At 63.6% G+C, this 114,242-nt stretch carries 106 protein-coding genes, 1 tRNA gene and 1 pseudogene (1 of these 108 running past the window's edge); 54 read left to right on the top strand and 54 right to left on the bottom strand.

Annotation, left to right across the window (positions count from 1 at the left end):
- Positions 1-708, bottom strand: the beginning of a protein-coding gene (locus tag FJW03_RS25400; protein ID WP_140765299.1) for a sugar ABC transporter ATP-binding protein. Its footprint begins 879 nt before the window's first position; the window shows 708 of its 1,587 coding nt (coding positions 1-708); its start codon is at positions 706-708; its stop codon lies off the left edge, out of view.
- Positions 709-927: 219 nt separating this feature from the next.
- Here FJW03_RS25400 and FJW03_RS25395 point away from each other — a divergent pair, with 219 nt between their 5' ends.
- Positions 928-1,947: a LacI family DNA-binding transcriptional regulator gene (locus FJW03_RS25395; protein ID WP_140609916.1), complete on the top strand. Its 1,020-nt coding sequence runs from the start codon at positions 928-930 to the stop codon at positions 1,945-1,947.
- A 15-nt stretch (positions 1,948-1,962) separates the two neighbouring features.
- On the opposite strand, the gene FJW03_RS25390 is transcribed toward FJW03_RS25395, so the two are convergent.
- From FJW03_RS25390 to FJW03_RS25370, 5 genes are all read right to left on the bottom strand, one after another.
- A complete protein-coding gene (locus FJW03_RS25390) occupies positions 1,963-2,730 on the bottom strand; it encodes an inositol monophosphatase family protein (protein ID WP_413466443.1) in 768 nt (255 codons plus the stop codon).
- 152 nt (positions 2,731-2,882) lie between these two features.
- Positions 2,883-3,884 (bottom strand): LLM class flavin-dependent oxidoreductase, encoded by a 1,002-nt coding sequence (locus tag FJW03_RS25385; protein ID WP_140765301.1) that lies wholly within the window; start codon positions 3,882-3,884, stop codon positions 2,883-2,885.
- Positions 3,881-4,714: an arylamine N-acetyltransferase family protein gene (locus tag FJW03_RS25380; protein ID WP_140765303.1), complete on the bottom strand. Its 834-nt coding sequence runs from the start codon at positions 4,712-4,714 to the stop codon at positions 3,881-3,883. Before FJW03_RS25380 ends, FJW03_RS25385 begins: the two co-directional genes overlap by 4 nt.
- 71 nt (positions 4,715-4,785) lie before the next feature.
- Positions 4,786-5,955 carry an AI-2E family transporter gene (locus FJW03_RS25375; RefSeq protein WP_140609886.1) on the bottom strand — a complete coding sequence of 390 codons (1,170 nt, stop codon included), beginning with the start codon at positions 5,953-5,955 and terminating at the stop codon, positions 4,786-4,788.
- Positions 5,956-6,123: 168 nt separating this feature from the next.
- Positions 6,124-7,185, bottom strand: a complete 1,062-nt coding sequence (locus FJW03_RS25370; RefSeq protein WP_140694031.1) for an LLM class flavin-dependent oxidoreductase — start codon at positions 7,183-7,185, stop codon at positions 6,124-6,126.
- 281 nt (positions 7,186-7,466) lie between these two features.
- On the opposite strand from FJW03_RS25370, the gene FJW03_RS25365 reads away from it, so the two are divergent.
- Complete coding sequence (locus FJW03_RS25365) at positions 7,467-7,895, top strand: DUF6481 family protein (RefSeq protein WP_140609884.1); 429 nt, start codon at positions 7,467-7,469, stop codon at positions 7,893-7,895.
- A 149-nt stretch (positions 7,896-8,044) separates the two neighbouring features.
- On the opposite strand, the gene sugE is transcribed toward FJW03_RS25365, so the two are convergent.
- Both sugE and FJW03_RS30125 read right to left on the bottom strand, forming a co-directional pair.
- Positions 8,045-8,359 carry a quaternary ammonium compound efflux SMR transporter SugE gene (gene sugE / locus FJW03_RS25360; RefSeq protein WP_010912766.1) on the bottom strand — a complete coding sequence of 105 codons (315 nt, stop codon included), beginning with the start codon at positions 8,357-8,359 and terminating at the stop codon, positions 8,045-8,047.
- Between the two features lie 209 nt (positions 8,360-8,568).
- Positions 8,569-8,694 carry a hypothetical protein gene (locus tag FJW03_RS30125; RefSeq protein WP_081294138.1) on the bottom strand — a complete coding sequence of 42 codons (126 nt, stop codon included), beginning with the start codon at positions 8,692-8,694 and terminating at the stop codon, positions 8,569-8,571.
- A 215-nt stretch (positions 8,695-8,909) separates the two neighbouring features.
- Between FJW03_RS30125 and FJW03_RS25355 the strand changes: the two genes are divergently transcribed.
- From FJW03_RS25355 to FJW03_RS25345, 3 genes are all read left to right on the top strand, one after another.
- The gene (locus tag FJW03_RS25355; RefSeq protein ID WP_140694028.1) at positions 8,910-9,863 is read left to right on the top strand and encodes a cation diffusion facilitator family transporter; all 954 of its coding nucleotides are present in this window, start codon (positions 8,910-8,912) and stop codon (positions 9,861-9,863) included.
- 179 nt (positions 9,864-10,042) lie between these two features.
- A complete protein-coding gene (locus tag FJW03_RS25350; protein ID WP_140609882.1) occupies positions 10,043-10,447 on the top strand; it encodes a GFA family protein in 405 nt (134 codons plus the stop codon).
- Between the two features lie 79 nt (positions 10,448-10,526).
- The gene (locus FJW03_RS25345; protein WP_140765305.1) at positions 10,527-11,339 is read left to right on the top strand and encodes a class I SAM-dependent methyltransferase; all 813 of its coding nucleotides are present in this window, start codon (positions 10,527-10,529) and stop codon (positions 11,337-11,339) included.
- Between the two features lie 196 nt (positions 11,340-11,535).
- Here FJW03_RS25345 and FJW03_RS25340 read toward each other — a convergent pair whose 3' ends face one another.
- Entirely contained in the window at positions 11,536-12,807 is a 1,272-nt protein-coding gene (locus FJW03_RS25340; protein WP_140765307.1) for a DNA recombination protein RmuC, read from the bottom strand.
- Positions 12,808-12,910: 103 nt separating this feature from the next.
- Here FJW03_RS25340 and def point away from each other — a divergent pair, with 103 nt between their 5' ends.
- From def to truA, 4 genes are all read left to right on the top strand, one after another.
- Positions 12,911-13,441 carry a peptide deformylase gene (gene def / locus FJW03_RS25335; protein WP_140765309.1) on the top strand — a complete coding sequence of 177 codons (531 nt, stop codon included), beginning with the start codon at positions 12,911-12,913 and terminating at the stop codon, positions 13,439-13,441.
- Between the two features lie 5 nt (positions 13,442-13,446).
- Complete coding sequence (gene fmt, locus FJW03_RS25330) at positions 13,447-14,400, top strand: methionyl-tRNA formyltransferase (RefSeq protein ID WP_140765311.1); 954 nt, start codon at positions 13,447-13,449, stop codon at positions 14,398-14,400.
- Entirely contained in the window at positions 14,397-14,903 is a 507-nt protein-coding gene (locus tag FJW03_RS25325) for a GNAT family N-acetyltransferase (protein WP_140765313.1), read from the top strand. Before fmt ends, FJW03_RS25325 begins: the two co-directional genes overlap by 4 nt.
- A 120-nt stretch (positions 14,904-15,023) precedes the next feature.
- Positions 15,024-15,800: a tRNA pseudouridine(38-40) synthase TruA gene (gene truA / locus FJW03_RS25320; RefSeq protein WP_140765315.1), complete on the top strand. Its 777-nt coding sequence runs from the start codon at positions 15,024-15,026 to the stop codon at positions 15,798-15,800.
- Positions 15,801-15,862: 62 nt separating this feature from the next.
- On the opposite strand, the gene FJW03_RS25315 is transcribed toward truA, so the two are convergent.
- Together FJW03_RS25315 and dapE are read right to left on the bottom strand one after the other, a co-directional pair.
- Complete coding sequence (locus FJW03_RS25315) at positions 15,863-16,495, bottom strand: transporter (protein WP_140765317.1); 633 nt, start codon at positions 16,493-16,495, stop codon at positions 15,863-15,865.
- Positions 16,496-16,497: 2 nt separating this feature from the next.
- On the bottom strand, positions 16,498-17,691 hold the full coding sequence (gene dapE, locus FJW03_RS25310; RefSeq protein ID WP_140765319.1) for a succinyl-diaminopimelate desuccinylase: 1,194 nt from the start codon (positions 17,689-17,691) through the stop codon (positions 16,498-16,500).
- Positions 17,692-17,819: 128 nt separating this feature from the next.
- Here dapE and FJW03_RS25305 point away from each other — a divergent pair, with 128 nt between their 5' ends.
- A complete protein-coding gene (locus FJW03_RS25305; protein WP_140765321.1) occupies positions 17,820-18,860 on the top strand; it encodes a 2-dehydropantoate 2-reductase in 1,041 nt (346 codons plus the stop codon).
- On the opposite strand, the gene FJW03_RS25300 is transcribed toward FJW03_RS25305, so the two are convergent.
- The 4 genes from FJW03_RS25300 to dapD form a co-directional block, all read right to left on the bottom strand.
- Positions 18,826-19,539: a hypothetical protein gene (locus FJW03_RS25300; protein WP_140693988.1), complete on the bottom strand. Its 714-nt coding sequence runs from the start codon at positions 19,537-19,539 to the stop codon at positions 18,826-18,828. The two genes, FJW03_RS25305 and FJW03_RS25300, sit on opposite strands and share 35 nt — an antisense overlap.
- 32 nt (positions 19,540-19,571) lie before the next feature.
- Positions 19,572-19,949, bottom strand: coding sequence for a DUF805 domain-containing protein (locus tag FJW03_RS25295; RefSeq protein WP_226890467.1), 378 nt, complete (start codon positions 19,947-19,949; stop codon positions 19,572-19,574).
- The gene (locus FJW03_RS25290; RefSeq protein WP_140609870.1) at positions 19,942-20,304 is read right to left on the bottom strand and encodes a DUF805 domain-containing protein; all 363 of its coding nucleotides are present in this window, start codon (positions 20,302-20,304) and stop codon (positions 19,942-19,944) included. The genes FJW03_RS25295 and FJW03_RS25290 overlap by 8 nt, the downstream gene beginning before the upstream one ends.
- Positions 20,305-20,376: 72 nt before the next feature.
- Positions 20,377-21,231, bottom strand: coding sequence for a 2,3,4,5-tetrahydropyridine-2,6-dicarboxylate N-succinyltransferase (gene dapD, locus FJW03_RS25285; protein ID WP_140765323.1), 855 nt, complete (start codon positions 21,229-21,231; stop codon positions 20,377-20,379).
- Between the two features lie 143 nt (positions 21,232-21,374).
- Here dapD and FJW03_RS25280 point away from each other — a divergent pair, with 143 nt between their 5' ends.
- On the top strand, positions 21,375-22,220 hold the full coding sequence (locus FJW03_RS25280; protein WP_140609868.1) for an LOG family protein: 846 nt from the start codon (positions 21,375-21,377) through the stop codon (positions 22,218-22,220).
- A 101-nt stretch (positions 22,221-22,321) separates the two neighbouring features.
- Here the strand turns inward: FJW03_RS25280 and FJW03_RS25275 are convergent, their stop codons facing one another.
- Entirely contained in the window at positions 22,322-23,032 is a 711-nt protein-coding gene (locus FJW03_RS25275) for a pyrimidine 5'-nucleotidase (RefSeq protein WP_140609867.1), read from the bottom strand.
- A gap of 161 nt (positions 23,033-23,193) precedes the next feature.
- Between FJW03_RS25275 and FJW03_RS25270 the strand changes: the two genes are divergently transcribed.
- Both FJW03_RS25270 and FJW03_RS25265 read left to right on the top strand, forming a co-directional pair.
- Positions 23,194-23,955 carry a GGDEF domain-containing protein gene (locus tag FJW03_RS25270; RefSeq protein ID WP_140693980.1) on the top strand — a complete coding sequence of 254 codons (762 nt, stop codon included), beginning with the start codon at positions 23,194-23,196 and terminating at the stop codon, positions 23,953-23,955.
- Between the two features lie 206 nt (positions 23,956-24,161).
- Positions 24,162-24,332: a GMC family oxidoreductase gene (locus FJW03_RS25265; RefSeq protein WP_264296496.1), complete on the top strand. Its 171-nt coding sequence runs from the start codon at positions 24,162-24,164 to the stop codon at positions 24,330-24,332.
- Between the two features lie 104 nt (positions 24,333-24,436).
- Here the strand turns inward: FJW03_RS25265 and FJW03_RS25260 are convergent, their stop codons facing one another.
- The 3 genes from FJW03_RS25260 to FJW03_RS25250 form a co-directional block, all read right to left on the bottom strand.
- Entirely contained in the window at positions 24,437-25,411 is a 975-nt protein-coding gene (locus FJW03_RS25260) for an amino acid ABC transporter permease (protein ID WP_140765327.1), read from the bottom strand.
- Complete coding sequence (locus FJW03_RS25255) at positions 25,408-26,712, bottom strand: NAD(P)/FAD-dependent oxidoreductase (protein ID WP_140765329.1); 1,305 nt, start codon at positions 26,710-26,712, stop codon at positions 25,408-25,410. The genes FJW03_RS25260 and FJW03_RS25255 overlap by 4 nt, the downstream gene beginning before the upstream one ends.
- An 80-nt stretch (positions 26,713-26,792) precedes the next feature.
- Positions 26,793-27,557: a transporter substrate-binding domain-containing protein gene (locus tag FJW03_RS25250; protein WP_226890717.1), complete on the bottom strand. Its 765-nt coding sequence runs from the start codon at positions 27,555-27,557 to the stop codon at positions 26,793-26,795.
- A 187-nt stretch (positions 27,558-27,744) separates the two neighbouring features.
- Between FJW03_RS25250 and FJW03_RS25245 the strand changes: the two genes are divergently transcribed.
- Positions 27,745-28,425, top strand: coding sequence for an Lrp/AsnC family transcriptional regulator (locus FJW03_RS25245; RefSeq protein ID WP_226890466.1), 681 nt, complete (start codon positions 27,745-27,747; stop codon positions 28,423-28,425).
- 183 nt (positions 28,426-28,608) lie between these two features.
- On the opposite strand, the gene phhA is transcribed toward FJW03_RS25245, so the two are convergent.
- Entirely contained in the window at positions 28,609-29,445 is an 837-nt protein-coding gene (phhA, locus tag FJW03_RS25240; protein WP_140765333.1) for a phenylalanine 4-monooxygenase, read from the bottom strand.
- Positions 29,446-29,583: 138 nt separating this feature from the next.
- Between phhA and FJW03_RS25235 the strand changes: the two genes are divergently transcribed.
- The 3 genes from FJW03_RS25235 to FJW03_RS25225 all read left to right on the top strand — a co-directional run bounded on the left by FJW03_RS25235 (position 29,584) and on the right by FJW03_RS25225 (position 32,286).
- A complete protein-coding gene (locus tag FJW03_RS25235) occupies positions 29,584-30,060 on the top strand; it encodes an Lrp/AsnC family transcriptional regulator (protein ID WP_140609861.1) in 477 nt (158 codons plus the stop codon).
- Between the two features lie 111 nt (positions 30,061-30,171).
- Positions 30,172-31,719, top strand: a complete 1,548-nt coding sequence (bchE, locus tag FJW03_RS25230; protein ID WP_140765335.1) for a magnesium-protoporphyrin IX monomethyl ester anaerobic oxidative cyclase — start codon at positions 30,172-30,174, stop codon at positions 31,717-31,719.
- Positions 31,720-31,827: 108 nt separating this feature from the next.
- On the top strand, positions 31,828-32,286 hold the full coding sequence (locus FJW03_RS25225; RefSeq protein WP_140765337.1) for a RidA family protein: 459 nt from the start codon (positions 31,828-31,830) through the stop codon (positions 32,284-32,286).
- A 33-nt stretch (positions 32,287-32,319) separates the two neighbouring features.
- Here FJW03_RS25225 and argB read toward each other — a convergent pair whose 3' ends face one another.
- Entirely contained in the window at positions 32,320-33,213 is an 894-nt protein-coding gene (argB, locus tag FJW03_RS25220) for an acetylglutamate kinase (RefSeq protein ID WP_140609858.1), read from the bottom strand.
- A 146-nt stretch (positions 33,214-33,359) separates the two neighbouring features.
- The gene (locus FJW03_RS25215) at positions 33,360-34,856 is read right to left on the bottom strand and encodes an amidase (RefSeq protein ID WP_140765339.1); all 1,497 of its coding nucleotides are present in this window, start codon (positions 34,854-34,856) and stop codon (positions 33,360-33,362) included.
- 214 nt (positions 34,857-35,070) lie between these two features.
- On the opposite strand from FJW03_RS25215, the pseudogene FJW03_RS25210 reads away from it, so the two are divergent.
- Positions 35,071-35,151: pseudogene (locus FJW03_RS25210) on the top strand (fasciclin domain-containing protein); the annotation flags it as partial.
- Between the two features lie 198 nt (positions 35,152-35,349).
- A complete protein-coding gene (gene msrB / locus FJW03_RS25205) occupies positions 35,350-35,853 on the top strand; it encodes a peptide-methionine (R)-S-oxide reductase MsrB (RefSeq protein WP_140743914.1) in 504 nt (167 codons plus the stop codon).
- 115 nt (positions 35,854-35,968) lie between these two features.
- Here the strand turns inward: msrB and FJW03_RS25200 are convergent, their stop codons facing one another.
- Together FJW03_RS25200 and FJW03_RS25195 are read right to left on the bottom strand one after the other, a co-directional pair.
- The gene (locus tag FJW03_RS25200) at positions 35,969-37,564 is read right to left on the bottom strand and encodes a DHA2 family efflux MFS transporter permease subunit (protein WP_140765341.1); all 1,596 of its coding nucleotides are present in this window, start codon (positions 37,562-37,564) and stop codon (positions 35,969-35,971) included.
- 72 nt (positions 37,565-37,636) lie between these two features.
- Positions 37,637-38,827, bottom strand: a complete 1,191-nt coding sequence (locus tag FJW03_RS25195) for an HlyD family secretion protein (RefSeq protein ID WP_140765343.1) — start codon at positions 38,825-38,827, stop codon at positions 37,637-37,639.
- Between the two features lie 129 nt (positions 38,828-38,956).
- Between FJW03_RS25195 and FJW03_RS25190 the strand changes: the two genes are divergently transcribed.
- Together FJW03_RS25190 and FJW03_RS25185 are read left to right on the top strand one after the other, a co-directional pair.
- On the top strand, positions 38,957-39,691 hold the full coding sequence (locus FJW03_RS25190; RefSeq protein ID WP_140765345.1) for a TetR/AcrR family transcriptional regulator: 735 nt from the start codon (positions 38,957-38,959) through the stop codon (positions 39,689-39,691).
- Between the two features lie 148 nt (positions 39,692-39,839).
- Complete coding sequence (locus tag FJW03_RS25185; protein ID WP_226890465.1) at positions 39,840-40,652, top strand: tetratricopeptide repeat protein; 813 nt, start codon at positions 39,840-39,842, stop codon at positions 40,650-40,652.
- A 101-nt stretch (positions 40,653-40,753) separates the two neighbouring features.
- Here the strand turns inward: FJW03_RS25185 and FJW03_RS25180 are convergent, their stop codons facing one another.
- The 4 genes from FJW03_RS25180 to FJW03_RS25165 all read right to left on the bottom strand — a co-directional run bounded on the left by FJW03_RS25180 (position 40,754) and on the right by FJW03_RS25165 (position 43,371).
- The gene (locus FJW03_RS25180) at positions 40,754-41,455 is read right to left on the bottom strand and encodes a hypothetical protein (RefSeq protein WP_140765347.1); all 702 of its coding nucleotides are present in this window, start codon (positions 41,453-41,455) and stop codon (positions 40,754-40,756) included.
- A gap of 186 nt (positions 41,456-41,641) precedes the next feature.
- Positions 41,642-42,301 (bottom strand): ribosome biogenesis GTP-binding protein YihA/YsxC, encoded by a 660-nt coding sequence (gene yihA, locus FJW03_RS25175; RefSeq protein ID WP_140693955.1) that lies wholly within the window; start codon positions 42,299-42,301, stop codon positions 41,642-41,644.
- Positions 42,298-42,936, bottom strand: a complete 639-nt coding sequence (locus tag FJW03_RS25170; protein ID WP_140693952.1) for a CatB-related O-acetyltransferase — start codon at positions 42,934-42,936, stop codon at positions 42,298-42,300. Before FJW03_RS25170 ends, yihA begins: the two co-directional genes overlap by 4 nt.
- Positions 42,937-43,056: 120 nt before the next feature.
- The gene (locus tag FJW03_RS25165) at positions 43,057-43,371 is read right to left on the bottom strand and encodes a hypothetical protein (protein ID WP_140693950.1); all 315 of its coding nucleotides are present in this window, start codon (positions 43,369-43,371) and stop codon (positions 43,057-43,059) included.
- Between the two features lie 177 nt (positions 43,372-43,548).
- Between FJW03_RS25165 and FJW03_RS25160 the strand changes: the two genes are divergently transcribed.
- From FJW03_RS25160 to FJW03_RS25150, 3 genes are read left to right on the top strand one after another with little or no spacing between them, the layout of a single operon-like run.
- Positions 43,549-44,013, top strand: a complete 465-nt coding sequence (locus FJW03_RS25160; protein WP_140765349.1) for a MarR family winged helix-turn-helix transcriptional regulator — start codon at positions 43,549-43,551, stop codon at positions 44,011-44,013.
- Positions 44,006-45,301: an HlyD family secretion protein gene (locus tag FJW03_RS25155; protein WP_140765351.1), complete on the top strand. Its 1,296-nt coding sequence runs from the start codon at positions 44,006-44,008 to the stop codon at positions 45,299-45,301. Before FJW03_RS25160 ends, FJW03_RS25155 begins: the two co-directional genes overlap by 8 nt.
- Positions 45,298-46,845 carry a DHA2 family efflux MFS transporter permease subunit gene (locus tag FJW03_RS25150; protein ID WP_140765353.1) on the top strand — a complete coding sequence of 516 codons (1,548 nt, stop codon included), beginning with the start codon at positions 45,298-45,300 and terminating at the stop codon, positions 46,843-46,845. Before FJW03_RS25155 ends, FJW03_RS25150 begins: the two co-directional genes overlap by 4 nt.
- 200 nt (positions 46,846-47,045) lie before the next feature.
- On the opposite strand, the gene FJW03_RS25145 is transcribed toward FJW03_RS25150, so the two are convergent.
- From FJW03_RS25145 to rpmH, 5 genes are all read right to left on the bottom strand, one after another.
- Positions 47,046-49,019 (bottom strand): protein-L-isoaspartate(D-aspartate) O-methyltransferase, encoded by a 1,974-nt coding sequence (locus FJW03_RS25145; protein WP_140609845.1) that lies wholly within the window; start codon positions 49,017-49,019, stop codon positions 47,046-47,048.
- A 147-nt stretch (positions 49,020-49,166) separates the two neighbouring features.
- On the bottom strand, positions 49,167-49,385 hold the full coding sequence (locus FJW03_RS25140) for a hypothetical protein (protein ID WP_140609844.1): 219 nt from the start codon (positions 49,383-49,385) through the stop codon (positions 49,167-49,169).
- 382 nt (positions 49,386-49,767) lie between these two features.
- Positions 49,768-51,582 carry a membrane protein insertase YidC gene (gene yidC / locus FJW03_RS25135; protein ID WP_140765355.1) on the bottom strand — a complete coding sequence of 605 codons (1,815 nt, stop codon included), beginning with the start codon at positions 51,580-51,582 and terminating at the stop codon, positions 49,768-49,770.
- 14 nt (positions 51,583-51,596) lie between these two features.
- Positions 51,597-51,950 (bottom strand): ribonuclease P protein component, encoded by a 354-nt coding sequence (rnpA, locus tag FJW03_RS25130; RefSeq protein WP_140609842.1) that lies wholly within the window; start codon positions 51,948-51,950, stop codon positions 51,597-51,599.
- Positions 51,951-51,964: 14 nt separating this feature from the next.
- Positions 51,965-52,099: a 50S ribosomal protein L34 gene (rpmH, locus tag FJW03_RS25125; protein ID WP_008833937.1), complete on the bottom strand. Its 135-nt coding sequence runs from the start codon at positions 52,097-52,099 to the stop codon at positions 51,965-51,967.
- 279 nt (positions 52,100-52,378) lie between these two features.
- Between rpmH and FJW03_RS25120 the strand changes: the two genes are divergently transcribed.
- From FJW03_RS25120 to FJW03_RS25105, 4 genes are all read left to right on the top strand, one after another.
- Positions 52,379-53,866: an ATP-binding protein gene (locus tag FJW03_RS25120; protein WP_140609841.1), complete on the top strand. Its 1,488-nt coding sequence runs from the start codon at positions 52,379-52,381 to the stop codon at positions 53,864-53,866.
- Between the two features lie 259 nt (positions 53,867-54,125).
- Positions 54,126-54,202 (top strand) — tRNA-Arg (locus FJW03_RS25115).
- Positions 54,203-54,421: 219 nt separating this feature from the next.
- On the top strand, positions 54,422-57,802 hold the full coding sequence (locus FJW03_RS25110) for an AAA family ATPase (RefSeq protein WP_140765357.1): 3,381 nt from the start codon (positions 54,422-54,424) through the stop codon (positions 57,800-57,802).
- Between the two features lie 11 nt (positions 57,803-57,813).
- Complete coding sequence (locus FJW03_RS25105; protein ID WP_140765359.1) at positions 57,814-59,130, top strand: ABC transporter substrate-binding protein; 1,317 nt, start codon at positions 57,814-57,816, stop codon at positions 59,128-59,130.
- Here FJW03_RS25105 and FJW03_RS25100 read toward each other — a convergent pair.
- Positions 59,037-59,411 carry a hypothetical protein gene (locus FJW03_RS25100; protein ID WP_226890464.1) on the bottom strand — a complete coding sequence of 125 codons (375 nt, stop codon included), beginning with the start codon at positions 59,409-59,411 and terminating at the stop codon, positions 59,037-59,039. The two genes, FJW03_RS25105 and FJW03_RS25100, sit on opposite strands and share 94 nt — an antisense overlap.
- Positions 59,412-59,432: 21 nt before the next feature.
- Positions 59,433-60,827: an FAD-binding oxidoreductase gene (locus FJW03_RS25095; protein WP_140765361.1), complete on the bottom strand. Its 1,395-nt coding sequence runs from the start codon at positions 60,825-60,827 to the stop codon at positions 59,433-59,435.
- A 133-nt stretch (positions 60,828-60,960) separates the two neighbouring features.
- On the opposite strand from FJW03_RS25095, the gene FJW03_RS25090 reads away from it, so the two are divergent.
- Positions 60,961-61,839, top strand: coding sequence for a LysR substrate-binding domain-containing protein (locus FJW03_RS25090; RefSeq protein WP_264296495.1), 879 nt, complete (start codon positions 60,961-60,963; stop codon positions 61,837-61,839).
- Between the two features lie 48 nt (positions 61,840-61,887).
- Here FJW03_RS25090 and FJW03_RS25085 read toward each other — a convergent pair whose 3' ends face one another.
- Positions 61,888-62,736 carry a hypothetical protein gene (locus FJW03_RS25085; RefSeq protein ID WP_226890463.1) on the bottom strand — a complete coding sequence of 283 codons (849 nt, stop codon included), beginning with the start codon at positions 62,734-62,736 and terminating at the stop codon, positions 61,888-61,890.
- Between the two features lie 246 nt (positions 62,737-62,982).
- Between FJW03_RS25085 and FJW03_RS25080 the strand changes: the two genes are divergently transcribed.
- Entirely contained in the window at positions 62,983-63,747 is a 765-nt protein-coding gene (locus FJW03_RS25080; RefSeq protein ID WP_140765365.1) for an SDR family NAD(P)-dependent oxidoreductase, read from the top strand.
- 21 nt (positions 63,748-63,768) lie between these two features.
- Here FJW03_RS25080 and FJW03_RS25075 read toward each other — a convergent pair whose 3' ends face one another.
- On the bottom strand, positions 63,769-64,470 hold the full coding sequence (locus tag FJW03_RS25075) for a GntR family transcriptional regulator (protein ID WP_181173275.1): 702 nt from the start codon (positions 64,468-64,470) through the stop codon (positions 63,769-63,771).
- Positions 64,471-64,695: 225 nt separating this feature from the next.
- Here FJW03_RS25075 and FJW03_RS25070 point away from each other — a divergent pair, with 225 nt between their 5' ends.
- The 11 genes from FJW03_RS25070 to FJW03_RS25020 all read left to right on the top strand — a co-directional run bounded on the left by FJW03_RS25070 (position 64,696) and on the right by FJW03_RS25020 (position 78,788).
- Complete coding sequence (locus tag FJW03_RS25070) at positions 64,696-65,736, top strand: ABC transporter substrate-binding protein (RefSeq protein ID WP_140765369.1); 1,041 nt, start codon at positions 64,696-64,698, stop codon at positions 65,734-65,736.
- A gap of 78 nt (positions 65,737-65,814) precedes the next feature.
- Positions 65,815-66,900, top strand: a complete 1,086-nt coding sequence (locus FJW03_RS25065; protein WP_140765371.1) for an ABC transporter ATP-binding protein — start codon at positions 65,815-65,817, stop codon at positions 66,898-66,900.
- The gene (locus tag FJW03_RS25060) at positions 66,897-67,823 is read left to right on the top strand and encodes an ABC transporter permease (protein WP_140765373.1); all 927 of its coding nucleotides are present in this window, start codon (positions 66,897-66,899) and stop codon (positions 67,821-67,823) included. Before FJW03_RS25065 ends, FJW03_RS25060 begins: the two co-directional genes overlap by 4 nt.
- Positions 67,820-68,614, top strand: a complete 795-nt coding sequence (locus FJW03_RS25055; RefSeq protein WP_140765375.1) for an ABC transporter permease — start codon at positions 67,820-67,822, stop codon at positions 68,612-68,614. The genes FJW03_RS25060 and FJW03_RS25055 overlap by 4 nt, the downstream gene beginning before the upstream one ends.
- Before the next feature lie 49 nt (positions 68,615-68,663).
- Positions 68,664-70,250: a gamma-glutamyltransferase gene (ggt, locus tag FJW03_RS25050; RefSeq protein ID WP_140765377.1), complete on the top strand. Its 1,587-nt coding sequence runs from the start codon at positions 68,664-68,666 to the stop codon at positions 70,248-70,250.
- Positions 70,251-70,570: 320 nt separating this feature from the next.
- On the top strand, positions 70,571-72,091 hold the full coding sequence (locus FJW03_RS25045; RefSeq protein ID WP_140765379.1) for an acyl--CoA ligase: 1,521 nt from the start codon (positions 70,571-70,573) through the stop codon (positions 72,089-72,091).
- A 2-nt stretch (positions 72,092-72,093) separates the two neighbouring features.
- Positions 72,094-73,074, top strand: a complete 981-nt coding sequence (locus tag FJW03_RS25040) for a 2-dehydropantoate 2-reductase (protein ID WP_140765381.1) — start codon at positions 72,094-72,096, stop codon at positions 73,072-73,074.
- 385 nt (positions 73,075-73,459) lie between these two features.
- Positions 73,460-74,125: a hypothetical protein gene (locus FJW03_RS25035; protein WP_140609827.1), complete on the top strand. Its 666-nt coding sequence runs from the start codon at positions 73,460-73,462 to the stop codon at positions 74,123-74,125.
- Positions 74,126-74,132: 7 nt separating this feature from the next.
- Positions 74,133-77,204, top strand: coding sequence for an OmpA family protein (locus tag FJW03_RS25030; protein ID WP_226890462.1), 3,072 nt, complete (start codon positions 74,133-74,135; stop codon positions 77,202-77,204).
- 12 nt (positions 77,205-77,216) lie between these two features.
- Positions 77,217-77,711: a Rab family GTPase gene (locus FJW03_RS25025; RefSeq protein ID WP_140700113.1), complete on the top strand. Its 495-nt coding sequence runs from the start codon at positions 77,217-77,219 to the stop codon at positions 77,709-77,711.
- A gap of 3 nt (positions 77,712-77,714) precedes the next feature.
- Positions 77,715-78,788, top strand: coding sequence for an adenylate/guanylate cyclase domain-containing protein (locus tag FJW03_RS25020; protein ID WP_140767509.1), 1,074 nt, complete (start codon positions 77,715-77,717; stop codon positions 78,786-78,788).
- Positions 78,789-78,929: 141 nt separating this feature from the next.
- On the opposite strand, the gene FJW03_RS25015 is transcribed toward FJW03_RS25020, so the two are convergent.
- The 6 genes from FJW03_RS25015 to FJW03_RS24990 all read right to left on the bottom strand — a co-directional run bounded on the left by FJW03_RS25015 (position 78,930) and on the right by FJW03_RS24990 (position 85,118).
- On the bottom strand, positions 78,930-79,901 hold the full coding sequence (locus tag FJW03_RS25015) for a branched-chain amino acid ABC transporter permease (protein ID WP_226890461.1): 972 nt from the start codon (positions 79,899-79,901) through the stop codon (positions 78,930-78,932).
- Between the two features lie 22 nt (positions 79,902-79,923).
- Positions 79,924-80,811: a branched-chain amino acid ABC transporter permease gene (locus FJW03_RS25010; protein ID WP_140767250.1), complete on the bottom strand. Its 888-nt coding sequence runs from the start codon at positions 80,809-80,811 to the stop codon at positions 79,924-79,926.
- 7 nt (positions 80,812-80,818) lie between these two features.
- Positions 80,819-81,529: an ABC transporter ATP-binding protein gene (locus tag FJW03_RS25005; protein ID WP_140767251.1), complete on the bottom strand. Its 711-nt coding sequence runs from the start codon at positions 81,527-81,529 to the stop codon at positions 80,819-80,821.
- Positions 81,522-82,316 carry an ABC transporter ATP-binding protein gene (locus FJW03_RS25000; protein WP_181173381.1) on the bottom strand — a complete coding sequence of 265 codons (795 nt, stop codon included), beginning with the start codon at positions 82,314-82,316 and terminating at the stop codon, positions 81,522-81,524. Before FJW03_RS25000 ends, FJW03_RS25005 begins: the two co-directional genes overlap by 8 nt.
- On the bottom strand, positions 82,313-83,521 hold the full coding sequence (locus FJW03_RS24995; RefSeq protein WP_140767252.1) for an ABC transporter substrate-binding protein: 1,209 nt from the start codon (positions 83,519-83,521) through the stop codon (positions 82,313-82,315). Before FJW03_RS24995 ends, FJW03_RS25000 begins: the two co-directional genes overlap by 4 nt.
- 139 nt (positions 83,522-83,660) lie before the next feature.
- Positions 83,661-85,118: a PLP-dependent aminotransferase family protein gene (locus FJW03_RS24990; protein ID WP_140767253.1), complete on the bottom strand. Its 1,458-nt coding sequence runs from the start codon at positions 85,116-85,118 to the stop codon at positions 83,661-83,663.
- 73 nt (positions 85,119-85,191) lie between these two features.
- Between FJW03_RS24990 and FJW03_RS24985 the strand changes: the two genes are divergently transcribed.
- Positions 85,192-85,818 carry an FMN-binding negative transcriptional regulator gene (locus FJW03_RS24985; RefSeq protein WP_140767254.1) on the top strand — a complete coding sequence of 209 codons (627 nt, stop codon included), beginning with the start codon at positions 85,192-85,194 and terminating at the stop codon, positions 85,816-85,818.
- A 216-nt stretch (positions 85,819-86,034) separates the two neighbouring features.
- On the opposite strand, the gene FJW03_RS24980 is transcribed toward FJW03_RS24985, so the two are convergent.
- On the bottom strand, positions 86,035-86,904 hold the full coding sequence (locus FJW03_RS24980; RefSeq protein ID WP_140767255.1) for a helix-turn-helix domain-containing protein: 870 nt from the start codon (positions 86,902-86,904) through the stop codon (positions 86,035-86,037).
- Between the two features lie 93 nt (positions 86,905-86,997).
- On the opposite strand from FJW03_RS24980, the gene FJW03_RS24975 reads away from it, so the two are divergent.
- Both FJW03_RS24975 and FJW03_RS24970 read left to right on the top strand, forming a co-directional pair.
- On the top strand, positions 86,998-88,542 hold the full coding sequence (locus tag FJW03_RS24975) for a 4-hydroxyphenylacetate 3-hydroxylase N-terminal domain-containing protein (protein ID WP_140767256.1): 1,545 nt from the start codon (positions 86,998-87,000) through the stop codon (positions 88,540-88,542).
- Positions 88,543-88,548: 6 nt separating this feature from the next.
- Positions 88,549-89,058: a flavin reductase gene (locus FJW03_RS24970; RefSeq protein WP_140767257.1), complete on the top strand. Its 510-nt coding sequence runs from the start codon at positions 88,549-88,551 to the stop codon at positions 89,056-89,058.
- 291 nt (positions 89,059-89,349) lie between these two features.
- On the opposite strand, the gene hpaR is transcribed toward FJW03_RS24970, so the two are convergent.
- The 4 genes from hpaR to FJW03_RS24950 all read right to left on the bottom strand — a co-directional run bounded on the left by hpaR (position 89,350) and on the right by FJW03_RS24950 (position 95,245).
- Positions 89,350-89,778 (bottom strand): homoprotocatechuate degradation operon regulator HpaR, encoded by a 429-nt coding sequence (hpaR, locus tag FJW03_RS24965; RefSeq protein ID WP_140767259.1) that lies wholly within the window; start codon positions 89,776-89,778, stop codon positions 89,350-89,352.
- 387 nt (positions 89,779-90,165) lie between these two features.
- Complete coding sequence (locus FJW03_RS24960) at positions 90,166-91,281, bottom strand: aminomethyltransferase family protein (RefSeq protein ID WP_226890460.1); 1,116 nt, start codon at positions 91,279-91,281, stop codon at positions 90,166-90,168.
- 119 nt (positions 91,282-91,400) lie between these two features.
- Complete coding sequence (locus tag FJW03_RS24955; protein ID WP_140767261.1) at positions 91,401-93,158, bottom strand: hydantoinase B/oxoprolinase family protein; 1,758 nt, start codon at positions 93,156-93,158, stop codon at positions 91,401-91,403.
- 2 nt (positions 93,159-93,160) lie between these two features.
- Entirely contained in the window at positions 93,161-95,245 is a 2,085-nt protein-coding gene (locus tag FJW03_RS24950; protein ID WP_140767262.1) for a hydantoinase/oxoprolinase family protein, read from the bottom strand.
- Positions 95,246-95,464: 219 nt separating this feature from the next.
- Between FJW03_RS24950 and FJW03_RS24945 the strand changes: the two genes are divergently transcribed.
- From FJW03_RS24945 to FJW03_RS24925, 5 genes are all read left to right on the top strand, one after another.
- Positions 95,465-96,292: a ferredoxin--NADP reductase gene (locus FJW03_RS24945; RefSeq protein WP_140767263.1), complete on the top strand. Its 828-nt coding sequence runs from the start codon at positions 95,465-95,467 to the stop codon at positions 96,290-96,292.
- Positions 96,293-96,502: 210 nt separating this feature from the next.
- Positions 96,503-97,546 carry a deoxyribose-phosphate aldolase gene (gene deoC / locus FJW03_RS24940; RefSeq protein ID WP_140767264.1) on the top strand — a complete coding sequence of 348 codons (1,044 nt, stop codon included), beginning with the start codon at positions 96,503-96,505 and terminating at the stop codon, positions 97,544-97,546.
- Between the two features lie 235 nt (positions 97,547-97,781).
- Positions 97,782-100,154, top strand: a complete 2,373-nt coding sequence (locus FJW03_RS24935; RefSeq protein WP_140767394.1) for an aldehyde dehydrogenase family protein — start codon at positions 97,782-97,784, stop codon at positions 100,152-100,154.
- 186 nt (positions 100,155-100,340) lie between these two features.
- Entirely contained in the window at positions 100,341-101,072 is a 732-nt protein-coding gene (locus FJW03_RS24930; protein ID WP_140767395.1) for an SDR family oxidoreductase, read from the top strand.
- A gap of 26 nt (positions 101,073-101,098) precedes the next feature.
- Positions 101,099-101,950: a fumarylacetoacetate hydrolase family protein gene (locus tag FJW03_RS24925; protein WP_140767396.1), complete on the top strand. Its 852-nt coding sequence runs from the start codon at positions 101,099-101,101 to the stop codon at positions 101,948-101,950.
- A gap of 146 nt (positions 101,951-102,096) precedes the next feature.
- Here FJW03_RS24925 and FJW03_RS24920 read toward each other — a convergent pair whose 3' ends face one another.
- The 6 genes from FJW03_RS24920 to FJW03_RS24895 all read right to left on the bottom strand — a co-directional run bounded on the left by FJW03_RS24920 (position 102,097) and on the right by FJW03_RS24895 (position 109,043).
- Positions 102,097-103,098 (bottom strand): ABC transporter ATP-binding protein, encoded by a 1,002-nt coding sequence (locus FJW03_RS24920; protein WP_140767397.1) that lies wholly within the window; start codon positions 103,096-103,098, stop codon positions 102,097-102,099.
- A gap of 67 nt (positions 103,099-103,165) precedes the next feature.
- Positions 103,166-104,227, bottom strand: coding sequence for a Gfo/Idh/MocA family protein (locus tag FJW03_RS24915; protein WP_140767398.1), 1,062 nt, complete (start codon positions 104,225-104,227; stop codon positions 103,166-103,168).
- Between the two features lie 246 nt (positions 104,228-104,473).
- Positions 104,474-105,313 carry a carbohydrate ABC transporter permease gene (locus tag FJW03_RS24910; RefSeq protein WP_140766317.1) on the bottom strand — a complete coding sequence of 280 codons (840 nt, stop codon included), beginning with the start codon at positions 105,311-105,313 and terminating at the stop codon, positions 104,474-104,476.
- A 227-nt stretch (positions 105,314-105,540) separates the two neighbouring features.
- Positions 105,541-106,470, bottom strand: coding sequence for a carbohydrate ABC transporter permease (locus FJW03_RS24905; RefSeq protein WP_140612555.1), 930 nt, complete (start codon positions 106,468-106,470; stop codon positions 105,541-105,543).
- Between the two features lie 351 nt (positions 106,471-106,821).
- Entirely contained in the window at positions 106,822-108,081 is a 1,260-nt protein-coding gene (locus tag FJW03_RS24900; RefSeq protein ID WP_140746922.1) for an ABC transporter substrate-binding protein, read from the bottom strand.
- Positions 108,082-108,128: 47 nt separating this feature from the next.
- The gene (locus FJW03_RS24895; RefSeq protein WP_140766320.1) at positions 108,129-109,043 is read right to left on the bottom strand and encodes an N-acetylmuramic acid 6-phosphate etherase; all 915 of its coding nucleotides are present in this window, start codon (positions 109,041-109,043) and stop codon (positions 108,129-108,131) included.
- Positions 109,044-109,242: 199 nt separating this feature from the next.
- Between FJW03_RS24895 and FJW03_RS24890 the strand changes: the two genes are divergently transcribed.
- The 5 genes from FJW03_RS24890 to FJW03_RS24870 are packed head-to-tail and all read left to right on the top strand — an operon-like array spanning position 109,243 to position 114,226.
- The gene (locus FJW03_RS24890; protein WP_140766321.1) at positions 109,243-110,124 is read left to right on the top strand and encodes an N-acetylglucosamine kinase; all 882 of its coding nucleotides are present in this window, start codon (positions 109,243-109,245) and stop codon (positions 110,122-110,124) included.
- Positions 110,121-110,903: a GntR family transcriptional regulator gene (locus FJW03_RS24885; protein ID WP_140612565.1), complete on the top strand. Its 783-nt coding sequence runs from the start codon at positions 110,121-110,123 to the stop codon at positions 110,901-110,903. Before FJW03_RS24890 ends, FJW03_RS24885 begins: the two co-directional genes overlap by 4 nt.
- Entirely contained in the window at positions 110,900-111,934 is a 1,035-nt protein-coding gene (locus FJW03_RS24880; RefSeq protein ID WP_140766322.1) for an SIS domain-containing protein, read from the top strand. Before FJW03_RS24885 ends, FJW03_RS24880 begins: the two co-directional genes overlap by 4 nt.
- Positions 111,931-113,103, top strand: coding sequence for an N-acetylglucosamine-6-phosphate deacetylase (gene nagA / locus FJW03_RS24875; RefSeq protein ID WP_140766323.1), 1,173 nt, complete (start codon positions 111,931-111,933; stop codon positions 113,101-113,103). Before FJW03_RS24880 ends, nagA begins: the two co-directional genes overlap by 4 nt.
- A gap of 10 nt (positions 113,104-113,113) precedes the next feature.
- Entirely contained in the window at positions 113,114-114,226 is a 1,113-nt protein-coding gene (locus FJW03_RS24870) for an NAD(P)/FAD-dependent oxidoreductase (protein ID WP_140766324.1), read from the top strand.
- Positions 114,227-114,242 lie beyond the last annotated feature (16 nt).

Raw genomic sequence — 114,242 nt, 5'->3', positions numbered from 1 at the left:
ATGGCGCCCGTCGCGGAAGACGGTGACCCGGCTGGCCAGATGCATGACCTCGTCGATACGGTGCGAGATGTAGACGATGGCGACGCCGCTGTCGGCAAGCTGGCGGATGATGCGGAACAGCCGCTGGCATTCGGCCGGCGACAGCGCGGAGGTCGGCTCGTCCATGATCAGGATGCGCGCCGACATCGACAGCGCCTTGGCGATCTCGACCAGCTGCTGTTCCCCGACGCGCAAGGCGCCGACGCGGGCTTCGGGATCGAGTTCGATGCCGAGCCGCTGCAACAGGGCGCCGGCGGCACGGCTGCTCGCCTTGCGGTCGACGATCAGCCCGGCGATCAGCTTCTCGCGGCCGAGAAAGATGTTGTCGGCGACGCTGAGTTCCGGCACCAGGTTGAGCTCCTGGTGGATGATGGCGATGCCGGCATCCTCGGCGTCGCGCACGCCGGCGAAGCTGACCGGCCGGCCATCGACGCTGACCGTGCCTTCATAGCCGATATAAACGCCGGAGAGGATTTTCATCAGCGTCGACTTGCCGGCGCCGTTTTCGCCCATCAAGGCATGGACCTCGCCGCCGCGCAGGTCGAAGCGGACGTCGCTAAGCGCTGCAATACCGCCGAAGCTCTTGGAAATATGCTCCGCGCTCAGAACCGTATCTGGCTGGTCCGCTGGCGCGTTATGCCCCGGGGAAAGGGAACTGCTGTGCTCCATGACAATGGCGGCCTCCCTTCCGTCTTCGTCAAATTCGACCCGAACGCTAATCTAAACGTTTCGATCATGTCAAGCCGCTATCTGACAAAGCAGGATTGACTCTTTTCAATTCTTGCGAAAAACCTTGATACTCCGTAGGTATAGCGAACAGGCACGGGCGAAACGTTTCGAAAAATGGCATCAAAGCGGACGCGGCAGCGGAAATCCACGGCACCGACGATGCTGCATGTGGCGGAAGCCGCGCGTGTCTCGGTCGCCACCGTTTCGGCACTGATCAACGGCACGGCGACCGTCAGCCCGGAGCTCAGCCAGCGCATCGAACAGGCGATCCGCGATATCGGCTACAAGCGCAATGCGATCGCCCGCAGCCTCAAGATGGGCACGACGCGCACTATCGGGCTGACCGTGCCGCACATCACCAACCCGTTCTTCACCGATGTCGTCTCGGTCATCCAGCAGGCCTTCGACCGCGCCGGCTATGCGGTCATGCTGTGCTGCACCGACGAGGATTTGAACACCCAGGACGACCAGATCAGACTGTTGCTCGACCGCATGGTCGACGGGCTGATCGTGGCGCGTGTCGGCGACGGCGCGATCCTCAAGGGGATCGTCGACGACGCCAAGGTGCCGGTGGTGCTTCTGGACCGCATCTGCGAGGGCGTCGACACCGATACGGTAGTGCTCGACAACCAGCGTGCCGTGTTCGATGCCATCACCTATCTGATCAATCTCGGTCACCGGCGCATCGGCTACATCACCGGCACCTCGGACATTTCGCCCATGCATGACCGCATGACGGGATACCGTGAGGCGCTCCAAGCCGCCGGACTGCCTGTGGCCGAAGAGCTGGTCCGCTCCGGCAATTTCCACGAGATCGACGGCTATAACGCGACCATGCAGCTGCTTTCGCTGCACGACCGGCCAAGCGCGATCTTCTCGGCCAACAACCCGATGGTGATCGGTACCATGAAGGCGATCCGCGACATCGGCCTCTCCTGCCCCGAGGACATTTCGGTTGCCTGCTTCGATGATTTTCCCTGGTCCGACGTGTTCCAGCCGCAGCTGACCACGGTGGCGCAACCCGTGCAGGCGATCGGCGAACAGGCGGCCAATCTGCTGCTCGACCGTCTCGCCGGCAACCGTGACGCGCCACCGCGCAAACTGGTGCTCAAGGGCCGGTTGATGATCCGCAATTCGTGCCGGCCGCTGGGGGCGGTTGTGCAGAGCGTGAGTGCCTGAACGGCCGATGGCAAATCAGGGCCAGGTATCGGAACAAAGCGCCTGCAACTTCGAAAAGACGTCCTTGCCGCCCGTGATGATCTTTGTTCCGCTCCGCAGCACCGTCTTCGGATCCGCCTTCAGAGCCGTGCCGCCGGCCTCCTCGATCAACAGCATGCCGGCCAGACAGTCCCAGGCATTCATGTGTTCTTCCACATAGCCAAGCAGCCGGCCCGACGCCACATAAGCAAGCATCAGGGCGCCGGACGCATTGCGGAAGAAGACGCCGCCTTCGGCGAGGATCTTCTTGATCAGCACGGCGATGTTCTCGGCCTCGGCCCGATTCGAGAATCCGGTCCCCACCGACCCCTCTTCGAGGCTAGTGGCCGCACTGGCCTTGATCGGCCTGCCGTTGACGAAGGCGCCGCCGCCGAGGCTTCCGTGAAACGTCTCGCCGGTCGAAGGCTCGTGGATGACGCCGGCAACCGTCTCTCCGTCCCGGGCGCAGGCGATCACCACGCACCAGGCCGGAATGCCGCGCACGAAATTGGCGGTACCGTCGATGGGGTCGATCACCCAGACGTAGCCTGTCGCGCCGGCGACCGGGGCATGCTCCTCGCCGACGATGCCGTCTTGCGGATAGTCGGCGGCAATGGCGGCGCGGATGAATAGCTCGACCTCGCGGTCGGCTTGCGAGACCAGGTCCTGATGGCCCTTGCTCTCGATGGTCAGGCTTTCCAGATCGCGGAAGTATTTCAGTCCGAGTTCGCCCGCACGACGCGCCAACTCGATGGCGAATTGCATTCGCGCGTCATGGTCATTTTTCACGGAGCGGCGCTCGATCCTGAGGGAGACAGCCTGCCTTAGCAAAAGGATGCCGTCCGCAAAAGTGCCCAAGAACAATTCCGGGAAAACAGTGCAATTGCTCCCGTCCGGAATTGCGCGGAAACCAGGAGTTAGGCTGCTTCCGCCAGAGATTTGTGGGCCTCGGCCAGGATTTCGAACGACCGCAGGCGGGCGGCATGATCGAAGATCTGTGCGGTGACCATCAGTTCGTCGGCGCCGGTGCGACGCACGAACGCATCGATGCCTTGCCGGACCGTTTCGGGAGAGCCGACGACGGCGCAGGACAGCGCCTGGCCGAGCATGGTCTTGGCCATCGGGTCGAGATCGCGGTCATAGTTCTCGACCGGCGGCGGCAATCTTCCCGGCCGGCCGGTGCGCAGATTGACGAAGGCCTGCTGCAGCGAGGTGAACAGCAATCGTGCCTCGGCGTCGGTGGGTGCTGCAAAGACATTGAGGCCGAGCATGACATGCGGCTTGTCGAGCTGGTCCGACGGCTGGAAGCGCGAACGGTAGATGTCCAGTGCGTGATCGAGCTCCGCCGGCGCGAAATGCGAAGCGAAGGCGTAGGGCAGGCCGAGCATGGCGGCGAGTTGCGCGCCGTAGAGACTCGATCCAAGAATCCAGATCGGCACGTTCTGGCCTTCGCCAGGCACGGCCCTGAGGCGCTGGCCTTCCTCGGCCGGCAGGAAATAGCCCATAAGCTCGACGACATCCTGCGGGAAATTGTCGACGCCGGCCTCGAGGTTACGGCGCAAGGCGCGCGCCGTATTCATGTCGGTGCCGGGTGCCCGGCCGAGACCGAGATCGATACGGCCGGGAAACAAGGCGGCCAGCGTGCCGAACTGCTCGGCGATGACCAGCGGCGCATGGTTGGGCAGCATGATGCCGCCGGCGCCGACGCGGATGGTGCGGGTGCCGCCGGCGACATGGGCGATGACCACGGCGGTGGCGGCACTGGCGATGCCCGGCATGTTGTGATGTTCCGCCAGCCAGTAGCGCTTGTAGCCCAGCCGCTCGGCATGGCGGGCGAGATCGAGCGAGTTGGCCAGCGAGTGCGAGGCATCGCTGCCTTCGACGATCGGAGACAGGTCGAGAACGGACAGTTCGGTCATGCAGTGATCTCCACGATCTTCTTCTTACGCACCCTGGCCTCGAAGGCCTCGCGGTCGGGAATGATGATGCCGAGCTGGTCTTCCAGCGTGTCGGCGAGTTCGGCGGCGGTGGCTACGTCCTTCTGCTCGCTGCGGCCGTCAATGTGATGGATCGACAGCTTGGCACCGCGCAACGCGAAACGCCGGTCGGGCGCGGCGCGCGCCGCCATGACGGAGGTGAGGAAATGCGATGCCGGATTGGTCGACAGGAAGTAATTGGTGACGGAATAGTCGACCTCGTATTGCGGCTGCAGATCGAAGCGGTAGAGCGAGCGCCAGTCGCCGCCGATGGCGGCCTGCAATCGGAAATGATCGTCCGCTTCGACGATGCGGAACGTCTCATGCGGGGTTTTCTGTTCCGTGCCGGGATCCAGCAGCAGGGGGGCCGTCAGGGTCAGGCCACCGAAGCCGACATCGGCGATGTAGGTCTTGCCAGCAAGCTGGACCCGCAAAAGCATATGGCCGCGCGCCGTGATGGCGTCCTCGTCCTGACCCCAGAGCACGCGCGCGGCTAGCCCGCCGACCTCGAAACCCAGCGCCTTCAGGGCATGCATGAAGAGGAGATTGTGCTCGAAACAATAGCCGCCGCGCCCGCCAACGACGATCTTGTCCTGCAGCGCTGCAAGATCCAGACGGACCGGGCGGCCAAGAAACGGATCGATGTTCTCGAAGGGGATTGCCTGCGGGTGGAGGAGATGAAGCGTCTTCAGCGTGTCCAGCGAAACATCCCTGGACCCGGCATGGCCGATGCGTGCGAAATAGGCGTCGAGGTCGAAGGGAACATCACTCATCGGAAGGGCACCGGCCATTGTCTGAGCGGATATAGGCATTCAGTCAGGATGCCGCAAACACGGCGCGCCGCTCATGCGGCGGCCTTGCTGTCCTCCTCGACGGGTTCGTCCTCCACCACGGCGGTCTGTTGCGCGGCGAGAAAATTGCCGACATGACCGAGCCCCTCGAAATGATCGCAGAACACCTTGATGACCACCAGCAGCGGTACAGCCATCAGGGCGCCAACGAAGCCCCACAGCCACGACCAGAAGGCGATCGCGATGAAGATCGCCACCGCGTTGATCTCCAGGCGCCGACCGACCACCATCGGCGTCACGAACTGGCCTTCGACGATGTCGCAGAGCAGCACGAAGGCCGGTGCCAGAAGCGCGTAGGAAATGCTGTCGAAGCTGATCAGCGCCATCACCGCGACCAGCACGATGGTCAGCAGCGCGCCGACATAGGGCAGGAAGTTGAGCAGCGCCGCCGCGACGCCCCAGACCAGCGGGTTGGGCATGCCGAGTGCCCACAGGCCAAGGCCGATGACGGTGCCGAGACCCGCGTTGATCATGGTGACGGTGAGCAGATAGTGCGAGATTTCGCGCTCGACGTCATAGACGACGCGCAGCGCCCGCTTCTTCTCGGTGAGGCTGGCGAACGACTGGATGATCTTCTCGTAAAACATCGTCCCCGAGGCGAGCAGGAACAACGACAGCACGAAGATGATGGTGAGGCTGGTTCCCGCCGACAGGATGTTGCTGGCGGCGGACGACAGAATGCCGGACTGGGCGACCGCGACCTTCTGTATGTCGGGTTCCTGGGAAGTCTCGGTCAATTGCTCGATCTGATGCGAGATCTGCATGACTTTTTCGAATGGACGGCGCAACTGCGCCAGCCGTTCGGTGAGTTGCTGGCCGATGGACGAGGTGTTGTTGATAAGGTCGATGATCGGGCTGGCGAGCAGGTAACCGGCGCTGGCGAAGACGCAGATCGAGAGCAGCACCAGAAGGGTCGCCGAGGCCACCTCGGGAATGCCGTGCTTGCGCAAAAGCCGGACGATCGGCGTCAGTGTCAGCGCCAGCAGGAAGGCCAGAATGACGGGCATGAAGAAGGCGCGGGCGAAATAGAGCGCATAGACGGTCATGAACGTGAAGATGCCGACAAGCAGCAATCGCATCAGATGCGTGTCGGCGCGGGCCTCGACGCGCGGATCGTCCGATGCGGCTGTGCCTGCGCCCGAAGCGGCGGACTCGGTCTTCATACTTCCCCTTGCCTGCCACCCGGCAATGGACGCATGGCGGGCGCTGCCAAAACGCGGAGTTACGGGCAAGGTTCCATAAGCCGGCTTCGGAAGGCCGCGAGATCGTCGCGCAACAACCGCATAGGGTCCAAGCGGAGCGAGGCGCCACCCGGGCGGGACTTGCCGGATTCAGGCGACGGGCGACGCCACCGCCGGCGTTGATTTCGCCGTCTCCTTGCGCACGATTGGCGCCACCCTGGTGCCGTAGAGCTCGATCGCCTTCATGATCTTGGCATGCGGCATGGTGCCGATAGCCATCTGCAACAGGAAGCGCTCATTGTTGAAGATCTTGTGCTGGGCGACGATCTTCTCGGCTACCTGCTCGGGATTGCCGACGAAGAGCGCGCCGTTGGCACCGCGCGACTGGTCGAAATGCGCCCGCGATGTCGGGCCCCAGCCGCGCTCGCGGCCGATGCGGTTCATGACTTCGGCCTGCGGGCCGTAAAAATCATCGGCCGCCTGCTCGGTCGTGTCCGCGATGAAGCCATGCACGTTGATGCTGGTGGCAAGGCCCGCCGGATCACTGCCGGCACGCCTGGCAGCCTCACGGTAGAGGTCGAACAGCGGCGCGAACCGCGCCGGCTCGCCACCGATGATGGCGAGCGCCAGGGGCAGGCCGAGCGCGCCCGCGCGGGCGGCGGACTGCGGCGTGCCGCCGATGGCGATCCACACGGGCAATTTGTCCTGAAAGGGCCGTGGGTAGACGCCGCGATCGTTGATCGGCGCGCGCAGATTGCCGGACCAGGTGACCTTCACCTGATCGCGGATGGCAAGCAGCAGATCGAGCTTTTCGGCGAAGAGCTCGTCATAATCCTCCAGATTGTAGCCGAACAGCGGGAAGGATTCGATGAAGGAACCGCGCCCGGCCATGATCTCGGCGCGGCCGCCCGAGAGAAGATCGAGCGTGGCAAATTGCTGAAAGACGCGCACCGGATCATCGGAAGACAGCACCGTGACCGCGCTGGTGAGCTTGATGCGTTTGGAGTGCTCGGCTGCCGCCGCCAGGGCGACGACCGGCGCGGACGCGGCGTAGTCAGGCCGGTGATGCTCGCCAAGACCAAACACGTCGAGACCGACCTGGTCGGCCAGTTCGACCTCCTCGATCAGATTGCGCAAGCGCTCATGTGGTCCGATGGCGCCCGGGCCGGGCTGCGGACTGACGTCGGCAAAAGTGTAGAGACCGAGTTCCATGTCAATGTCATCCTGGTTTTCGGCGAATTCGGAGTTCGCGAGGGTGCAAAGCGGTGCGGGGACAGAACCGCCGCGCCGCTTTGCGTTTCGCTTCAGAGGTAGCGATCCGCCAGCCCCGTCGCCAGAGGGCGGACGGTGAACAGTGCATGCCGATTTCCGAAGGAAAGGCGTCTCCCGCGCGCAACAGCCCAGAAATTCATGGCTGCCATACCGTTTTGGCGCTTGAACTCTCGGTTTTCGCGCGTATGTAAGCCTCGCGAATTGACTTCAGGGAAGTGGACTTGGCTATCTACAGGGAAAAAGACATTTTCGAGCGGCGCAATGCCGCGAACGAGGCAAAGAAGGCGCTTCTGGAGCGCTTTAAGTCAAAGCCGGCAGCAGACGATCCCGCAGTGCTGGCGCGACAGGCCGAACGCAAGGCGATCCTTGCGGCCCGTGAAATACGCGAGGCCGAGAAGGCCCGGTTGAAGCAGGAAAAGCTGGCGCGCGAAGCGGCCGAGAAGGCTGAACGCGAGGCCGCCGCCGAAACGGCGCGCATCGCCGCCGAGGAAGCCGCCGCGGCTGAAGCGAAGATCCGCGAAGCCGAGGAGACCGAGCGCATCGCCCGACTGCTCGCCGACGAGGCCGAACGCAAGGCCAAGCGCGACGCGCGTTACGCGGCGCGCAAGGCGCGCAACGGCAGGGCCCCGCCCGGCTTTACCGGCCGCTAAGCGCGGCATTCGCCTCGAAGGCAGTGGACAAAGGGACGCGCCAAGGCGCGGCCTTTTTTGCGCTAGTCGGTCCCTGTCATTGGACGATGCCCGGCATCGCCGTCAGGCGAGCTCACTTTCGAGCCAGGCCTTGAGGCGGGGGAACACCCTCAGGCCGCGAATTTCAGCCCCATGATGCCGCAGACGATCAGCGCGATGCAGGCGAGCCGGATCGCGGTGGCCGGCTCGCCGAGCAGCCAGATGCCGAGCAGCGCCGTGCCGACGGTGCCGATGCCGGTCCACACCGCATAGGCGGTGCCGACGGGCAGCGCCTTCAACGCCAGGCCGAGCAGGGTGAGGCTGACGATCATCGACGCGACCGTGAGCACGGTCGGAACGAGCCTTGTGAAGCCGTCGGTGTATTTGAGGCCGATCGCCCAACCGATTTCGAACAGGCCGGCGAAAAACAGAAAAGTCCAGGACATCGGAGACGCTCCATCCCGCACCGGACCGGAACAGATCCGATCCGCCGATGCGTGATCAACAGTGGGCGGGTCGTCCCGACCGAATTTTCGGAAAGGCGCGGGGTCGTCCCCACGCCGGAAACATAGGGTTGTCCAGACGCCCGATCACACCTGCCCGGCGGCATCGTCGAATACCGCCGGCGAGATCTCGCCGCGCCGGTTAGCCGAGACTACTTTTCCTTGATCCGCATCGCCTTGACCGGCGGCGCCTTGAGGGCCGGAGCGGCTGCGGGTTTCTTGGCGTCCTTTTTCGGCTTGCGGGCTTCCTTGCCAGCCTTCATCGCACCTTTAGCCATGATTCGTTCCTCCAATTGTGGGAAGTGAAGTGAAACAAGAGAAACGCCTCTAAGCAAGAGGGCTGTTTGCGGCCTTGCGCTCCGCGGATGCCTCAATCGGTTTGAGAGGGTCCGCGACGGGACCTGAACGCATTGGCTGTTCGTGCGTTCAGGATAGGTGTGGAGCTTGGGCGGACGGGGGGCTAAGCTCACGCATCGGCAACGGTGAGGAAACGATGGCCGGGCACGGCGGCTCAAAAACGGTCATCTATGCAGCGCTCGCCGGCAATCTGGCCATCGCGCTGACCAAATTCGGCGCCGCCTTGTTCACCGGCAGTTCGGCGATGCTATCGGAAGGCGTGCATTCGCTGGTCGATACCGGCAATGGCAGCCTTCTGCTCTACGGCATGCACCGTGCCGCGCGCCCGGCCGACCGCACGCATCCGCTCGGACATGGCCGCGAACTCTATTTCTGGAGCTTCATCGTCGCTCTTCTGGTCTTCGCGCTGGGCGCCGGCGTTTCGCTCTACGAGGGCATCACCCACATCATGGCGCCCGAGCCTGCCGCCAACGTCAAGGTGAACTATATCGTTCTCGGCCTGTCCTTCCTGTTCGAGGGTAGCTCCTGGCTGGTGGCGCTGAGGGAATTCCGCCGGCAGAAGGGCGGAGAAGGCTGGCTGGAGGCCGCGCAATCGAGCAAGGATCCGAGCGTCTATACCGTTCTGTTCGAGGACAGCGCTGCCCTTCTCGGCCTGACCGTCGCCTTTGCCGGCATATTGGCGGCGGAGCTGCTGGAGATGCCGGAACTCGACGGCGCGGCTTCGATCGGCATCGCGTTTATCCTCGGCGCGACGGCGATTTTCCTGGCCCGGGAAAGCAAGGGGCTGCTCATCGGCGAGCCGGCTTCACCCGAAGTGCAGAGACGCGTGCTGGAGATCGTCCAGCAGGACCAGGCGGTGCAACGGGCGAACGGCGTCCTGACCGTCCACATGGGGCCGGAAGAGATCGTTGCCGGCCTCAGCATCGAGTTCGAGGACCATCTGACCGCACCCGAGATCGAAGCCTGTGTCGAACGCATCGAGGCGCGGCTGAAGAAGGAGATGCCGGAGATCACGCGGTTGTTCGTCAAACCGCAGACCACCGGCACTTGGGAGCAGCGGCGCCAGGTGATCGAGGCGGCGTCCGACTAAGGCGCGTCGCGTGGAACGGATTCGTGCGACGGGCTTTAGATTCTTTGTTTTCATGCCTGTCGTTCTCCCAAAGCCGAGGTCACTTTTGGGCGACATGCATTGACCTTGCAGCAGCATTCCGCCGTTGCCCCGCCGCCTTGCTCCGCTAAGATTAGTGGATGAATTTTGGAGGAACGACGATGAGGATCGACGGCGGGTGCCATTGCGGCGCCATCACCTATGAAGCGGAGGTCGACCCGGAGAAGACCTCGATCTGTCACTGCACGGACTGCCAGCAACTGACCGGGACCGCCTTTCGTGTCACCGTTCCCGCGCCCGAGGATCACTACCGGATCACTCGGGGCACGCCAAGAATCTATATCAAGACCGGAGCAAGTGGCGCCAAGCGCGCCCAGGCGTTTTGCGGCGACTGCGGTTCGCATCTTTACGCGACGTCGGTCGGCGACGGTCCGAAGGTGTACGGGATTAGAGTGGGAACCGCGCGGCAACGCGAGGATCTCGTCCCGACACAACAGATATGGCATCGCTCGGCCCTGCGGTGGCTGCCGGAATTCAAGGTGACCACGATCGCGGAAGAGCGGTAGCCGCTCTTTTCGAAAATCGTATCCAAGGACCTGCAGGCATGTGCTAGGCTGTGCGCCATAGACATGGTGGGTGATCGTCATGCTCGAAGCCGACAAGGTTTTTTCCGGCTCGATTCCGGAAAACTACGACCGATACATGGTGCCGTTGATTTTCGAGCCGTTTGCCACGGATCTTGCACGACGAGCGGGGGCCTTGTCGCCCAGCGCCGTTTTGGAAGTCGCGGCGGGCACCGGGGTCGTCACTCGCGCATTGGCGCCAAAGCTGCCCCCTGGCGCCAGCTATGTCGTGACGGACCTCAACCAGCCGATGCTCGACTATGCCGCTTCGCGACAGGCTCCCGACGGCCGTATCCAATGGCGCCAGGCCGATGCGCTGGCGCTGCCGTTTGAAAATGCGGCTTTCGATCTCGTTTGTTGCCAGTTTGGGGCGATGTTCTTTCCCAACCGCCTGTCCGCCTATCGTGAGGCGAAGCGGGTCCTCGAGCCCGGTGGACATTTTCTGTTCAACGTCTGGGATCGCATCGAGGAGAATGTGTTTGCCGATGATGTGACCAATGCGCTGGCAAGGATTTTTCCGGACGATCCGCCGCGCTTTCTGGCACGCACGCCACACGGCTATCACGATAAGGCATTGATCCGCAGTGAGCTGGAGGACGCCGGTTTCTCCCAAGTGGTGATCGAGACGAGAGCCGAACAAAGCCGCGCATCCTCGCCGCGCGTTCCGGCTGTTGCCTATTGCCAGGGAACTGTTCTTCGCACCGAAATCGAGGCCAGGGATCCGGGGAAACTGGACGCTGCAACAGATTATGCCGCATCCGCGATTGCCGACAGGCATGGCAGCGGCGAGGTCGCCGCCAAAATCCAGGCACACATCGTCATGGCTGTGGTTTAGAATTATCCGTACGCCACTTCGGGATGAAGCCGTCGAGCGGTTCAGCGTTCACTGCAATCGTTGACCCGCTCTGGCTCCGAGTTCTTACGCAATTCGGGACGGACAACCGCCATGCACTTTTCCTGGAATTGCTTTAGCTCTTTGTTCTTGCGCAATTCCGGACGGAAAACCGCTACGCACTTTTCCTGGATTGCTTTTAGTCGTCGCCTTCGACGACCCGCAGCCTGAGCTGTCCGGTCTTTGAATCGGCGACGCGCGGGCCGGGGTCGAGTTTCGCGGCCGGTGCCCGTGACGGTGTCTCCGGGCCGGCATCGCCATCGGCCTGCGCGCCGAACTCCAGCGCCTCGATCTTCTGGCCACGTTTGGTCACTTTCGAGGTCGACACGAGGATATCGTCTATGTCCTTGGCGGATTGGCCGAAATGGACCTGCAGCTTGCGCACGCGCTCGTCGACACGCGCGACATCCTCCATCAGGCGGATCACTTCGCCCTGGATCAGATGCGCCTGTTCGCGCATGCGGGCATCCTTCAGGATCGCCTGGATGACCTGGATCGACAGCATCAGCAGGGACGGCGAAACGATGACGACGCGGGCGCGGTGCGCCTTGTGGACGATCGCCTCGAAATTCTCGTGGATCTCGGCGAATACCGATTCCGACGGCACGAACATGAAAGCTGTGTCCTGCGTCTCGCCCTGGATCAGGTATTTTTCCGAAATATCGCGAACGTGGATTTCGATATCGCGGCGGAAGGCCTGCGCCGCGACCTTCTGCAAATCGGCGCCATCGGCGGCGCGGATGGCATTCCACGCCTCCAGCGGAAATTTGGCATCGATGGCAAGCGACGGCGCGCCGTTCGGCATCTTCACCAGGCAGTCCGGCCGGCTGCCGTTCGACAGCGTCGCCTGGAATTCATAGGCGCCGTGCGGCAGGCCGTCGGCGACGATCGCCTCCATGCGTGACTGGCCGAAGGCGCCGCGCGTCTGCTTGTTGGAGAGGATGGCCTGCAACTGCACGACCTGGCCGGCGAGCGACTGGATATTGCCTTGCGCGGTGTCGATGACCGCCAGCCGTTCCTGCAGCTTCGCCAGGCTCTCATGCGTTGATTTGGTCTGCTCGGTCATGGTCTGGCCGAGGCGGCCGGTCATGGCGTCAAGCCTCTGGCCGATCGACTGCGTCAGCTCCGCCTGGCGCGCGCCGAACACTTCGGCGATTGCGCCCATGCGCCCCTGCATTTCGGCCTGGGCCTGCAATATGCCGGCCATGCGCGCCTCGGCGTCGCGGGCGTGGTCGGCGGCTTCCGCGACGGCGACCGCGCGCGCCTTGGCCGACCGCCACAGCGCGACGACGAGCGCCACGAACAGGGCGAAAAACAGCAACGCGCCGAAGGCCAGCGCGTGGCCGAGCGTGATTGTCGAGGCGCCAAGCCGTGCGACGGGCTCCGAAAGGATGGTGCTCAGGTCATTCATGTGGACAGCATAGCCGATTCGGCCTGATAGCACAGATCAAAACGTGAACGGGGCTCGGGCGCACCGGTTGACGCCATTCCTGCGAGGTCTTAGGTGGAACGCCATGCCGATCAAGCCGCTCATCATTCTTCCCGATCCGATCCTGCGCCAGGTCTCCAAGCCGGTGGAACGCGTCGACTCGCCCCTGCAAAAGCTGGCCGACGACATGCTGGCGACCATGTATGACGCGCCAGGCATCGGACTGGCGGCAATCCAGGTCGGCGAACCGCTGCGCATGCTGGTGATCGATCTGGCCAAGGAAGACGAAACGCCGGCGCCGCATGTCTTCATCAACCCAGAGATCCTGGATAGCGCCGATCAGCGCTCGGTCTACGAGGAAGGCTGCCTGTCGATCCCCGACTATTATGCCGAGGTCGAACGCCCGGCCTCCGTGCGGGTGAAATATCTCGACCGCGACGGCAAGCTGCAGGAGATGGAGGCCGAAGGGCTGATGGCGACCTGCCTGCAGCATGAGATCGATCATCTCAACGGCGTTCTGTTCATCGACCATATCTCGAAGCTGAAGCGCGACATGGTGGTGAAGAAGTTCAAGAAGCTCGCCAGGGACAAGGCGCCGGGCAAGCTGGTGGGATAGGGGAAATGCCCCTTCGCGTCATCTTCATGGGCACGCCGGAGTTTTCGGTGCCGACGCTGCGCGCCATCGCCGAAGCCGGGCATGAAATATCAGCCGTCTATACCCAGCCGCCGCGTGCCGCCGGACGGCGTGGGCTGGAGTTGACGCCGTCGCCGGTGCAACGCGAGGCCGAGCGGCTAGGCATCGCGGTGCGTACACCGACCTCCCTCAAGGCCGAGGCCGAGCAGGCCGCCTTCCGTGATCTGCGGGCCGATGTCGCGGTGGTCGTGGCCTATGGATTGCTGCTGCCGAAGGCGGTTCTGGAGGCGCCACGGCTTGGCTGCATCAACGGCCATGCATCGCTTCTGCCGCGCTGGCGGGGGGCCGCTCCCATCCAGCGCGCCATCATGGCGGGCGACCTGGAAACCGGCATGATGGTGATGCGCATGGAAGAGGGTTTGGACACCGGACCGGTGGGATTGGTTGAAAAATGCGCCATCGACCCCGATATGACAGCCGGCGATCTGCATGATCGGTTGATGTGCGTCGGTGCTGCCCTGATGGTGGAAGCGCTGGCCTGGCTGGAAAAGAACACCCTTACATTTACCGCGCAAGCGGCGGAAGGGGTGACTTACGCCAGAAAAATCGATAAATCCGAGACGCGCATGGACTGGACTCGGCCGGCGGCCGAGGTCCACAACCACCTTCGTGGCCTGTCGCCCTTTCCCGGCGCCTGGTCCGAGATTGACATTGGCGGCCGCCCGGAGCGGCTGAAACTGCTTCGCTCGACGCTATCTGAAGGCGTATCGCTTTCGGAAGTTTTGGGCGAGTCGGGAGGAATTCTCGATGACCGTCTGACGGTCGCCTGCGGGACAGGCGCGATCAGGCTGGTCGAAGTTCAACGGGCGGGCGGAAGGCCCGCCGCCGCGTCGGAATTCCTGCGCGGAGCCAAGATCGAAAAAGGAATGAAGTTCTCATGAGCATGATGTCGATACGCGCGGCGACGCCGCGGGATCGCGAGGCTATCCGCCTCGTTGAGGAACACGCTTTCGGCCAGCAGTCGGAAGCAGGGCTGGTCGATGCGCTGGTGACCGGCGGCGATGCCGTTGCCGAACTGGTGGCGGAAGAGGATGGCCAAGTCATCGGCCACATCCTGTTTTCGCGCCTGTTCGTCCAGAACGGCGGCAAGCGTTTCGCGGCCGTGGCGCTGGCGCCGCTGGCGGTGGAACCTTCGTTCCATGGCAGCGGCATTGGCGGGGCGCTGATCCGCGAGGCGCATATCCGGCTCAAGGATGCCGGCGAGACGCTGGCCGTCGTGCTGGGCGATCCGGCTTATTACGGCCGTTTCGGCTACAGCCACGCCCGCGCCGAGAAATTCGAGAGCGAGTATCAGGGCGAGGCGCTGCAGGCACTGGCCTGGGGTGACGCTCCGGAGACCGGCAGGCTGGTCTACGCCCCGGCCTTCACCGCTCTCGCCGCGTAGCGCAGGCCACCGTTTCACGGAAACGGCGAACTGCTCTGCGTTTTTGTTCAAACGCAATTCCGGACGGAAAACCGCTTCCACTTTTCCTGGAATTGCTCGAGGCGAGAGCTCTGGTCGCAAATGCCGCGTTTTCGCCTCGACATCGAATATGACGGCAGCCGGTTTGCCGGCTGGCAGCACCAGGCCGATCAGCCTTCCGTGCAGCAGGCGATCGAGCAGGCGATCGAAAAATTCTGTGGCGAGGCAGTCCGGCTGCGCGCCGCAGGCCGTACCGATGCCGGCGTGCACGCCACCGCGCAGGTGGCGCATGTCAACCTTGCCAAAGCGTGGCCTGGCGACAAGGTGCGCGATGCCGTCAACGCCCATCTGCAGGCTGCCGGCGCACGTGTCGCGATCCTAAGGGCCGTGGCCGTCTCGGACGATTTCGACGCGCGCTTCTCGGCCACCGGCCGTCACTATCTCTACCGCATCCTCAACCGGCGTGCGCCTTCGGCGCTGGAAAAGGGCAAGGTGTGGTGGGTGCCAAAGCAGCTTGATGCCAGCGCCATGCACGAAGCAGCGAAGATCCTGCTCGGGCGGCACGACTTCACCACCTTCCGCTCGACGCAGTGCCAGGCCAACAGCCCGGTCAGGACGCTGGAGCGGCTCGATGTGAGCCGGACGGGCGACCTGATCGAGGTGCGGGCCTCGGCGCGTTCCTTCCTGCACAACCAGGTGCGCTCCATGGTCGGCTCGCTCAAACGGATCGGCGAGGGCGGTTGGACCGTCGGCGACCTCAAGGCGGCGCTCGAGGCACGCGACCGCGCCGCCTGCGGCCAGGTGGCGCCGCCCGACGGGCTTTTCCTGATCGGGGTCGACTACCCCAGCCAGAGTCCGGAAGACTCTACCCCCGGCTGAATCCGGAAGGGCTTTACACCCGGGTAAACTCGGAAGGCTTTACCCCGGGGTAAAAGTCGGCTCTATCCTGGAACGAACCCCGACAAGCTTTGAGCACCGACATCGTCCGGTACGGTGATGCCAAGCAACATTTGCAGCCCGAACAGCACCAGCAGCGAGGCGGTGAACATGCCGACGAAAACGGCGGTGCCGACCGCCGCGCCCCTGCCGATCGTCGCATTGGTCATGCGCCAGGTCAGCACCATCGACAGGGAAAACAACAGCAGCGACACGAGGCTCGATACCTGGTTTGCCGACGACAGGAAAAGCCTGATCAGCGCCGAGGGCAGCATCAGCCAGGCGGTGATGGCCGAGGCCCAGTTGCTGGCGACGACATAATGGACGAAGCGGCCGCCAATGCCGGCACGCGGCGCGACCAGAGCGAGCGCGACCAGCGGCAGCACCCAGGAGCCTATATCGACCGTCGCCAGGCGCACCAGCATGCTGAAGCGACCCGCGAAGGCATCGGGATCACTGATCTCATTGGCGATGCCGACCCAGCCGACGATCAGCGCCGGTGCCGCGACAATGATGGCGAAGAAGGAATTCCAGAACCCGTCCGCCGACAGGTCGAGCAGTCGCAGGCCATCGGCCTTGCCGAGCATCAGCCGCCAGGCGCCGGTCAGGGAAGCTTGGGTTTCGTCCGCTGAAAGCATACTCAGCCCTGCCCGAACCAGTCTTCAATGAAGCGTTGGTAGATTTGGGTCAGCGTTTCGAGATCGGCAATGGCGACGCGCTCGTCGACCATATGCATGGTCTTGCCGACCAGGCCGAACTCGACCACCGGGCAATAATCCTTGATGAAGCGCGCATCCGATGTGCCGCCCGAGGTGGACAGTGCCGGTTCCCTCCCGACCACAGCCTCGACCGAGCCGCGCAGCGTTTCGACCAGCCTGTCGTCGCGGGTCAGGAAGACATGGCTCGGCCGGTCGCGCCAGACAAGATCGTAGTCGACCGGCGTCTTCTTGCCTGACCGATACTTCTTGCGCTTGGCGGCCTGATCGAGACGGTTGTGGATTTCGGCCTGGACGGTCTCGGCCGTCCAGGTGTCGTTGAAACGGATGTTAAAGGTCGCTGTCGCCTTGGCCGGGATGACATTGGTGGCCGGGTTGCCGACATCGATGGAGGTGACTTCAAGATTGGTCGGCTGGAAATCCCTGGTCCCCTTGTCGAAGACAGGATGCAGCAAGGCGTCGACCAGGCTCATCAGCCCACGCACCGGATTGTCGGCAAGCTGCGGATAGGCGGCGTGGCCCTGGCGGCCGTTGACCGTTATGGCGCCGGATAGCGAGCCACGCCGGCCGATCTTGATCATGTCGCCCAGGGTATCGGGATTGGTCGGCTCGCCGACGATCGCGGCGTCCCATGTCTCGCCCCTGGAAGCGGCCCATTCGAGCAGCTTGACCGTGCCGTTGATGGCGGGCCCTTCCTCGTCGCCGGTGATCAGCAGCGAGACCGAGCCCTTAAGGCCGCCATTAGTATCGACATGGCGCGCCATGGCGGCGATGAAACAGGCGATGCCGCCCTTCATGTCGACCGCGCCACGGCCAAACATCTCGCCATTGGCGATTTCGGCGCCGAAAGGCGGATGCGTCCAGGCGGCTTCGTCGCCGACCGGCACGACGTCGGAATGGCCGGCGAACATCAGATGCGGGCCGTTGCCGGACCGCCTTGCATAGAGGTTCTCGATGTCGGGCGTGCCGTCCTCGGAGAACACCGGCCGATCGACCGCGAAGCCGAGCGGCTTCAGCATTGTCTCCACCGCGGTCAGCGCACCGCCTTCGGTTGGCGTCACCGAAGCGCAACGGATAAGGGCGGCGAGGTTTGTGGCGGGATCGGTCGGCAGCGTCATGGCAAAAGCGATAGTCGAAAGCTGAGGGCCTGTCACGGCCAGACATACGGGCCAGCCCAATGCCCGACGATACCGCCGACATTATGGTATTCACGTCGTATCGTTACCGGCAGGCGCGGAGCGGCAGGATGGCAGGTTGGGAAAAAAGGATCGTCGTCGCTGGCGCGGGCAGCATCGGCTGCTACGCCGGAGGCTGCCTGGCGCTTGCCGGGCGTCAGGTTGTCCTGCTCGCCCGGCCGCGCATCGAGGCGGCGTTGCGGCAGGGGGGATTGCGCATCAGCGACCTTGAAGGCCGCGATCGCCTGGTCAAGCCGGAGGCGCTTGGAATCTCCGCCGATCCCGCAGCCGCCTTGCCGCAAGCGGATGTCATCCTGGTCACGGTCAAAAGGGGTGCGACGCAGGAGATGGCAGCCCTCATCAAGGCGCATGCTCGCCCGGATGCCATCGTGGTCAGCCTGCAGAACGGCGTCGACAATGCCGACAGGCTGCGCGCCGGGCTTGGCCAGCGGACCGTGCTGGCCGGGATGGTGCCGTTCAATGTCGTGCAATCGCCCGATGGCGAACTGCCGCTCGAGGTACGCCGCGCCAGCGACGGCAAGGTCATGATCGAGGACGGTGCCGGCCTTGCCAATCTTCTCGATGTCGAAGGCTTTGCCGTCCAAACCCATCGCGACATGAAGCCCGTGCTGTGGGGCAAGCTGTTGATGAACCTGAACAACGCGCTGGTGGCACTGTCGGGTCTGCCACTGGCAAGCGAGCTCGCCGATCGCCGCTGGCGGCTGATTCTGGCCGGCCAGATCGACGAGGCGCTGCGGGCGATGAGAGCCTGCGGTATCGAGCCGGCGCGGATCGCCGGCTTGCGGCCGGCGCTTTTGCCCATGGTGCTGAGGCTGCCGGACTGGCTGTTCAAACTGCTGGCGCGGCGGATGCTGGCGATCGACCCGCAAGCGCGGTCGTCGATGTGGGATGACCTGCAACGCGGCCGTCCGACGGAGATCGACGACCTGCAGGGCGCCATCCTGCGTCTGGCTGAAAAGGCCGGCACGCCGGCGCCGGTGGTCGAGCGGGTCATCGCTTTGGTGCACGAAGCGGAAACCGGCGTGCGCGGCTCGCCGGGCCTGGCGCCGGAGCTGGTCAGCGCGGCAGCTGGCGGCCGTCGATCAAGGTGATCTTCTGCCAGATCTTGCGCGACAGGTTCGAGCTCAGATTCTCGATGTCGTTGACGCCGTCGATGACCACGTCGTCGTTGACCGACTGCGCGAACAGGGCGGCGACCTTGCCGGTGATCGACAGCATCTCCGAGCAATAGTCGAGATAACGCGCCAGGTCGGCGGCGGTGGTTAGGCGGCGAGTCGGGGAGTGAGCGGTCGGCTTGAAACTGGCCGAAAGCGTCGCCGGATCCTTGGTCAGCTGGTGCATGTCGATGACGTGGATCAGCGAGCGCAGGCCATGCAGCTGACGAAAGACCTTCTTGCGCTTGATGCGCTCCTCGGTGCGGATCAAGGCCAGAAAACCGAGCACGGCGAGGATGACGGTGTTGATCGAGGCCTCGATGCCTTGCACCGATTGCACGGCATCATCGGTTCCGGAAATGCGGTCCAGCGGCAGGATGGTGCCGACGAACAGGAAGATCAGCACACCGGCGATAAAGGCCGCGACAATGAGGCCGCGCAGCCACCAGATCGGTTGCTCGAGCGCCTTTGCCGCCTTGGCCAGATCGCGCGACAACGACACCAGTTCGGCCGCGACGCCGCGCAAGCCCGCTTCCGGGAACCGATCGGCGATCCGGCCTTCCAGGCGTTCGGCTGTCTCGACGATCAGTTTCGGATCAAGCGTGCGGTAGCGCATGGCGAGATATCCGACCCCTCATCAATCGGGCCTCAGGGTTGAGCCGGCTCGTTGGTGCGCAGGCCATAGCGGTTAGGCCCAGGCTGCCCTGGAAACAGGCACAACACAAGGAAGGCGACAATCGAGACGACCGGCACGAACAGGATCAGCGCGGCAATGCCCGGCTTGTCGAGGTCGTGCAGCCGCTTTACCGCCAACGCGATGTTCGACCACAGTGAGGCGACGAAGGCTATGAAGAAGATGAACGACCACATGTTGCTTTCGGCCGAACCTTCCGGCACCAGTGTGAAGCGGTACAGCGGGAAGGCCTGGATGATGGCGACGAGCAATCCGCCGAGGAAATAGGCCGCGCGGCTGACGCGGCCCGATGTCTTGAAGAAGAGCCAGGTGAGATCTGATCTGTCAGGCAAGCGGGTCCGGTCCATATTGATTGACACCCCTGGTGCCTTCGAGGATGCCGAGCTCGACCAGCAGCCAGATGCCGCCGATGACGGGTACGAAGCCGATCAGCGTCCACCAGCCCGACTTGTTGCGGTCGTGCCAGCGTTTTGCATAGAGAGCAATCGCGAAATAGATCGATGCCAGCGCGACCAGGATGCCGATGATGCCGATCTGGGCGCCACTGGCCGTCGTGAAGCGCGTGCCCAGGATAGCATCGAGAATGAAGGCTATGATGGCGATCACCAAGAATATGCCGATGCCGGCCCAGAATTTGCCCCGGTTGATGCGACCCTCGAAACTTGTCAGCAGATATTTCCAGTCCATGTCACCCCTCCATGTTGAACCAGCGCGACCCATTGCCGCGCCGGCGGAAGGTGCGCCCGCTTCGCGGAAAGATCAATCGCGCAGCAGCTCGTTGATCGAGGTCTTGGATCGGGTCTTGGCATCGACGCGCTTGACGATGACGGCGCAGTAGAGGCTCGGGCCAGGCTCGCCATTGGGCAAGGGCTTGCCCGGCATCGAGCCGGCGACGACCACGGAATTCGGCGGCACCTCTCCGTAGAAGACCTCGCCGGTGGCGCGGTCGACGATCTTGGTCGACTGGCCGAGGAACACGCCCATGCCAAGCACCGAGCCTTCGCGCACGATGCAGCCCTCGACGACCTCCGAACGCGCGCCGATGAAGCAATTGTCCTCGATGATGGTAGGGCCGGCCTGCATCGGCTCCAGCACGCCGCCGATGCCGACGCCGCCCGAAAGGTGGACGTTCTTGCCGATCTGGGCGCAGGAGCCGACCGAGGCCCAGGTGTCGACCATGGTGCCGCTGTCGACGTAGGCGCCGACATTGACGAAGGACGGCATCAGCACGGCGCCCGGGGCGACATAAGCGGAACGGCGCACGATCGACGACGGCACGGCGCGGAAGCCCGCCTTCTCGAAATCGACGGCGCTCCATCCGTCGAACTTGGACGGCACCTTGTCCCACCAGACGGCCTGGCCCGGACCACCCTTGATGATCTCCATCGGGTTGAGCCGGAAGGAGAGTAGCACGGCCTTCTTCAGCCACTGGTTGACATGCCACTTGCCGTCGGCCTGCCGCTCGGCGACGCGGGCGGTGCCGCGGTCGAGCAGGTCGAGAGCCGACTGGATGGCGTCGCGCGTCTCGCCGCGTGTCGCCGTGGAAATGGCGTCGCGTTCCTCGAAGGCCTTGTCGATGGTCTTTTCGAGGCTCGCCAGATCAGGCTTCGACATGATTCCGCTCCATTACCAAGCTGTTAAGGGGCTGCGCCTTAACCTGTTTAAAAGTCGCGCGGACCCTATGTTAAGGCTCAATGAGGGTCAATCGTGGCTGCGTCACGGGACGACGCAAGTAAAGGAATGGACGGGTGGATTCGATGACTCCCATGGAAAAGGCGGGATGGACGCCGCTGCCGCATTCAGACGAGGATCTGGAGCGGTCGAAAAGCGTGCCGGACACGCCGCAGACGCGGGCCGAAACCTACCGCCTGGCCTGGAACGATCCCGACTTCATGACGCGGCGCGAACTGCGCGCGGTCAGGCTGCAACTGGAACTGCTGAAACCCGAAATGATCCTGGCCGAGCGCGGCATCCGCTCGACGGTGATCCTGTTCGGCGGCGCGCGCCTGCCGGAGCCCGGTGGCGAAGCCTGGGCGGCCAAGAACGAGACGCAGAAGAAGAACCTCGAGGAAAACAGCAAATATTACGAGGAGGCGCGCAAATTCGCCCGCCTGTGCTCACAGCAGTCGGCCACATCGTACTACCGCGAATATGTCGTGGTGACCGGCGGTGGCCCTGGCGTGATGGAAGCGGGGAACCGTGGCGCCGACGATGTCGGCGCGCCGTCGATCGGGCTCAACATCGTCTTGCCGCACGAGCAGGCGCCGAACGCCTATGTGACGCCGGAGCTCTGTTTCAACTTCCACTATTTCGCCGTCCGCAAGATGCACTTCGTCATGCGCGCCAAGGCGGTGGCGGTGTTTCCGGGCGGCTTCGGCACGATGGACGAATTCTTCGAGACGCTGACCCTGATCCAGACCGGACGCATGGAGCGCGTGCCGGTGATCCTGTTCGGCAAGTCGTTCTGGAAACGGGCGATCAACCTCGACTTCCTCGCCGAGCAAGGCACGATCAGCCCCGGCGACCAGGACATCATCGATTTCGTCGACACCGCCGACGAGGCCTGGGGCATCATCAGCCGCTTCTACAAGTTAGGGGAATGAGGAAGTAGGCAGTAGGCAGTAGGCAGTAGGCAGTAGGAGAATTGCCCTCGAACGCAGAGACTGGAAGCACTGTGTTTGCCTACTCCCTATCCCCTACTGCCCTACTGCCCTACCCCCGCGACAATACCTGTCAGGAACCCGGCCAGGTCGTCGGTGACGAAATCGACGTCGTCTTCCTGCGCCGGGTCGCGTTCCCAGATCTCGGAAAAGGTCGGCTCGAAATTGCGCGGCACCACCAGCACCGTTGTCATGCCCAGCGACTTCGGCACGGCCAGGTTGCGAGCCAGATCCTCGAACATCACCGCATTGTGTCCGGTGACGGCGTGCAATTCGGCGAACTTTTCGTAGGTCTGGCGGGCGGGTTTGGGATTGAGGTCGGCCGCGACGATATCGAAGATGTCGTCGAAATGATCGAGAATGCCGAGCTGGCGGGCGGTGCGTTCGGCGTGCTTGCGGTCGCCATTGGTGAAGATGAACTTACGGCCCGGAAGCTGGCGGATGGCGGTGCCCAGGACGGGGTCGGGCACCAGCCATGAATAGTCTATGTCATGGACCTTCTCGAGGAAATCGTCGGGATCGATGCCGTGGCGCGTCATCAACCCGTTCAGCGTCGTGCCATATTCGAGATAGAGTTCCTTCTGCAGCTTGCGCGCCTCCTCGCGCGGCAGCGCCAGCAATTCCCCGATATAGGCGGTCATCTTGACGTCGATCTGCGAGAACAGATTCGAATGATGCGGATAAAGCGTGTTGTCGAGGTCGAACACCCAGTCGGTGACATGTGCGAAGCGGGCGGGATCAGGGAGCGTGGTCATGCGCTCCTTATGGCATGAAACAGGAATTCTGGAAGGAACTTTATCCACAATTTCCGCGCGCCGGCAGTGGCAGAAATGGCCCCACCATTCAAATTTTATGCAACCGGGAAAGGTGGCCTTCAGGGCTTGCTGGCACAGAAGCAGACCTGTGGGAGCTTGCGATGAACAGCATCATTCTGAAATCCGCCGCCGTCGCTTTTGCCTCCGTCGCCGCCTCCCTCCTGCTGACGCTGATCATCGTTCCGGCCATGGGTTTCCCGATCAACCGGACGATCTGGCTGACCTCGACGCTGTGTCCGCTGGTGCTTGCGTGGGTGGCCTGCGCCAGCACCTTCTGGCAGAGTGACCGACTGCAGAACGCGCATCGCGAACTCGCCCGCGCCCATGCCCAACTGGCCGCGGCACACCGCCGCCTGGAGGAAAAGGCGAGCCGCGACGACATGACCGGCATGCTCAACCGGGAAAGCTTCTTTGCCGCGCTGGATGGGTCCAGGCGCAAGTCCGACCGCGGCGCGCTGCTGATCATCGACGCTGACCATTTCAAGACGATCAACGACAATTTCGGGCATCTGACCGGTGACGACGCGCTGCTGTTGATCGCCGGCGCCATCGAGCGCGGCGTGCGCAGCGGCGACGTGCTCGGCCGCATCGGCGGGGAGGAGTTCGGCGCTTATCTTGTCGGAGCCACCGAGCAGGAGGCCAAGCGCGTTGCCGAGCGGATCCGCCGCGAGGTCGAGCTGATCCGCTTCCGGCCTGTCGATGAACGGACCATTCCGCTGACCGTCAGCATCGGCGGCACCGTCTGCGGCGAGGATGTCAACGTATCGGAGCTGATGCGCGCTGCAGACCGGCGCCTCTACCAGGCCAAGCACCGCGGCCGCAACCTGACGATCCTCGACACGGACATTTCCGAGGCCGCGTGAGTTGGCCGCCTGGCACACCGACCCGTTAAGGATTCTCCAACCCTGTTTGCAGCACTGGAACGCCGCACGCTTGTCGAAGACCTGAAGCTGTTCGGAACGACGCTCATCGAAAAGAATTTCGGCGCGTTCGTCTCATGGACTGGATCGCCACCGGCGAGGATTATCCGACGAGGAGACGGCGGGCACCATCACATGGTGGTACGCGCGTGGGCACCAGGAGCGTCGTGGACACCGACTGCAAGGTGCACGGCGTGGACAACCTCTATGTCGGCGGCTCCTCGATGTTCTGCACATCGGGTCAAGCCAACCCGACGACAACGATCACCGCGACGGTCTGCCGGCTGGAGGACCATTTGCGCAAGGTGGTCTCCGTCTGAGTGGCCAGGGACTTCCGCGCCCGCGACGGGCGCGGTTGCCGGTCAGGTCAACTGTTTGTCGAGCGCTGTCAGGTCGGCGCGGTGATGCAAAAGCGCTGGGGCGCCTATGCCCGCCGCTCGGACCTGCCGAAACGCCGTTCCAGATAGGCCTGGCCGAATTCCAGCGCGATCGAGAGCATCCAGTAGATCATCGAGGCGGTGATCAGCATCTCGATATGGCGAAACTCCGTCTGGCCCATCGTGCGGGCGAGATACATGATCTCCCAGACGCCGACGACGGATACGAGCGATGAATCCTTCAGCATGGCGATGAACTGATTGCCGGTCGGCGGAATGATGACGCGCATGGCCTGCGGCAGGATGACCAGCGCCATGGTCTGACCCGGGCTCAGGCCGAGCGCTGTGGCGCCTTCGCTTTGTCCGCGAGGGATGCTTTCGATGCCGGCGCGGAAGATCTCGGTCATGTAGGCGCCATAACACAACGACAGCGCCAGGATGCCGGCCGGCACCGCGCCGATCACATAGCCGACCTGCGGCAGGCCGAGATAGATGATGTAGATCTGCATCAGCAGCGGCAGGCCCCGAAACAGCGACGTGTAGAAGGTCGCCAGCCCAAACACGAGGCCGTTGCCGGTCAGCTTGGCGATGGCGCCGACAAGCGCGATAGTCGTCGCAATCAGGATCGAGATTGCCGAGATGTAAAGCGTCGTGGCGACACCCTGTGTAATCAGGAAGCCGACCTTCCTGGCGATAAAGGCGAAGGAGAGGTCGAAGGAATAGAAGAACAGCATCAGCAGCGCGAACAGCTCGATCCAGACGCCGGCGATCTGCTGGCGTCGCGGCAGGAGCAGCAGCAGCTTGCAATTCACCAACACCAGGAGCGCGATCAACACGGCGGAAAGCGCGCGCGACAGGGCCGGGTTGGCCTGCAACCAGTCGGATGCAACCGGCATCAACGAGCCGATCCAGCTCGACTTGATGCCCATGGTGTAGAGGGCTGCTGCCAGCAGCGCCGGAACAAGCGCGGCCGCCGCACGGCGGGCGATTCCTGGGTTGAAGAGCATCAGCCTGCCGATCATGCCGCCACCTTGTCTTTGGCGCTGGCGCGGCGTTCCCGCCACCAGTCCTGCGCCTGCAATTTCCAGTAGGTGACCTGCGCGGCGGCCAGGCCAGCGGGGCCGCCTGCCCAGCTCAGTCCGAACGGCGCGAACTGCCGGTACCGGTCCGAAACGCCCAGAACGCCTTCGGCGACGAGTTTTCCGGCAATCGCCGTGGTGTTGAGGCCATGACCACCGAAAGCGGTGCAGTACCAGACACCCGGCTGCAGTTCTCCGATCTGGGGCAGCAGATGCCGGGCATAGGACATCAATCCGGACCAGGCCAATTCGGTCTTGAGGCCGGCGAGCTGTGGGTAGGTGCCGACCATCTCCCGGCGCAGTTCGCGCGCCAACGCGTCGGCGGAAGCGGCGCGCGTGGTGATGCGCCCGCCCCACAAAAGGCGATTGCCGCTCTCGACCAGACGGTAATAGTCGCCGGCCCGCCTGTTGTCGCCGACGGCATCCGTCGTGGCGACGGCCTGAGCAATGAGACGGGGAGCCGCCTCGGAGACCATCACATAGGTCGCGATGGGCAGAAAGGCGCGGTACAGCTGGCCGAATACCGGGCCGGTGTAGCCGCCGGTTGCCAGCACGACATGGGACGCCCGAACCGTGCCCTGTCTCGTGCGGAGCATCTTTCGCGTGCCGGACAGGTCGCATTGCACGACCTGTGAACTCTCATGGATCGTGCCTCCCAGGCGCTCGATCTCGTCGGCCAGGGAGCGCAGATAGTTGAGCGGGTGGATGTGAAAGGCGTTCGGGTCGCGCAGGCCCTGGTGGTAGCGAGCCGATTTCAGCACCGAGCGGACGGCTTCCGTGCGCAGATATTGAAGCTCGTAGCCGTGGTCGCGTGCCATCTGCTCGGCATAGGCCTTCAGCGCATCGCCGTCGTCGTAACGCAGAACGCTGAGCAGGCCGGCGCGCGGCATGGCGGCGGTTATTGCGAGCGCCTCGATGGTGTCGCGCACGAATTCGACGCCCTCGATCGACAGGCGGTGCAGTCCGCGCGCCGCCTCCTCGCCGACACGCGCGGCAATGGCCTGGCCGCCGGTGGCGAAGCCGGGCGTGACGAAACCGCCATTGCGGCCGGAAGCGCCGAAACCGACAGACTGGGCTTCCAGCACGGCGACATGCAGTCCGGCGCGCGCCAGCTGAAGCGCCGTCGTCAGACCGGCCAGTCCCGCACCGACGACGGCCACGTCACATTGCGCCTCGCCCTGGAGGGGAGGCCTCGTCTTGCGGTCGGCCGCGGTGCGGGCATAGTAAGTGTCGGGATAGGCCATCGGCGACTTTGCGGGTAAGTGGCAGTGCATTTGGCGGGGTGACGCCCGCCGGCCGCCAGACGGCAGCCGGCGGAATTATCTCACTTAGCGCTGTAGTCCTTGCCATACCACTTCGTGGTCAGCGCGGCGAGCGTGCCGTCCGCCTTCAGCTCGGCGATGACGCCCGCGACCTTTGCCGTCCACTCGGGATCGTTCTTCTCGGCGATGACGACGAGCGGTTCGCGGAAAGCGTACTCGCCTTCCAGGATCTTCACGGGATAGCCATTCTTGATGGCATTCTGCGCCGTCTGTTCCGGCGCGATCACGGCATTCAGGCGCACGCCGTCGCCAAGCCGCAGATCATCGAAGGGCAGCATGGAATCGGCGAAGGTGCGGATCTCGCCCGGCTCGAGCTTGTATTCGACAGGAGGCAGGCCGGGAGCATCGATTTCGAGCTTGCGGCGGATAAAGTCCTCCGAGGTGGTGGCCGTCTCGACACCGATCACCTTGCCGTTGAGATCGGCGACCGACTTGGCGTTGCTGTCCTTGTGCACGACGTAGACATAGGGGCTGTAATAATAGATGCCGACAAAATCGATCACCTTGGAACGGGCCTTGGTCGGCGTGACCGATCCGACCCCGAGGTCGTAACGTCCCTGCCAGCGTCCGCCGGTCAGCGTCGCCCAGTCAGGCGTTTCGAACGAGACCTCGACACCGAGCCGCTTGCCGATCTCGCGCGAGACATCGATGTCGAAACCAGCGAGCTCGTTGCTGTCGTTGAGGAAGCTCTGCGGCGGCCAAGCCGCGTTGGTGGCGACGACCATCGCCTTCTTGGATGTGACGCGGTCCAAGGTTTCTCCGGCCATGGCTGTCGTCGCGATCGCGACTGTCGCGGCGGCAAGAACGGCGAATTCGAGCAGCTTTTTCAAAGTTATCCCTCCCTCGTGATTGACATGATTCGTGACGGACGTCGGACCTCAGTGCTTTCAGCCGCAAGGTCAACGCGGATCAGGTTTCGATCGTGCCCACCACAGCCGAAGCTGGTTCCCTCCGATGGACCGGCGTTTGTTACGTCTGACAGTCGGGTCGCAAAAAGAAGGGTTCTACCCGGCGAAATGCCGGATAATGGCGATCGTGCAGTCATTGCGTGCCTCGAGGCGGCATAGTGCCGGATGCCGTGCCCGGCACCGCCGGCGCGAGGATTGTCGTCGGGGCGGTTCAGCCGATAGGATCGTGCCGACCGATTTGACCGTTCCAGCGCCGACCGTACGAGAGGATTTGATTGTGGAATTGACCGAGAAGGACCGCCAGTTGCTCGCGCTGATGCAAAAGAACGCACGTGAGCCAGTCGCATCGTTGGCACGTCAGCTCGGCGTATCCAGGACGGCGCTGCAGGAGCGGATACAGAAACTCGAGGCGGGCGGCATCATCGAAGGCTATGCCGTGCGGCTGACCAAGGCGGCGGCCCAGAATTCCGTCCACTGTTTCACCTTCGCCGCCCTGAACAACAAGAGCTATCCTGACGTCTCCAGAAGGATCAGGGCGATGCCATCGATCCAGGCGGTCTTTGCCATAACCGGCGAATGGGACCTGATCATCCACCTTGCCGCCGACACGCTCGAGAAGCTGAACCGGGAGGTCAATGCCGTCAATGAAATCAACGGCGTCGTTAAAACCGCTTCCCATGTGGTGATGGAAACGAAGTTCAATCGCAACATCTACGCAGACGGGTAAGACAGACGGGGTAAGACAGAGGGGGCAGGACAGACGGGCGTCGCGCCAACGGTGGCATTCACCGGCGCCGCCGAAGCCTCCAAGAAGCCGTCCGCGGCATACCGGCGGCCGAGAGAAGGATCGGCCGACCGGGAAATTGTGCCGACGTGATGTCACCTCGGCCGGTCAGATCCGGCCCAGGGACTATACTGTCGCCGGGTCGAGTGCGGCCTCGCCCTTGCGGCGCGCGACGATCTTCCCGAAATCCGCGGTCTGGAAGGCATCGCGCAAAACGTCGAAGGACGGCAGCACGAAATAGGCGCGCTGGAACTTGTCGATCTCGTAGCCGGTGCGCATCACCGTTTCGAGATCGAAGGGCACATGATGGGCATCCTTGCTGTCGACAGCGAACTGCAATTCGGTAAAGGACGACATCAGGCCGGCGCCAAAGGCCTTCAGCGGCTGGCCAGCCTCCTGGATCAGGCCGTATTCGGCCGTGTACCAGTAGAGCCGGGTGATCATCTCGTCGCCGCCGAGCGCGATGATATCGCCGGCCTTCTTGCCATACATCTGCATGAAGTCGGCGAATACCGGCTGCGACAGCACCGGCACGTGGCCAAAGAAATCATGGAACATGTCGGGCTCGACGATGTAGTCGAGCTCCTGCCTCGTGCGCAGCCAGTTGGTGACCGGGAAGCGGCGATTGGCGAGATGATCAAAGAAGGGCGCGGCCGGAATGAGCCCCGGCACGGCGACGATCTCCCAGGCCGTGAGCTTGCGCAGCTTGGCGCTGACGTCCTCGAAATCGGGGATGCGGTCGAGCAGGCCGAGCTTCTCGACGCCGTCGAGGTAGGAGTGGTGGGCGAGCTTGCGCGTCAGTTCGGTCTGGCGGTCGCACAGCGTGCGCCACACCGCCTGTTCCTCGGCGCTGTAGTCATAGCCCTGCGCCACGGTGAAATCGGCACGGCAGACCGAATAGTCGCCGCGCAACCCCTGCGCCGCGCACTCGCGGGCATATTCGGCAACGCTCATCGTCGTCATGGGTTTTCTCCTCACAAAGCATGAATGGCGAACGTGCCCGAGATTAATGGCATTTCCTGAGGCAAATCGGTTTTGATGATGGATCGAACGGCGTATTCTGGATAATATTCACTCGACTAGCGCCTATAAGGAGTGAAAATGCCTCAATTCGACGATTTCGAGATCAAGATGCTCGATGTCCTGCAACGCGACGGACGCAAGCCTGTCTCCGAGCTGGCCCAGGAGATCGGCCTGTCGACGACGCCGTGCGCGCGGCGCTTCGAAGCGCTGCGGGATGCCGGCATCATCAAGGGCTTCGCCGCGGTGATCAGCCGGCGCGCGGTCGGCCTGATGGTCGAGGTGTTCATCCAGGTGCGCCTCGTCAGCCACAGCGACGGATCGCCCGAGAGCTTCATTGCCGCGGTCCAGCGCATGGACGAGGTGTCGTCGTGCTGGACGATGACCGGCGATCATGACTTCCTGCTGCATGTCATGGTGCCGTCGGTCGACGACCTTAACGCCTTCGTCATGCACCGGCTGATGCGGCTCGACGGCGTGCGCGACGTCCACACGCAACTGGTGCTGCAGAACATCAAGGAACCCGGCCACGTGCCGCTCGGGCATCTGAAGCGCTGACGCCGCTTCCGGCTTTTTGCGGAAAAGCTGCACGCAAACTGCTGGGATCGGCCCATTCGGCGCCCGGCGCGCCGGCCAGCATGAACGGACCAACCACCGAGGAGGTCCGTCATGAAAATCGTCCTGATCAACCCACCGCACACCGCCATCGGCAGCCGCGTGCCGGACGACCATCTGCCGCCGCTCGGCCTGCTGGCGATCGGCGGTCCGTTGATCGATGCCGGTCATGACGTGCGGCTCGTCGATGCCGAATTCGGGCCGATGCCGCTCGATATGGCGGTGCGCGACGCGCTGGATGACCACCCCGACTTCGTCCTGATCGGCCATTCCGGATCGACCTCGGCGCACCCGACCGCCCTACTGATCGCCGGGATGATCAAGCAGCGCGAACCCGCCACCATCATCATCTATGGCGGCGTCTTCCCGACCTATCATTGGCGCGACATACTGTCGGCGACCGACGTCTTCGACTTCATCGTGCGCGGCGAGGGCGAGGCCACCGCTGTGGCGCTGGTCGAGGCGCTGGAAATGCACCAGCCGCCGGCAAGCGTGGCCGGTATTGCCTTTCGCGATGATCTGCGCCGGCCCGTCGCGACACAACCGGCGATGACGATCACCGAGCTCGACGCCTACCGCGTGGGCTGGGAGCTGATCGAACACCCCAAGTACAGCTATTGGGGCGGAAAGCGCGCCGTGGTCATGCAGTTTTCGCGCGGCTGCCCGCATCTGTGCAACTATTGCGGCCAGCGCGGCTTCTGGACCCGCTGGCGGCATCGCGACCCCGTGAAGTTCGCCGGGGAGATCGCCTGGCTGCACCGCGAGCACGGCGTCGAACTGATCAATCTGGCCGACGAGAATCCGACGGTTTCGAAGAAGGCCTGGCGCGCGTTTCTGGATGCGCTGATCGCCGAAAACGTGCCGGTGCTGATCGTCGGCTCGACCCGCGCCGACGACATCGTGCGCGACGCCGACATCCTGCATCTCTACCGCAAGGCCGGCGTCATCCGCTGGCTGCTCGGCATGGAAAACACCGACGAGCAGACGCTGCAATTGATCCGCAAGGGCGGCAGCACCTCATCCGACCGCGAGGCGATAAGGCTGCTGCGGAAACACGGCATCCTGTCGATGGCGACCTGGGTGGCCGGCTTCGAGGACGAGGGGTTTCGCGACCTCTGGCGCGGCTTTCGCCAGCTCATCGCCTATGACCCCGACCAGATCCAGGCGCTTTACGTGACGCCGCACCGCTGGACGCCGTTCTTCAGGATCGCCGGGGATCGCAAGGTGATCCAGCTGGATGCGCGGCTGTGGGATTACAAGCACCAGGTGCTGCGGATGACGCGACTGAAGCCATGGATGCTTTTCTTCAGCGTCAAACTGATCGAGCTCGCGGTGCAGTCGCGGCCCAAGGCGCTGGCACGCATCCTCTTCCATAGGGATCCCGAGCAGCGGCACTCGATGCGCTGGTATACGAAGATGGGCCGGCGCGTGTGGTTCCGGGAGGTCTGGGGGTTTCTGGTGACGGACCGCCGGACGAAGGATGGTCCGACACTCGCCGCGTTCTGGGGCGCGCCGCAGGATGGCGAGGAAGAATCAATGGCAGTTCGGCGACCAGCGCGAAAAGTGGCGGCACCTGTCGTTGCGCAGTCGCGCAGCGCTTGAGCGGTGCCTCTTCCGCGTTCTGCCGCCGGAGGCCGAACCGATACTGGCAGTCGACGGGCAACGCGCTAACTCTGCAATTGGGCCGCTGGCTACCGGCAGGAGAAAGCGATGAACCTTGTCACGCACAAGAAGATGAAGGGTGACCGGCTGATGCCTTGGGGAAAAGGCACCGTCGTGACGGGAGCCAAGGGGTATGTCTTTCTTGCCGGCAATACGGGCACTGCCGAAAATTACGATCCGGCCAGTGGCAAGGGCGGCGCCGTTGGTGACGCAACGGCGCAATGGCGCTCCATTCTGACGAACATCAAATCGGATCTGGAAGAGCTCGGCAGTTCGCTCGAACACCTCATCAAGATCACCCAATACGTCACGGGCCCATTCCCCAACGGAGGTGCCCTCAGCTCGCCAAATTTTCGGTTGGACGTGATGGATGAATTTTTCGCCGAGCACTGTCCCAAGCATTGCAGCTACAACAATCCGCCGCCGTCGGAGGTGATCGGAGTCGCCGCACTCGCCCATCCCGACCTTGTCGTCGAAATCGTGGTGGTCGCGGCCCTGCCGGATTAGGCGCGTGTGAGCCAGCGCTGTCGCCGCACCACCTCAGGGCACGATCAGCGTGCCGGCACCGTGCTCGGTGAAGAGTTCGAGCAGCACGGAATGCGCGGTCTTGCCGTTGAGGATGACGACGCCCTCGACACCGCGCTCGATCGCTTCGATGCAGGTCTCGACCTTGGGGATCATGCCGCCGGAGACCGTGCCGTCCTTGATCAGCGCCCTGGCCTCGGCGACGGTGAGCTCGTCGATCAGCTTCTTGTTCTTGTCGAGCACGCCGGGCACGTCGGTCAGGAACAGCAGGCGAGAGGCCTTGCAGGCGCCGGCGATGGCGCCGGCGAAAGTGTCGGCATTGATGTTGTAGGTGTGACCGTCGCGGCCGGGCGCCACCGGCGCCAGCACCGGGATCATCTCGGAGCGCGCCAGAAGGTCGAGCAGCGTGCGGTCGACTTCGACCGGCTCGCCGACGAAACCGAGATCGAGCACCCGCTCGATGTTGGAGTCCGGGTCGATCATGGTCTTGCGCGCCTTTTCGGCGAACACCATGTTGCCGTCCTTGCCGCACAGGCCGATCGCCCACTCGCCCTCGGCGTTGATCAGGGCGACGATTTCCTTGTTGATCGAGCCGGCCAGCACCATTTCGACGATCTCGACCGTCTTCTGGTCGGTGACGCGCAGGCCGCCCTCGAATTTGGATTCGATGCCCATCTTGGTCAGCATGGCGCCGATCTGCGGCCCGCCGCCATGGACGACGATCGGATTGACGCCGGACTGCTTCAACAGAGCAATGTCGCGGGCGAAGGCCTTGCCGAGTTCGCTGTCGCCCATGGCGTGGCCGCCATATTTCACAACGACCGTCTTGTTCTCGTAGCGCTGCATGTAGGGCAGCGCCCGCGACAGGAGGGCGGCCTGCATTTCGGCGGTGGCGGCGACGTCCGTCATCGGCATGGTTCCCGGTTCTGGTTGTGCATGTCGTTGTCCCAAAACGCTGGGCCCTTTTGGCGGCATGCACTGGAAAGACGGCGGCGTCTTAGCGGGAATTGATGCCGGTCGCAAATGGCATTGCTGTCACAATGACGAAATCGATTTCACGATGGCTTCATCAGCGGCGCGCGACGCTTCAACCAGCCCGAAATCTTCTCCATCTGCGCTGCTAGAGACAAAAGCGTCTCTTCGTCGCCTGGGCGCCCCATCGCCTGGATGCCGAGCGGCAGGCCGGCTTCCGTCACGTGGACCGGCAGAGCGATCGACGGCTGGCCGGAAACATTCTGGATTGCCGGCCAGTGGGTGAACCACAGGCTCTTGTCCATGAGCTGACCGAACAGGGAGTCGATTTTGAGCAGCGGCGTGAGATGCAGCTTGTCGAGAAGGTTTTCGATCAGCTCATCGGCGCCCTTCGGGTCCATGGCGCCGCAGACAAGCGGCGGGTGGGCTATGATGGGCATCAGCACGGCGTCGTATTGCGCGGTTTCCGCGATCAGTTGCCGCGAGGCGGCGTGCAGCCGCTGCAGGCCGGCATAGGTCTCGCCGGCCGAGACCATTTCGCCCAACCGGCCGAGCACCCGTGTGGTGCGCTCGATGTCGCCGCTGACGGAGCGGCCGACGCGCTGCGCTTCCGCCCGCAGCATGCCGGCTACGGCGGAAGCGACCGTCCTGCAGAAGTCGGCGAAGAAATCGCGGCCGATGAAGGGCAGTTCGATATCCTCGACCGTGTGGCCGCCTTCGCGGGCGAGCGCGACCGCCGTGTCGAGTGCCGCAACCGTCTCGGCCGAGATCGGCAGGCCAAGCGGCGACTTGCGATACACGGCCAGCCTGAGCTTGCCGGGATCGCGCGCCGCGGCGGCGGCGAATGTGCCCTTCGGCGGCAGCGCCGCATAGGGCGACAAGGAGTCTGGACCGTGGGTGAGGTCGAGCAGCAGCGCGCAATCGCGCACCGAGCGGGTAACGGCATGGTCGACCACCATGCCGTACCAGCTTTCGCTCACCAGCGGCGTCAGCGGGATGCGGCCGCGCGAGGTCTTGAGGCCGACAAGCCCGGTGCAGGCGGAAGGCACGCGGATCGAGCCGCCGCCATCGGAAGCATGCGCCGCTGGCACGACGCCGGCGGCGACCAGCGCCGCCGAACCGCCCGACGAGCCGCCGGTGGTGTGGCCGATGTTCCAGGGATTGCGCGTGATGCCGAAGGCTTTTGATTCGGTCATCAGCCGAAGCCCGTGCTCCGGCGATGTCGAGGTGACGATCGGGATCAGCCCGGCGGCGAGGTAGCGCTCTGTCATCGTCGAATTGAAGTCGGGCACCCAGGCCGGAATGCGGCTGCCGCCATGTGACGGCACGCCCTCGATAGCAATGCCGAGGTCCTTGATGGCAAAGGGTACGCCGGCCAGCGGCAACGAGCGGTCCGTGGTTTTCGCTCGTGCCCGCGCCGCATCGTAGAGCGGCTCGGCCGTCGCGTTGATCTCGGGCCGGGTGGCCTCGGCGCGAGCGATGGCCGCTTCGGTCAGTTCGATCGGGGACAGGTCGCCCTTGCGCACCAGACCAGCGAGGCTGGTTGCGTCTTCCTCCCAAAGGATCCGTTCGATCGACATCAGCGTTTCCCCGCTCCCGCCAAGCTAGCCAGTGGCGATTTACTTGGCAATTGAAGCCGGCGCCGAGACGCCGGAACTTTAGGCGCACGGGATATTCGCGTAGATTCGCCAGCCTTTTGCTCGCCGGTACGATCGTTGTCTCCGCGCTTGCCACCGCTGCCTATACCCAAAACCCGATGGTTGGCGGCGCGGCCATGTGCCAGCAAGACCATCAGCCGATGTGACGATCGCCGATGTCGAACAGTCCAACGGCGTCATCCACGTCATCGACAAGGTTTTGCTGCCGAAGATGTAACAAAGGACTTGCTGCCGACGAAGTCGCAGCAAGAGCTCTCGTCGATTGCCTGGTCCCGCTCCCGGGATCGGCAACCGGCACGCGCTCCGCGCCGTTCATTTCGAACGGCGCGGAGTTCGTTCGGGAGTGGACCGTCACCCGCTTTTGATTTCCACGTGGCGGCGCGGTCTGGCAAAAGGACAACAGGAGGAATTGGTGATGAACCGTCGCGACTTTCTTTTGAGCGGCGCCGCCGCCATCGGCATCGTAGGAGCCGCGGCGACAATGCTGCGCATGGGCAGCCCGCAGCCCGCACGGGCCGCAGAAAAGTTCGAGGTCACCAAGACCGACGACGAGTGGAAGGCCATCCTGTCGCCGGCCGCCTTCGACGTGCTGCGCAAACAGGGCACGGAGTATCCCGGCACCAGCCCGCTGCTCAACGAGCACCGCAAGGGCATATTCGCCTGCGCCGGCTGCGACCTGCCGGTCTATCCCTCCGAGACGAAATTTGATTCCGGCACCGGGTGGCCGAGCTTCTGGCAGGAGATTGCCAATGGCATCGGCAAGACCGAGGACCGATCGCTGGGCATGACCCGCACCGAGGTGCACTGCCGCCGCTGCGGCGGCCATCTGGGCCATGTCTTCGACGATGGCCCGGCGCCGACCGGTCTGCGCCACTGCATCAATGGCGTGGCGCTGACCTTCAAGCCCGCCACGGCCTGACAATACCCCCTGAAGAAAGAAAAAACTCCGGGCTTGCGGCCCGGAGTTTTTGCGCGGTCAGGGTTTTCGGGCGTGGACTGGAGGAGCTTCCCGAAACCGCTGCCCACATACTGATTCAGTGCCCGCCGCCACCACCGCCACCGGGCGCGGCCGGCTTCTTGATCAGCATGGTGAACAGGCCAAGCGTCGCGAACAGCACCGTCAGCAGGTAGAACACATCCATGAAGGACAGCAGCGCCGCCTGCTGATGGACCATGCCAGACAGCTTTGAGATCGCGGCACTGGTGGCGTTGAGGCCAGTGCTCTGCTCGAAGTTGAGCGTCATGTTCTGCAGCTTGGTCTGCGCGGCCGCACTGCCCCACTGCACGTGCTCGGCGAGCCTTGCGTAGTGGAAGGCATTGCGGTCGATCAACACGGTGTTGATGATGGCAAGGCCGACCGCGCCGCCCAGATTGCGGGTGAGGTTGAACAGGCCGGACGCGTTCTTCAACCGGTCGGGCGGCAAGGTGCCGAGCGCGATGTTGTTGATCGGCACCATGCACAGCATCATCGAGCAGCCGCGCAGGATCTGCGGGATGAGCAGCTCATAAAAATCCCAGTCGGCGGTCAGATGCGTCATCCACCATGTGCCGGTGGCGAAGCCGAAGAAGCCGATCATCATCATCAGCCGCAGGTCCATCTTGCTCGACAGGAAACCGGAGATCGGCGCGGTGACGAACATGGCCAGGCCGCTGACGAACAGCGCTTCACCGATCATCATCGAATCGTAACCGCGGATGCGGCCGAGAAACACCGGATAGAGATAGGTGAGCCCGTAGAGACCGATGCCGATGACGAAGGAAAACAGCGAGCCGAAGGCGAAGTTGATGTTGCTGAACGCCTTGAGGTCGACGATCGGCTCCTCGGCGGTGAAGACACGCCAGAAGAAGATCGCCGCGCCGATGGTCATGACGATGGCGCAGATAAACACGGCCTGGTCCTGCAGCCAGTCATTGTTCGGACCCTCTTCCAGCACATATTCCATGCAGCCGAGAAAGGCCGCCATGCCGGCCAGGCCCCACCAGTCGAACTTGTTGAACAGTTTGAGGTTGGGCTTGTCGAAATCGATCAGCGACCAGGCCGCGGTCGCCACCAGGATGCCGGGCACGACATTGACCAGGAACAGCCAGTGCCACGAAAAGGCGTGACTGATATAGCCGCCGACGGTCGGGCCGATGGTCGGCGCCAGCGTCGCCACCAGGCCAATCATCGGCGACACGATGGCGCGGCGCGAGGGTGGGAAGATGGTGAAGGCCGCGGCAAAGACGCTCGGGATCATGCCGCCGCCGATGAAGCCCTGCACGGCGCGATAGACGATCATCTGGTCGATGTTGGTGGCTGTCGCGGCAAGTGCGCTGGCCGCGGTGAAGCCCGCCGCCGCGACGGTGAACAGCACGCGCGTCGACAGCATGCGGCTGAGGAAGCCGGAGAGCGGAATCATCACCACCTCGGCGATCAGGTAGGCGGTCTGCACCCACGGGATCTCGTCGGAGCTGGCGCTGAGGCCCGCCTGGATCTCGGCCAGCGAGGCCGAGACGATCTGGATGTCCAGGATCGCCATGAACATGCCGAACACCATCGCCAGGAAGGCGATGACGCGCCGGGTCGAGATCGTGTCGGGAACGGCCGGCCTTGCCGGCAGCGATCCTGCGGTGATGGTTGCGGTTGCCATTTCCTGAGCCTCCTTGAGGCAGGCCGGGCGGCGCGGCGCCTGATCAGCCGCCGGGCCGCCCTCCGAAAGCGCTTAGTTGCTGGTCGTGCTCGGCGCCGTGCGGCTGTCGACGGCGACGACAACGCTGAGCCCGGCGCGCAACTTGCCGGTCTTCAGGGCATCGGCCGGGACGTCGATGCGGACCGGGATGCGCTGCACCACCTTGGTGAAGTTGCCTGTGGCGTTCTCGGGCGGCAGCAGCGAGAACACCGCGCCTGACGCCGGAGCCAGTGACGAGACGGTTCCCTGGATAGGCTTGCCGTCGATGGCGTCGACCGAGATATTGACCTTTTCGCCGGGAACCAGCCGGGCAAGCTGCGTCTCCTTGAAATTGGCGACGATATAGAGCTTGTCCATCGGCACGACGACGGCGAGCTTCTGGCCAGGGCTGACAAGATCGCCCTGCTCGACCGAACGGTTGCCGACAATACCGTCATAGGGCGCCTTGAGCACGGTGAAGGACAGGTCGCGCGCGGCCTTGTCGTGGCTGAGCTGCAAGGATGCGAGCGTGCTCGCCGACTCGGCGCGCTGCGCCTCGAGCACGCCGATATTGGCCTGGGCGGCTGCGATCTGCGCGTCGGCGCCGACGAGAGCGGCATTGGCCTGGTCGAGCGCGGTCTGGGCGTCATCCAGCTGTGCCTGGGTGCCGACATGCGTCTTGACGAGTTGCGCGGCACGCTGCTGGGCACGGGCGGCATTGTCGGCGGCCGCCTGATCGGCGACCTTCTGTGCTTGAGCCTGCTGCAGGGATGCCTGCGCGGCCTTGGTCTGTGCGTCGATGCGGTCGAGCGTCTTCGACAATGTGGCGATCTGCGCCTCGGCCTGCCCGACTGCGATCTTATAGTCGCCATCGTCGATCGTCAGCAGCGGGTCGCCGGCCTTGACCACCTGGTTCTCGCTCACCTTGACCTGATCGACATAGCCGGAAATCTTGGGCGAAACGAACGCCATGTCGGCCTGGACATAGGCGTCGTCGGTCGTGATCATGAAACGGCCCGTGGTCCAGTAGTCGTAGCCGTACCAGGCGCCGCCGCCGAGCAGCGCAAGGCCAATGATCGGCAGCAGGAAGGAGCGCGCCGAGCGCTTCTTCTTGGCCGGAGCGTCAGCCGCCGGCGGCGGTGCGACGACCGGCTGGACAGGAATCTCCGGTGCTTCCGTCGCCGGCGCGACCTTGGCATTGGGGAAAGGGCGGACTTCGGCAGTGGTTGGCGCGTTCGAGGACATGACATCTCTCTAAAATGAATAATACTGAACCGTTCGGTTCGATCCGGCCGTTGACATAGCGCGAAAAGAGGACCATATCAAGGGGCAATCGAACCGGTTGGTTCGAATTATTTTCGAGGTGCGACTTTCATGGCCGAGACAACACCTGACGCCGAAAACCCTGACGCCGAGAACGACAAATGCGGCGACCTGTTGGAGAGCCTGCGCCGTGGCCGCCCGGCGGCTGGACAGGATCCGGTCAAGCGGAGCCAGATCATCGATGGCGCCCGCCGTGTCTTCATCGACAAAGGCTTCGAGGCTGCGTCGATGAACGACATCACACGTGAAGCCGGCGTGTCGAAGGGCACCATCTATGTCTACTTCGCCAACAAGGAAGAGTTGTTCGAGGCGCTGATCGAGGAAGAGCGCGGCACCATCTTCAAGAACATGTACGACATGCTCGACCGTGCCGACGACCTGCGCCAGACGCTGGTGAAGTTCGGCAAGGTGCTGTCCATGAAGATCACCTCGGCCAAGGTCATCCAGGCGCAGCGCACGGTGATCGGCGCTTCCGACAGAATCCCCGACATGGGCGCGCGGTTTTACGAGCGTGGCCCCAAACGCGGCCATGACAAGGTCGTGACGTTCCTCAATGCAGCCGTCGAACGTGGCCTGCTCCAGATCGACGATGTCGATCTTGCCGCCTATCAGTTCACCGAGCTTTGCCTGGCCGGCCTTTTCCGGCAGTGCATCTTCGCCTACCGGACCAAGGCTCCGAACCAGGAAGAGATCGACCGCATCGTCAGGTCGGGTGTCAGCATGTTCCTGAAGGCCTACGGCACCGAAAAGCTTGCCGAGGAAGAAAAAAACTCACATTCGCCCTGACATGACGCTCCGAACGGCCCTCCAGTGGCCGATTTTTCGTGGAAGCCGGCTTGACCTCAAGGCGCTGAGCGTCAACGTCTGGGGAACCGGGCCGAACGGATCATTCCGCGGGAATGATTCTCGTTCGCGAGCGTGAAGGCAGATCGGGATGGGCGATCCGAAGCTCCAGGGTCAGATGCGACGCATCGTGGCGGACTTCAACGCCGGTCGCCACGAGCAGGCACGGCTGCTCTGCGAGGAGGCTCTTCGCCAGACTGCGGACGACCCAGCTCTCAACCACCTTCTGGCTGCCGTTCTTTTCGCCAAGCGAGAGATATCGGGAGCCCGCACCCATATTCATGCAAGTCTGGCGATCAGGGCCGACAACGCAGCCGCTCAATTGCTCGCCGGCCGCTTGGCGCGGGCGGCACGGGATTTTGACCAGGCGCTGTTCCATCTCTCACGCGCGGCGGAATTGGCGCCCGACGCTGCCGTGCTTATCGAGCAGGCGCGAACGCTCGATGAGGCGGGCGACCGGACCCAGGCGCTCGAGGCGTGGCGGCAGGTGACACTTGCCGATCCCTCGTCGGCGGAAGCGGCAGCGCGTCTGGGCCGCATGCTGTTCGAGGACGGAATGCCTGCCGATGCGGCACCTTTGCTGGAGCGGGCGGTGAACGGAAATGCGCCCGCATCGACATGGTTCGACCTCGCCCTTGTCAGGCAGGATCTGCATGATCATGTCGGGGCAGCGGCCGCCTATCGCAAAGCGCTGGAGATACGTCCCGACGACGCCGAGGCGGCGGTCAATCTGGGGATAGCGCTGCAGGAAACGGCCGATATGGACGCCGCGATCGATGCCTATCGGACGGCCTACAAGCAGCGCGCCACAACCTTCGGCATCATCGCGATGGCCTTGACGTCAGCGCCGCACGGCAAGCTTTGGATCGATCGCGAAGCGTTGAAGGGCTTGCTTGGCGGCTAGGGCAATTCCAGGAAAGTGCGTCGCGGTTTTCCATCCGCAATTGGGTAAAGACAAGGAATAGAGCAGGTCGCATGCAGAGCGGCTGCACTCGGATCGGGACTCTAGCGGGCGCGTTTTACGCGAAACTGCTTCCGGTAGACGCCGGGTTCGGCAAGAACATCGGCAACGGTTTTTTCGTAGGAAGCCTTGCGGACGGCATCGAAGCTTTCGAAGACGAGTTCGGGCGCGGCGCGCGGCACGGGAAAGCATTGTGCAACCGGCGTGCCCTTGGCCAGCACGCCGGAGAAACCCTGGTCGGTCCAAATTGCCGGGAAGTTGATGCCGGCGTCCTGGAAATGATCCGCATCGACAACACCAGTCACCAGGCGGAAAGGAAGATCATCGCGGTTGACCGGATGGGTGGCGAACAGGGACCAGCCGTCCTCCAGCTCGATCGTCCAGAAACTGTTGAATTTTATGGCCGCCAGCCCATTCGAGAACGGTGCGCCGGCGAGCTGTTCGGCGACATGGAAGCTGAGCGGCGAACGCGGATGGCCCATCGTTGACGGCTCGGCGATGTCCCACCGCCATTCAAAGGCGCCGTTCTCGACTGTCACATCGCACGGCAGCAGGATCATGAAGCCGTGTGTCATGGCATCGACGAAGGGAGGACACTGCTTTACCGTCCGAATCTCTCGCCCATGGATCTCCGAAAAGGCTTTCGGAGGCATCTTGCGGAGCCAGTCAGGCAGCACGCCGCGCGCTGGAACCGGCCGGGGCAGCGTCTCGGCAAGCGCGGGATCACAACGAAAAACGATACGCATCCGGTTCGCCTCACATGGCGCTGCGATGTTGACGGATCGCCAAGGCGCGGTCAACGGATGCGCGTACGACGTCTAGAGCATGATGCCGAAAAGTGTGAAGCGGTTTTCGGACGACATCATGCTCTAACTTTTTGATTTAGAGACGGACTCAGATTTCAGGTCGACTCGACCTGAAATCATCCGGCTCTAGCCGCCATTGGCCGCGAGCACGATCGCGGCCTGCAATTCCTCAAGGCCTTCGCCCTTTTCCGATGATGTCGCGAGCACGAACGGAAACGCCGCCGGACGCTTCTTGATCTTGGCCAGCGTCTCCTCGATCAGCCGCGGCACGCCGGCAGCCTTGATCTTGTCGGTCTTGGTCAGCACGATCTGGTAGGACACCGCCGCCTTGTCGAGCAGCGACAGCACCTCGTCGTCCTTGGCCTTGATGCCGTGGCGGGCATCGATCAGCACATAGACCCGCTTCAGCGTGACGCGGCCCTTGAGGTAGTCGAAGACCAGCTTCGTCCATTCGTCGACCTTCTCCTTGGGCGCGGTGGCATAGCCGTAGCCAGGCATATCGACCAGCGCCATCGGCGGCAGGTCGGCGCCCTCGCCCGAAAATCCATCCGGCACGAAGTAGTTGAGCTCCTGCGTTCGCCCCGGCGTGTTGGAGGTGCGCGCCAGCCCCTTCTGGTTGACCAGGGCGTTGATGAGCGAGGACTTGCCGACGTTGGAGCGACCGGCAAAGGCGATCTCGGGCGGGCCTTCCGGTGGCAGGAACTTCATCGCCGGCACGCCGCGAATGAAGATCCACCCGCGCGTGAACAGGTCGGTGCCGATCGTGGTGCTGTTTTGAGTGTTCAAGCTGCTGTCTCCAGAAGAGAGATGTCGGCGCCCCGGATGGCATCGAGATTGCGACTGATCTTGTCCACCGGCCAGTCCCACCATGCCAGCGCCAGCAACCGCCTGATCGTTCTGTCGTCGAAACGCATCTTCACCACCCTGGCCGCATTGCCGGCGACGATGGCATAGGGCGGCACATCGTGCGTCACCACCGATTTCGCGGCGATGATGGCGCCGTGGCCGATTTCCACGCCGGGCAGGATCACCGCCTCCATGCCGATCCAGACATCGCTGCCGACCACCGTGTCGCCGCGTACCTCCTTCGACCATGTCGCCGGGTCAAAACCCTGTTCCCAGCCATGGCCGAAAATGTTGAACGGATAGGTCGAAAAGCCAGACATGGCATGGTTGGCGCCGTTCATGATGAAGCGCGCGCCTTCGGCTATGGCGCAAAACCTGCCGATGATGAGCTTGTCGCCGATGAAGGGATAGTGGTGCAGTACGCATTTTTCGGCGAATTTGTCCGGCCCGTCCGGGTCGTCATAATAGGTGTAGTCGCCGATCTCGATGTTCGGCGTCGTCACCAGCGGCTTCAGGAAACCGACGCGCGTGTGTATCGCGATCGGGTGCTTGATGTCGGGGTTGGGTCCGTTCATGTCGGTTCGTCCGGGAATTGGCGGACAGGCGCATCCGGAAACGGAGATGCCGGTCAAAATAACGTGATCCGCCCTATAGCACCAATCGGCCGGGGAGCGAGCCTTCGTTGGCGGACAAGCTCATTTGTTGCCGCGGCAGATGACGATCGGATTGGACAGCGCGCTGTCGAAACCGCTGCCTTGGTAGATGGTGACGTTGGCGGCGCCGGGCGGCAACATGAAGGTGCCCTCGACCACTTTCTGATCGCCCGATGTCGTGTGGAGATCCCAGCTAAACGTGCAGAATTGCTGGGGCGCCTTGGGTTCGACGTGGCTGCAGTTCAGCTGTGCGCCACCCAGCATGGCGGCACCGCCGCAGCTGACCGCCTCCTTTGCCACCGCCGCGCCCGGGCACCCGACGAGAGCCGTCACGGCTGCGATGCTGATCCAATTCATCGTCGAAACCCTTGCCGGAAAATTCTTGCCGCCTGGGCGCCTTTGGCGCGCCTTGACCCATGCAATTTTTCTTCTGCGCGGTCTAATCCGTCTTGCGCCCGCCGTCCAGCAGGATTATGTGCATGATGATAATAAGCATGCTCACTAAAAGTTGTCGGCAGACCCTGATCTCCTCCCATGTCCTCCTCCTCCAATATCAGCTTCGTGCTGCACGATGTCGCGCGTCTGCTTCGAAAGCGGTTCGAGCAGCGTTCACGCGCATCGGGGCTGACGCGGGCTCAATGGCAGGTACTGGCCTATCTTTCGCTGCATGAAGGCGTTCACCAGAACAAGCTCGCCGACTTCATCGAGATCATGCCGATCACACTCGCCCGGTTGCTGGACAAGATGGAAGCCCGGGGCTTCATCGAGCGCCGGCCCAATCCAGCCGACCGCAGGGCCTGGCTGCTTTATCTGACGCCGCAGGCCCATCCGCTGCTCGAGCTCATGCGCGGCAACGGCCAGAAAACACGAGACGAGGCCTTCGCCGGCCTTTCGTCGGATGCACGGCAGCATCTGCTGCAAACCCTAAGCTTGATCAAATCCAATCTGCTCGCGGCTTGCGCCCAGCCAGCCGTCGACCGGGAGAAAGTACATGGCTGAATCAACATCACCCAAGAAGCCTGCTGACAAAGAAGGTGTCGGCGAAAGAGCCAGCGACCAGGTCATCCGGCTGGACAGCGAGCGCGAACAAAGGCGCGGCAACGTCGTCATCGACAATGACGAGCTGGAAGCGCCGGTCGCCCTGGAGCCGGCGGCGCTCGAGGCTCCGTCCAGGGAGCCGCAGCCACGGCAGGCCCCGGTCGCGGCTGTCGCTCCCGGGCCGGTCAAGCCGAGGCGCGGCCTGACGCGGCCGGTGCTCTTTGCCTTGCTGCCCGTCGCGCTGGTGGTCGGCGGCTATTACTATGTCACCGGCGGCCAGGTGATGACGACCGACAATGCCTATATCCAGGCCCAGTCGCTCGGCGTGTCAACCGACGTCTCCGGCACCGTGCAGGAAATCGACGTGCACGAGAATCAGGCTGTGAAGAAGGGTGACGTGCTCTTCCGTTTGCGGCCGGCTTCTTTCGAAACCACGCTCGCCGCCGCCCAAGCCCAGCTCGGAACCGTGCGCAACCAGGTGCTGACCTTGCAGGCGAGCTACCAGCAGTCGCTGGCGCAGATCGAGCAGGCCGAGGCCGACATTCCTTATTACGAGGCCGCCTTCCAGCGGCAGCAGAATCTGCTCAAGACCTCCACCGCCTCGAAGGCGTCCTTCGACAGCGCCCAGCACGACCTCGTCGCGGCGCGCCAGAAAGTGTCCGTTGCCAAGTCACAGGCTCAGGCCATGCTTGCCCAGCTCGGCGGCGACGCCAACCAGCCGGTGGAGAAGAACCCGTTTTACCTGCAGGCTCAGTCGGGCGTCGACGATGCACAGCGCAACCTCACCGATGCCGTGGTCAAGGCTCCCTTTGACGGCATCGTCACCAATGTCGATGCGCTTCAGGTCGGCAAGTATCTGCCGGCTTCGCAGCCGGCCTTCAGCCTGGTTTCGTCGACCGATCTGTGGATCGCGGCCGAGCCCAAGGAAACCGAGCTGACCTATGTCAGGCCGGGACAGACGGCAACGATCAGCGTCGATACCTATCCGGGTGCCGTGTGGCACGGCACGGTTGCCTCGATCAGCCCCGCCTCGTCGTCGAGCTTCTCGCTGCTGCCGGCCCAGAACACCACCGGCAACTGGGTCAAGGTCGTGCAGCGCATCCCGATGCGCGTGGCCGTGGACGATATCGGGGGCAAACCGCCGCTGCGGGGTGGCATGAGCGTCGTGGTCGATGTCGACACCGGCCATGCGCGCGGCCTGCCGGACTTCGTCACCAACCTCCTGAAGAGCTTCGGACAAAAGTCATGACCAGCGCGGCCGCTACGGGAGGCACACCGGTGGTCGCCAATCGCGGCGCCATCACAGCTTGCGTGATCCTGGCCGTCATCATGCAGGCGCTGGACACGACCATCGCCAATGTGGCGCTGCCCTACATCCAGGGCAGCGTCTCGGCGAGCGCCGACCAGATCAACTGGGTACTGACTTCCTATATCGTCGCGGCCGCGGTCATGACGCCGCCCTCAGGCTACCTTGCCAACCGTTTCGGCCGCAAGCGTATCCTCTTGACCTCGATCACCGGCTTCGTGGTCGCCTCGGTGCTGTGCGGTTTCGCGCAGTCGCTGCCGCAGATCGTCGGCTTCCGCCTGCTGCAAGGCCTGTTCGGCGCGGCCCTGGTGCCGCTGTCACAGAGCATCCTGCTCGATATCTACAGCGTGGAAGAGCGCGGCTCGGCGATGGCGCTGTTCGGCGTTTCGGTGATGGTCGGGCCGGTGCTGGGCCCGGTCATCGGCGGCTGGCTGACCGAAAATGTCAGCTGGCGCTGGGTGTTCTACATCAACGTGCCGATCGGGGCGCTGGCCTTCGCCGGCGTGTCGATGTTCGTCCTGGAAACGAAGCTGGACTTCAAGGCCAGGCTGGACTGGCTGGGCTTCGGCATGCTCAGCATCACCATCGCGGCCCTGCAGATGTTTCTCGATCGCGGCGAGCAGCTCAACTGGTTCTCGTCATCCGAGATCATCGTCGAGGCGCTGATCTGCGCGTCCGCCTTCTATATCTTCCTCGTCCACACCTTCACCGGCCGCAACACCTTCGTGAACCCGAGGCTCTTCCTCGACCGGAATTTCGCCGTCGGCATGGTCTTCATCTTCATCATCGGCATCACCTATCTCGCCTCGCTGGCGTTGATGACGCCTTATCTTCAGACGCTGATGGGATATCCGGTGGTAACGGCCGGCATCGTCATGGGCCCACGCGGCCTCGGCACCATGGCGTGCATGTTCCTCGTCGGCCGGCTGGTCGGCAAGGTCGACACGCGCTGGCTGCTGTTGACCGGCCTGCTGGTCACCGCTTGGGCGATGTACGACATGACCGGCTGGACACCCGACGTGTCGCAATGGACGATCGTCAGCACCGGCTTCATCCAGGGCGCCGGACTGGGCTTCCTGTTCGTGCCGCTGACCACCATCACCTTCGCCACGCTGGCGCCGGAGCGGCGCGCGGAAGGCACCGGGCTCTACAATCTGTCGCGAAATATCGGCTCCAGCGTCGGCATATCGGTCGTCACCGCTCTGCTGACGCAGAACGTGCAGATCAACCATGCCAACATCGCCACCTATGTGACGCCCTTCAACCAGGCGTTCGGCAATCCGGCGATCGCCCAGGCGATGAGCCCCTACACCGCCGCCGGCCGCGCGGCGCTGGACGGCGTGGTGACGCTGCAGGCGACGATCATCAGCTACATGAACGACTTCAAGCTGATGATGATCCTGTCGCTGGCCGCTATTCCGCTGGTGCTCCTGCTGCGCAAGCCCGGGACGCCGGCCAAGATCGACCACAGCGCCGTCATGGAGTGAGGCCAGGACCCGGCTGATTGCGTCGGGGTATCGCGCGGCGACGAATTGACAGCCTTTGGAAGCGCACAAGCAGTCACGCCGCGCGCGTGCTTTTCAGTTTCGCCGATCACGGGAACAGATGCCCGCCCCCCAAAAAAGCCCGGACGGAACCAGGCTTTTTCGACAGGACCCGCCAATGCACTGGAATGAAGTTCCGGACCTCAGATGCCGAAGGGGAATGTATCCGGTACCTTGCCGGTGCTGTCGGCCGACATGGCGAGCGGCGTGACCGCGGACGTTCGATCGAACCAGACGAAGGCATCGAATTGGAGGGAGACGGACGAGTCCATGTAATGGCTGAGCCGTTCGGTCTCCGGCCGGTAGATGACGCCGATATAGCGTTCCGGCCTCGGCGCCGCCAGATCGGCGCCGAGCTGGCCATGGCGCCCAAAATCCAGCAGGAACGAAGGTTTGCCGCTGTCGTGGCACATCCGCTCGAAGCTGTGCGGTAGCGAAGGATTCACATCCTTCACCTCCATCTCACCGTCCCAATCCGAGGCGCAGGCGACAGTACCGGTATCTGTTCCGAAGCCGATCAGCGCCGCCCGGGCACCGAAGCGTTCCCGGCAGAGCTGGCCGATGTTGAGCTCGTCGCGGACAGTGCCCATATCGGTATGCCGCGCATCGCCGATATGCGAGTTATGCGCCCACACCACGGCCTTCGAATCCGGTCCTTGCGCTTCGAGAAGCTGATCGAGCGTTTCGAACATGTGCCGATCGCGGAGATTCCAGGTCTCGGCGCCACCATAATACATCACGCGGTAGTACCGCTCGGCCGATGCGACCAGACGTGCACTCTGCTTGGCGTCGAGGAGATCGCCGTCGCCCTCCGCCATGGATCGTTCGAACAGATCCATGCACTGCCGCACGACGGCCTCTTCGCAGGTTCTGTAGCCCGGCCGCAGCGCCGCGCGTCCGTAGGTGGTGGGCTCGTTCTGCCAAGGCATCAGACAGCCATAGCGCTCGCGCGCGACCGCGGCCGCTTCGGGATCGACCTTTTCCAGGTAGGCAAGCACCGTGGCGATCGAGCCGCTCATATTGTAGAGATCCAGTCCGTAGAAGCCTGCTTTCCGCGCATGATCGGGCACATCCCGGTTGTATTCACGCAGCCAGCCGATGAATGCGGCCACCTCGGTGTTGCGCCACATCCAGGTCGGGAAGCGCTGGAAAGGCGGCTGCGCATCCGACTGCCGTTCCTCTGCGCGAACATATCGATTGATCTGCGCGGCATCCGGCCAGTCCGCCTCGACGGCCACGATGGTGAACCCGTGTCGCTGGAGGAGGCGCCGGGTGACCGCCGCGCGCGCACGATAAAATTCCGAAGTGCCGTGGCTGGCTTCCCCGAGCAAGACGACGCGCCGGCTGCCGAACCGGTCGAACATCGCGCCGAAGGCCGGATCGTCGATCGGCGGCAGATCTTCGGCCGCCCGCGCGATTTGCTGCGGCAATGGAGGAGGGCGTACCTCGCGCGCCGACCGCGTGCTTTCTTCCTGCCCGCCATGCTCGCCGATCAGCGGCACGAACATGACACCGCCGAGGTCCTCCTCCTCGAACTTGTTTGCCGCAATCCGCGTCAGCCGAACGAGCCGCTGGGAGTAAGGGTCTTCACCGACCGGAATGATCAGCCTGCCGCCGATCTCCAACTGCTCCTGCAAGCCGAGGGGAATGGATTTGCCGGCGGCCGCGACGACGATAGCGTCGAAGGGTGCCTTTTCCTGCCAGCCTTTCGTGCCGTCGCCGACCCTGACCTCGACGTTTCGGTAACCCGCGGCATTGAGCCGCCGCTCCGCCTGTTGCGCGAGCGATCGGTGCCGCTCGATGGTGAAAACGTGTTCAGCAAGTTCGGCCAGTACGGCTGCCGCGTAGCCCGAGCCGGTGCCGATTTCCAGCACGCGATCGGTAGCCTCGATCTCGGCCATCTCAGCCATTTTCGCCACGATGAAGGGTTGCGAGATCGTCTGTCCGCTGCCGATCGGCAACGGGCTGTCCTCATAGGCGAATTCCTCAAAACCTTCGTCGACGAATTGCTCCCGCGCGACCCGGCGCACCGCATTCAGAACCCGCTTGTCACGCACACCCCGGCGCGCGATGTGCGCCTCCACCATCCGATGCCTGGCGTGCTCGAAATCCAGCATGACAGCCTCCAATCAGGCGGTTGATCGGGTCGACGTGACGTTATTGACGAGCGAACTCATTTCCGCGGTATCCGCTCTCCCGGCTTCCGGCCCCGGACCATCGCTGCCGGTCTTCCTCTGCAGGCTCGACGCCGGTCGTGCCGGCTCTTATTCATTGGTTCGCCCGGTCTGACGGGGATTGACACCGCCTTGCGGTGTGGTGTCGTTTTCGACATCTCCCTCAAAAGTGTTTTCGCCGTCCAGTTCCTCGTCCTCGTCGAGAAGATTGCCACCTTTGATCGTGCCCCTGGAGGCGCCAATGCCGGGATTCTGCTTCAAATCCTTGTCGGTGACCTTGCGTGTCTTTGGGTGAATGTTGCTGCTCATCGGAATGCCTCGCTGCAAGTGGCATGTGATGAGGTCGATCCGCTGCACTGCCTTGAATTTTAACGGGCGCGTCGACCTGATCCTCCCACGCGGGAGCTTTTAGGGAGCCTTGTGCGCGAACTCTTGAACGCAGGATAAGTTCCATACGGACAATCCGGCAGTAGCGAGGTTCGATTTGCGGTAATGAGGGGGAGGCGAGGAAGATGCCGGCTCGGTCCCTTGTCCCCATCGCTTGCCGGGCCACGGCGTCGCGCGCTGCATCACTGAAACTAAAGGCTGAGCCCTGTAGAACACAGGACCCAGCCATCAAATCTGCTCTGGTCCAAACCGCCCAACTTTATGGTTCGGTTTGCCGGGGCGGGCTCTTTGCCAAAGAAGCCCTCTATTCCGCCGGCGACGGTTTCTTGCGGAACAGGGCCATCAGATTGTCCCACAGTTCGATCTTGGCGCCCTGGCGTTTCATGATCACGCCCTGCTGCAGGATCGACAGCGTGTTGTTCCAGGCCCAGTAGATGACGAGGCCGGCCGGGAAACTGCCCATCATGAAGGTGAAGATCACCGGCATCCAGGTGAAGATCGCGGCCTGCGTCGGGTCCGGCGGCGTCGGGTTCATGCGCATCTGCAGGAACATGGTGATGCCCATGACAACCGCCCAGGCGCCCATATGCGGCAGGAATGCAGGTGCCGCGAAGGGCAGCAGACCGAACAGGTTGAAGATCGACGTCGGATCGGGCGCCGCAAGATCGTGGATCCAGCCGAAGAATGGCGCGTGCCGCATCTCGATGGTGATGTAGAGCACCTTGTAGAGTGAGAAGAAGACCGGGATCTGCAGCGCCACCGGCCAGCAGCCGGCAAGCGGATTGATCTTCTCGGTCTTGTAGAGCTCCATCATCGCCTGCTGCTGCTTCATCTTGTCGTCCGCGTATTTCTCGCGGATTTCGAGCATCTTCGGCTGCACCTTCTTCATGTTCGCCATCGACGCATAGGACTTGTTGGCGAGCGGGAAGAAGATGGCTTTGACGATGACGGTGGTGGCGAGGATCGCCAGGCCGAAATTGCCGAAGAATTTGTAGAGCGTATCGATCAGCCAGAACATCGGCTTGGTGATGAAGTAGAACCAGCCCCAGTCGATCACAAGGTTGAACTGGCGAATGTGGCGGTCCGCCTCATAGGCATTGATCTTGGCGACTTCCTTGGCGCCGGCGAAGATTTCCGTCTCGACGGTCGCCGACTGGCCGGCCTCGACGTTGATCGGGTCGGTCAGGAAGTCGGACTGATAGCGATGGCGGCCATCCTCGAAATAGGCGTAGCGCGGCTGGAAAGGCTGCTTCTCGGTCGGTACCAAGGTGACGGCCCAGTATTTGTCGGTAATGCCGAGCCAGCCGTCGGTCGACTTGCCCGGCGTGATCTGCTTGTCCGACTCGATCTTGGAGTATTTGTATTCCGCCAGACCCTCGGTGCCGGTAACGCCGATCAGGCCTTCATGTAGCACGTAGGTGCTGGCGACGGCCGGCTTGTCATAGCGCGTGACACGGCCGTAGTTGAACAGCGAAACCGCGCTGCTGCCTGAGTTCTGCACCGTGTCCGAGACCGTGAACATGTAGTCATTGTCGACGGATACCGTACGCTTGAAGGTCAGGCCCTTGTCATTGGTGTAGGTGAGCGTCACCGGCGTCGAGGGGGTCAGCGTCGGGTTGCCGTCCACGCTCCACACAGTTTCCGCACCCGGTACCGTGCCCGTCTTGTCGTTGCCCACGAAACCGATCTCGGCGAAATAGCCGGTGGGCAGGACCTGCGGGTTGAGAAGCTCGATCTCGGGCGAATTCTTGTCGACGGTTTCGGTGTAGTGCTTGAGCCTGAGGTCGTCGAGGCGTGCGCCGGTCAGGTTGATCGAACCCATCAGGCTCGGCGTGTCGATCTTGACGCGCTTGGAAGCCGCCAAGGCCTGATCGCGGCTGGCAGCCGTGACGGCATCACCGCCGGGCGCGTTGGGAATGCTGCCCGGCGCCGGCGCCGGCGTTCCAGCCCCCGGATTGACGGCCTCGGCCGCCTTCTTCTGCTCTTGCACGCGCTGCTGCTCGACCTTGGCGGCCTCGCGCTGCTGTTCGACGCGCGGGTTCATGTAGAAAACCTGCCACAAAGTCAGGATCAGCACCGACAGCGCGATGGTGATGAAGAAGTTCCGGTTGTTTTCCATCGAGAGCCTTTGGCCTATCGTGTTCCGCGAAGTCGGCGGGAGAGTTCGGCCTTCAACTGGCCGAAGGGGGCGCGCAGCGCATCGTCGCGCCCGACGATGACATAATCATTGCCGGGCATCATGTCATCGGCCGCGTGGACGCGGACGGCTTCTTTCAGCCGCCGCCTGATGCGGTTGCGCACAACGGCTTTGCCGACCTTCTTGGTGACGGTGTAGCCGACACGCGGCATCCCGCCGTCGTCGCGGTCGAGGACCTCGACGAGGAAGAACCGCCCGCGGCGCTTTTCACCACGGCGGACGGCCAGGAATTCCGCGCGCTTCAGAAGCCGCTTGGGATTTTGCCCCACTGGCTTGCCGGTTGCGGGCAACGATCTCGTCTCGCTTAGGCGCTGAGCCGCTTGCGGCCGCGGTTGCGGCGAGCCGCGACGACGCCACGGCCACCCTTGGTGGCCATGCGGGCACGGAAGCCGTGCCGACGTTTGCGGACGAGTTTGGACGGTTGGTAGGTACGCTTCATTTGTTTTAATACCGCGGGGTGCGGCCCTTCTTGATTCTGTCACTTTGTAACAGGAGCTTTGCCGGGCCGGTTTTGGCGCGATCGAAACCGCGCCGGGACGAATGGCCCGAGCGTGAGCGGGCTTATAGAAAGAAGGGTTTTTAAAGTCAATCCGGCGTCGTCTCGCCAAGGCGGCAGGCCATCTGGCGCAAATTTAATGTTCCGACCAAGGATAAAATTGGCAAAAAAGCCGTAATCGCCTAATCTTGGCTGATCAAGTGATTGTGAAGACAGAGTCGCATGAGCGAAACCAGCCAAGCGGGTGAAGGGACCGGAACGGCGCCAGCCGCCGTCCGCACGGTGCCGCTGTCGCGCGGACTGTCGACAAAGCTGCTGCTGCTGACGATCGTTTTCGTGCTGCTGGCCGAAGTGCTCATCTTCCTGCCCTGGATCGCCAGCTACCGGTTGAGCTGGCTCAAGGAGCGGCTGAGCACCGCCGCCGCCGTGTCGATCGTGCTGGTGCAGGGCGAATCGACCTCCTTGTCGCGCGCGGCCCAGAACGACGTGCTGATGGCGATCGGCGCCAAGGCGATCGCGGTGCGCGACGGCGGCGTGTCGCGGCTTCTGGTGGTGGCCGACATGCCGCCGCAGGTCGATTCCCATATCGACCTCGCCAATGTCGGCATGATCAAGGGCATGACCGGCGCGCTCGACACGCTGTTCTTCGGCGGCGACCGCATGCTGCGCGTTTTCGGGCCGGTCGGCGAGAGCGACAAGGAATTCGAGCTGATCATGCCGGACTACAGTCTGCGCAAGGCCATGCTGATCTATTCGCGCAACGTCGCCTTCGTCTCGCTGCTGATCTCGCTGTTCACGGCCATGCTGGTCTATGCCGCGATCGACCTGATCATGATCGGGCCGATCCGCACCATGACGCGCTCGATGCTGACCTTCTCCGAGGCCCCCGACGACCCTGCGCGCATCATCCATCCCGCCGACCGCGCCGACGAAATCGGCGTCGCCGAACGCGAGCTGTCGCAGATGCAGATACGGCTGCAAAAGATGCTTTCCGAACAGAAGCACCTGGCCGACCTTGGCCTTGCCGTGTCGAAGATCAACCACGACATGCGCAACATCCTGTCCTCGGCGCAACTGATTTCGGACCGCCTGCGCCAGGTCAAGGATCCGACCGTGCAGGCCTTCGCGCCGAAGCTTCTGCGCACGCTCGACCGGGCCGTCTCCTATTCGGAAGGCGTGCTGGCCTATGGCCGCACGCAGGAGCCGCCACCTTCGCGCCGCCGGGTGAGGCTGCGCCAGCTGGTCGAGGACGTGCATGGCCTGCTCGACATCGAACAGGGCATCGAGTTCATCAACGCCGTCGAGACGGCGTTCGAGGTGGATGCCGATTCCGACCAGTTGTTCCGGGTGCTGACCAATCTGTGCCGCAACGCGGTGCAGGCGATGGCGGCCGACACCGAGAGCGCCGTCGTGCGCCGGCTGGCCGTGTCGGCCGAGCGGATAGGCAGCGTCAGCCGCATCGCCGTCACCGACACCGGCCCCGGCCTGCCGCCGAAAGCGCGCGAGAACCTGTTCGCGGCATTCCGCGGCTCGGCGCGCAGCGGCGGAACCGGCCTTGGCCTGGCGATCGCGCATGAACTGATCCGGGCGCATGGCGGCACGGTGGAGCTGGTCGAGAGCATTGGCGGGCGCACCACTTTCGCCGTGACCATCCCCGACCAGCCGGTGCGGCTCGACCAGGCCCGAGGCAGCCTGCGCCGCCCAGCGTGACCGCTTGCGCCGAGGCGCGTCGGACGTGACACTTCGATGACCTTCCCCGAGAGCTCCTTTCCTCCCAGTTTGAAACCAGACCGGCTCTCGACAGCCTCAAAGCCCCGGAATCGGGGCCGTCATCGCTGGATGACAGGACCGCGACAAAACTTTTGCCGGATCGGCTTGCTTTTCGCGATTTCAGTCGTTAGGGAACTGCACACATTCGCGGCCGGTCTTTCGGATCGGATCGCGGGCCGTTGAAAACACGGCCTGTTGCGCGCCCGTAGCTCAGCTGGATAGAGCACCAGACTACGAATCTGGGGGTCAGGAGTTCGAATCTCTTCGGGCGCGCCAATCGTGACATACTGATTTGGCGCGACATTTTCCCCAGCACTGGAACAAAACTGGGCATCTGCGTCTGCTTCCGACCCGAAGAAGACGCCTGGACGGCTCAACTCGACTGACTTGTGGGCGGCCCAAAGATGATACTGCTCCTCGCATAAGAGGCGCGACCCTACTTAGTGTTTGCGATATAGTGCTCGGGCAAAGCTTCCACCGCCTGGGAGTAGGCACGTGGATATTCGAGCATGGCTGGTGAGCCTCGGTCTCGGCGAGTATGCCGACGCCTTCGGCAGCCAAGATATCGATGAAGAGGTGCTCCCGAGCCTGACCGCCGACGACCTGACGGCGCTCGGGGTCATGTCGATTGGCCATCGGCGCAAATTGCTCAGCGCCATTGCGGCCCTCGCCGAGAGTCCGACCCGGCCCACAACGGCCCAGCCCCCGCCCGCCCCTTCGGATTCTCGCGCAGAGCGACGGCAACTCACTGTGATGTTCGTCGACCTCGTTGGCTCGACCGAGCTTGCGCAGGCGCTCGACCCGGAAGACATGCGCGAGGTCATTCGCGCCTATCAGCAGGTGGTTGCGCGAGAGATCGCTCGCTACGACGGGCGCGTCGCCAAGCTGATGGGCGACGGCGTGCTCGCCTATTTCGGCTGGCCACAGGCGCACGAGGATGACGCCGAGCGCGCGGTGCGAGCCGGCCTCGCCGCCGCTTCCGCCACCGGCCGGCTGACCGCGCCCGGCGGCAAGCCGCTAGCGGCGCGCGTCGGCATCGCCACGGGACTGGTGGTCGTCGGCGACCTGATCGGCGAAGGCGCTGCACAAGAGGAAGCCGTTGTCGGAGACACGCCCAACCTCGCGGCCCGGCTGCAGGCACTCGCAGAGCCAGGCGCAGTCATCATCGCCGACACGACGCAAAAGCTGGTTGCGGGGCTGTTCGCGACAGCCGACCTCGGTGAGCGCCCTTTGAAGGGCTTTGCCGCTCCGGTGCGGTGCCGGCGCGTCGTCGGCGAAACAGCCGCCGAAAGCCGGTTCGAAGCGCGGCACGCCGTGCTTGCACCTCTGGTCGGGCGGGACCCTGAGCTGGCACTCCTGCTCGAACGCTGGCACCGCGCGACAGCGGCAGAGGGTCGGGTCGTTCTGCTCAGTGGCGAGGCGGGCATCGGCAAGTCGCGCCTGATTGCGGCGCTCGCGGAGCGGGTTGCCACCGAACCGCATGCCGAGCTGCGCTTCTTCTGCTCCGCCTATCATACGAACAGCGCGCTGCATCCTCTCATAGCGCATATCGAGCGAGCGGCGGGTTTCCTCAGTGACGACAGTGCCGATAGCAGGTTCGACAAACTCAGGGCACTGCTCGCCAGGCTCCATATGGAGACGGACGAGGCGCTGCCGCTGCTGGCGATCCTATTGTCGATCGACCCAGGCGGACGCTACCAGCCGCCCAGACTGCCCGCGCCGACACTCAGGGCGCGCACGCTGGCGGCGTTGATACGGCTGGTCGAGGCGTCGGCGAACAAGCCGGCGCTTGTGCTGGTCGAAGACGCCCACTGGATAGACCCGACGACGGCAGAGTGGCTCGGGATGCTGGTTGAGCGGCTCGCCGGCCTGCGCGCCCTGTTGGTGGTGACGGCACGACCGGAATTCGAGCCGCACTGGACGGCGCTATCGTCTGTGGAGACAGTGCTGCTCGGACGGCTCGAACAGGAACACGGCATAGCGATCATAGAGCGCGTTGCAGGCAACAGAAAGCTGCCGCCCGATATTGCCGACAGGATCCTGGCCAACACGGAAGGTGTACCGCTGTTCGTCGAGGAGCTGACGCGGACAGTCCTCGATTCCGGGCAGCTACTAGAGGCCGACGGGCGCTATCTCGCGATAGGGCCGCTGCCCAACCTGGCAATTCCCTCGACCCTGCAGGACTCGCTGATGGCGCGCCTCGACCGGCTGTCGCCGGTCAAAGAGACGGCCCAGATCGGTGCCTGCATCGGGCGCATCTTCGGCCACCGGCTGCTCGCTGCGGTGAGCGGTGCGGACCAGGCGCGGCTCGACGATGCGCTCCACCAGCTCGAACAAGCCGAACTGGTGTTTCGCGGCGGCGTCGCGCCGGAGGCGACCTATACGTTCAAGCATGCGCTGGTGCGCGACACCGCCTACCAGAGCCTGCTGAAGAGCCGGCGCCAGCAAATCCATGGCAGGATTGCTGCAGCGCTCGAAGCCGAGTTCGCCGAAATCGCCGAAGCCGAACCCGAAACCGTCGCGCAGCATTACACGCTGGCCGGCCAGGCGGGTGAGGGCGTGCCATGGTGGCTGCGGGCGGGGCAGCGCGCGATGGCAAGGTCTGCCAACCGCGAGGCCGCAGCTCACTTCGCCAAGGGGCTCGAGCTTACAGCGTCACTGCCCGCTTCCGAGACCCGGCTCAGGCAGGAAGTTTCACTGTGGACGGCGATGGGCTCGGCTCTTGTCCCCGCCAAAGGTTGGGCCGCCCCGGAGCCCCTGCAGGCATTTTCGACCGCGCGGGACCTTGCCGCGCGGCTCGGCGACAAAGTCAAGCTGTTCGCAGCGGTGCGCGGCGAGAGTGGCTGCCGTACCATCTCGGGCGACCTGCGCGCCGCCGAAGCTCTTGCCATGCAGTGCAAGACGCTCGGGGTGGAGCTCGCCGAGGCATCCGGCGATTCTGAGTACCTGCTGGAGGCACACCATCAACTCTGGGGCGTCAATTTCTATCTCGGCAGGTACGAGTCCGCTGAACCGTTTGTCAGATATGGCCTTGAAACCTACGACTACGAGCGGCATCGCCACCTTGCGTGGGGCTATACTGGGCACGATCCCGGCGTCTGTTGCAGGTCGTTCCACGCGCAGATGCTCTGCATATGCGGCAAGCCTGACAAGGCGATCCGGCAGGCAAGGGAAGCTGTCGCTCTGGCCCAGCGCGACTCGCATCCCCTTAGCTTGGCCCAGGCACAGATGGCCCTCGGCGTTGTCCACCTCCTTCGGCGAGAGCCCGGAAAGGCGCGACGCTGGGCTGAAAAAGCCATTGCGGTGTGTACCGAGTTCGCCCTCCCGCTGCTGCTGGGGCAGGCTCGCGCCTTCTTCGGCTGGGCGCTTGCCGGTCTGGGTGCGTTGGACGATGGGATTGGCGAGATGCGTGATGGGATCGCGGCGATGGCCGCGACCGGCGCCGACATGGGGATGGCCGCTTATCTGTGCGCGCTAGCGCGGGCCTGCGGCGAGCGCGGCGACGCAAGCGAGGGACTGGCCGTTCTGGAGCAGGCGTTCGACACGCTCGCCAAATCAGGCTCCACATATCAGCTGCCCGAGTTGTTGAGTGCGAAAGGAGAGTTGCTGTCACGGCTGGACCCGCGCGGCGACGCCGCCGAAGACCCTTTGCGGCAATCTCTGGCCGCCGCCCGTGAGCAGCGCGCGATACTGGCCGAGTTGAGGGCCGCTTTTCGCCTCGCGGGACTTTGGGCCAACCACGGCCGCGACAAGGAGGCGCGAGAGTTGCTCGCACCGGTCTATGCGGCATTCAACGAAGGCCTCGACACGCCTGACCTGATGGAGGCCGGACGCCTGCTGCAACGGCTTCCGCAAGGAGCGACCGCGGTGCCCTAGGGAGGAGAGCCATGCTCAAACGAATGTGGGTCGGCCTGTTGGCGGGCGTTGCACTGCTGCCGCCTAGCAGCCAGGCTGATGCGACAACCGAACTCACGATCCTGTGGGCAGAATGGGATCCGGCCAACTATCTGCAGGAGCTCGCCGACGAGTATGAGAAGGAGACCGGGGTCAAGGTCACGGTCGAGACCGTGAACTGGCCCGGTTTCCAAGACAAGGCATTTATGGAGTTCAATGCCCACTCTGATTCCTACGACATGGTCGTCGGCGATTCGCAATGGCTTGGAGCCGGCGCCACGGAGGGTCACTACGCCGAGTTGACCGATCTCGTGAAGGAGAGCGATCTGACCAAGGTCATGACCCCGGCGTCGATGACTTATTATTCCGAATATCCAAGGGGCAGCGGACGCTACTGGGCCGTTCCGCTCGAGGCCGACGCGGTCGGCTGGGCCTACCGCAAGGATTGGTTCGAGGATCCCGCCGAAATGAAGGCCTTCAAAGATAAGTACGGCTACGACCTCGCCCCGCCGAAAACCTGGATGCAGCTGCGCGACATCGCCGAGTTCTTCTACCGACCGCACGCCAACCCACCGCGCTATGGTGTCGCGATCTATACAGAGCAGCACGGCGACGGGCTGATCATGGGCTTCATGTCCGAATTGTTCAGCTATGGCGGCGAGCTCGGGAACTACAGCACTTGTGCGGTCGAAGGCATCGTTAACTCGCAGCAAGCCATCAAGGCGCTTGAGGCTTACAAGGAACTCTATTCCTTCACGCCGCCGGACTGGGGTAATACCACCAATCGAGAGGAAGACCTGGCGATCACCGGGGGGCTGGCGGCAATGAGTATGAACTTCTTCGCCTTCTTTCCGGCGCTGGCGAATCCAGCGATAAATCCGAACGCCTCCGTTACTGGATTCTTCGCCAGCCCGGCTGGACCGGGCGGGGATCGATTCACGGCGCTGGGGGGCCAAGGTATTTCGATCGTCTCTTATTCGCGCAAACAGGCGGAAGCCAGGAAGTTCCTTGAATGGCTCGCTCGCGACGACACGCAGCAGAAATGGGCGGACCTTGGCGGCTATACCGCCGACGCCCACATTCTGGAGTCGGAGAAGTTCCGCAACGCTACGCCGTACAATGAAGCGTTTTATCAGAGCCTCTTCGTGGTGAAGGACTTCTGGGCAGAACCCTACTACGCCAAGCTCGTCGATCAGATGAACGCACGTCTGGCACCCTACCTGCTCAAGGATGGGGGATCGGCAAAGGAGACGCTCGACGGGATCGCGGCCGACTGGAAGACGACGATCGCCGAAAACGGCTGCAAATAGACGCCCTTGATCGCAAAATTGCGTCGCAAGGCGCGTGCGGCCTCCGATACATCGCCGATGCGCCTGTGGGCGGGCTCCAGGACGGCCACGCCGTCATGCCATTCACCCGCCATCATCATCAGCAGGCCGGCGAGAACGATCGCCTTGTCGCCGATGTCGGCCAGGCTCGCGCCAAGACTATCGCCGGCAAGGGGCGCGACGGCGCCGACGCTCTGGAACTGGAACGCCATTGCCGCGCGGGCGACGAACAGGACAGCCAGGATCGTCCAGCGGCTGCGCAAGGTTCTCTCACGGATTGCGAATTACCCAGGCCTGATATTCTGGTTCAGTCGGAAGAAATTGGTCGGGTCGTATTGCGTCTTGATGGCGGCGAGGCGTGCATAGTTTCCACCGTAAGCGTCCCGCACGCGCTCGTCACCCTCATCACCGAGATTGTTGGCATAGACACCGCCGGTAGAGAATGGCCTCACCGCATTCCACAGGTCGCGCGCCCAGCCTATATTCGCCTCGTCATCGGCGGGATCGTCCCAGATGGCGATCGGGAAGCAATCGACAGCCGCGTCGCGATTGGCGTAGGGCGAATCCGATGCCGGCACGCGGGCGATGGCTCCGCCGACCTGTTGGAAAACCAGCAGGCTGGAGCGATTGGGAGCCGCAGCGTAACGGTCGAGCAACGCGTCGATCGCACCGTCGCTGATCTCGCGCAGAAACTGCGCCTTCCAGTAATAGCGCCGCCCGCGTGGAAAGAGGCTATCGCCCGCCGATTGTATCTGAAGATAAGAAACGGCCTGAAGGCGGCTTTCGATGGGGGAGCCGAATGTCATCAGCGGTGCGATGACAGGTTCGCCCGCTTCGGGTCGCCCGACATAGCAGGCCGAGATGCTGAAGCCTCGGTCGCCCGTCGGCAACGTGACGAGCGCGGCGTCGACGCTCAACTCGTCCGGCGCTTCTCGGGAGAACCGATCGTAAAACCGCATGGCCTCGCGCGCATGATCGTAGGCGTGAAGCACCGAGCCGACGAGAAGAGCCGGGCCGAGCGGATGCAGCCGGTATTCGAATGCCGTCACTATGCCGAAATTGCCGCCGCCGCCATGCAAGCCCCAGAACAGTTCGGGATGCTCGCCGGCGCTTGTCCGCAACAGCCGGCCGTCGGCGGTGACGATTTCAGCGGCGATCAGATTATCGCAGCTCAGGCCGTGCTTGCGTCCAAGCTTGCCGAAGCCGCCGCCGAGCGTGAGGCCGGCAATGCCGGTGTCGCTGTTGACGCCCATGGTCGTCGCAAGACCGTGGGCCTGTGTAGCGGCGTCGAATTCACCGAGATTCAGGCCAGCCTCGGCCCTGGCGATGCGGCGCTCGGGATCGACGACGATCTTCTTCATGCGGGATAGATCGATCACCATGCCATCGTCGCAGACGGACAGACCGGCAACGTTATGGCCGCCGCTGCGAACGGCCACAAGACAGCCTTGTGACCTGGCATAGGCCACGGCAAGAACGACATCATCGGGATGGGCGCAAAAGACGATGGCAGCGGGACGTCTGTCGATCGCCCCGTTCCAGACCCCACGCGCCTGGCCGTAGGTGGGGTCTGTCGGCAACACCAGTTCGCCGCGTAAGCCTTGCCGCAGCTGTTCGATCACGGGACTCGAAAAATGGGATCGGCCCGATAGCACATCGGTCTGTCGTGGAATCTCCATCGTTATCGTCCTCGCTCCAACAGGACTACGGTCTCACAGGGACCAGCCTTCTGCAAAAGCGAAATTCTTAGCTGCTGGATGAGAGGAATTCATCTACGCTGCCGGCATGAGAAACTGTCCGCCGCTCCGCGCTTTGCACGCCTTCGAGGCCGCAGCCCGGCACGGCAGCTTCAAGGCGGCAGCAGCGGAGCTCGGCGTGACACCGACGGCGATCAGCCATCAGGTCCGCTCGCTGGAAGAAATATGCGGTCGCAAGCTGTTCCAGCGCCGGCCGCGCCCGCTCGTGCTGACGAGTGCGGGAGCGCGACTGTTTCCTATCCTTCGCAACGGCTTCGATCTTCTCGCAGGCTCTCTTGCCGCAGTCGCCGAGCCGGATGTTCAATCGCCATTGCGGGTGACGAGCCCGAACGCTTTCGCAAGCCGATGGCTGGTGCCCCGGTTACCGAAATGGCGAGAGGCCAACCCGGCCGTGCCACTGGAGATCATCGGAACGGACGCGGTACTCGACCTTCGTGCCGGCGCCGCGGATGTTGCGATCCGCTACACGCGCCGACCGCCTTTGGGCGTTGCCGCTCAGGAAGTGTGCCGCGATTCCTTCTTTCCCATTTGCAGTCCCCGATTGTTGGCGAGCGACGGGCGAGCGATCGAGCGTGCCGCCGATCTCCTGCGGTATCCCCTGATCCACTTTGACTGGATGAATCGGGATCCGGACGCTCCCACCTGGCCCCGATGGCTGGCGACGGCCCGTTCGATCGATCCGGACCTGGTCCCGGACAAAGCCTGGGATTTGAGCTTCCGCGAGGAACTACACGCGATCGATGCGGTTGTCGCCGGGCAAGGCATTGCGATCTGCAGTGACGTTGTGGTCGGCCGTGAACTGGAGAACGGCTCGCTCGTCAAGGCGCATCCATTGTCCTTGCCGGGCTACAGCTTTTATGTCGTCTGGATGCATCACAGTCCGCGATCCACGATCATCGAGTCATTCCTGGCATGGATGAGAACCGTTACGTGAGTGCTTGCCTGTGACCGCCCCCCCGGAGCCACTTCTGGACGACAGGCATCAGAAATGCCAGATGCCCCGCTGCTTCCACATATCCATTGGCGCCCGCCAAAGCCTGTATCTGGCGGCCTGCTCGATCTGCTCGCCCACGCCGAGGTGGCCATAGCCGGCAAAGAAAGCTTCGAGCCGTCGCCGGGCAAAGAGCTTCTTTCCCCTGGTGGTGTAGTTTCGGATCGGCAGCCGGTGCGGCGTTATCCTGCATCCATCCCTGGCCAACGCAACACCAATGCAGAATTGTTCCGGCGTATGCGCCCTTACGACACCGATCAGTTGCTCGATTGCATGATAGGCGTCGCTCAGTGCGGGAAGGGCGGCATTGTGGACACCCAGGACCCCGCTGCTCCACATCGGCTCGCTTCCGGTCAGCATTTTCTCGCCAAGCATGAAATGCCTGCCTTCGAGGGCACGGTAGGGGGGCTTTGGCCGGCCCTCGCACCTGTTCATGACGGAATGTGAGGGGGAAATCTGGCCGAAACAGCCCGAAATGTCGCCAATCGGATACATGTCCGTGTCCATGAGGAACAGGCGCTCGCAGGACTCCAGCAGATCGATGATGCCGGCCGCCTTGATGCCGAAGCGGTATCGGCCGCCAAATGACATTTCGGCCATCCGGCTCGCCGTAAGCTCCATCGTCCCGATGGGATAGCCGTCGAAAATCTGCGGCCTGTCGGTGAGGACAGTGATCTTCGCGCCCGGGCAATAGTGCAGCAGCCTCAGCGCGCTGAAAAGCGCGCCGCGCGCGTATAGCTCGTCATCGCCGAACGCGATGTATCCGAAACTGTCGCTCATTTCCGGCCCCAGCAGCAGCGCCGCGCCCTGACCTTTGCTCGAATCGTTGGAGGAGTCCATAAGCTTCAGCTTATGCAGCCTCCCCAATCATCGAAGAGATGATGCAGCCCGCTGCCTTGGTTGTTGCGCGTCCCCCGCATGTCAAAAATGTCGTCCTTCGCACGGAGGCGCGGACCCGTTGGCGCGGGGATAGACGCGTTCGGATTGGGTTCTCTTGCGCCAACAATCTTGTTAGGTCGGATTGCGGGCGCGCCGGTAAACCGGCAAACCACCAATCGAAAATGATGCCAGCCCCAAGGAGCCCGCATGGCCGCGACCACCAGCAAGATCAGACGCGCCTTGATTACCGGCGCGGGAGCGGCGGATGGAATCGGCTTCGCCATTGCCCGTCACCTCGGCAAAGCCGGGCACGCCGTTTTCCTGACCGGGGCCAGTGCGCGTGTGATGGATCGCGCCGCGGAGCTTCGCGGCGAAGGCATCGATGCCACTGCCACGGTTGCCGACCTCACCATGGCTGCCGATGTCGCGCGGCTGCGGGTGGCCGCCGGCGCGGTCGATATCCTGGTCAACAATGCCGGCATGGGCTCGCTGGCATCGCCGTCGTCCGACAAGGCGTTTGTCTCGATGACCGAGGCCGACTGGGATCAAGGAATCGACGTCAGCCTGAAGACCGCGTTCCTCGTCACCAGGGCGTTTCTGCCGGCGATGGTTGAAGCAGGCTACGGACGCGTCGTCAATGTGGCGTCGGTCACCGGGCCGATCGTGTCTTTCGAAGGCACATCAGCCTATTCCGCCGCCAAGGCCGGCATGGTCGGCCTGACACGCGCACTGGCGCTGGAAATGGCAAAGGACGGCATCACCGTCAACGCGGTCGCGCCCGGCTGGATCGAAACCGGCGCGTCGAGCGCGATGGAGCTGACAGCGGCCCTGCATACGCCGCCGGCGCGGGCCGGCCTGCCCCATGAAGTGGCCGCGGCGGTCGTGTTCCTGGCATCGGAGGGCGCCAGCTATGTCAATGGCGCCGTGCTGGTGGTTGACGGCGGCAACAGCCTTCAGGAACGCAAAGGCTGAAGGCGCGCCGTCCCAACCCGCTCAGGACGCCTTGGCGAGAAAACTCTGGTAATCGGACTTGGCCTGCAGCAGGCGCAACACGTTCTCGCGCGAGCCGCGCACATGGGCACGCGCCAGCATGCCGGCCCGGCCGGCGTCGCCGGCGCAGATGGCCTCGACGATCTCGGCATGCTCGTCACGGGCGATCTTCCATTCGTCCAGCCACAACAGTTCGGTCCAGACATAGTGCTGGCACTTGTCGAGGATGCCGCAAAGCATGCCGTGCAGCATGGCGTTGCCGCTGATCTGCGCGATGACGCGGTGCAGATCGATGCCGACCTCCAGCTCCTGGAATTTTTCTTTTGTGGTGCGATCGGGAATGGCGGCAAGCCGCTCGCATTCGGCCAGCATCACGCGCAGCCGCGCCTTGTCCTTCTCGGTCGCGGCGACGGCCGCGAGTTCCGTGGCATGGCCGTCGAGCAGTTCGCGGATGTCGAAGGCCTCGCGGAACATATTGATGTCGAACTCGGTGACGGCATAGCCCTGGCGCGGCCGGCCGGTAACAAGCCCGTCGCGCTCCAGGCGATTGAAGGCCTCGCGCACCGGCGTGCGGCTGACATTGAGCTTCGCCGCGATGTCGCTCTCGGTGACGCGGGCGCCAGGCGGAATCTGGCCGGTCACGATCATCGCCTTGAGCGAGGTGTAGACCGAGTCGCGCAGCGTGTTTTTCGTTTCCTTGGCCAAGATCCGCTTCCAGTCCTCCGGCACTCACGCCGGACATTGCCACGTTTGTAGTCGTTGTCGGTCCAATTTGCCACGCGGGTGGCTGCGTCTCTCACAGGCTTGTCCGGCTCGAATAGATCGCGCCGGCCGGTGTTGACAACACCGATCCCTTGGCTACATTCAAAATTGTATACAAAATCGCATGCCAAATCAAAGAACAAATGGGAACACTGGTGGAGAACTGAAATGAACAGGACCAGCAGCTTTAAAGCTTTCGCGATAGCCGGCCTCGCAGCCTCCGTGGCAGTGCCCGCCGTCGCCGCCGACACGATCACCGTTGCCTCATGGGGCGGCACCTATCAGGAGGCGCAGACAAAGGCGTTCTTCAAGCCGACCGCCGACGCGCTCGGCATCACCATCAAGGAAGACACCACCAACGGGCTTGACGACGTGCGACTGCAAGTAACCGGCAACGCGGTGAAGTGGGACATCACCGAACTCGGCGCCGACGAATGCGCGCGCGGCTCGAAGGAAGGGCTGTTCGAAAAGCTCGATTACGGCATTATCGACAAGAGCGGCATCAACCCGAAGCTCGTCCATGACGACTGGGTCGGCATCTCCTACACCTCCGTCGTGCTGATCTACCGGACCGACGTCTTCGGCGACAAAGGCCCGAAGACCTGGGCGGATTTCTGGAACGTGGAAAAATTTCCCGGGCGGCGCGCGCTGAGCAGCAGCCAGGCGACCGAGACGTTGAGCGTCGCCGCCCTCGCCTCCGGCCTGCCGATCGACAAGGTCTATCCCGTCGACATCGACGCCGCGCTGAAATCGGTCGACAAGATCCGCGGCCATGTCGACGCCTGGTGGACGTCGGGCGCGCAGGCCATGCAGCTGGTCAAGGACGGCGAAGTCGACATGGCGAGCATCTGGAACGGCCGCGCCGGCACCCTGAAGAAGGAAGGCGCGCCGGTCAGCTTCTCCTTCGACCAGGGGGTGCTGACCGCCGACTGCATGGTGATCCCGAAGGGCGCCAAGAACAAGGACGCGGCGATGAAGGCGCTGGCGATGTTCGTCAGCCCGCAATTGCAGGCCAATCTGCCGCTCTATGTCGACAACGGACCGGTGAACGAAAAGGCCTTCGAAACCGGCAAGATCCCGCCGGAGCGGATCAAGGACATCAACTCGTCGCCGGAGAACGTCAAGAAGCAGGTGCTGCAGGACGCCGAGTTCTGGCGCGACAATCTGGTCGAGGCGACCGAGAAGTTCAACAATCTGATCCAGCAATAGGCATTGACAAGGCAGGGCGGCACCAGCGTCGCCCTGCCTTCCGTCGCCTGAAAATTGCCGGCTAGGGAGAAAGTGATCTTGTCCATTGCGCCATCCGCGCTGCCGATCGGCTTGCGCGCGATCGAGAAACGATTTGGCTCCGTATCGGTCCTGCGCGACCTGAACCTCGATGTCGCGGCGGGCGAATTCCTGACGCTGCTTGGCCCTTCCGGATCCGGGAAGACGACGCTGCTGATGATCCTCGCCGGTTTCATCAGGGCCAATGCCGGTTCCATCAAGGTGGGCGACGACGAGATCATCACCACGCCGCCGCACAAGCGCAACATCGGCATGGTGTTCCAGAACTATGCGCTGTTCCCGCATATGAATGTCTTCCACAACATCGCCTTTCCGCTGAAGCAGCGTGGCGTGGCGACGGCCGAGACGGCGCAGCGTGTCGAAAAGGCGCTGGAGCTGGTGAAGCTGCAGGGCCTGGGCGACCGGGGGGTCGACCAGCTCTCCGGCGGCCAGCGGCAGCGCGTGGCGCTGGCGCGCGCCATCGTCTTCGAGCCGCGCATCGTGCTGATGGACGAACCCCTGTCGGCGCTCGACAAGGGCCTGCGCGAGCATATGCAGATCGAACTGCGCGCACTGCACCGGCGGCTTGGCATGACGACGGTCTATGTCACCCACGACCAGCGCGAAGCCATCACCATGTCGGACCGCATCGCTGTGATGAACGCCGGCCGCATCGAACAGCTCGACCGGCCCGAAACGCTATACGCCGCGCCCAAGACGCAATTCGTCGCCGGCTTCATCGGCGAATCGAATTTCATGCCCGTCGAATGCCGCGACGGGGCGGTCTGGTGCGAGGACAGACGTATCCACACAGCAATGCCGGCCCCGGCCTCGGGCCGGCACCTGATGGTGGTGCGGCCCGAAAAGCTGCGGTTGGTCACCACAACGGAGCCGTCGAACGGGATCAACGTCTTCGATGCCACGGTCGCCGACATCATCTACCAGGGCGACAGCTTCGTCTGCTACGCGGTGCTGCGCGATGGGCGCCAGCTGACGTTGCGCGACTATTGCCGCGGTGATGTGCTGGCGCGGCTGCCGGCGCCCGGCCAGCCGATCCGCCTCGGCCTCGATGCGCAGGACACGATCCTGGTGGCGGCCGAAGAATGAGCGCGCAATCCGCCCTCATCGAGGGGACTGCCGGCGGCGTCGGCGGGGACCTGAACGCGCGGGCATTGCGCGCCGACGCGCGGCGCGAGTCGCTGCGGCTGCTGGCGCTGCTGTCGCCCAGTCTCTTCCTCGTCTGCGCCATCATCATCGTGCCGATCGGCTGGCTGTTCTGGCTGTCGCTGTTCGACGAGACCGGCGCCTTGAGCGCCGCCAATTATGCGCGCTTCTTCGAGCAGGCTTCGTACATCAAAACCTTTGCCACCACCTTCAAGGTCGCGTTCATCGTTACCGGGGCCTGCGTGCTGCTTGGCTATCCGCTGGCCTACATGCTGTCGCAACTGCCGCGCCGGGCGGCGTCGATCTGCCTGATCTTCGTCATCCTGCCGTTCTGGACATCGGTGCTGGTGCGCACCTATGCCTGGCTGGTGATCCTGCAGCGCAAGGGCCTGATCAACAGCTGGCTGATCGACCTCGGCGTCATCAGCCAGCCGCTGTCGCTCGCCAACAACCTGTCCGGCGTCGTCGTCGGCATGACGCACATCCTCTTGCCCTTCCTCGTCCTGCCGCTCTACGCCTCGATGAAGACCATCGACACCGACTGCCTGCGCGCCGGCATGAACCTCGGCGCCGGTCCCGTCGCGACCTTCCGGCAGATCTTCTTTCCGTTGTCGCTGCCCGGCCTCGCCTCCGGTGTGGTCATCGTCTTCGTGCTGTGTCTCGGCTTCTTCGTAACCCCGGCGCTGATGGGCGGCGGCAAGGTGGTCATGTGGGCGATGCGCATGGAACAGACAACCAGCCTCTATTCCAACTGGGGCGCGGGTGCCGCGCTTGGCGTGGTGCTGCTGGTCGTCACGCTGGCGCTGCTCGGCCTATTCCGGTGGCTGCTCGGCGCGCGCGCCACCGGCGTGTGGAGTTCGCGATGAACGGGAGCCTGCCGATTTCGCACTGGCAACGCCTGTGGCTTTATGCGCTGGGCGGCCTTGTGCTTTTGTTCCTGATCGCGCCGTCGGTGATCATCGTCATCATGTCGTTCTCGGATTCGACGCTGCTGCAGTTTCCGCCGCAGGAATGGTCGCTGCGCTGGTACCAGACCTATTTCCAGTCGCTGGAATGGCGCGACGCCACGATCGTCTCGGTGAAGGTGGCGCTCATGACCGTTCTGGTGGCGACGCCGCTCGGCACCGCGGCCGCCTATGCCATCAACCGGGGCACACTGCGCTTCAACGGCACAATCAACGGCCTGCTCACGGCGTCGCTGATCATCCCGGTGATCCTGATCGGCATCGGCACCTTCTTCCTCTATGCCCGCATCGGGCTCAACAACACGCTGACCGGTTTGGTGATCGCGCACACGGTGCAAGCCTTGCCGCTTGTGGTGCTGACCGTGCTGTCCGGACTGCGTTCCTACGACATGAACCAGGAACGGGTGGCGCGCAGCCTGGGCGCCGGGCGCATCGCTGCATTCTGGCAGGTGACCATGCCGCAGATCCGCTTCTCGATCGTCTCGGGCGCGCTGTTCGCCTTCATCACCTCCTTCGACGAGGTGGTGGTTTCGCTGTTCATTTCGGGCGGCGAGACGACGACGTTGACGCGCCGCATGTTCAACGCGCTGCGTGACCAGATCGACCCGACGATCGCCGCCATCTCCACCTGCCTGATCGTGCTGTCGGTCGTGCTTTTGGCAATCGCGCAGATCTTCGGCCGCCGTCCTTGATTTCATCGGACCAATTCGCTTCAAGTGACCAGGGGATACCCAGACAACAATGCGTGATTTCCAGTTTCCCGGCCGCTCGCCGGTTCGTGCCACCGAGGCCATGGCCGCCACCTCGCACCCGCTGGCGACGCTGGCTGCCATCGATATGCTGCGCGCCGGCGGCAACGCCATGGACGCGGCGGTCTGCGCGGCCGCCGTGCAAGGGGTGGTCGAGCCGCAATCGACCGGCATCGGCGGCGACTGCTTCGTGCTCTACTGTCCGGCCGGACAGAGCGAGGTGCTGGCCTTCAACGGTTCGGGCCGCGCGCCGGCGGGCGCGACCGTCGACTGGTATCTGGAGCAGGGTTTTGCCGAGCTGCCGAAACAGGGGCCGCATGCGGTGACCGTGCCCGGCGCTATCGATGCCTGGTGTCGGCTGCTGGAGGACCATGGCCGCAAGGGCCTCGCCGAGGTGCTGGCGCCGGCCATCCACTATGCCGAGAACGGCTATGTCGTGCACGATCGCGTCGCCTTCGACTGGGCCGAGCCGGAGACCGACCTGTCGGCGGACGAACATGCGTCGCGCATCTTCCTGCCGGGCGGCAAGGCGCCGGAGGCCGGCGATGTCCATCGCCAGCCGGAGCTTGCCGCCACCTTGCGGGTGATCGCCAAGCACGGCCGCGCCGGATTCTACGAGGGCGTCGTCGCCGACGACATGGTGCGCCGGCTCAATGAACTGGGCGGGCTTCATTCGCATGAGGATTTCGCTACGACCAGAGGGGACTACGTGGCGCCGGTCAGCGTCACTTATGGCGGCTATGACATCCACCAGATGCCGCCGAACAACCAAGGGCTGACGGCGCTTTTGATGCTGAACGTGCTGTCGGGGTTCAAGCTTGGCGGGCTCGATCCCAATGGCGCCGAACGCCTGCATCTGGAGATCGAGGCCGGGCGGCTGGCCTACCGCGACCGCGACGCCTTTCTGGGCGACCAGGATCATGTCCCGGTGCCGGTGAGAGAGCTTCTGTCCAGCGCCTATGCCGACCGGCTCCGCGCCGAGATCGACCGCGAGCGCGCCATGACGCATCTGCCGCGCGTCGACCTGCCGGACAGCGACACGGTCTATATCTCGATCGTCGACCGCGACCGCAACGCGGTCTCCTTCATCAACTCGACCTATTATTCGTTCGGCAGCGGCGTCGTCGGCCCGAGGACCGGCGTGGTGCTGCAGAACCGTGGCTCGAGCTTCCGCCTCGACCCGGCGCACCCCAACGCGATCGCGCCCGGCAAGCGGCCGATGCACACGATCATGCCCGGCATGGCGACCCGGAACGGCCGCGTGGTGATGCCGTTCGGCGTGATGGGCGGCGGCTACCAGCCGTTCGGGCATGTCCATCTTTTGACCAACATGATCGACTTTAGCATGGACCCGCAGCAGGCGGTGGATGCGCCACGCGTGTTCTACAATGATGGCGTTGTGGAGGCCGAGCGCAGCGTGCCCGCCGAGACGATCGCGGGCCTGCGCCGGCGCGGCCATGAGGTCACGGAGCCGCCCCACCCGCTCGGCGGCGGCCAGGTGGTGCTGATCGACTGGGAGAAGGGAACGCTGACCGGCGCGTCCGATCCGCGCAAGGACGGGTTGGCGCTGGGTTATTGAGGGGATGAGCAAGGAGGTGGCAGGGCGGAAATTGCCAAGTGCTCAATTCAAGTTTGGCCTTCCTTTTCAGGCGCTGGTGCTGCCCCTCACCTGCCTGCCGGCATCCTCTCCCCGTATAGTGACGGGGAGAGGGCGGCTCCGCTCCCTCGGCGCTTTCGCGGCAACGCTAGCAGTTGACGAAAATCATCGGCGACAGCGTCTTTCTCCCCGTCACTATACGGGGAGAAATGCCCGGCAGGGCAATGAGGGGCGGCGCCAAGGCTGACAATTGCCTTCAGCTGGACTTTCACAACCCATCGTTTGAAATAGTGCCGGTAACCATGACCCAAAGCCATCCAGACATCTCCCACCGCCTCGTTGCAGGCGCCGACAACGCCCCGGCCATCCTGGCGCCCGACCGCGCAACGCTCACCCATGGCGGCCTGCGCGCGCTGATCGCGGCCACGGCCAGCCGGCTGCACGCGCTCGGCATCGGCCGGGGCGACCGGGTGGCGATCGTGCTGCCGAACGGGCCGGAAATGGCGACAGCCTTCGTCGCGGTGGCGGCGGCCGCCGCGACGGCGCCGCTCAATCCGGCCTACCGGGCCGACGAGCTCGATTTCTACCTCACCGATATCGGTGCCAAGGCTATCCTTGTCGCGGAGACCGAGGCCGGCCCGGCCGTGGCGGTGGCCGAACGCCTCGGCATCGGCGTGCTGCGGCTTGTCGTGCCGCCGGACGCCCCTGCCGGCAGCTTCACCATCGAAGGCGCGTCGGTCGGCCCGCAGGCGGCGTCCGACATGGCTGAGGATGACGACGTCGCGCTTCTGCTGCACACGTCGGGCACGACCTCGCGGCCCAAGCTGGTGCCGCTCAGCCACGCCAACATCGCGGCGTCCGCCTCCCATATCGGCGCGACGCTCGGCCTGACGGCCAGTGACCGCTGCCTCAACATCATGCCGCTGTTCCATATCCATGGCCTGATCGCGGCGGTGCTGTCGTCGCTGGCCTCGGGCGGCAGCATCTACTGCACGCCGGGCTTCAACGCGTTGCGCTTCTTCCAGTGGCTGGGCGACGCCAAGCCGAGCTGGTACACGGCGGTGCCGACCATGCATCAGGCGATCCTGCCGCGCGCGGCCCGCAATGAAGAGGGGCTGGCGGCGGCGCGTCTGCGCTTCATCCGCTCGTCCTCGGCATCGCTGCCGGCGCAGGTGATGGCCGAACTGGAAAGGACCTTCGGTTGCCCGGTGATCGAATCCTACGGGATGACCGAAGCCGCGCACCAGATGGCCTCCAACCGGCTGCCGCCGGGCCTGCGCAAGCCGGGCAGTGTCGGGGCATCGGCCGGACCCGACGTGGCGGTGATGGCGCCGGACGGGCGGCTGCTCGAAGCCGGCGAGACCGGCGAGATCGTCATTCGCGGGCCCAATGTCACTGGCGGCTACGAGAAGAACCCGGATGCCAATGCGACGGCTTTCGCGCATGGCTGGTTCCACACCGGCGACCAGGGCGTGCTCGACGCGGACGGCTATCTCCGGGTCACCGGCCGGCTGAAGGAGATCATCAATCGCGGCGGCGAAAAGATCTCGCCGCTCGAGGTCGACGACGTGCTGATGGACCATCCGGCGGTGGCGCAAGTGGTCACCTTCGCCATGCCGCACGACAAGCTCGGCGAGGAGGTGGCGGCGGCAGTGGTGCTGCGCGAAGGCATGAGCGCCACTGAAAGCGATATCCGCAGCCATGCGGCGATGCGGCTCGCCGACTTCAAGGTGCCGCGCAAGGTGCTGATCCTGGACGAGATCCCCAAGGGCGCGACCGGCAAGCTACAGCGCATCGGCCTTGCCGCCAAACTCGGGCTTTGACGATGAAGATCACCATTTTCGGCGCCGGCGCGATCGGCGGCTATCTCGCCGCCAAGCTGGCGATCGCCGGCCGCACCGATCTGTCGATCGTGGCGCGCGGCGCCCATCTCGAAGCGATCGAGGCAGACGGCCTGCGCCTGATCGAGGACGGAAAGGAGACGGTCGCGCGCGTCCGTGCCGCCGCCAAGGCCGGGGAGCTCGGCGTCCAGGACATCGTGGTGCTGGCGCTGAAGGCCCACTCGCTCACCCCGGCGCTGGACCAGATAGCGCCGCTGCTCGGTCCGGACACCGCGGTCGTCACCATGCAGAACGGCGTGCCGTGGTGGTACTTTCACAAGGTCGGCGGGCCGCTCGAAGGCACCAGGCTCAACGCAGTCGATCCGGGCGGCGCGATCTGGCAGCGGATCGGGCCTGAGCGCGTCATCGGCTCGGTGGTCTACCCCGCCGTCGAGGTCGATGCGCCCGGCCTCATCCGGCATGTCGAGGGCAAGCGCTTCTCGCTCGGCGAACCCTCCGGCGAGCGCAGCGAGCGGGTGACGGCATTGGCGCAGGAAATGGTCAAGGCCGGGCTGCAGGCGCCGGTGCGCGACGACATACGCTCGGAGATCTGGGTGAAGCTGTGGGGCAACCTCTCCTTCAACCCGATCTCGGCGTTGACCGGCAGCACGCTTGCCGCGATCGTCGCCGACGAAGGCACCCGCCAGCTTGCCCGCACCATGATGCTGGAAGCCCAGGCGATCGGGGAAAGCCTCGGCGTGCGCTTCGCCATAGACGTCGACCGCCGCATCAAGGGCGCCGGCGACGTCGGCGAGCACAAGACCTCGATGCTGCAGGACCTGGAACGCGGCCGGCCGATGGAGATCGACGCGCTGGTGCGCGCGGTGCAGGAGTTGGGGCGGCTGGTGGAGAAACCGACGCCGACGATCGATGGGGTGCTGGCGCTGGTGCGGCGGCTGGCGGTGGCGCGAGGGTGTTATGGGTGATGGTAAAAGTCCGGGCGTCGCGACTATGTCCTTACTCAGCGAGACGCGGCGGTTGACTGTTGATCTAAGGCATCCGCTCTCTATAACCGCGTTTCACCCATCATAACTTGATGTCTGCGCTACGAATGGCAGCAACGCGCCTTCGATGGCAGTCATTCCTACGGTTCCGTCGATTCACCAAAAGCGGGCATCCGGCTGTGGCCGCTATCAAAAGAGGTACAAGAGCGACACCAATCGGAACTCCTGCATTTGTTGCTGGTCCAAGAGACGAAAAAGGAACGCACGAATCGGCTTGAGCCAAGGGGATTCCGGCTTGCGGGCAGGGTATTTGTCTGACATAATTTCCTATTCTCCGAGTTTTGCACTCTGGCGATTGGGCGTGAGGATGGCTAAGGACTCTTCGAATGCCGCTTCTTCGGCAAATAAAGCGGACGCAAATCTGATAGGTAATCCAGCCGAAAACGGGCTGAATTTCATGGCGGCCCAGGTTCGCGAGAGCGGGGTCTCCGGCGAGGCTGTAGGTGTCGACAAGATACGTGATCTGCTGTTCGGCAACCAGATGCAGGACTATGACCGCCGCTTTTCCAAGCTTGAAGAACGGTTCTTGCAGCGCTTCAAGGATGTCGAATCCGAGGCCAAGCGCAATCTTGAGATGTACGAGTCAAATGCAAAGAAGCAGGTCGATTCACTTGCGGGGCAATTGCGCAACGAAAAAGACGCACGAGCCGATGCCGACAAGGAGATTGACCGGAATCTTCGCGAACAAAATCAGGCACTTGAAAAGCAGGTGCGCTCGTTGTCGGATCAATTGAGCGAGCTTGAGCGCGAAGTTTCGGATCGGATAAATCGAAGCGACCATTCGCTGCGTGAGGAAATCAAGCAGAAGAATGAAAGCGTTCAGATGCTAATGGAGAAATTCTTTTCCGATCTCAGCAACGTCAAGACCGACCGAAATCTTTTGGCTGGCCTGTTTATCGAGGTTGCGAAGTGTCTGAATCAGGATCCCATCGGCAGCAAGGGCAACTCGGAACGCAGCTGGAAAGTGAGTTGATCGGAACTTGAGGTCGACCGTCGACCCAATCAACCCTTCTGAAAGAGCCGCTGCGAACGATACCGAGATTGATCGCGAGGCTCTGGCTCGGCTTTTGGTCGAAATTGCCCGGAACGTTGATCCGGACCACGGTGCGCTTTTCGACGGAATTCCAACCGCCGATCATCGCATGGAAACGCTTCGCCAGCTGCTGGTCGGCCGCGAAATTTCGGAGCTTTCACGAGTTGCGCACCTGCTTGACGAACCTGAGCAGCTTGCGGCAGCAGTGGGGAGCGTTCTCCCCGATGCCGCCGCACGTGCGTCTCATGCGCAACTCGGCGAGGCATTTGTGCCGGTTGTCGAGAGGGCTGCGCAAAGGTCCATCCAGAAGAACCCGCGCACGCTGACGGATATACTGTACCCGGTGTTTCTGCCGGCTATTCGCAAGTCGATCGGCGAAAAGATCGACCAGACCTTTCAGTCGCTGAATGAATCTTTAAGACATATATTCACCTGGCATGGGCTTAAGTGGAGATTTGAAGCTTGGAGAACGGGGGCAAGCTTCTCGGAAGTTGTTCTTAATCACTCTCTTGTCTATCGTGTAGAACACGTCTTTCTCATCAGCCGCAGTTCCGGGCTTTTGATTGCACATGTAACTGCCGAAAATGCGACGAGCGAGGATCCTCAGCTCATTTCTTCGATGCTCAGCGCAATTCAGGATTTTGTAAGCGACTCATTTAAGGAGAAAGAACAGAGCGGCCTGGACACTATCCGTTTTGGGGAGCTTCGTCTCTGGTCGGAGGTTGGACCGTTTGCGACACTGGTTTCGGTGATCAGGGGCAATCCGCCGGAAGAACTACACGAAGTAATTCGCGACGTATTGCTCCGCATCCATGATGAATACTCACAGGCTTTGGAGCAGTTCGACGGCGACAGTTCGCAACTGGCCAGCGTAGAGACGCAGTTGCAAACCTGTGTTGAACTGAAGCACGAGGAATCAAACGAGGGATTTCCGTGGCTGGTGCTGGCCGCAGCCCTGCTGGTTTTGATTCCGACGGGCATTTGGTTCTTTCTTTCCTGGCAATCCGGGCAGCGCTGGCAGGCCTATTTATCGCGACTGGAGACCCAGCCTGGCATCATCGTTGCCGAACAAACGGTGCGCGATGGCCAATTCTATATTGCCGGCCTGAGAGACCCGCTTGCCGCCGACCCGCAGTCGCTGTTGTCCGGAACGCAGGTCGATCCCGCCCGCGTTCATGCGAACTGGCAATTCTATCAGAGCCTTGCGCCGGAGTTCGTGTTGAAGCGGCTGACGGCATCGCTGGCTCCGCCGGATTCGGTGCGACTTTCGGTCGTCAAGGATCGCATCGTTGCCGAGGGCGAGGCTGACGCCACGTGGATCAGCCGGGCGCAGGCCGCCGCCCAGCAGCTTTCTGCAGGCGGACCGGTATTCGATATCTCCAGGGTTCGTGATGTGAGCCCCGAAGCACGCGCGGCAGAGCACTGGCAGGCCTATGTATCGCGACTGGGGACCCAGCCGGGCATCATCGTTGCCGAACAAAAGATCCGCGATGGCCAATTCTATATTGCCGGCCTGAGAGACCCGCTTGCCGCCGACCCGCAGTCGCTGTTGTCCGGAACGCAGGTCGATGCCGCCCGCGTTCATGCGAACTGGCAATTCTATCAGAGCCTTGAGCCGGAGTTCGTGTTGAAGCGGCTGACGGCATCGCTGGCTCCACCGGATTCGGTGCGACTTTCGGTCGTCAAGGATCGCATCGTTGCCGAGGGCGAGGCTGATGCCACGTGGATCAGCCGGGCGCAGGCCGCCGCCCAGCAGCTTTCTGCAGGCGGACCGGTATTCGATATCTCCAGGGTCCGTGATGTGAGCCCCGAAGCACGCGCGGCAGAGCACTGGCAGGCCTATGTGTCGCGACTGGGGACCCAGCCGGGCATCATCGTTGCCGAACAAAAGATCCGCGATGGCCAATTCTATATTGCCGGCCTGCGAGACCCGCTTGCCGCCGACCCGCAGTCGCTGCTGTCGGGAACGCAGGTCGATCCCGGCAGGGTCCATTCGCAGTGGCAATTCTATCAGAGCCTTGAGCCGGAGTTCGTGTTGAAGCGGCTGACGGCGTCGCTGTACCCGCTGAAATCGGTTCGGCTTTCGATCGTCGACAATCGCATCGTTGCCGAGGGTGAGGCTCCCGACACCTGGATAGATCGGGCGCGCGCCGCGGCCCGACAGCTTTCGGCAGGCGGACCGGAATTCGACATCTCCAAGGTTCGTGATGTGAGCCCCGAAGCACGCGAGGCGGAGCACTGGCAGTATTATGTGTCGCGACTCGAGGCCCAACCGGGAATCATCGTCGCCCAACAAACGGAGAGGGGAGGCCAATTCTACATTTCCGGCCTGAGAGACCCGCTTGCCGCCGACCCGAAAGCTCTGCTGTCCGGAACGCAGGTTGATCCCGCCCGCGTTCATTCACAGTGGCAATTCTTTCAGAGCCTTGATCCAAAGTTCGTGGTGAAGCGGCTGACGGCGTCGCTGTCCCCGCCGAAATCGGTTCAGCTTTCGATCATCCAAGGTCGCATCCTGGTCGTGGGCGAGGCTCCTGCCGGGTGGATCAGCCGGGCACGGGCCGCCGCCGAACAACTTTCGGCGGATGGAGTGGTTCTGGACGTCTCGCAGCTGCACGAGCTGAACCTTGCAGAACTTAATCATTTGAGAGAGGCCATCCAGACGACCGATATTTTCTTCTCTTCCGGTAGAGTTGTCCCGGGTCCGGAGCAGTCGCCGGTGCTCGACAGATTGGCTGATCAATTGAAGGAATTCGCCGAAAATGCCCGCAAGGCAGGCGTGACAGCGCGGTTCATGTTGACCGGCCATTCAGACACAACGGGCCGTGAGACGGCCAACGCGTCGATCAGTGCCGCCCGCGCCGAGACAGTTCGCGCGCTTCTCAACAAGCGCGGCGTCGCTCCGGAACTGCTGCTGGTTCGGGGCGCCGGCACCTTTGAGCCAGCGGTGCCCGAAAATGAAAATAGTCGAACTGGGAACTCCACCAATCGCCGGGTTTCGGTTACGGTAAACCTGGAGTAGTCGGAGCCCGGGATGCTGCAAAAAAAGATATGCATGTTGGGCGGGTTTGCTGTCGGCAAGACGAGCCTGGTGCGCAGGTTCGTCCAAAGCATCTTCTCGGAAAACTACCTGACCACGGTTGGCGTGAAAATCGACAAGAAGAGTGTCGCGTTTCCGGATAAAACCGTGGATCTGATTTTGTGGGATCTGGCCGGCGAAGACGATATCGGCTCATTCCGCGTCAGCTATGTGCGAGGAGCGACCGGGCTCGTGCTCGTCGTCGATGGAACCCGGCCCGCTACTCTGGCCGTGGCGCTCACGCTGCGCGAGCGGGTCGAGGCCGAATTCGGCGCTATGCCGTTCGTATTGCTGTTCAACAAATCCGATCTCGCCGATCGATGGGCGATACCGGATGGTGAGATCGACGAACTGAGGCAGCTTGGATGGCAAATCTATCTGACAAGTGCGCTTTCGGGTGCATATGTCGAAGATGCGTTTCGCCAGCTTGCCTCGATGGTCGCCAAATAGATCATGCATGGATTGCCAAGAGAAGTCAGAAGCTGGATTTTCAATTTCTTCTACAATGAGCACGCTGTCGCATATCTGAAAATTGACGCCCAGCTTTGCATAGCTGCCAAGGGCGGCAACGTTAAACATTACGGACTCTCATCGCTTCGCACTGGCAAGCCTGTTGCCGATCAGCTTGACTTCATGGAAGGTTTGCTGCCTTGCCCGGAACTTCCATATCATATGGCCATGGTGGAACTGCCCAACGGGCGTGTCGCGGATCTTCATCTTTTTGCTGCTGACAATGCCTGCGTGTGGCTGCTCTTTCTTGACGCCACTGCCGAACGCGACAACAGGCAGCGACTTCAACAGAAGGCTTATGAAATGACGCTCCTGCAAGAGAGGGAGCGTCAACTCAACGAGAAACTGCAATCGACGAATGAGGCATTGAGGAAGAGCCAGGAGGGATTGTCGCGTGAATACCAGCGCGCCGAAACCCTTCTCCTCAACATTCTTCCGGCGTCGATCGCGCAGCGGTTGAAGGCGCACGAACAAATTGCGGACAATCATGCAGACGTGAGTGTGCTTTTCGCCGACATCGTCGGTTTCACGGAAAGAGCGCTGAGCGTTGGGGCCGTGACGACGCTCGCGATCTTGAATTACTTCTTCAAGGCGGCGGATCTGCTCTCAGAAGAATACGGCTGCGAAAAGATCAAGACAATCGGCGACTGTGTGATGGTGGTGGCCGGCCTGCCCGTCGCGCGGTCCGATCATGCAGAAGCCCTTGCGCACTATGCACTTGAACTGCGGGAGGTGGGTAGGCGCGAACGCTTCGCGGGAGAACCGCTGAGACTGAGAATTGGAATCCACTCCGGACCAATCGTGGCGGGCGTCATAGGCAACAGGCGCTTTGCCTATGACCTGTGGGGCGACACCGTCAATCTCGCCGCACGTATTCAAAAGTCCGCTGAGCCCGATGAGATACGTATTTCGGATGCAACTCACAAACTGCTTGGACCAAATTTTGCTCGCGACCCACTCGGGGAAACGGAATTGCGTGGTACAGGTCCTGTGCGAATGTGGCGGCTCCGGGCCTGATTTGCCGCTTGGCTAGCGTCCGCTATCATTCTTCCCTGCACCACAAGCGGACCTACTGCTTTCCGGCCCCGATCAAGACGTTCCTATACCGGGCAAAGCGCGTGCGATCCGGTCAACCGCGCCCGCTCGATCTGGAGCCGATCACCCCTTCCCCGCCCGCCCCATCAGCCGCGCATAAACCTCCCCCACAATCCCTCGCCGAAACACCAGCACGCAGACCATGAAGATCAGCCCGGTGGCGATGGTGATCGGGAAGCGGGAGGTGGCCAGCGTGTTTTCCAGGCCGACGACGAGGCTGGCGCCGATGATCGGGCCGACCATCGTGCCGATGCCGCCGAGGAGCGTCATCAGGATCACTTCGCCCGACATCTGCCAGGTGACGTCGGTGAGCGTGGCGAACTGGAAAACGATGGCCTTGACCGCGCCGGCCAGCCCGGCCAGCGCCGCCGACATGACGAAGGCGGCGAGCTTGTAGTTGGCGACCGAATAGCCCAGCGAAATGGCGCGGTTCTCGTTTTCGCGGATCGAGCGCAGGATCATGCCGAAGGGCGAATTGACGATGCGCCAGATGGCGAAGACGCCGATCAGGAACACCGCTAGCACGAAATAGTAGATGTTCAACGGAACGTCCAGGTCGAGGAAACCAAGCAGCGTGCCGCGCGGCACGCCCTGAATGCCGTCCTCGCCCTGGGTGAAGGGCGCCTGGACGCAGAAGAAGAAGAACATCTGCGACAGGGCCAGCGTGATCATGGCGAAATAGATGCCTTGCCGGCGAATGGCGAAAAAACCCATGACGAGGCCGAGCAGGGCCGCGCCCGCCATGCCGAGCAGGATACCCGCTTCCGGCGGCCAGCCCCACACCTTGACCGCATGCGCGGTGAAGTAGGCGGCGCCGCCGAAGAAGGTGGCGTGGCCGAAGGACAGGAGCCCGGTATAGCCGAGCAGGAGGTTGAACGCGCAGGCGAACAGCGCGAAACACAGCATCTTCATCAGGAAGATCGGGTAGACGAAGAAGGGTGCCGCCAGCAGCGCCAGGATGCCGAGCCCGACCAGCGTCCATTCAAGCCATGCCGGGGTTCTGGCGGCCGTTTCGCGAAACGTCAGGTCGGCCATGTCAGACGTCCCTTCCGCCATGTTAGGCGTCCCTTCCAAACAGGCCGGCCGGCCGCACCAGGAGCACGATGGCCATGATGATGAAGACCACCAGGTTGGAGGCTTCGGGGTAGAAGACCTTGGTCAGGCCTTCGGCGAGGCCGAGCATGTAGCCGGTGACGATCGCGCCGAGGATCGACCCCATGCCGCCGACCACGACGACAGCGAAGACGACGATGATGAGATCCGACCCCATCAGCGGGCTGACCTGATAGATCGGCGCGGCCAGAATCCCGGCTAGCCCGGCCAGGGCCGAGCCCAGGCCGTAGGTAAGCGTCAGCAGCAGCGGCACATTGACGCCGAAGGCCTGGACGAGACGCGGATTTTCGGTCGCGGCGCGCAGATAGGAGCCGAGCCTAGTCTTCTCGATCAGCGCCCAGGTTCCGAAGCAGACGATCAGCGAGGCGACCACGACCCAGCCGCGATAGTTGGGCAGGAACATGAAGCCAAGATTGGTGCCGCCCGAAAGCAGCGGCGGCACGGCGTAGGGATTTCCCGACACGCCGTAATAGTAGCGGAATATACCCTCGATCACGAGCGCGAGACCGAAGGTGAAGAGCAGGCCGTACAGCGGATCGGTATCGTAAAGCCGCGACAGCGCCAGGCGCTCGACCACGATGCCGAACAGGCCGACGACCAACGGCGCAAGGACGAGCGCGGGCCAATAGCCGATGCCGAGACGCGTGAGCAGCAGATAGCCGATGAAGGCGCCGAGCATATACTGGGCGCCATGGGCGAAATTGATGACGCGCAGCAAGCCGAAAATGACGGCCAGACCCAGGCTCAGCATGGCGTAGAACGAGCCGTTGATCAGTCCGACCAGCAACTGGCCGAGGAATGCCTGGACGGGGATGCCGAAGATCATCGTCATGGCGCTATCATACACCCAGAATTTCGTGGAGCAGCGTCATGCGGCCGGCCAGTTCGCCGACCGGAAACCCGGCCACGACCTTGCCGTGCTCCATCAGGTAGAAACGGTCGGCGACGCGACTGGCGAAGCGGAAATTCTGCTCGACCAGCAGGATCGTCATGCCCCGGCTCTTCATCGTCACCAGCAGCTCGCCGATGCGCTGCACGATCACGGGAGCCAGGCCTTCGGTCGGCTCGTCGAGAAGCAGCATCTTGACGCCGGTCCGCAGCATGCGCGCTATCGCCAGCATCTGCTGTTCGCCGCCCGACAGCCTGGTGCCGGACGTGTTGCGCCGCTCCTTCAGATTGGGAAAGAGATCGAATATCTCCTCAACGCTCATGCCACCCTGGGCGACGACCGGCGGCAGCACTAGGTTCTCGTCCACCGTCAATGTCGCGAAGATGCCGCGCTCTTCCGGCACGAAGCCGATGCCTTGATGGGCGGTGCGGTGCAGCGGCAGCCGCATCAGGTCCGCGCCGTCGAAGACGACCTGGCCCGTCCGCCGGCGGATCAGCCCCATGATGGCGCGCAGGGTCGTGGTCTTGCCGACGCCGTTGCGGCCCAGCAATGTGACCGTCTCGCCGCGAAATACCTCGAGATCAACGCCGTGAAGCGCGTGGCTCTCGCCATACCAGGCGTTGAGGCCGCGGACCGCGAGCAGGGGCGCGGCGCTAGTCATCGGCCGTCCCCATATAGGCGACCCGCACCCGTTCGTCGCGGCTGACTGTGGCGTAGTCGCCGGCCGCCAGCACTTCGCCGCGCTGCATGACCGTTATCCAGTCGCAGAGATCGGCCACGACAGTCAGATTGTGCTCGACCATCAGGATGGCACGCTCGCTCGCCACGGAACGAATGATGGTGGAAACCGTGGCCACGTCCTCATGCCCCATGCCGGCCATCGGCTCGTCCAGAAGCAGCACTTTCGGGTCGAGCGCCAGGGTGGTGGCGATTTCGAGCACGCGTTTCCTGCCATAGGAAAGATCGCCGGCCAGCCTGTTCCTGGCATCGTCGAGACCGACCGAGCGCAGCAATTCGACCGCGCGTGGCGTCAACCGGTCGAGCGCCGCCAGCGAGCGCCAGAACTGCACGCCGAGCCCGGCCGGCCGCTGCAGCGCGACACGCACATTGTCGAGCACGCTGAGGTGCGGGAAGATCGCCGATATCTGGAACGAGCGCACCAACCCCATTCGCGCGACTTTCGCCGGCGGCGTGCGGGTGATGTCGTGGCCGAGCAGTTCGATCCTGCCGCTGGTTGGCGCCAGGAACTTGGTGAGCAGGTTGAAAACGGTCGTCTTGCCGGCTCCGTTGGGTCCGATCAGGGCATGGATGTTGCGGTGGCCGACATCGAGGTCGACATTCCTGACGGCGACGAAGCCGGCGAAGTCGCGCCGCAGACCGCGGGCGGACAACACCACCCGCGGCTCATCCGTGGTCAGATCGGGCGGCACCGTGGCCGCGCCGGTCACTGGGCCGCCGTCGGGCAGCCGCTTTCCTTCTCGCTCAGGAAGGCCTCTTTGCCGGGAATGGTGGCGAGATATTTGTAATAGTCCCAATCCTTGGTGCTCTCGCTGGGCGACTTGACCTGGTAGAGATACATGTCGTGGACCATGTTGCCGTCGGGCTGGACCTTGCCGTTGGCGGTAAAGACGTCGTTCACCGGCATCGAATGCAATTGCTTGGCGACGGTCTCGGTCTCGTCGGTACCGGCCTTGTCGATCGCCTTCAGGTACTGCGTCACCGCCGAATAGGTCGCGGCCTGGATCATGTTCGGCATACGGTTGGTGCGTTTGAAAAAGCGCTGTGCGAATTCGCGGCTCTTGTCGTCGCGATCCCAGTAGAAGCCCTCGGTCAGCACGACGCCTTGCGCCGCCTGCAGGCCCAGCCCATGCACCTCGGCCAGCGTGAACAAAAGGGCTGCAAGACGCTGGCCGCCCTGGACGATACCGAATTCGGCCGCCTGCTTGATGGAATTGGAGGTGTCCAGGCCGGCATTGGCCAGCCCGATGACCTTGGCGCCGGACGATTGCGCCTGCAGCAGGAAGGATGAATAGTCGGTCGAGCCGAGGGGATAACGCACCTCGCCCAGCACCTTGCCGCCGTGGCTCTCAACGAACTTGGCGGTCTGCTCCTTCAGCGAATAGCCGAACGCATAGTCGACGGTGAGAAAGAACCAGCTGTCGCCGCCCTGCTGCACCAGCGAGCCGCCGGTTCCCACCGCCTGCGAGTGGGTGTCATAGGCCCAGTGGAAGCCGTAGGGCGAGCACTGCTTGCCGGTGAGATCCGTGGTCGCGGCACCGGTAACGATGTCGATCTTCTTCTTTTCCTTGGAAATCCCCTGGACGGCGAGCGCGACCGAAGAGGTGGTCAGCTCCATGATGGCGTCGACCTGTTCGGTGTCGTACCACTGCCGTGCGATATTGGAGGCGATATCCGGCTTGTTCTGGTGATCGGCGCTGATGATCTCGATCGGCGCTCCCTGGACCTTGCCGCCGAAATCCTCGACCGCCATCTTGGCCGCTTCGACCGACCATTTGCCGCCGAAATCGGCATAGACGCCGGACTGGTCGTTGAGAATGCCGATCTTGACCTTGCCATCGGAAATTTCGGCGGCCGAGGCGGGAATTGAGGCCGCGGCAAGAAGCGCGGCGGAAACGAAATAGCATGCCTTCATAGTCGACTTCCTCCCATTACGATGAATCCGGCCGCCCCCCACGATCGATCATCTGCAAGCACTCTGAACATGAGGAAAATGGGGATGAACGGCAAGGGGCCGTTGCGGATTTCATTTTCGATCGGCCGCAAGCCTTTCCTCATGCGTGGAACCTCTTCGACTGGAAAACCTCGAACAGTTTGGCCACGCCCTTGTTGATCGGTTCGACGGCCATCGAGGCGTATCCAAAAATGAAGCCGGCGCGCGGGTCGCCCTTGGCCGCGAACAGCCGGGAGACCGGATAAATTCCGACATCATTTTTCCGGGCCGCCTCAGCGAAAAGCTCCTCCTCATCGGACCGCAGGCTGTTGAACCAGACCACGACGTGAAGGCCCGCCGATGTTCCGACGATTTCGATCTCGCTGCCGAATGCTTCCCGCATCGCGGTCAGAAAAGCGGTTCGCCTTTCGGCATTGCGTCTCCTCATCCTGCGCACATGGCGCTCATACGCGCCTGTCTCCATCATGGTCGCGAGAGCGTCCTGCTCGAACCCCGAACTGTGGCGGTCGGCAATTTGCTTGCACAGGATGAGGGGTTCGACCAGCGGGCCGGGAACAACCATGTATCCCAGCCGGAGTGTCGGAGACAGCGTCTTGGACACGGTGCCGACATAGACGACCTTGTCCTGACCTGACAGATACAGAGGCGGGATCGGGCTGACGTCATAGCGGTACTCGCCATCATAGTCGTCCTCGATGACGTAGGCGTTTCCCAGATTGGCCCATTCGATCAAGGTCTGGCGGCGGCCGACCGACAGAACACCTCCCAGCGGGAACTGATGGCTTGGGGTCACGTAGGCAAGCGCGATCCGGGCTGGATCGGGAAGCCGCGTGGTATCCATCCCGTCATTGTCGCAGGCAAGCTCGACAGGTTTGGCGCCTATGGCGAGCATGACGTTTCGAGCCATCGCGTAGCATGGGTTCTCGACGACGACGCTGTCTCCCGGATTGACGAGCACTCTCGCACACAGGTCCAGAGCCTGCTGGGACCCGCTGACGATGATGATCCGCACCGCCTCGCACCTTATGCCGCGCGCTCGCCAGAGGTAGCCTTCCAAGGCTTGGCGGAGTCGTGGATTGCCCGCGGGATGCTCATAAGCCAGGCGTTCGCGATAGGTCAGAAAGGCTGCGTTCAAGGCTCTCCGCCAGAGGAGTTTTGGAAAATCCGCCGATGCGATATCGCCATAGCGGAAGTCGTGTTTCAATGGCGCCAGCCCGGCACTGGTGTGCGAAGGCAACGCCATGACACGTCTTGCGTAGTCGGAAAGCTTAGGGATTGCCTTCGGCTCCAGCTGGGGTCGACTGACGCGGGAGGGGCCTCCGGTGGAGGCCACGGTGGCTTTCGAACCCTGCCGGACCTGGATATAGCCTTCTGAAATCAGCTGATCGAAAGCCGCGGTTACCGTCGTCCTCGACACGCCAAGCTCCTCGGCCAGCGAGCGGCTGGACGGAAGCTTCGCTCCGGCCTTGTAGATGCCGGATTCGATCTGCTCGCGCAGGGAGAGATAGATGCGGCGGGTGACGCCCGTTCCGCGCGGTCGCTGCTCAAAGTGGCCCAATGAAACTCTCCCGAACTGGCTGCATATTTTGGACCAGTTGAGTGGAATGATGCGTTCAAATCAAGGAGCGTAAATGTACACCCCAACCGCCTTCACAGTGGCCGACGCGGCCGAGATTTACGACATGATGCGGCAATGTCGCCTGGCAAGCTTCATCACGGCGACATCCGACGGTCCCATGGCCACTCCGCTGCCGATGTTTCTTGACGAGAGCGAGGGAGAAAGAGGCGTTCTCTATGCGCATCTGGCGCGGGCGAACCCCCAGTGGCAAGCTGCCGTCATCGGTCTTGGATTGGCCGTTTTCATGGGTCCGGACGCTTATGTGACGCCATCCTGGTATGCATCCAAAGCTGAACATGGAAAGGTCGTGCCCACCTGGAACTACACGGCTGTCCAAGTCAGCGGACCCGTCGAGTTCTTCAGCGATACCGAGCGGCTGCGCGATGTCGTAACCCGGCTCACCGCGCTTCATGAAAGCGGCCGCCGGGCACCCTGGGCGCCGACCGACGCACCGGAAGCCTATATCAATGCCCAACTGTGCGGCATTGTCGGCATCCGCATGCCGATCGTCTCCCTGCAGGGTAAACGCAAGATGAGCCAAAATCGCCCGGAAGCCGACCGCAGGGGCGTGAAAGAGGGGCTTGCCGCAAGCAGCCGGGCAACCGACCACATCGTTTCGGAGCTCATCCCGATCTCGTGAAGCTGCGCCTCCCCCCGTCACTCATTGGCGGCTGGTCGCGGCCGCTACACCGCACGCCGGCCATCACTTTCGCCGAGGCATGGGCGGAGGCCTCGACGGCGGAACCGGTGCTGATCGTGCGCGGAAAAAATGCGGCGCACGGGTTTGGCTTCTCGTCGCACGCTAGCCGGAAACAGGATGCGGGCCCCGCGCCCGTATCCGCCTGCCAGCGCGGACTCAATGCGCTTCCAACTGTCTCCGGCGCCAGGCGGCGGGCGCCTCGCCTACCCGTTCGCGAAAGAAGCGCGAGAAATAGGCCGGATCGTCGAAGCCGATCTCGTAGGCGATGTCCTCGACCGTACGCACGGTGAACAGCAGCAGCCGCTTGGCCTCCAGCAGCCGCCGCTCGCTGACGATGCGCTTGACGCCGGCACCCAGCACCGCACGGCTGGCCTTGTCGAGGAGATGCGGTGTCGTGGCGAGGCTCACGACGTAGCGGTCGACCGACCAGTTGTCGCGGAAATGCGCATCGACAAGCCGCCGCAGGCCAAAGGCCAGTGATGCATCGGAGGACGGTGGAGCGGCAATTGTCGCCGGCGCGAGGCGCGCGATATGGGAGAGCGCGACCGCGATCAGCGCCGGCAAAGTCTTGTCATTGCCGGCCTGGGCTTCGGCGTATTCGGCGGCGATCATCTCCAGCACCGCCGCCAGTCTTTGCCATGCGGCATGTTGCGGCAGACTGTCGGTAAAGACCGGCCGGTCCAGCGGCAGCAGGCTTTGAGCGGCAAGGGCGGCGAGCGCATCGTCGGCGACCGAGACGACGATGGCGTCGGTGCCAGGCCCGATCGAGAAGCCATGCACGACATTGCTCGGCACGAAGCTGACGGCTGGCGCCGAAAAGTCCCAGGAGCGGTCCTCGATGCGATAGGTGCCGGAGCCACTGGTCCAGTAGGTGATCTGACCCATCTGCGGATGCTTGTGCGCCGCGACCTGGCCAAGATGAATGCTGCCGCGGGCAAGTACCGTCTCGACATGCAGGAAACCGACGTCGAGCGGCCGCGCCGGCTCGCCATAGACGAAGAAATCGGGAATGGAATTCTGGCTCATGACGCCGGAAAAAGTCCAATCGGTTTTGCCGTTCCGTCCATAACCGATCGACGCCCAGGGCGCTAGGGTTGCAATATCAAGTGGAGGAGCATCATGCGGTCAGAAGATTTTCGTGCGGACAGGGCGCGCCCGTTTACCGGGGCGGAATATCTGGAAAGCCTGCGCGACGGACGCGAGGTCTACATCAACGGCGAACGCATCGCCGACGTCACCGCCCATCCGGCGATGCGCAATTCGGCGCGGTCGCTGGCGCGGCTCTACGATGCGCTGCATGACGCCAAACGGCGCGACACGCTGACCTCGGCCACCGACACCGGCTCAGGCGGCTACACGCACAAATATTTCCGCGTCGCCAGACCTTCCGGCGAACTCGCCGCCCAGCAGACGGCGATCGCCGAATGGTCGCGCATGTCCTATGGCTGGATGGGCCGCACCCCCGATTACAAGGCGGCGCTGATGAACACGCTCGGCGCCAATGCCGACTGGTACGGGCCGTTCAAGGACAATGCGCTGTCCTGGCACAAGCGCGCGCAGGAAGCCGTGCTGTTCATGAACCACGCCATCGTCAATCCTCCCATCGACCGCCACAAGCCGGCCGAACAGGTGAAGGACGTCTTCGTCCACATCACCAAGGAGACGGATGCCGGCATTTTCGTTTCCGGTGCCAAGGTGGTGGCGACGTCCTCGGCGCTGACGCATTACAATTTCCTGGCGCAGAGTTCGGCGACCGTCACCGAGGATCCGTCGCTGTCGGTGATGTTCATCGTGCCGATGAACGCGCCGGGGATAAAGATGTTCTGCCGCGTCTCCTACGAGCAGACGGCCAATACGGTGGCAGCGCCCTTCGACTATCCGCTGTCGTCGCGCTTCGACGAGAACGACGCGATCCTGGTGCTAGACAATGTCTTCATCCCCTGGGAGGACGTGCTGGTGCTGCGCGACGCGCAGAAGATCCTGTCCTTCCACCCGGCATCGGGCTTCATGCATGGCTATTGCTTCCAGGGCTGCACGCGCTTCGCCGTCAAGCTCGACTTCCTTGCTGGCCTGCTGGCCAAGGCGCTGCGCGCCACCGGCGGCGATGCCTTCCGCGGCAACCAGGCGGCACTTGGCGAGGTGATTGCGCTCAGGCACATGTTCTGGAGCTTTTCCGATGCCATGGCCTATAACCCGATCCCGTGGGCGAACGGCGCCGTGCTGCCCAATCTGGAAGCAGCATTGGCCTACCGCACCTTCATGTCGGAAGCCTATCCGCGCGTCATCGACACGGTGCGCCGGGTGATTGCCTCCGGCCTGATCTACCTGCCGTCGTCGGTTCGTGACTTCAATAACCCAGAGATCGACAGATACCTGGCGCAATATGTGCGCGGCTCCAACGACATGGGCCATGTCGAGCGCATCAAGATCATGAAGCTGCTGTGGGACGCGACCGGCACCGAGTTCGGCGGCCGGCACGCGCTCTACGAACTCAACTATGCCGGCGCGCCGGAAGAGGTGCGGCTGCAGGTGCTGAAGGGCGCCGAACGCGGCGGCCGGCTGAAGGCGATGGAGGAACTCGTCGATACCTGCATGGCCGACTATGACGAGAATGGCTGGACTGCCGACACCTGGCTCCCGCCCCTGGCTTCGACGGCTGGATGAACTCCAATGGCCACGCAGATTTCGAAGACCGATTTCCGCGACGCCATGGCAAGGGTCTGCGCGCCGGTCAACATCGTCACCACCGACGGGCCGGCCGGACGCGGCGGCTTCACCGCCACCGCCATGTGCAGCGTTTCCGACGAACCGCCGACGCTCCTGGTCTGCATGAACGGGCGTTCGACGCAGGCGGCCATGTTCCTTGCCAACCGGCGCTTCTGCGTTAACGTGCTGACCCATGACCACATGCATCTGGCGGGAAAGTTCGCCGGCGCGACCAGGGACATGGAGGCGCGTTATTCGGCGGCACGCTGGCAGACGCTGACGTCGGGCACACCCGCACTGTCGGACGCCATCGTCAATTTCGACTGTGAGATCGAGGATGTGCATGTCGTCGGCACGCACAACGTCATGATCGGCCGCGTCATCGACGTGCGGCACGGCAGCGGCGGCTCGGCGCTGCTCTATGTCGACCGCAACTACACGCAGCCGACGCGGCTGGGCAGTTTTGGTGGGTGAGGCTGACGGGCGGATGCACCATTGGCCGAAGCCCTCCCAATTTCGTCATCCCTGGGCGGAGCAGCCGCGAAGCGGCGTCGCGGAGACCCTGGGATCCATGCCGCGACCTTGGTCGAGGGTACAACGGCGCAGAATTCTGCACGGTAGCGGCGTTCGGAAGTCGCGGCATGGATCCTAGGGTCTGCGCCGCGTCGCTGCGCTCCTTGCTCCGCCCTAGGATGACGAAGCGACGGAAGTTTTCGCCATTTTCCGAGGCGCCAGGAGGCATCAATGCGAGCGCCGCCCGAATGTTCAGCTCTCGCCGTTGATCAGGCTTTCCAGCAGGTCCAGCAGCTGCTCCAGCCGCTCGTGCCCGAACCGCCGTTCGATGTCGTCGTAGATGACGCGGCGTTCGGGTGACAGGGCGTCGATCAGGGCGGCGCCGGCCGGGGCGATGGTCAGGATGACGCGGCGGCCATCGCCTTCCGCCTTGTTGCGGGTGATGAAGTTTCGGCCCTCGAGCGCCTTGATGATGCGGGTCAGGCTGGGCGGCAGCACCGAGGCGCGGTCGGCGAGATCCGTCGCCTCGACCGGGCCGGCTTCGCTCAGCACGCGCAGCACGCGCCATTGCTGTTCGGTCACGTCATGCGCCGCGAGCATGGGGCGAAACCGCGCCATCACCGCTTCGCGGGCATGGAGCAGCGCCATCGGCAGGGAACGACGCGTGTTTTCCGGCAGCAAGTGAAATTCTCTCCAGCGCTGACTCGCGATCGGCGGCAAGCTTTGCCAGCAGCGCTGGCCCGCAAGCCCATCACCGTCATCCCGTATCGTCGTGCCAAGCCCGATGCAAGACTTGACTTCGGCGGCACATGTAATTAACGCGTTAAGTACAACAACGCAATATTCAGGGAACGGGACGCGGTGCCTCATTTCTCCATCGAGTATTCTGCCAATCTCAATGCCAAGGCGGCGCCGACATCACCGTGCCGCTCGGCGGCGTCAAGCAGTCCGGCTTCGGCCGGGACAAGTCGCTGCAGCGCCGATCAGTGGCCACAACTAGTAATTTGCCGTGACGCTTAATCCACGGCCATGTCAGGACCCGAAGGGAACCCGAAAACGATTTCCGGGCTAAGCCCGCAGCCTTGTCCCCTCCGGATCGAAGAACGGCATCGGCGCCACCACCGCACGGGTCGGGTTACCGTCGATGCCGATGCTGAGTTCGGTGCCGACAGAAGTGAAGGGCAACCGCAGATGCGCGGTCGCCAGCACCTTGCCCAGCGAATAGCCGTGGTCGCTGTAGGTGACCATTCCGGCGTCGTCGCCATCGGCCAGCACTCGGGCGTTCGTCGCGGCGGGCTTGTCGCCGTCGATGACCAGCCCGGTCCAGCGTTCGTCGAGGCCCTTGTCGCGGATCTTGAGCAGCGCTTCTCGGCCGATGAAATCGCCCTTGTCGAATTTTATCCAGCGGTCGAGGCCGACATGGAACGGCGTGCGGGTCTCATCCATGTCGATGCCGTGCGCCGGATAGGCCTTTTCCAAACCGAGTGTGAACATTGCCAGCACGCCATAGGGTTTGAGGCCAAAGTCCCGGCCGGCCTTCATAAGAGCATCCCAGACCGAGACCGCCTCGTCGGCCGGCACGAACAGTTCGAAGCCGAGTTCACCGGTCACGCCGGTGCGCGAGATCAGCACCTTGGTCTTGCCTACGCGCCCGGAGGTGAACGCCCAGCGCTTCAGCCCGTCCAAATCGGCATCCGAAACCAGCGCCTTCAGGAGTTCGCGCGAGCGCGGACCCTGGATGGTCGGAAAGGCAATCGCCGCGGTGATGTCGGTGACATAGACCCTGCGTTCCTGCGCATGATGCTGGAGCCAAGGCAGCATCTTCAGTCGGTTGACCGAGCCGGTCACCAGCATGAAATGCTCCGGCCCCAACCGGAAGACGGTGAGGTCATCCATGATGCCGCCATCCTCGCGGCAGACCGTGGAGTAACGCACATTGCCCGGCTTCATCGCCGCGGCATCGTTGACGATGACATGGTTGACCAGCGCCTCGGCATCCGGACCCCTGATGTCCATCTTGCCCATGGTGCTGAGATCCTGAACGCCGACATTGGCGCGGGTGTTCAGATGCTCATCGGCAATGCCGGAATAATATTTGGCCGAGATGAAATCGCCGCCGACACGGCCCATGGTCGCGCCCAGCCCGACGATGCTGCTGTAGAAAGGGGATCGCCGCTCGGCCAAGAAAGTCTCCATCGCTTGTCGATGGAAAATACGAGCTTTTGCATCGCCGGCGGAGACGGAAACGACATGCCTTGCATCGATCCCGGCGGACCGCAAACGTCGCGTCTACGTGCAGTGGATCAGCTGTCCCGCATTCTATCCGTCGCCGATCGGTCTACGGCGAGCCCGTCCGCTGAAATTACGACGCCGAATTTCTCGGCCGCTTGCCGAGGCGTGTAGTAGCCGAGCGTGACGTCTTTCAGCACCTGCTCCGCATCGCGCTGACGCGGATCGCCATAGCCGCCGCCGCCCGGCGTGCCGACACGCACGCGGTCGCCCGCCTTCAGCGCGATATCCTGTTCCTTCGACAGATGCGGGGGCACATGTTCCTGGCCATTGCGGAACACGGTGACGCTGTTGGGCTCGCCATCCTTGCCGCCAAGGGCGCCCTGCGGGCCGAAGCGGCCATGGTCCATGACGAAGGAAGCACGCGCTTCGCCGCGCAGAATCTCGACCTCATAAGCGAGGCCGAAGCCGCCGCGATGCTTGCCGGCGCCGCCCGAGCCTTCGCGCAAGGCGTAGTGGCGATAGAGCACGGGAAAGGCCTGCTCCATGATCTCGACCGGCGGCGATTTCGAGATGCCGATGGTCGAGCAGCCATTGGTCAGCCCGTCATGACCGGAATTGCCGCCATAACCGCCGCCTGAAATCTGGTACATGACATAGTCACGGCCGCGCGCCGGGTCGTTGCCGCCGAGCGCGAAATTGCCGCTGGAGCCGGCCGGCGCGGCCGTCACCTTGTCCGGGAGCGCCTGCACCATGGCGGCGAACACTGCCTCGGCGATGCGCTGCGAGACTTCCGCCGCGCAGCCCGAAACGGGCCGGGGATATTTCGCGTCGAGGAACGTGCCTTCAGGCCGTTTGACGATGAGCGGCTCGAAAGCGCCGGCGCTGATCGGCACATCCGGGAAGATATGGCGCATGGCGAGATAGACCGAGGACAAGGTCGTCGCCAGCACGCTGTTCATCGGTCCGGCGCAGGGCTTCGACGAGCCCGCGAAATCGAAGGTCAGCATGTCGCCCTTTTTCTCGACGGCGAGCGCGATGGTCAGCGGCTCGTTGACGACCCCGTCGGAATCGACAAAGGCTTCCGAAGTGTAGGTGCCATCCGGGATGGCCGCTATGTTGGCGCGCATCTGCTCGGCGGCGCGGCGGCGCAACTCGGCGATCGCCTCGACAACGGTTTCGTCACCGTAACGATCGAGGATGCCATTGAGCCTGTCCTGGCCGATCAGCAGTGCTGCGGCCTGCGCCCTGATATCGCCAATGCGCTGGTCGGCGACACGGATGTTGGAGCAGATGATGGCGTAGATCTCCGGATCGAGCACGCCCTTCTTGAACAGTTTTACCGGTGGCAGCCGCAGGCCTTCCTGTTCGACCGCTGTCGCCGAAGCCGAGAAGCCGCCGGGCACCGAGCCGCCAATATCAGGCCAATGCCCGGTGTTCGACAGCCAGCAGAAGATTTGTTCGCCCCGGTAGACCGGCATGACGAAGCGCACGTCCATCAGATGCGTGCCGCCGAGATAGGGGTCGTTGACGATGTAGATGTCGCCCGGCTCCGGTGCCAGGCAGCGGCCATCGGCGATCATCTCGATCACCGTCCTGGTCGAATACTGCATGACGCCGACGAAGACCGGCAGGCCCTGGCTGCCCTGCGCGATCAGCGAGCCGTCGACGGCGGAATAGATGCCGTCGGAGCGGTCGTTGGCCTCGGCGATGACAGGCGAGAAGGCGGCGCGGGAAAAAGTCAGGTCCATCTCATCGCAGACCTGCTGCAGCGCTGCCTGGAGGACCGAAAGCGTGATCGCGTCGAGCTTTGCCCCTTTTAAAGCTGACATTGTCAGGCCTCGCCGATGTCGATGATGATGTTGCCGTCAGCGTCGCAGCGTGCGCGGTCGCCGGGCTCGAGCACCGTGGTGGCGTCCATTTGTTCGAGGATCACCGGACCTTCCATGCTAGCCTCGAGCGGCAGTTTTTCGCGCGCATAGACCGGCGTGTCGTGCCAGCGGCCGGCATACCAGACAGGCCTGACCTCGCGCCGCGCCTCGTCGAGTGTTTTTGCCCGCCCGGCCGGGTCGATCAACCGCGACAGATCGATCGCCGGGCGCACGCCGGTGACCGAGGTGTTGAGGTTGACGAGGTTGGCGCGGATCTCCGGCAGTTCGACCTTGAAGCGGGCGAAATAGGCTTTTTCGAACAGGGCTTGCAGCATCGCGCGGGTCACCGATGAAGACGGCAAAGGCACATTGATGATGTGGGTCTGGCCGACGAACTGCATGTCGGCGGAATGGGTGACGCGGATCGTTTCCGGCTTCACCGCTTCCTTGCCGATCAGCTCCTCGCCTTCGTTTCGGTGCCGTTCCAAGATAGCTTTAAGCTGGGCTTCGTCGAGCGTGGCGACCGGCTGGTTGACGGTGTTGACGAAGTCGTGGCGCAGATCGGCGACGACGCAGCCGAGCGCGTTGGTGATGCCCGGCCGCGCGGGCACCAATACCCGGGGCAGGCCGAGTTCGCGCGCCAGGGCTGTCGCATGCAGCGGCCCGGCGCCGCCGAAGGCGAACAGTGCGAAATCGCGCGGGTCATGGCCGCGCGACACCGAGACCATGCGAATGGCGCCCGCCATCTTCATGTTGCCGAGCCTAAGCACCGCCCCCGCCGCCTCGACGCCGGACAGGCCGGTCGCCTTGCCGATCTTTTCGGCGAAGATATCCGTAACGCGCTCTGATGTGACCGGATTGTCAACGGCAAGCAGCTTCTTCGGCGCCAGCCGGCCGAGCACCAGATTGGCGTCGGTGATGGTCGGCTCCAGGCCGCCGCGCCCATAGCAGATCGGGCCGGGATTGGCGCCGGCGCTTTCCGGGCCGATCTGGATCAGCCCGGCCGCGTCGACTCGGGCGATCGAACCGCCACCGGCGCCGACCGTGTGCACGGCCACCATCGGCACGTGGATGGGCATGGCATATTCGATCTCGATCTCGTTCGACACCGCCGGCTCGGCGTTGCGGATCAGCGCCACATCGGTCGAGGTGCCGCCCATGTCGTAGGTGACGAGGTTTTCGAAGCCGGCGCGCTTGCCCGTATAGGCGGCGGCGATGACGCCGGAGGCGGGGCCCGACATGACGGTCTTGGCCGATTCACGTGTGACGAAGCGGGCCGAGATCATGCCGCCATTGCCGTTCATGATCAGGAAGTCGCGGGCATAGCCCTTATCGGCCAATTCCTTGCGCAGGCGCTCGACATAGCGCTCGAGGATCGGCTGCACCGAAGCGTTGACCGAGGCGGTCACACCACGCTCGAATTCGCGTGCTTCCGACAGCAGCGCGTGGCCCGTGGTGATGTAGCCGTTCGGCCAAAGCTCGGCGGCGATTTCGGCGGCACGCCGCTCATGGGCGGGGTTGGCGTAGGAGTGCAAGAAATGGATGACCAGGGATTCGCAGCCGGCGGCGACCAGCGCCTTCACCGCTTCGCGCATCCCGGCCTCGTCGAGCGGGGTGCGTATGGCACCGGAGGCTTCGACGCGCTCGGAGACTTCGAGCCTGAGATTGCGCGGGATGATCGGCACAAATGTGCCGGTCATGCCATAGGCTTGAGGCCGCGTGCGCCGGCCCAGTTCAATGACGTCACGAAAGCCGCGCGTCGTGATCATGCCGGTCTTGGCCAGCCGGCGCTCCAGCACCGCGTTGGTGGTGGTGGTCGTGCCATGCACGATGAGGTCGATGCCGTCGACCGGGAAGCCGGTGGCGCCGAGCGCCGAAACTACGCCGAAAGCCTGATTGTCGACCGTGGTGGGCGTCTTGGCGATATGGACCTTGCCGCCGTCCCTGCCGTCGATCAGAAGCAGGTCGGTGAACGTTCCGCCAACATCGATGCCGGCGACGACGCTGCCCAGGGAATCCGACGGTTGCACCGAAAAATTCTCTTTCATTGTCGAAACCCGAAATGCTGGGACTACGGATATGTCACAGTTTGGAAAGGTGTTTTACGGCGCCATCTTGACGCAAATATCGTTTGTATACTAATAAATTCCGGACACAAGAGCTTACCGCTTTGGAGTGTGTGAGCAGCACGCCGGGACCTGAACGGTCCGGGCGCGCAGGAAAAGGTTTGGCGCCCGCGTCCCCGGCTGGGCCAGAAAGTTGGTTTGATGAACACCACCTCCGCGTTCAACACCGCCGGCGCACGCCCGCTGCAGTTCCCGATACCGGCCAATGTCTATGCCGAAACGGTCGTCTCGGTGAAGCACTACACCGACCGGCTGTTCTCGTTCCGCATCACCCGCCCGCAGTCGCTGCGCTTCCGCTCCGGCGAGTTCGTGATAATCGGCCTGCCCAATGCCGAAAAGCCGGTGTTCCGCGCCTATTCGGTGGCTAGCCCGGCCTGGGACGAAGAGCTGGAATTCTTTTCCATCAAGGTGCCGGATGGCCCGTTGACCTCGGAACTGCAGAAGATCCAGGTCGGCGACACCGTCATCATGCGCCAGAAATCGACCGGCACGCTGGTGGTCGACGCGCTGACGCCGGCCAAGCGGCTGTTCATGATCTCGACCGGCACCGGCATCGCGCCCTTCGCCAGCCTGCTGCGCGACCCCGACACCTACGAGAAATTCGACCAGCTGATCCTGACCCATACCTGCCGCGACAATGCCGAGCTCACCTACGGCCAGGAGCTGGTGGCGGCGCTCGACAGCGACCCGCTGATCGGCGAGCTGACCACCGGCCGCGTCACGCTCTACAATTCCACGACGCGCGAGGAATCGGCGCGCATGGGCCGCATCACCGCTCTGATCGGTTCGGGCAAGTTCTACTCCGATCTCGGCATCGACAAGCTCAATCCCGAGACCGACCGCATCATGATCTGCGGCTCGATGCATATGCTGAAGGACGTCAAGGAGCTGGCCGAAAGCCACGGCTTCCAGGAAGGCTCGCTCAGCCATCCCTCGACCTTCGTCGTGGAACGCGCCTTCGTCGGCTGAGGTCTGCTGGCCCCTCGATCATCGAGTTTTGACCTTCCGGTCAAAAAATCAACTGCTTTCGCAGCCTTTTTCGGCTATCCCTCGCTTGAGGACTCGTGAAGCGCGGCTTCGCGGGCTATCTTCTTGCGTGTCGTCCAGACGTATCGAGCGGTTTGGGATAACGACACGCACCAAGACATAAGCGCATGTCGCTGAATGAAAGGGCAGGAGATGAGCAGCACAATCCGCGAAGCCGACCTGGGCGGCAAGGTCACGCCGCTGCCCGCGCGTGCCGCCGCGAACACGGCTGTGCCGCTGGACCGCATCGCGCGCAACCCCGGAATGAAGCTCGATCTCGGCTTCATGGAATCGGTGCGCAGCGTCAATCGCTCGGCCTTGGAGCGACGCGTCGCCAGCCTGACCAAGCGGCGTTCGATCAAGGCCGACAACCAGGCGGCCTGGCTGCTGCGGGCGATTGCCTGCATGGATCTGACGACGCTGAACTCCAACGACACCGAGGAGCGCGTGCGCCGGCTCTGCGCCAAGGCGATCAATCCGCTGCGCCGCGACATTGTCGAAGGCCTCGGCATTGCGGGTGAAACCATTCGCCCGGCGGCGGTCTGCGTCTACCATCCCTTTGTCGCCACCGCTGTCGATGCCGTGCGCGGCACCGGCATTCACGTTGCCGCGGTCTCCACCGCTTTCCCGCATGGCCTGGCGCCGCTGTCGACCCGGCTGCAGGAGATCGAGGCTTCGGTGCGCGACGGCGCCGATGAGATCGACGTCGTCATACCGCGCGGCCTGGTGTTCGGCGCGAAGTGGCGCGAGCTCTACAATGAGATCGTCTCGATGCGCGCCGCCTGCGGTGACGCGCATCTGAAGGTCATTCTCGGTACCGGCGACCTCGCCACGCTGCGCAATGTCATGCTGGCCTCGATGGTGGCGATGATGGCGGGCGCCGATTTCATCAAGACCTCGACCGGCAAGGAAAGCGTCAACGCGACACTGCCCGTCGGCCTCGCCATGGTGCGCGCCATCCGGGCCTACTTCGAGGAGACCGGCTACCTCATCGGTTTCAAGCCGGCTGGTGGCATCTCCACCGCCAAGGTGTCGCTCGACTGGCTGGTGCTGATGAAGGAGGAACTTGGCCGGCCGTGGCTGGAGCCGACCCTGTTCCGCTTCGGCGCATCGAGCCTGCTGACCGACATAGAGCGGCAACTCGAGCATCATCTGACCGGGCATTATTCGGCCAATCACCGCCACGCCATGGCGTGATAATAGGGTCTGGGTTTTTGAACGTGGAGTTCCTTCGCGCCCCCCTCTGTCCTGCCGGACATCTCCCCCACAGGTGGGGAGATTGGCTGTCGCGATGGCCTTTGCCAATTTTCGACGTTGAAGAAAAAGGCGCCGGAGCGGACGCTGCCGATCTCCCTCCTTGTGGGGGAGATGTCCGGCAGGACAGAGGGAGGCGCGACAAAGCGCCTGCCAAGACAATTATCTGGAGCGCCCCATGAACATTCTCGAACGCTATCACGCCATGGAGTACGGCCTGGCGCCGGAAGCCCGCAACGAGGCCGATGCCTGGCTTGCCGTCCGCGATTTCAGCAAGGCCCTGTTCATCGGTGGCGACTGGAAAGCGGCGAGCGGCGGCAAGACCTTCGACACCAGCGAGCCCTCTTCCGGCAAGCTGTTGGCAAAGATTTCCGATGCCAATGCCGCCGATATCGATGCGGCTGTTGCCGCCGCAACGAAGGCGCTGCCAAAATGGTCCGCGTCCTCGGGCTATGTCAGGGCCAAAGTGCTCTATGCCATCGGCCGCGCCATGCAACGGCATCAGCGCCTGTTCGCGGTGCTGGAATCGATCGACAACGGCAAGCCGATCCGTGAAAGCCGCGACATCGACGTGCCCTTGGCGGTCCGCCATTTCATCCATCATGCCGGCTGGGCGCAGGCGCTGGACAGGGATTTCCCCGGCCAAAAGGGCGTCGGTGTCGTCGGCCAGATCATCCCATGGAATTTTCCGCTCCTGATGCTGGCCTGGAAGATCGCGCCCGCACTTGCCGCGGGCTGCACGGTGGTGCTGAAGCCGGCCGAGTTCACGCCGCTGACCGCGATCCTGTTCGCCGAGATTTGCGAACGCGCCGGCGTGCCAAAAGGCGTCGTCAACATCGTCCAAGGTGGACCGGAAGCGGGTGCGGCCATCGTCAACCATCCCGGCATCCAGAAGATCGCCTTTACCGGTTCGTCCGAGGTCGGCAAGATCATCCGCAAGGCCACCGCCGGCTCGGGCAAGAAACTGTCGCTGGAGCTTGGCGGCAAATCGGCCTTCATCGTCTTCGAGGACGCCGATCTCGACAGCGCGGTCGAAGGGCTGGTCGACGGCATCTGGTTCAATCAGGGCCAGGTCTGCTGCGCCGGTTCGCGGCTGCTGGTGCAGGAAGGCATAGCCGATGCTTTCATCGCCAAGGTCAAGACACGGATGAGCCGGCTGCGCGTCGGCAGCCCGCTCGACAAGAACACCGATATCGGCCCGCTGGTCGATCTAACCCAACTCGACCGCGTCAAGGGCCTGATCGCCGAAGGCGCAAAACAGGGCGCCGTCTGCTGGCAACCGGATGCCGCGTTGCCGTCCTCCGGCTACTACCATCTGCCGACGCTCGCGACAGGCGTTTCGCCGGCTAATATTCTTGCACAAGAGGAGGTGTTCGGACCGGTTCTGGCCACGATGACCTTCCGCAACACCGAGGAAGCGATCGAGCTCGCCAACAACACGCGCTACGGGCTGGCCGCCTCGGTGTGGAGCGAGAATGTCAACCTCGCCTTGTACGTCGCGCCGCAGCTGAAGGCCGGTGTCGTCTGGGTCAACGGCACCAACATGTTCGACGCCGCCTGCGGCTTCGGCGGCTATCGCGAAAGCGGCTTCGGCCGCGAGGGCGGGCGCGAGGGCATGTTCGAATATCTCACGGCAAAGCTGCCGCTCGGTCCGCTCATCAAGCCGGCGACGGCGTCGGCGCAGCCGATCGAACAGGCCGAGGGTTCGGCCATCGACCGCACGGCAAAGCTGTTCATCGGCGGCAAGCAGGTGCGGCCGGACGGTAATTACTCGCTGGCGATCGCCACCGCCAAGGGCAAGCTCGCCGGCGAGGTCGGGCTCGGCAATCGCAAGGATATCCGCGACGCCGTTTCAGCCGCTCGCGCTGCCAAGGCATGGCCGGAAGCGACCGCCTACAACCGCTCGCAGGTGCTTTATTACCTGGCCGAGAACCTTTCCGGCCGCGCGGATGAATTCGCTGCCCGGCTTGTCCAACTGACCGGCGTGCCCGCGAAGGCCGCGCGCGAGGAGGTCGACCAGTCGATCGAGCGTCTCTTCCTCTATGCCGGTCTTGCCGACAAGTTCGAGGGCCGCGTGCACCAGCCGCCGGCTCGCGCCGTCACGCTGGCGCTGCATGAGCCGGTCGGGGTGCTGGGCATCGTCGCGCCCGACGATCAGCCGCTGCTCGGCTTCATCTCGCTCATCGCTCCGGCGCTCGCCATGGGCAACACCGTGGTCGCCGTGCCCTCCGAGCGCTATCCGCTGCTGGCCACCGACCTCTATCAGGTGATCGAGTATTCCGATGTTCCCGCCGGTGCCATCAACATCGTCACCGGCCGCACAGCGGAACTTGCCGGCGTGCTGGCCAAGCATGACGATGTCGACGGGCTCTGGCTGTTCGCTGACGCCGACACCTGCGCCAAGGCGGAAGCCGACTCCACCGGCAACCTCAAGCGCGTCTGGAGCGGCAATGGGCGCAGCCTGGACTGGGCCTCGGAAGAGGCCGCCGGCGACGCCCTGCTGCGCCGCGCCATCGAGGTGAAGAATGTCTGGGTGCCCTACGGCGACTGACACTGCCCATGCTGCCGCTATGATCGTGTTCGGGCTTGACGCCCGGACGTATGTTCTTTAGCCAGAAAAAACATCTTTATCTGTGAACTGGCTGCGGCACAGTCCGCATAACCGAGCCTGACTAGTCCATGACGTGCTGGCCGGCCACCGATAGAGCGGATGCATCAGACAGGCGAGGAGAAAAGCATGGCGGATCTGGCAGGCAAGGTCGTTGTCGTCACGGCAGCGGCGCAAGGCATCGGCAAGGCAAGCGCGCTGGCCTTCGCCAAGGCCGGAGCCACTGTCTACGCCACCGACATCAATGAGGTGCTGCTGGCGGAGCTCGCCAAGACTTCCGGCGTCAAGACCCGCAAGTTGGACGTGCTGAACGACGAGACGGTCAAGTCAGCCTTCGCCGAGATCGGCCGCGTCGACGTGCTGTTCAACTGCGCCGGTTTCGTCCATTCGGGATCGATCCTGGAGATGAAGGACGCCGATCTCGACTTCGCGTTCAATCTCAACGTGCGCGCCATGATCCGCACCATCCGCGCCGTGCTGCCCGGCATGCTGGAACGCGGCGACGGGTCGATCATCAACATGGCCTCGCTGGCGAGCTCGCAGAAGGGTGTGCCGAACCGTTTCGCCTATGGCGTCACCAAGGCCGCGGTGATCGGCCTGACCAAGGCGATTGCCGCCGACTATGTCGGCAAGGGCATACGCTGCAACGCCATCTGCCCCGGCACAGTCGAGAGCCCGTCGCTGCAGGACCGCATGCATGCGCAAGGCGACTATGACGCCGCCCGTGCCGCCTTCATCGCGCGCCAGCCGATGGGCCGTCTCGGCACGCCGGAGGAAATAGCCGATCTCGCGGTTTATCTCGCCGGTGCGAGCTACACATCCGGCCAAGCCTATAATATCGACGGTGGCTGGTCGATCTGAACCAATCTGACTGAGGAGAGAATTGTATGAAACTGCTGCGCTATGGCGAGGTGGGGAGCGAACGTCCCGGCCTGCTTGATGCGGATGGAACGATCCGCGATCTCTCCGCCCATGTCGCCGACATTGCCGGCACCACGCTTCATCCGGCCTCGCTGGAGATGCTGTCCAAGCTCGATCCGAAGTCGCTGTCGGCGGTTTCCGGCAAGCCGCGGCTCGGCGCCTGTGTGGCCGGCACCGGCAAGTTCATCTGCATCGGCCTCAACTACTCCGACCACGCCGCCGAAACCGGCGCCAAAGTGCCGCCGGAGCCGATCATCTTCATGAAGGCAAGCTCGGCCATCGTCGGACCGGATGACGACGTGCTGATCCCGCGCGGGTCGGAAAAGACCGACTGGGAGGTCGAGCTCGGCGTCGTCATCGGTAAGACAGCCAAATATGTCAGCGAGGCCGACGCGCTCGACTATGTCGCCGGCTACTGCGTCGCCCACGACGTGTCCGAGCGCGCCTTCCAGGCCGAGCGCCAGGGCCAGTGGACCAAGGGCAAGAGCTGCGACACGTTCGGCCCGACCGGCCCGTGGCTGGTGACCAAGGACGAGGTATCAGACCCGCAGAACCTCAAAATGTGGCTGACCGTCAACGGCAAGACCATGCAGGACGGTTCGACCAGGACCATGGTCTACGGTGTCAAATATCTGGTGTCCTATCTCAGCCAGTTCATGTCGCTGCATCCCGGCGACATCATCTCGACAGGCACCCCGCCCGGCGTTGGCCTTGGCATGAAGCCGCCGGTGTTCCTGAAGGCCGGCGACGTGGTGGAACTCGGCATCGAAGGGCTCGGCCAGCAGAAGCAGACGTTCAAGGCTGACGTGTCGGCTTGATAGGCTAGCGCCGCCCCTCACCCTTACCCTGTTCCCGTGAAGAACGGGGAGAGGGGGGCGCCAACGTTGCGGTCATTCCTTCTCCCCGTCACTATACGGGGAGAAGGTGCCGGCAGGCGGATGAGGGGCAGCACCGGCCTCTCCAGTTATTGCTTGATCGTCGTCCCATCCGCTCCAAACCGATAGGTCTTGGCCGGATCCGGCGTCGCATAGAGCGTGGCGCCCGGTTCGGCGTCGTAGACACCGAAGATGCGCACGGTGATCAGCCCGGCCTTTTCGCAATCGAGATAGAGGTTGGTGTCGGCCCCGAGATGCTCAGCGTGCACAACCGTGCCCTTCCAGGCGCCTGACTTCGGATCGACCGTCAGATGCTCCGGCCGCACGCCGATGGTCTTGGCCGTCTCGCCAAGCCTGGCGCCGTCGATGAAATTCATCTTCGGCGAGCCGATGAAGCCGGCGACGAATTCGTTTGCCGGCGAATTATATAGCTCCATCGGGCCGCCGATCTGCTCGATCCGGCCCGCATTGAGCACCACGATCTTGTCGGCCAGCGTCATCGCCTCGACCTGGTCGTGGGTAACGTAGATCATCGTCGCCTTCAGCCGTCGGTGCAGCTGTGCGATTTCCAGCCGGGTGTTGACGCGCAGGGCCGCATCGAGGTTCGACAAGGGCTCATCGAACAGGAACAGCTTGGGCTCGCGCACCACGGCGCGGCCGATGGCGACGCGCTGGCGTTGGCCTCCGGAGAGTTCCGCCGGGCGCCTTTCCAAGTAGGGTTCCAGCGACAGCATGGAGGATGCGATGCCGATGCGGCGGTCGATCTCGGCGGCCGGCGTGCTCGCCTGCTTGAGCCCAAGGCCCATATTGTTCTTCACCGTCAGATGCGGATAGAGCGCATAGGTCTGGAACACCATGGCGATGCCGCGTTTCGCTGGCGGCGTGACGGAGACGTCCTCGCGATCGATCAGCACGCGGCCCGAGGTCGAATCCTCCAGGCCTGCAATGACCCGTAGCAAGGTCGACTTGCCGCAGCCGGAGGGACCGACGAAGACGACGAATTCACCATCCGTCACTTCCAGATCGATGCCTTTCAGCACCTCGACCGGCCCAAATGCCTTCTTCACATTTTCGATCTTCAGCGAGCCCACGGCGATCCTCCAATTTCGTAAGCGGGCGCCAAGGCGCCACGCGCGGCCGTCGACAGCGATCCGTATGTCAAAGCCTCACCGCCTTCCCGCTGCGCACGCTCTCGTCAGCGGCAAGGCAGACGGCGAGCGACTTGACCGCGTCATCCATATGGCGGGTCAGGTCCAGGTCCTCGCGGACAGCCTTCAGCACGAAGGCCTGCTCGAGATCGCAGAGATCCTGATGGCCGGGTTCGCCTGCCATCGACAACATCTCGTCCGGCCTGACGAATTTGCCGTCCAGTCCGGTCGCCGCGCTGTGCAGGCGAATGGTCGAGGTCTTGGTGTGGGTGTCTATGTCGTCGGACTTCACGCCCTCCTTCATGACGATCGAGACGCAGCCGTTCGGCGAGATGACGTCCTTCACGAAGAAGGCCGTCTCGGAAATCATAGGACCCCAGCCGGCCTCGTACCAGCCGACCGACCCGTCGTCGAACAGCACCTGCAGATGGCCGTAATTGTACATCGACGGCGCGACCTCTTGCGTCAGCCGCACGCCCATGCCGCGCACCTCGACCGGTTTGGCATCGGTGATCTGCAACATGACGTCGAGATAGTGGACGCCGCAGTCGACGATCGGCGAGGTCGTCCGCATCAACTGCTTGTGCGTCTCCCAGGTATGGCCGGAGGATTGCTGGTTGAGGTTCATGCGGAAGACGTAAGGGCCGCCGAGCTTGCGCGCCTCGGCGATCAGCCGGATCCAGGATGGGTGATGGCGCAGGATGTAGCCGATCACCAGCTTCCTGCCGTTGGCCTTGGCCGCCGCGACGACGCGCTCGGCGTCGGCCACCGTCGTTGCCAGCGGCTTTTCGACGAAGACATGGCAGCCGGCCTCGAACGCCTTCACCGCATAGTCGGCATGGCTGTCCGAATAGGTGGCGATGCAGGCGACGTCAGGCTTCTCGTCACGCAACGCGTCATCGAAGGACCGCCTGATGCCATAGCCCGACAGCCCGTCCGGCAGCGGCACGTCGGAGCGGTTGATCAGTGCGGCGATCTCAAAGCCGGGATTGGTGTGGTAGGCGAGTGCGTGGCTGCGGCCCATATTGCCGAGGCCGGCCACGACGACACGAAGGGGTGGTTTATCGCTCACCTGACTGCTCCAGACATTCCATGTTTTTTGATAGGGTGTCACCCCACCCGGCGCTGCGCGCCGACCTCCCCATCAAGGGGAGGTAGGGCGTCGGCGTGAAAATCTCTGCCGAAGAAGCAACTCGGAAATGAGAGCCCAGGCGGCCGAGAATGAAGCGACGACCTTCTACCTCCCCTCGATGGGGAGGTCGGCGCGCAGCGCCGGGTGGGGTGAAGCGCAGCCGTACGGACAACTGGCAGTCCCCGCTCACTTTACCGCCCCCGACGTAATGCCGCGGATCAGCTGCCGCGAGAAGATGACGTAGAGGATCAGCACCGGCAGGATCGCCAGCGACAGCGCCGCCAGAATCGCGTTCCAGTTGGTGACGAACTGGCCGAGGAAAAGCTGGGCACCGAGCGTGACCGTCTTGGTCTCTTCCGACGGCGCCAGGATCAGCGGGAACCAGAGATCGTTCCAGATCGGGATCATGGTGAAGACGGCGACGGTCGCCATCGACGGCCGCACCAGCGGCACCACCAGGCGGAAGAAGATGGTGTATTCCGACAGCCCGTCGATGCGGCCGGCATTCTTCAGATCGTCCGACACCTGCTTCATGAATTCCGACAGGATGAAGACCGCCAGCGGCAACCCTTGCGCGGTGTAGACCAGGATCAGCGCCGTCAGCGTGTTGACCAGTCCGCTCGCCACCATCAATTGCAGGATGGCGACGGTGGCCAGGCGGATCGGGATCATGATGCCCAGCGCCAGGTAGAGTCCCATCAGCGTGTTGCCGCGAAAGCGGTATTCCGACAGCGCAAACGCCGCCATGGCGCCGAACAGCAGCACGAAGAACAGCGAGCCTACGGTGACGACGAAGCTGTTCTGGAAATAGTGGGTGAAATCGCCCTGGCCGATCACCGTGGTGTAGCCGATCAGGTCGAAGGTTTTCGGCGTCGGCGGCGTCAGCGGCGCGCCGAAGATGCCGGCGCGCGACTTGAACGAATTCATGATGACCAGGATCACCGGAAACAACGCGATCGCCGTGTAGGTCAGAAGGATCGCGTGGGCACCGATGGTGCGAGGCAGGGAACGGGTGGCGATGCTCATTGGACGGTCTCCTGACGAGCCGCAATTGCAAGGAACAGCGCCAGGCCACCCCCCTCTGTCCTGCCGGACATCTCCCCCCCAGGGGGGGAGATCAGCAGCGTCGATGTCGCTGCCCTTTTTGCAATGCTCAAAATTGGCGAAACCGGCGATGACGTCCAATCTCTCCCTTTAAGGGGGAGATGGCCGGCAGGCCAGAGGGGGGTGCCTTGGCTCGACATATCCATCCCTCAGAACTGGTAGCGACGCAGGCGCGTCTGGATGAGGAACAGGTAGACGCAGACGCCGCCAAGGATGATCAGGAACATGATGGTGGCGATTGTCGCGCCCATGTTGGGGTCGCCGACCTGCAGCTGGAAGCCGAAGAAGGCGCGGTAGAGGAAGGTGCCGAGAATATCGGTCGAGTAGTTCGGTCCAGCTAACGCCCCTTGCGCGGTGTAGATCAGGTCGAAGGCGTTGAAATTGCCGACGAAGGTGAGGATCGAGATGATGCCGATGGACGGCAGGATCAGCGGCAGCTTGATCTTCCAGAACTGCGACATACCGGTGATCCCATCGCATTCGGCGGCCTCGAGCACCTCGTCGGGGATCGACAGCAGGGCGGCGTAGATCAGCATCATGGGGATGCCGATGAACTGCCACACCGAAACCAGGCTGAGCGCGGTCAGCGCGTATTGCTCCTTGCCGAGCCAGGGTGTGAACAGGCTTTTCAGCCCGACGAAATCCATGAGATGCGGCGCCACACCCCAGAGCGGCGACAGAATGAGCTTCCAGGCAAAGCCGACAATGACGAAGGACAGGATTGTCGGCACGAAGATCGCCGTGCGGTAGAAGGCCGAGAACCTGAGCCTTGGGCTGGACAGGAGCGCGGCCAGCAGCACGCCGATCGGGTTCTGCACCAGCATGTGGATGATGAAGAACCAGACATTGTTCCTCAGCGCGTTCCAGAAATTGACCGACCAGTTGGGGTCGCCGAACAGCGTGCGGAAATTGTCCAGTCCGACGAAGACCTGGTGCTGCTCGATATTACGGAACAGCGACAGCTGCAGCGTGCCGGCGAGCGGCAGGATCATGATCGCCGTATAGACGAGCACGGCCGGCGCCAGGAAGACGGCGATGTGCCAGCGAAACGGTCTTTTGGGTCGTATTTCCGCGGCCATGAGTTCGGTCCCCGCCGATCAAGGTCTAGAGCGGTTCGGCGTTCGATAGAATCGTCGACCCGCTCTAACTCTTTTGTTCTTACGCAATCCCGGACGGAAAACTGCTACGCACTTTTCCTGGAATTGCTCTAGGCAATACGTTCGACGGCAGCGCTGCCCCTCACCCTTACCCTCTCCCCGTAAAGGACGGGAGAGGGGGTCGCCAGCGCTGCGGCTCGTCCCTTCTCCCCGTCACTATACGGGGAGAAGGTGCCGGCAGGCGGATGAGGGGCGGCGCCGTCGTTCGCAGTCGATGCTATCGGAAGAGGCAGGGCCGCCCAGTTGGAACGGCCCTGCTCCGTGCCTGAGCTCTTACTTCGCTGGATGATACCAGCTGTCGAGGCCGGTCTGCAGCTTCTTGGCCGCGGCTTCGGGCGTATCGGTGCCGTTGATGACGTTGGCCGATTCAACCCAGGTCTCGTTCTCGAGGTTCGGCGTGCCGCGCGACAGGATCTGGTAGGTCGAGCGGATGGTCGACTTGCACTTACCGCGCCAGGAGACGAATTCCTGCGCCAGCGGATCCTGCATCTTCACCGGCGAGGAGTTCAGGCTGAAGAAGCCCGGCAGCGCGTTGGCGTAGATGGTGGCGAAATCCGGCGAGGCCACCCAGGACAGGAAGGTCTTGGCCGCGTCCGCGTGCTTGGATGCCGCATTCAGGCCCATGCCGATATCGGTGTGGTCCGAGATGTAGCAGGTGTCGCCAGCCTTTTCGACCGGCGGCGGGAAGGCGCCCATCTTGAACTGGGCCTGGGTGTTGAACAGGCCGATCTCCCACGAGCCGGCCGGGTAGATGGCGGCGCGGCCGAGCGTGAACAGGTTCTGGCTGTCCGGATAGGTCTGCGCCTCGAAGCCATCGCCGAGATACGGCTTCCACTTGGCCAGTTCCTCATAGGGCGCGACCCAATCCTTGTCGGTCAGCTTCTGATCGCCCTTGATGAGCGCCTTGCGGCCGTCCTCGCCCTTCCAGTAGTTGGGGCCGATGTTCTGGTAGCCCATGGTCGCGGCTTCCCAGAGGTCCTTGGTGCCCATGGCCATCGGGATGTAGGTGCCGTCGGCCTTGATCTTGTCGAGCGCGGCGAAGAACTCGTCGCGGGTCGTCGGCACCTTGATGCCGAGCTTGTCGAAGGCATCCTTGTTGTAGATGAAGCCGTGGATGACCGATGCCATCGGTACGCAGAAGCTCGACTTGCCGTCATCCGTCTGCCAGGCCGACTTGGCGACGGGGGAGAAATTATCCATGCCGGGCAGCGAGGACAGGTCGGCGAGATTGCCCTTCTTGAACAGTTCGAGCGACTTGTCGAACGGGCGGCAGGTGATCAGGTCGCCCGCCGAGCCGGCGGCGAGCTTGGCGCCGAGGGCTGCGTCATATTCGGTCGGCGCCGATGGCGCGAACACCACCTTGATGCCGGGGTTCTTGGCTTCGAAGGCCGGGATCAGCTTGTCCTTCCAGATGGAGAGGTCGTCGCCGCGCCAGCTCTCGATGTTGAGCGTTACGTCCTCGGCGTGAGCCAATCCGGCCGAGCCGAGAATGCTGGTGCCCAGAAGCAGTGCCGTCAGTAGTTTCGTTGTCATGCTCAGTCTCCCTGTTGACCTTTTTCAGGTTCGGTTTTGATGAGAACCTAGGCTTTGGAGCCCTTGTTCCCCTCGATCGCGGAAAGGGCTGGCCGCAGCTTCTGGCCGGTCCCCTCCAGAATTTTCTGCGCCGCATCGGCGCTGTCGGCACCGGCGGCGAGCAGAATGGCTGTCTTGACGGCGCCGCCGCTCTTTTCGAGCAGCCGGGCCGCTTCGTCCCTGTCGCGCCCGCTGACGGCGGCGACGATGCGCGTGGCGCGGTCGCGCAGCTTGATGTTGTCGGCCGTGAGATTGACCATGTAACCGTCATGGACGTGGCCGAGATGGACGGCGGTCAAGGTCGACAGCATGTTGAGCGCGATCTTCTGCGCGGTGCCAGCACCCATGCGCGTCGAGCCGGCGATCACCTCAGGCGGCGTTTCGAGCAGGATGGCGGTTTCGGCCTGGCGAAGCAGGGCTGAATCCCTGTTGTTGGCGATGCCGATGGTCGCCGCACCCCGGCGGGCGGCTTCCTCGATGGCCCGCACCGCGTAGGGCGTCGCGCCGCTGGCGGAAAGGGCGATCAGGCAGTCACCCGTGCCGATGCCGGCATTGGCGACGGCCGTCGCGGCCTCTTCGGTATCATCCTCGGGCCCGCCGGCCAGCGTCCTGAAAGCCTCTTCGCCGCCGGCCACCAGGATGGCGATGCGGTCGCGCTGAATGCCGAAGGTGCCGGGCAGTTCCAGTGCGTCGGCCAGCGCCATCAGGCCCGAACTGCCGGCCGCGGCATAAGCGAGCTTGCCGCCGCCGCTCAACCGGCCAGCGATGATCTCGGCCGCCTTGGCGATGGCGGGAATGGCGTTGCGGACGGCCTTCGCGGCTTCGACCTGCGCATCCGCCAGCGAAACAAGGATGGCTTCGGGGGCCTGGATATCCAGTCCCTCGGCATTCCTGTGCAGCGCCTCGGTGCGCGTTTCGGCCATCCCTGCTCCTCCAATGGGAGAAACAATACCAAAAAAATACCACTTGTCCACATGCATTAGTGGCTTCGCGGCCAGGAATTCGATGAGCCGACGAAATACGTGGGTTTTTCAACGAGATACGCCTTAATCTTTTTGAAACGGAAATTAATCCTTGGCTATTGGTATTTTATTGGTATTATCCGCCCGGAGGAGAAATCGCGTGAATTTCGTGCTCGGTATCGATGGCGGCGGCACCAGCTGCAGGGCCGCCCTTGCAACGGCGGACGGCACCGTCGTCGGCCGCGCCAAAAGCGGCGCCGCCAACATCCGCACCGATCTTACCGGCGCCCGTTCGAACATCGTCGAGGCCGCGCGGCAGGCATTCATCGCCGCCGGCCAGGATCCGGACCTCATCCGTCAGACGCCAGCCATTCTCGGCCTTGCCGGCGCCAATGTCGGCACCTACCGGCAACAGCTCGAAGCGATCCTGCCGTTCAGCACCAGCCGCGTCGAGACCGACGCGGAGATCGCGCTGGAAGGCGCCGTCGGCTCGGGCGACGGCGCGATGGCGATCCTGGGCACCGGCACCGCCTACATGGCACGCAGGAACGGCAAATCGCGCGCCATCGGCGGCTGGGGTTTTCAGGTCGGCGACCAGGGCAGCGGCGCCCGCATCGGCCGCGACCTCCTGGAACAGACGCTGCTGGCCCATGACGGGGTGCGCGCGCGTTCGCCGCTGGCCGACGCCATGATGGCCATCTTCCGCGACAATCCCGAAGACGTCGTCGAATTCACCACCAATGCCAAGCCGGGCGATTTCGGCGGCTTCGCGCCCAAGGTGTTCGAGCATGCCGCGAAGGGCGACGCCGTCGCCAATTGGATCGTCGACAAGGCGGTCGGCGATGTCGAGGCTTCGCTCGGCGCGCTCGGCCTTTCGGACGACGCGCCGCTCTGCCTGCTTGGCGGGCTGGCGTCGCTCTACGCGCCGCGCCTGTCGGCGCGCTACAAGGCGCTGCTGAGGGAGCCGCTCGATGACGCGCTGGGCGGTGCGGTGCAGATGGCGGCCCGCCTTTTCGCGGGACACGCGGAGGCGGCTCGATGAACGACGCCGCGGACCAGATCTTCGCCGCGCTGAAACAATCGTCGCAAAGCGGCGCGCCGCTCTACCTGCAGCTCAGGAAAAGCATCGAGGACGCCGTCAACCGGGGCCTGATCGGGCCGGGCGACGCGCTGCCCTCGGAGCGCGACATCGCCACCAAGGCCGACATTTCCCGCGTCACCGTGCGCAAGGCGGTGCAGGATCTGGTCAAGGGCGGCATCCTGGTCCAGCGCCATGGCTCCGGCACTTTTGTGGCGCCGCGCATGGAGCGCGTCGAGCAGTCGCTGTCGCGGCTGACCTCCTTTACCGAAGACATGGCGCGGCGCGGCATGGCGGTGCGTTCGGCATGGCTCGACCGTGGCCTTTACGCGCCCTCTCCCGACGAGATGATGGTGCTCGGCCTGTCGTCGAGCGAACTCGTGGCGCGCGTGGCGCGCCTGCGCATCGCCAACGACACGCCGCTGGCGATCGAACGCGCCTCGCTGTCGGCCAGCGTGCTGCCCGACCCGGCGGGGATAGGCTCCTCGCTCTATGCTGCACTGGAATTGACCGGCAACAGGCCGGTGCGGGCGGTGCAGCGCATCTCGGCCGCCAACCTTGGCGACGGCGACGCGCGGCTGCTGGAAGTGCCGCCCGGTATTGCCGGCCTGCATATCGAGCGTATTTCCTATCTGGCGAGCGGCAAGGTCATCGAATTCACCCGCTCCATTTACCGGGGCGACGCCTATGATTTCGTCGCCGAACTGCGGCTGACAGGGCCGAGCGAAGAGGGCCGACCATGATTTCCAACCCCACGCATATGCAGCGCGAGATCGAGGAGATCCCGCAAGCCGTCGCCCGCCTGCTCGATGGCTCCGGCGCCGTGCTCGCCGAAGCCGGGCGCGGGATCAGGGAACGCGACCCGCAGTTCGTCGTCACCGTGGCGCGCGGTTCGTCCGACCATGCCGCCACTTTCATGAAATATGCCGTCGAACTGACGGCGGGCCTTGCCGTCGCCTCGGTCGGCCCCTCAATCGCTTCAATCTATGGCCGCAAGCTGCGTCTCGGCGGCTCCGCATGCCTGGCGATCTCGCAGTCGGGCAAGAGCCCCGATATCGTCGCCATGGCCGAAACCGCGCGGGCCGGCGGCGCGCTGACCATTGCCGTCACCAACACCGCCGAGTCGCCGCTGGCGCGCGCCTCGGACTATGCGATCGACATACTGGCGGGGCCCGAGCGCAGCGTCGCGGCAACCAAGACCTTCGTCAATTCCGCCGTCGCCGGTCTTGCTCTGATGGCGCATTCCACCGGCGACGAAGCGCTTCTCAAGGCGCTTGCCCGATTGCCGGATCATTTCCGCGAAGCGATCGCCTGCGACTGGATGACTGTACTCGCGGAAACGATCGAGAAGCAGAAATCGCTGTTCATCCTCGGCCGCGGCCCGTCGGCGGCGATGGCCAACGAGGCGGCGCTGAAGTTCAAGGAGACTTGCGGCATCCATGCCGAGGCCTATAGCGCGGCCGAAGTCATGCATGGCCCGCTGGCGTTGATCGGTCCCGACTTTCCGGTGCTGGCGCTGGCCGCGCGCGATGCGTCCGAGCCATCCATCGCCGAAGCCGCCGACGGCCTGGCGGCCAAGGGCGCGCCGGTGTTCGTCACCTCCGCGCTTGCCAAGCGCGCCACGCGCCTGCCGCATGTCGCAACCGGTCACCCGCTGACCGATCCGCTGACGCTGATCGTCTCCTTCTACGTGTTCGTCGAGGCTTTCGCCCGTCATCGCGGTCTCGATCCGGACACGCCGCGCAACCTTCGCAAGGTGACGGAGACCGTATGAGCGACCGTTTTGCCCTGACCGGCGCCCGCATTTTCGATGGCGACGACTGGCACGAAGACGCGGCGCTTGTCGTGCGCGACGGTCTTGTCGAATCCATCCTGCGCCAAGGCGCCCTATCCGCCGATATCCGCACCATCGACGCTGGCGGCGGCATGCTGGTGCCGGGCTTTGTCGACATCCAGGTCAATGGCGGCGGTGGCGTCATGCTCAACGACCACCCCGATGTGGCCTCGATCGAAACCATCTGCCGGGCGCACGCGCCGTTCGGCACGACAGTGCTGCTGCCGACCCTGATCACCGACACGCCAGCAATCACCGCTGCCGCGATTGCCGCCGGCGAAGCAGCCGCGCGACAAAAAGTGCCGGGCTTCCTCGGGTTGCATCTCGAAGGGCCGCATCTGTCGATCGCCCGCAAGGGCGCGCATGATCCGGCGCTGATCCGGCCGATGACCGACGCCGATCAGGCAATACTGATCGCGGCGCGGCAGAAGCTGCCGGTGCTGCTCACCACGGTCGCGCCGGAATCCGTCGACCCGGCCCGCGTCACGGCATTGGCCGGGGCAGGCATCATCGTCAGCCTCGGCCATTCCGACACCGGTTATGCCACCGCGAAAGCCTTTGCCGAAGCCGGCGCCAGCGTGGTCACCCATCTGTTCAACGCGATGAGCCAGATCGGCAACCGCGAGCCCGGGCTGGCGGGCGCGGCCATCGACATCGACACATTGTCCGCCGGGCTGATCGCCGACGGCATCCATGTCCATCCCGCGACCATCAGGATCGCGCTGGATGCCAAGCAGGGGCCGGGCAGAATCGTGCTGGTCACCGACGCGATGGCGACGATCGGCACTGATATGACCTCGTTCACGCTCAATGGCCGGACCATCTACCGCAAGGACGGCAGCCTGCGGCTCGCCGACGGGACGCTGGCGGGCGCGGATCTCGACATGATCTCGGCCGTGCGGTTCATGCACGGCGTCGTCGGCGTCGAGCTCGCGCAAGCCTTGCGCATGGCCTCGCTCTACCCGGCGCAGGCGATCGGCCAGTCGCATCGGCTTGGCCGCCTTGCCAACGGCACGGCGGCGGATATCGTTGCTCTGTCGGACGATCTTAACATAGGAAGCGTCTGGATCGGCGGCGACAAGGTGTTCGAGGCCGGCGCTTCCCGCTGAAGGCGAGGCCATGCAGACAATCGATTGTGTCGTCGCCGGAGCAGGCGTGGTCGGGCTTGCCATCGCCAGGGCGCTCGCCTTGTCGGGCCGTGAGGTGGTGGTGGTCGAGCAGGCCGATGCGATCGGCACCGTGACCAGTTCGCGCAATTCCGAAGTCATCCATGCCGGGCTTTATTATGCGCCGGGAAGCCTGAAGGCCCGACTCTGCGTCGAAGGACGCCGGCGGCTCTACGCCTACTGCGCCGAGCACAACATCGCCCATGCCCGCCCCGGCAAGCTGATCGTCGCCAACGAGCCTAGCCAGACGGAAGGGTTGCGGGCGATCCAGGACAATGCGCGGCGCTGCGGGGTGGACGATCTCGAGTTTTTGACGCGCGACGAGGCCGAAAGCCTGGAGCCGGCGCTGACATGCGCCGGCGCGCTGCTGTCGCCATCGACAGGCATTGTCGACAGCCACGCGCTGATGCTGTCGCTGCGCGGCGACGCCGAAGCGGCCGGCGCATCCTTCGCCTTCCTGACCGCTGTCGCCGGAGCCACGATCGAAACCGATGGGATCCGGATCGACACGCGCGATGCCAATGGCGAGACCTTCGCCTTGAAGGCCGATGCCTTCATCAATGCCGCGGGCCTCGATGCGCAGGCCGTGGCCGGCCGGATCGACGGTTTTCCGAGGGATCTCATCCCCCGGCAGTGGCTGGCGCGCGGGAATTATTTCGCCCTTCCGGGCCGGTCGCCCTTTTCGCGGCTGATCTATCCGGTTCCGGTCGAAGGTGGCCTTGGCGTCCATCTGACCCTCGATCTCGGCGGCAGTGCGCGCTTCGGACCCGACGTCGAGTGGATCGACCATGTGGATTACACGGTCGATCCGGGCCGAAGCGCCGTCTTCTACGAGGCGATCCGGCGCTATTGGCCCGCCCTTGGCGATGGTGCGCTGCAGCCGGCCTATGCCGGCATCAGGCCGAAGCTGTCGGGCCCCGGTCAACCCGCCGCCGACTTCGTGGTGCAGGGACCGTCCGATCATCGCGCGGGCCGGCTCGTCAATCTGTTCGGCATAGAGAGCCCCGGCCTGACGGCAAGCCTGGCGATCGCCGACCACGTCGCCGGGCTGCTGTACCGGGAATGACAGGCGCTGTCGGGAA

This window comes from Mesorhizobium sp. B4-1-4, assembly GCF_006439395.2.
In the GTDB taxonomy this organism is placed as follows: Bacteria; Pseudomonadota; Alphaproteobacteria; order Rhizobiales; family Rhizobiaceae; genus Mesorhizobium.
Note: the sequence above shows the minus strand (reverse complement) of the source record. Positions and strands in the feature narration are given on the sequence as shown.

Coding starts and splice junctions, on each gene's coding strand:
- FJW03_RS25395 (WP_140609916.1), top strand. CDS start 928: ATGCTGCATGTGGCGGAAGCCGCGCGTGTCTCGGTCGCCACCGTTTCG.
- FJW03_RS25390 (WP_413466443.1), bottom strand. CDS start 2,730: ATGCAATTCGCCATCGAGTTGGCGCGTCGTGCGGGCGAACTCGGACTG.
- FJW03_RS25385 (WP_140765301.1), bottom strand. CDS start 3,884: ATGACCGAACTGTCCGTTCTCGACCTGTCTCCGATCGTCGAAGGCAGC.
- FJW03_RS25380 (WP_140765303.1), bottom strand. CDS start 4,714: ATGAGTGATGTTCCCTTCGACCTCGACGCCTATTTCGCACGCATCGGC.
- FJW03_RS25375 (WP_140609886.1), bottom strand. CDS start 5,955: ATGAAGACCGAGTCCGCCGCTTCGGGCGCAGGCACAGCCGCATCGGAC.
- FJW03_RS25370 (WP_140694031.1), bottom strand. CDS start 7,185: ATGGAACTCGGTCTCTACACTTTTGCCGACGTCAGTCCGCAGCCCGGC.
- sugE (WP_010912766.1), bottom strand. CDS start 8,359: ATGTCCTGGACTTTTCTGTTTTTCGCCGGCCTGTTCGAAATCGGTTGG.
- FJW03_RS30125 (WP_081294138.1), bottom strand. CDS start 8,694: ATGGCTAAAGGTGCGATGAAGGCTGGCAAGGAAGCCCGCAAGCCGAAA.
- FJW03_RS25355 (WP_140694028.1), top strand. CDS start 8,910: ATGGCCGGGCACGGCGGCTCAAAAACGGTCATCTATGCAGCGCTCGCC.
- FJW03_RS25350 (WP_140609882.1), top strand. CDS start 10,043: ATGAGGATCGACGGCGGGTGCCATTGCGGCGCCATCACCTATGAAGCG.
- FJW03_RS25345 (WP_140765305.1), top strand. CDS start 10,527: ATGCTCGAAGCCGACAAGGTTTTTTCCGGCTCGATTCCGGAAAACTAC.
- FJW03_RS25340 (WP_140765307.1), bottom strand. CDS start 12,807: ATGAATGACCTGAGCACCATCCTTTCGGAGCCCGTCGCACGGCTTGGC.
- def (WP_140765309.1), top strand. CDS start 12,911: ATGCCGATCAAGCCGCTCATCATTCTTCCCGATCCGATCCTGCGCCAG.
- fmt (WP_140765311.1), top strand. CDS start 13,447: ATGCCCCTTCGCGTCATCTTCATGGGCACGCCGGAGTTTTCGGTGCCG.
- FJW03_RS25325 (WP_140765313.1), top strand. CDS start 14,397: ATGAGCATGATGTCGATACGCGCGGCGACGCCGCGGGATCGCGAGGCT.
- truA (WP_140765315.1), top strand. CDS start 15,024: ATGCCGCGTTTTCGCCTCGACATCGAATATGACGGCAGCCGGTTTGCC.
- FJW03_RS25315 (WP_140765317.1), bottom strand. CDS start 16,495: ATGCTTTCAGCGGACGAAACCCAAGCTTCCCTGACCGGCGCCTGGCGG.
- dapE (WP_140765319.1), bottom strand. CDS start 17,691: ATGACGCTGCCGACCGATCCCGCCACAAACCTCGCCGCCCTTATCCGT.
- FJW03_RS25305 (WP_140765321.1), top strand. CDS start 17,820: ATGGCAGGTTGGGAAAAAAGGATCGTCGTCGCTGGCGCGGGCAGCATC.
- FJW03_RS25300 (WP_140693988.1), bottom strand. CDS start 19,539: ATGCGCTACCGCACGCTTGATCCGAAACTGATCGTCGAGACAGCCGAA.
- FJW03_RS25290 (WP_140609870.1), bottom strand. CDS start 20,304: ATGGACTGGAAATATCTGCTGACAAGTTTCGAGGGTCGCATCAACCGG.
- dapD (WP_140765323.1), bottom strand. CDS start 21,231: ATGTCGAAGCCTGATCTGGCGAGCCTCGAAAAGACCATCGACAAGGCC.
- FJW03_RS25280 (WP_140609868.1), top strand. CDS start 21,375: ATGACTCCCATGGAAAAGGCGGGATGGACGCCGCTGCCGCATTCAGAC.
- FJW03_RS25275 (WP_140609867.1), bottom strand. CDS start 23,032: ATGACCACGCTCCCTGATCCCGCCCGCTTCGCACATGTCACCGACTGG.
- FJW03_RS25270 (WP_140693980.1), top strand. CDS start 23,194: ATGAACAGCATCATTCTGAAATCCGCCGCCGTCGCTTTTGCCTCCGTC.
- FJW03_RS25260 (WP_140765327.1), bottom strand. CDS start 25,411: ATGATCGGCAGGCTGATGCTCTTCAACCCAGGAATCGCCCGCCGTGCG.
- FJW03_RS25255 (WP_140765329.1), bottom strand. CDS start 26,712: ATGGCCTATCCCGACACTTACTATGCCCGCACCGCGGCCGACCGCAAG.
- FJW03_RS25250 (WP_226890717.1), bottom strand. CDS start 27,557: ATGGCCGGAGAAACCTTGGACCGCGTCACATCCAAGAAGGCGATGGTC.
- FJW03_RS25245 (WP_226890466.1), top strand. CDS start 27,745: ATGGACCGGCGTTTGTTACGTCTGACAGTCGGGTCGCAAAAAGAAGGG.
- phhA (WP_140765333.1), bottom strand. CDS start 29,445: ATGACGACGATGAGCGTTGCCGAATATGCCCGCGAGTGCGCGGCGCAG.
- FJW03_RS25235 (WP_140609861.1), top strand. CDS start 29,584: ATGCCTCAATTCGACGATTTCGAGATCAAGATGCTCGATGTCCTGCAA.
- bchE (WP_140765335.1), top strand. CDS start 30,172: ATGAAAATCGTCCTGATCAACCCACCGCACACCGCCATCGGCAGCCGC.
- FJW03_RS25225 (WP_140765337.1), top strand. CDS start 31,828: ATGAACCTTGTCACGCACAAGAAGATGAAGGGTGACCGGCTGATGCCT.
- argB (WP_140609858.1), bottom strand. CDS start 33,213: ATGACGGACGTCGCCGCCACCGCCGAAATGCAGGCCGCCCTCCTGTCG.
- FJW03_RS25215 (WP_140765339.1), bottom strand. CDS start 34,856: ATGTCGATCGAACGGATCCTTTGGGAGGAAGACGCAACCAGCCTCGCT.
- msrB (WP_140743914.1), top strand. CDS start 35,350: ATGAACCGTCGCGACTTTCTTTTGAGCGGCGCCGCCGCCATCGGCATC.
- FJW03_RS25200 (WP_140765341.1), bottom strand. CDS start 37,564: ATGGCAACCGCAACCATCACCGCAGGATCGCTGCCGGCAAGGCCGGCC.
- FJW03_RS25195 (WP_140765343.1), bottom strand. CDS start 38,827: ATGTCCTCGAACGCGCCAACCACTGCCGAAGTCCGCCCTTTCCCCAAT.
- FJW03_RS25190 (WP_140765345.1), top strand. CDS start 38,957: ATGGCCGAGACAACACCTGACGCCGAAAACCCTGACGCCGAGAACGAC.
- FJW03_RS25185 (WP_226890465.1), top strand. CDS start 39,840: ATGGGCGATCCGAAGCTCCAGGGTCAGATGCGACGCATCGTGGCGGAC.
- FJW03_RS25180 (WP_140765347.1), bottom strand. CDS start 41,455: ATGCGTATCGTTTTTCGTTGTGATCCCGCGCTTGCCGAGACGCTGCCC.
- FJW03_RS25170 (WP_140693952.1), bottom strand. CDS start 42,936: ATGAACGGACCCAACCCCGACATCAAGCACCCGATCGCGATACACACG.
- FJW03_RS25165 (WP_140693950.1), bottom strand. CDS start 43,371: ATGAATTGGATCAGCATCGCAGCCGTGACGGCTCTCGTCGGGTGCCCG.
- FJW03_RS25160 (WP_140765349.1), top strand. CDS start 43,549: ATGTCCTCCTCCTCCAATATCAGCTTCGTGCTGCACGATGTCGCGCGT.
- FJW03_RS25155 (WP_140765351.1), top strand. CDS start 44,006: ATGGCTGAATCAACATCACCCAAGAAGCCTGCTGACAAAGAAGGTGTC.
- FJW03_RS25150 (WP_140765353.1), top strand. CDS start 45,298: ATGACCAGCGCGGCCGCTACGGGAGGCACACCGGTGGTCGCCAATCGC.
- FJW03_RS25145 (WP_140609845.1), bottom strand. CDS start 49,019: ATGCTGGATTTCGAGCACGCCAGGCATCGGATGGTGGAGGCGCACATC.
- FJW03_RS25140 (WP_140609844.1), bottom strand. CDS start 49,385: ATGAGCAGCAACATTCACCCAAAGACACGCAAGGTCACCGACAAGGAT.
- yidC (WP_140765355.1), bottom strand. CDS start 51,582: ATGGAAAACAACCGGAACTTCTTCATCACCATCGCGCTGTCGGTGCTG.
- rpmH (WP_008833937.1), bottom strand. CDS start 52,099: ATGAAGCGTACCTACCAACCGTCCAAACTCGTCCGCAAACGTCGGCAC.
- FJW03_RS25120 (WP_140609841.1), top strand. CDS start 52,379: ATGAGCGAAACCAGCCAAGCGGGTGAAGGGACCGGAACGGCGCCAGCC.
- FJW03_RS25105 (WP_140765359.1), top strand. CDS start 57,814: ATGCTCAAACGAATGTGGGTCGGCCTGTTGGCGGGCGTTGCACTGCTG.
- FJW03_RS25095 (WP_140765361.1), bottom strand. CDS start 60,827: ATGGAGATTCCACGACAGACCGATGTGCTATCGGGCCGATCCCATTTT.
- FJW03_RS25085 (WP_226890463.1), bottom strand. CDS start 62,736: ATGGACTCCTCCAACGATTCGAGCAAAGGTCAGGGCGCGGCGCTGCTG.
- FJW03_RS25080 (WP_140765365.1), top strand. CDS start 62,983: ATGGCCGCGACCACCAGCAAGATCAGACGCGCCTTGATTACCGGCGCG.
- FJW03_RS25070 (WP_140765369.1), top strand. CDS start 64,696: ATGAACAGGACCAGCAGCTTTAAAGCTTTCGCGATAGCCGGCCTCGCA.
- FJW03_RS25060 (WP_140765373.1), top strand. CDS start 66,897: ATGAGCGCGCAATCCGCCCTCATCGAGGGGACTGCCGGCGGCGTCGGC.
- FJW03_RS25055 (WP_140765375.1), top strand. CDS start 67,820: ATGAACGGGAGCCTGCCGATTTCGCACTGGCAACGCCTGTGGCTTTAT.
- ggt (WP_140765377.1), top strand. CDS start 68,664: ATGCGTGATTTCCAGTTTCCCGGCCGCTCGCCGGTTCGTGCCACCGAG.
- FJW03_RS25045 (WP_140765379.1), top strand. CDS start 70,571: ATGACCCAAAGCCATCCAGACATCTCCCACCGCCTCGTTGCAGGCGCC.
- FJW03_RS25040 (WP_140765381.1), top strand. CDS start 72,094: ATGAAGATCACCATTTTCGGCGCCGGCGCGATCGGCGGCTATCTCGCC.
- FJW03_RS25035 (WP_140609827.1), top strand. CDS start 73,460: ATGGCTAAGGACTCTTCGAATGCCGCTTCTTCGGCAAATAAAGCGGAC.
- FJW03_RS25025 (WP_140700113.1), top strand. CDS start 77,217: ATGCTGCAAAAAAAGATATGCATGTTGGGCGGGTTTGCTGTCGGCAAG.
- FJW03_RS25020 (WP_140767509.1), top strand. CDS start 77,715: ATGCATGGATTGCCAAGAGAAGTCAGAAGCTGGATTTTCAATTTCTTC.
- FJW03_RS25015 (WP_226890461.1), bottom strand. CDS start 79,901: ATGGCCGACCTGACGTTTCGCGAAACGGCCGCCAGAACCCCGGCATGG.
- FJW03_RS25010 (WP_140767250.1), bottom strand. CDS start 80,811: ATGACGATGATCTTCGGCATCCCCGTCCAGGCATTCCTCGGCCAGTTG.
- FJW03_RS25005 (WP_140767251.1), bottom strand. CDS start 81,529: ATGACTAGCGCCGCGCCCCTGCTCGCGGTCCGCGGCCTCAACGCCTGG.
- FJW03_RS24995 (WP_140767252.1), bottom strand. CDS start 83,521: ATGAAGGCATGCTATTTCGTTTCCGCCGCGCTTCTTGCCGCGGCCTCA.
- FJW03_RS24985 (WP_140767254.1), top strand. CDS start 85,192: ATGTACACCCCAACCGCCTTCACAGTGGCCGACGCGGCCGAGATTTAC.
- FJW03_RS24980 (WP_140767255.1), bottom strand. CDS start 86,904: ATGAGCCAGAATTCCATTCCCGATTTCTTCGTCTATGGCGAGCCGGCG.
- FJW03_RS24975 (WP_140767256.1), top strand. CDS start 86,998: ATGCGGTCAGAAGATTTTCGTGCGGACAGGGCGCGCCCGTTTACCGGG.
- FJW03_RS24970 (WP_140767257.1), top strand. CDS start 88,549: ATGGCCACGCAGATTTCGAAGACCGATTTCCGCGACGCCATGGCAAGG.
- FJW03_RS24955 (WP_140767261.1), bottom strand. CDS start 93,158: ATGTCAGCTTTAAAAGGGGCAAAGCTCGACGCGATCACGCTTTCGGTC.
- FJW03_RS24950 (WP_140767262.1), bottom strand. CDS start 95,245: ATGAAAGAGAATTTTTCGGTGCAACCGTCGGATTCCCTGGGCAGCGTC.
- FJW03_RS24945 (WP_140767263.1), top strand. CDS start 95,465: ATGAACACCACCTCCGCGTTCAACACCGCCGGCGCACGCCCGCTGCAG.
- deoC (WP_140767264.1), top strand. CDS start 96,503: ATGAGCAGCACAATCCGCGAAGCCGACCTGGGCGGCAAGGTCACGCCG.
- FJW03_RS24935 (WP_140767394.1), top strand. CDS start 97,782: ATGAACATTCTCGAACGCTATCACGCCATGGAGTACGGCCTGGCGCCG.
- FJW03_RS24930 (WP_140767395.1), top strand. CDS start 100,341: ATGGCGGATCTGGCAGGCAAGGTCGTTGTCGTCACGGCAGCGGCGCAA.
- FJW03_RS24925 (WP_140767396.1), top strand. CDS start 101,099: ATGAAACTGCTGCGCTATGGCGAGGTGGGGAGCGAACGTCCCGGCCTG.
- FJW03_RS24910 (WP_140766317.1), bottom strand. CDS start 105,313: ATGAGCATCGCCACCCGTTCCCTGCCTCGCACCATCGGTGCCCACGCG.
- FJW03_RS24905 (WP_140612555.1), bottom strand. CDS start 106,470: ATGGCCGCGGAAATACGACCCAAAAGACCGTTTCGCTGGCACATCGCC.
- FJW03_RS24900 (WP_140746922.1), bottom strand. CDS start 108,081: ATGACAACGAAACTACTGACGGCACTGCTTCTGGGCACCAGCATTCTC.
- FJW03_RS24895 (WP_140766320.1), bottom strand. CDS start 109,043: ATGGCCGAAACGCGCACCGAGGCGCTGCACAGGAATGCCGAGGGACTG.
- FJW03_RS24885 (WP_140612565.1), top strand. CDS start 110,121: ATGAACGACGCCGCGGACCAGATCTTCGCCGCGCTGAAACAATCGTCG.
- FJW03_RS24880 (WP_140766322.1), top strand. CDS start 110,900: ATGATTTCCAACCCCACGCATATGCAGCGCGAGATCGAGGAGATCCCG.
- nagA (WP_140766323.1), top strand. CDS start 111,931: ATGAGCGACCGTTTTGCCCTGACCGGCGCCCGCATTTTCGATGGCGAC.
- FJW03_RS24870 (WP_140766324.1), top strand. CDS start 113,114: ATGCAGACAATCGATTGTGTCGTCGCCGGAGCAGGCGTGGTCGGGCTT.